This window comes from Pseudomonas sp. GYB4201, assembly GCF_056312595.1.
Map to the genome: position 1 here is coordinate 1 of NZ_JBWGIG010000026.1, position 97161 is coordinate 97161.

Sequence of the window (97161 nt, forward strand, 5' to 3'; positions counted from 1 at the left end):
TACCACGTTGCCGCCGCTGACACCCCGTCGCGTAGCCGCTGCCGCCGCTGACACCCCTGCCGCGTAGCCGCTTCCGGAGGCTGGGCTGGGCCCACTCCACGCTGGAGATTTCCAGTGTTCACGCAGGCCCGCGCAGCCTGGCGGCAGCGGCTACAGCGGTGATTCAGGCCGCGTCAGGCGGTATCCACGGTTTTAAGGCGCTGATATTGGCGCGGGGTGCAGCCGTACTCACGGCGAAACACCGTGTGCAGGTACTGCGCCGAGGTGAACCCGCAACGCCTGGCGATCTCGGCGATCGCCACCGCGCCGTCCTGCAACTGGCTGGCCGCCGCTGCCAGCCGGAAGCGCAGTATCTCGTCGTGCACCGTGCAGCCCCGGGCCTTGCGGAAGTGCGACTCCAGCGACGAACGCGACACCCCCACATACCCCGCCACCTGCGCCGTCTTGATGCCCTGGCAGGCGTACTGCCGAATGAAATGCAGCGCCTGCATCACATAAGGGTTGTCCAGCGGCTGGTGCAGGCTGGACGCCTGGACGTTGACCGCGTCGGGCGGCACCAGAATCTGCTGCGCCGTCGACGGCATGCCATGGAGCATCTGGTGCAGCAGGTGCGCGGCGGTGCGGCCCATGGTTTCCGTGCCCTGGATCACCGAACTGAGCGGCACCCGGGTCAGGCTGCGGGTCAGCGGGTCGTTGTCGATACCAATCAGCGCCACCTGCCCCGGCACCGCGATGCCGGCGGTCAGGCACGCCTGCAGCAGCTGGCGGGCGCGGGCGTCGGTAACCGCAATGATGCCGATGGGCTTGGGCAGGCTGTGCAGCCAGGCAATCTGCTGCTCCACAGCGCTGTCCCACAGTGGCGCGCTGGTGCCCAGGCCGCGGTACACCTCGGCGTGCAGGCCATCACGGCGCATCAGCTGGCGAAACGCCGTTTCCCGTTCCTGGGCCCAGCGGTTGGCCTGGGCCGGCGGCAGGCTGAAGCAGGCAAAGCGCGTCAGCCCGGCCTCGATCAGGTGGTCGTAGGCCAGCTTGATCAGCGCCGCGTTGTCGGTGGCCACGTAGGGGATGTGCCGCGGGTAGGCGCTGGCGTCCTGGTACGAGCCGCCCACCGCCACCACCGGCAGGCGGCTGTGGGCCAGGGCCTCGCCGATCTGCGGGTCGTCGAAGTCGGCGATGATGCCGTCGCCCTGCCAGCGCTCGATGCCGTTCAGCCGGCACAGGAAGTCTTCCTCCAGGAACAGGTCCCAGGACGCGCGGGTGCTGCTCAGGTAGTTGCCGATGCCGCTGATGATGCCGCGGTCATAGACCTTGCTGCCGTTGAACAGCAGCGCGATACGGTGGGCAGGAGGCAGGTTTTTCATTGTTGTTGTCCTTGGCCAGTGCTTCCAGCCTAGGCCGGTACCGCCAGAAGCTCAACGCAAAATCGCACTGCCTGTTGGTGATTTTCATGATCGGCGCAGGCCGGGGCCTCGCTACCATCAGCACACCGCCAAGAACAACAAAGGAAACGCGAATGTCCTACTTCCCCGCTGTCGACAAGATTCGCTACGAGGGCCCGGCCAGCGAGTCGCCCCTTGCCTTCCGCCATTACGACGCCGACGCGCTGGTGCTGGGCAAGCCCATGCGCGAGCACCTGCGCATGGCCGCCTGCTACTGGCACAGCTTCGTCTGGCCGGGCCTGGACATGTTCGGCGTGGGCACCTTCAACCGCCCGTGGCAGCAGGTGGCCGACCCCATGGAGATGGCCATCGCCAAGGCCGAGGCCGCGTTCGAGTTCTTCACCAAGCTGGGCATCGACTACTACAGCTTCCACGACACCGACGTGGCCCCCGAAGGCAAATCGCTTGCGCAGTACCGCAACAACTTCGCGCACATGGTCGACCGCCTCGAACGCCACCAGCAGGACACCGGCATCCAGCTGCTGTGGGGCACCGCCAACTGCTTCAGCAACCCGCGCTTCGCCGCCGGCGCCGCCAGCAACCCCGACCCCGAGGTGTTCGCCGTGGCCGCCGCCCAGGTGTTCAGCGCCATGAACGCCACCCAGCGGCTCAAGGGCGCCAACTACGTGCTGTGGGGCGGCCGCGAGGGCTACGAGACCCTGCTCAACACCGACCTGAAACGCGAGCGCGAGCAACTGGGCCGCTTCATGACCATGGTGGTGGAACACAAGCACCGCATCGGCTTCCGTGGCGACCTGCTGATCGAACCCAAGCCCCAGGAACCCACCAAGCACCAGTACGACTACGACAGCGCCACGGTGTTCGGCTTCCTGCAGCAGTACGGCCTGGAGAAGGAGATCAAGGTCAACATCGAGGCCAACCACGCCACCCTCGCCGGCCACAGCTTCCACCACGAGATCGCCACCGCGGTCTCGCTGGGCATCTTCGGCAGCATCGACGCCAACCGCGGCGACCCGCAGAACGGCTGGGACACCGACCAGTTCCCCAACAGCGTCGAGGAAATGACCCTGGCCACCTACGAGATCCTCAAGGCCGGCGGCTTCCGCACCGGCGGCTTCAATTTCGATTCCAAAGTGCGCCGCCAGAGCGTCGACGATACCGACCTGTTCCACGGCCACGTGGCCGCCATGGACGTGCTGGCCCTGGCGCTGAAGCGCGCCGCCGCCATGGTCGAGAACGACCAGCTGCAGCGTTTCAAGGACCAGCGCTACGCCGGCTGGCGCCAGCCCTTCGGCCAGGCAGTGCTGGCGGGTGAGTTCAGCCTGCAGGCGCTGGCCGAGCATGCCTTCGACAACAACCTCGATCCCCAGGCCGTCAGCGGCCGCCAGGAGCTGCTGGAGGGCGTGGTCAACCGCTTTATCTACCCCTGAGGGCGGCGGTTACATTCGCGCGACAATTCTCTGCGCGCGGGTATCAATCACGCTCTACAGTTTCAGGCGACAAGTAGTGTCTCAAACAACAATAAAAGGACGCCCAGCATGAAATCGTTAAAACGTACGCTATTGGCCAGTGCCCTCGCCCTGCTCTCGCTGCCGGTGATGGCCGACGCCGCCCACCCCAAGATCGGCTTTTCCATCGACGACCTGCGCCTGGAGCGCTGGGCCCGCGACCGTGACTACTTCGTGGCGGCGGCGGAGAAGATGGACGCCAAGGTCTACGTGCAATCGGCCGACGCCAACGAGCAGAAGCAGATCTCGCAGATCGAAAACCTCATCTCCCGCGGCGTCGACGTCATCGTCATCGTGCCCTTCAACGCCACTGTGCTGACCAATGCCGTGGCCGAGGCGAAGAAGGCCGGGATCAAGGTGGTGTCCTATGACCGGCTGATCCTCAACGCCGACATCGACGCCTACATTTCCTTCGACAACGAAAAGGTCGGCGAGATGCAGGCCAACGGCGTGCTGCAGGCGGCGCCCAAGGGCAATTACTTCCTGCTGGGCGGCGCGCCCACCGACAACAACGCGAAGATTCTGCGTGAAGGCCAGATGAAAGTGCTGCAGCCGGCCATCGACAAGGGCGACATCAAGATTGTCGGCCAGCAGTGGGTGAAGGAATGGAACCCCACCGAGGCCCTGAGCATTGTCGAGAACGCCCTGACCCGCAACGGCAACAAGATCGACGGTATCGTCGCCTCCAACGACGCCACCGCCGGCGGCGCGATCCAGGCGCTGGCCGCGCAGAAGCTGGCCGGCAAGGTGCCGATCTCGGGCCAGGACGCGGACCTTGCGGCCGTGAAACGCGTGCTCGATGGCACCCAGACCATGACCGTGTACAAGCCGCTGAAGCTGATTGCCTCGGAAGCCGCCAAGCTCTCGGTGCAACTGGCCCGCAGCGAGAAACCCACCTACACCTCGCAGTACGACAACGGCAGCAAGAAGGTCGACACCATCCTGCTCACCCCTACCCCGCTGACCAAGGACAACATCGACCTGCTGGAGAAGGACGGGTTCTACAGCAAGGCGCAAATCGCCGGGCAGTGATAACCCGTGACGCGGCCTGTGGCCGCTGCTACGCCCGTAGCAGCGGCCGCAGGCCGCGTCCCTCCCCCTTCGTCGAGCCCGCAGTCATGTCCCAATTCCTTCTGCAAATGAACGGCATCGTCAAAAGCTTTGGCGGTGTGAAAGCCCTCAACGGCATCGATATCCAGGTCAGGCCCGGCGAGTGCGTGGGCCTGTGTGGCGAGAACGGCGCCGGCAAATCCACGCTGATGAAGGTGCTGTCGGCGGTGTACCCCCACGGCACCTGGGAGGGCGAGATCCTCTGGGACGGCCAGCCGCTGCGCGCGCAGTCCATCAGCGAGACCGAGGCCGCCGGCATCGTCATCATCCACCAGGAGCTGACCCTGGTGCCCGACCTGTCGGTGGCCGAGAACATCTTCATGGGCCACGAACTGACCCTGCCCGGCGGGCGCATGAACTACCCGGCCATGATCCACCGCGCCGAGGCGCTGATGCGCGAGCTGAAGGTGCCGGACATGAACGTGTCGTTGCCGGTGTCGCAGTATGGCGGCGGCTACCAGCAGCTGGTGGAGATCGCCAAGGCGCTGAACAAGCAGGCGCGCCTGCTGATTCTCGACGAGCCCTCCTCGGCGCTGACCCGCTCGGAAATCGAGGTGCTGCTGGACATCATCCGCGACCTCAAGGCCAAGGGCGTGGCCTGCGTGTACATCTCGCACAAGCTCGACGAGGTGGCGGCGGTGTGCGACACCATCGCCGTGATCCGCGACGGCAAACACATCGCCACCACGGCCATGGCTGACCTCGACATCAACCAGATCATCACCCAGATGGTCGGCCGCGAGATGAGCAGCCTCTACCCCACTACGGCCCACGCCATCGGCGAGGTGATCTTCGAGGCGCGCCACTTCACCTGCTTCGACGTCGACAACCCGCGGCGCAAGCGCGTCGACGACATTTCCTTCGTGCTCAGGCGTGGCGAGATCCTCGGCATCGCCGGCCTGGTGGGTGCGGGCCGCACCGAGCTGGTGTCAGCGGTGTTCGGCGCCTACCCCGGCAATTACCACGGCGAGGTGTGGCTGGACGGCCAGCGCATCGACACCCGCACGCCGTTGAAATCCATTCGCGCGGGCCTGTGCATGGTGCCCGAGGACCGCAAGCGCCAGGGCATCATCCCCGACCTGGGGGTGGGCCAGAACATCACCCTGGCAGTGCTGGACAACTACTCGAAGCTGACCCGCATCGACGCCGAGGCCGAGCTGGGCAGCATCGACCGGGAAATCGCGCGCATGCACCTGAAGACCGCCAGCCCGTTCCTGCCCATCACCAGCCTGTCGGGTGGCAACCAGCAGAAGGCGGTGCTGGCGAAGATGCTGCTGGCCCAGCCGCGGGTGCTGATTCTCGACGAGCCCACCCGCGGCGTCGACGTGGGCGCCAAGTACGAGATCTACAAGCTGATGAGCGCCCTGGCCGCCCAGGGCGTGTCGATCATCATGGTGTCGTCGGAACTGGCCGAGGTGCTGGGGGTGTCCGACCGCGTGCTGGTGATCGGCGAAGGCCAGCTGCGCGGCGACTTCGCCAACCAGGACCTCACCCAGGAACAGGTGCTGGCCGCCGCTATCACTCAACCCCCACGCCCTGCCAACCAGAACGGGAAGTTCGCGTAGATGAACCAGGTCAAACAGTTGTTCACCCGCTATAAAATGCTCGCGCTGGTGATTGCCGTGGCCATTATCTGGCTGTTTTTCAGCTGGCAGACCGAGGGCGGCTTCGTCACCCCGCGCAACCTGTCGAACCTGCTGCGGCAGATGTCGATCACCGGCATCCTCGCCTGCGGCATGGTGCTGGTGATCATCAGCGGCGAGATCGACCTGTCGGTGGGCTCGCTGCTGGGCCTGTTGGGCGGCGTGGCGGCGATTCTCGACGTGGTCTACCACGTGCCGCTGCTGGGCAACCTGGCGCTGGTGGCGGTGTGCGGGCTGGTGATAGGCCTGGCCAACGGCTACATGACCGCCTACCTGCGCATTCCCTCGTTCATTGTCGGCCTGGGCGGCATGCTGGCGTTCCGCGGCATTTTGCTGGGGGTGACCGGCGGCACCACCATTGCGCCGGTGTCGGCGCCGCTGGTGTACGTGGGCCAGGGCTACCTGCCGCCCACCGTGGGGCTGGTGCTGGGCGTGCTGCTGTTCGCCCTGACGCTGTACCTGACCTGGCGCCAGCGCCGCAACCGCGCCCTGCACGGCCTGGCCGCGCGGCCGCTGCTGCGTGACGGCCTGCGCGTGGTGCTGATTGGCGCGGTGCTGGCGGGCTTCGTCTACACCCTCAACAGCTACGACGGCATTCCCGTGCCGGTGCTGCTGTTGCTGGTGCTGCTGGGGGTGTTCAGCTACGTCACCAGCCAGACCGTGTTCGGCCGCCGCATTTACTCGGTGGGCAGCAACATGGAGGCCACGCGGCTGTCGGGCATCAACGTGCAGGCGGTGAAACTGTGGATCTTCGGCATCATGGGGGTGATGTGCGCCCTGGCCGGGCTGGTCAACACCGCGCGGCTGGCGGCGGGCTCGCCGTCGGCGGGCAACATGGGCGAACTGGACGCCATCGCCGCCTGCTTCATCGGCGGCACCTCCATGCGCGGCGGCTCGGGCACGGTGTACGGCGCGCTGCTGGGCGCACTGGTGATCACCAGCCTGGACAACGGCATGTCGATGCTCGACGTCGACAGCTACTGGCAGATGATCGTCAAGGGCAGCATCCTGGTGCTGGCCGTGTGGGTCGACGTCAGCACCCGCAGCGGGCGGCGTTGAGCGTTTATAGCGTGAGCACGAAGCCAGTGGCGCCGGGCACGAAGCCGCAACGCTGCAGCACTGCCCGGGAGCCCAGGTTGCTGTCGTACACCTGGGCCACCAGCCGGGTCAGCTGCCAGCGCCCACGGGCCTCGTCGATCAGCCGCCGCAGCGCCAGGGTCGCCAGGCCCTGGCCGCAAGCGCGCTCGGCGATGCGGTAGCCGACTTCGGCACTGCGAGTGAGCAGGTCAATGTCCTTGAGGTTGGCGCGGCCGACGATGGCCTGCTTGGCGTCGACGATCACCAGCGGGTGCCAGGTGCCCTGGGCGAAGCCGGTGAGGTATTGATCAATGTGCGCGGCCACGCCTTCCAGGCAATAGAAGCCCGGATCCCGCGGGTCGATATGCGCCTCGAACCAGCCGCGGTTCGCGGTTTCGAAAGCCAGCAAGGCAGGTGCGTCGGTGCGTTCAAGCGGGCGAATGTCCAGGGGTTGCATCCGTGCGTCTCCAATCAAACCAATATTGCGTCGCAGCGGCCACCAGGCCGCGTCCGGGCTCACTGCAAATCAATGCTGTTGATACGCTCGATCTCTTCGCTGCCCACGCCCAGGCCGCTGAGCACGAAATGCACCATGCTTTCCACCGCCGTGGCCGGGCGCGCGCCTTCCAGGATCTGCCGCAGCAGGTAGAGCATGCCGCCCACCACGCAGTCCACGGTGGCGTCGATTTCCTTGACGTTGAACACCCCGGCGCGCTTGCCAGTTTCAAGGTCGCGGGCCAGGCGGGTGCCCATGGTCACGACCATGTCGTTGATGCTGTACACCGAGTGAATCATGAACCAGCCCCACACCGGGTCGGTGAGGCCGCGGTGGATGGTGCGGCGCATGTTCACCCCCACCACTTCGGCAATGCCGGCGTCCGGCAAGGTGGCGGCGTCCAGCAGGTCGGCCATCAGCAGGGCGTCTTCCTGGAACACCGCCCGCGCCACGTCTTCCTTGCTGCTGAAGTAGTTGTAGAAGGAGCCGAACGACAGCCCGGCCTCTTCGGTGATGTCATTGATGGCAGTGGCGTCGATGCCCTTGCTGCCCATGACCGTGCGCGCGGCGCGCAGCAGTTTGCCGCGCGTGCGCTCACGGGCCTTGTGATTGATTTTCGGCTGGGGTGCGCCGTGCTGATCGCCCTTGGCAGGCATAACCTTCCCTTAATGCAGACGTGACCGTGACGGCCCACAGGATACTCGACTCTGCGCGGCAAGACGATTATCCCCGCCAAGGGCGTTGCCCTAGAACTGCGTGCCCAGCCCCAACAGCACCTGCGAATAATGCGCTCCCAGGTTGCTGCCGGTGCTCGGCCCGGTGCCGCGTACCGTCTGCGGCAGGTGGTACTCCCAGCCCAACGACAGCGCCGTGGAGGCCGTGGCCTGCCAACTGAAGCCGCTGCTCAGGGAATTGTCGAGGATGCCCGGCGAGAAGTAATTGGCCGCCGTGTGGTCGGAGTCCACCGCCCGCGACGCCTGCTTGAAGCCGGCGCGCAGGGTCAGCGCCGGCATCGCCTGCCACGCAGCGCCCACCCGGTAGACGTTCTGGCTGCGCAGCCCGGCGCCCTGGGGGTCGTCGAGAAAGCCGACGTGGCTCCATTCGATGCGCAGGTAGTCGGCGGCCAGGGTCAGCGTCGGCGTGACATGCAGCGCCACCCCTACCCCGTACTGCTCGGGCAGGTCCAGGTGGCCACCGGCGCCCGCCAGCAGGTCGTCCTTATAGCCGTCCGCCTTGCCGAAGCGCATCTTCGGCGACCACGACGCGCCCACGCTGACCGTGCTGTTGAGGTTCCACAGCGCCCCGACGCGCGCGCCATAGCCCATGTTGGTCGACACCCCGTGGCTGGGCAGCAGGCCCAGGCTGCCGTCCGCCTGCGGCGCGACCATGCCGCGCGCCTGCAGGTGCTGCACGCCGATCAGCGCCGAGACGCCCAGGCTCAGGTCCGGGGTGACCTTGTACGCCAGAGTCGGGGCGAAGTTGAGGAACGCCACCTTGGTTTTCGCGGCCGGGAAACCCTGGCCCGGCACGGCGGCATGGTCGTAGTCCACCCCCGAGCCTACCGAGTACATCGACAGCCCCAGGCTCATGCGCTCGCTGGCCATCCAATTGATGCCGCCGCTGGGAATGGGCGCGGCCACCTTGAAATCGTCGCGGTTGTTCTCATTGCCAAAGCTTGAACGAAAGTGCGCCAGGAACAGCTGCATCCCGGCGTCGGTGCGGTTGCCGAGCATGGCCATACCCGCCGGGTTGTCGCTGGCGATCATGCTCGACTGGGGGAACGCCAGCGAGGCGCCGCCCATCTGCGCCGACTCGATGCTGGCGGAGGTGGGGATGTTGAAGTTCATGCCGTGGGCGCTGGCGCTGGCCAGCAGCGCGCCGGCCACGCACGCGGCGGCGCTTGTCTTGTGAGTCATGTGTTTACCCGCACTGATTTTATTGTTATTGGATAACGCGTTGGTAAAACGCCCCTGCCGGGGTTAGAAGGCCACGCTGTCGCGCCCTTTCAGGCCCATGATCTGCCGCGCCTCGTCCGGAGTAGCCACCTCGAAGCCCAGGGCCTCGACCACCTGGCGAATGGCGCGCACCTGCTGCGCATTGCTCTCGGCCAGCTGGCCCTTGCCCAGCCACAGGTTGTCTTCAAGGCCCACGCGCACATGGCCGCCCTGCAGCAACGCCTGGGTAGCGATGCGCGACTGCTGCGCGCCGGCGCCCAGCACCGACCAGTTGTAGGCGTCGCCGAACAGGCGGTCGGCGGTGCGCTTCATGTGGGTGATGTCCTCGGGGTGGTTGCCGATGCCGCCACGGATGCCAAACACCGACTGGATGAACAGCGGGTCCTTGACCAGCCCGCGCTGGCGGAAGTGCGCGGCGGTGTACAGGTGGCCGATGTCATAGCACTCGATCTCGAAGCGGGTGCGGTTGGCCGCGCAGGCGTCGAGAATGAAGGCGATGTCGCGGAAGGTGTTGCGGAAAATCCGCTCGTCGCTGTCGGCCAGGTACGGTCGCTCCCACGCGTGCTGGAAGCTCGAATAGCGCTCCAGCAGCTCATAGGAGCCGAAGTTCATGGTGCCCATGTTCAGCGAGGCCACCTCGGGCTGGAACTGCAGCGCCGGCGCCAGGCGTTCCTCGATGCTCATGGTCGGCGCGCCGCCGGTGGTGAGGTTCAGCACCACGTCGGACGCGCGCTTGATCACCGGCAGGAACTGCGCGAACAGCGCCGGGTCCTGGCTGGGCATACCGGTTTCGGGGTCGCGGGCGTGCAGGTGCACCACCGCAGCGCCGGCCTCGGCGGCCTCGATGGCCGAGCGAGCGATCTGCGCCGGGGTGATGGGCAGGTACGGCGACATCGACGGGGTGTGGATGGAGCCGGTGATGGCGCAGGTGATGATGACTTTGCGGTTGCTGGCAGCCATGGGGTGTTCCTTTTTATTGTCGAGGGTGAAGGCCGGCAGGCGCTGCCGGCCCGCAGGTTCAGGACGCTTCGTTGACGATGGTGTTCTCGATGTGGCCGATGCCGTCGATGGCCACGCGCACCACGTCGCCGGCCTTGAGGAAGCGCGGCGGGTCCATGCCGATGCCGACGCCGGCCGGGGTGCCAGTGATGAGAATGTCGCCCGGCTCCAGGGTCATCACCTCGCTGAGGTAGGCGATCTGCCGGGCAATGCTGTAGTTCATCAGGCGGGTGTTGGAGTCCTGGCGCACTTCGCCGTTGACGCTGAGGCGGATGCCCAGGGCCTGGGGGTCGGGGATCTCGTCGGCGGTGACGATCCACGGGCCGATGGGGCCGTGGGTGTCGAACGACTTGCCCAGGGTCCAGGTCGGGCTCTTGGCCTGCCAGTCGCGGGCGCTGACGTCGTTGGCGACGAAGTAGCCGGCCACGTGGTCAAGCGCCTCGGCCTCGCTGATGCGCCGGCCGCCCTTGCCGATCACCACGCCCAGTTCGGCCTCGTAGTCCAGGCGCTCGCAGGCGATGGGGTCGTGCACCGGGTCGTAGGGGCCGGTGATGCAGCTGATCTGCTTGCTGAACCACACCTGCGACGGCGGTATCGCCACGCCCAGGCGCCGGGCTTCGGCTTCGTGGTCCTTGTAGTTCATGCCCAGGCAGAGGAATTTGCCCGGGCGCACGAGCGGCGCCAGCAGGCGCACCTGGTCCAGGGCCAGGCTGTTGCTGTCGGTGGCCTGGATGTCGGCGGCAGCGGCCAGGGTGGCTGGCGCCAACAGCGCGGCCACGTCCAGCAGCGCATGGGGGGTGGCCAGGGCGGTGAGGTCGACGACGCGGTCGCCTTCAACCTTGCCCACGCAGGTTTTGCCGTCGTGGCTATAGCGTGCAAGTTTCATCGTGGTTGCTCCAATAAAAAGGCTTCAGGCGAGGAAATCCGGGGCCAGCGGCGGCGCCCATTGCGCCAGCGCATCGGGGTTGAGGGGGGTGTGGGTGGTGGGCGTGTGGTCGTTGACTAGGTCGCCGTCGGTCCAGTGCTCGACCTTGTTGCCGAACGGGTCGCGCCAGTAGTCGAACACCTGGCTGCCGTGCACGTGGCGGCCGATCCCCCAGGAATGGGTGTACGCCTTGGCCTGCAGGTGATGGCTGCCACAGGCCAGGTCGTCCCAGTCCAGCACCTCGAAGGCGCTGTGGTCGAAGGCCGGCGTTGCGTTGCCCAGCCCCAGCAGCGCCAGGGTGTGGTGGTCGGTGAACTGCTCGCCCAGGCCGCAGTGCAGGAACGCCGCCACGGTCTGCTCGGGGCTTGCGCCGTGGTAGCTGTCGGAGACGCGGAAGCCCAGCACGTCCTGGTAGAACGCCAGCATCGCCGGGAAGTCCACGGTCTTGAGCACCACGTGGCCCAGGCGCATCACCTGCGAGGCCTGGCCTGCCACGCGGTTGGTGCGCCCTACCCGGCGGCGCTCGCCGGCGTTGTTGAGCTGCAGCGGGCGGCGCACCGGTGCCGGCGGCACCGTCTCGCCGCCGAACAGCAGGTCGATCTGGAAGCCGTCGGGGTCACGCAGGTGCACCACGGAGCCGGCGCCCAGTTCATGGTTGAAGCTGACTTCGGTGCCCTGCTGCGCGGCCACCGCCTGCAGGTCGGCGAGGCTCTGCACCACGAACCCTGCGCCCAGGGCCTGGGCCGGGCCTTTGCTGGCCAGGTACGCCGGGTAGCCGCCGGCATGGCTGGCCATCACCAGCGCCGAGGCGCTCTGCTGGTGCACGCGCAGGCCGAAGTCTTCGAGGAAGCGCGCCTGGGTGAGGAGGTCCGGCACCTGGTAGCGCACGTAGGCAATATCGCGAACGGCAATCATCTTGTGCTCCTTGTTCTTGTAAATTCGCGGGCAAAGGGGGGCCGCACGGTGCCCGCGGGACCGTGTGGGGAAGCCGTGTTCAAAGGCTGCCGGCGGTCAGCCGACGTCGAACCAGCAGGTGGCCGGGTCCAGTGCGTGCAGCTGTTTGTAGGCGCCGGAGAAGAACAGCAACGGGCGCCCGTCCGACTCGGCCAGGCCCAGCACGTCGGCGGTGTAGATCAGGTGGTCGCCGCCCACGTGCACGGCGTTGGCGCGCACCGCCAGCTGCACCAACGCGCCGTCCAGCACCGGCACCTGCTGCACCGGCACGAAGGCCGGCGCGTGGCCCGGCTGCGGCCGGCCGCCGAAGTGGCTGCTCAGCGCTTCGTGCTCCTCGCGCAGGAAGCTGATGCCGAACGGGTCGCCCACCGCTACGCTGCTGGCGAAGCGCGACGGGTTGCGCACCGCGATCAGCACCATGGGCGGGTCCACCGACAGCGACATGAACGCGTTGGCGGTCATGCCAGCAGTGCTGCCCTCGTGCTCGAAGGTGACCACCGTGACGCCGGTGGCGAATTTGCCCATGACCCGCCGAAAGGCGCGGGCGTCGATTTGCTCAACCTGCATGTGCCTGTCTCCTGAGATGAATGACGCCGGGTTCAGATGAACGGGGTGCCGGGCGTCAGCCCACAGAGGATGCGGCCGTAGGTCTCGAAGTTGGTGTTGGGGCTGACCACGCCGTGCAGCGAAGCGATGCGCGCGTCCTGCCAGATGCGGGTCATGGGGTTGTTGACCGACGCCAGCGAGCCACCGGAGGCCGAGGCCAGCAGGTCCACCGCTTCCCAGATCAGCTTTTCGGCGTAGCCGACGTCGCGGCGGATGCGCGCGCGTTCCTGGAAGTCCATGTACTGGCCGGAGGCGGCGCTGATGTCCATGGTTGCGGCGTGGCGTTCGAGCACCGCCCGCGCCGCGTCGATCTTCGCCGACGCCTCGCCCACCTGCAGGTGGGTGATGGGCGCCTCCGACTGCTTGGCGTACCAGGAGTACTGGATGCCCCGGCGCGGCAGGGTTTCCAGGAAGGTTTCCAGCGCCGCCACGCCCAGCCCCAGGGCAGGGAACGCCAGGATGATGGCCAGCATGGGCATGCACGCGGTGCGGAACAGCGGCTCGTCGGCCAGGTGACTGGAAGCGTAGTCGCCCTCGATGGCGCGGCTCATGGAGGTCACGCGCGCGTCGGGCACGAACAGGTTAGTGACCTTGACGCTGGAACTGCCACTGCCGCAGATGCCGATCACGTTCCAGTCGTTGAGGATTTCCAGCTCATGGGCGGGGATCATCGCCGCACCCTGGTCCAGCACCTTGCCGGCGGCGTCGACGATGGGCATGCCGAGGAAGTCCCAGGTGGCGTGGTACACGCCGGAGTTGAAGCCCCACAGGCCTTCTTCAATCACGTAGCCGCCTTCCACCTTGCGCACCACCGCCTTGCGCGGCGACAGCACGCCGGTGACCCGCGCCGGCTGGTCGCCGCGGAAGATGGCGTCGCCGGTCTGCTGGTTGAACAGCGCCGCCGCGGCCCAGGTGGTGACGTTGGTCAGGGCGACGACCCAGGCCACCGAAGCGTCGGCGCGGCCCAGTTCGGCCACCACGTCGAGGAAGGTGCGCACGCTGACCGGGTCGCCGCCGTACAGGCGCGGCGTGGTCATGCTCAGCAGGCCGCCGGCTTCCAGGTCGGCAATGGTTTCAGCGGGCAAGCGGCCCAGGCGCACAGTCTCGGCGACGCGGGCCTTGAGGGTGGGAATCAGCCCGCGGGCGTAGTCGCGCAGCACAGTGCTGCGGTCCTGGCCAGTGGCGGCGTGCGGGCGTGCAGCGGGATCAATCGCGTTCATGGTGTCGTCCTGTTTGTCTTTGTTGTTGTCCGCTCGTACCCAGTGGAAGGGGCCGGGTCGAGCACTATTGATATAGTCATCATTTTTGATAGAGTCATCAATAGTTTTTTTGAGCGATTTTTCAAACCGCTCTGCCACATGCTTCCCCCCTAACAATCACAAGAGGTTTTACCCGCCATGCCCGCCTACACCGCCCCGCTGAAAGACCTGCGTTTCGTGCTGCACGATGTATTCGAAGGCCCCGCGCTGTGGGCACGCCTGCCTGGCCTGGCCGAGACGGTGGACGCCGACACCGCCGACGCGGTGCTTGAGGAGGCGGCGAAGATCAGCGCCGGCATCCTCGCGCCGCTCAACCGCAGCGGCGACGAGGAAGGCGCGCGCTGGGAGGACGGCCAGGTGCACACCCCGGCTGGCTTCCAGCAGGCCTACGCCACCTACAGTGGCGGCGGCTGGGTGGGCTTGAGCGGCAACCCGGCCTGGGGCGGCATGGGCATGCCGAAGATGCTGGCGGTGCAGTTCGAGGAGATGCTGTACGCGGCCAACTCCAGCCTGGCGCTGTACTCGGTGCTCAGCGCCGGCGCCTGCCTGGCCATCGACGTGCACGCCAGCGAGGCGCTCAAGGCCACCTACCTGCCGGCCATGTACGAAGGGCGCTGGGCCGGGTCCATGTGCCTGACCGAGGCCCATGCCGGCACCGACTTGGGGCTGATCCGCACCCGTGCCGTGCCGGCCGGTGGCGACGCTTATGCCATCAGCGGCAGCAAGATCTTCATCACCGGTGGCGAACAGGACCTCACCGAGAACATCATCCACCTGGTGCTGGCCCGCCTGCCCGACGCGCCGGCCGGGCCCAAGGGCATCTCCCTGTTCCTGGTGCCCAAGCGGCTGGTCAATGCCGATGGCAGCCTGGGCCCGGCCAACGCCGTGGGTTGTGGTTCCATCGAGCACAAGATGGGCATCAAGGCCTCGTCCACCTGCGTGATGAACTTCGACGGCGCCACCGGCTGGCTGGTGGGCGAGGCGCACAAGGGCCTGGCGGCGATGTTTACGATGATGAACTACGAGCGCCTGTCCATCGGCCTGCAGGGCATCGGCTGTGCCGAGGCTTCCTGGCAGAACGCCGTGGCCTACGCCCGCGACCGCCTGCAAGGCCGTGCGGCAGCAGGTGTGCAAGCGCCGCAGAAGGCCGCCGACCCGATCATCGTCCACGGTGACGTGCGGCGCATGCTGCTGACCATGAAGGCCATGACCGAAGGCGGCCGCGCGTTCGCCTGCTACGTGGGCCAGCAGCTGGACCTGGCCAAGCACGCCCCCGACGCCGCCGAGCGCGACCGCGCCCAGGCGCTGGTGGCGCTGCTGACGCCGGTGGCCAAGGCCTTCTTCACCGACACCGGGCTTGAGAGCTGCATCCACGGCCAGCAGGTGTTCGGTGGCCACGGCTACATTCGCGAATGGGGCCAGGAACAACTGGTACGCGACGTGCGCATCGCGCAGATCTACGAAGGCACCAACGGCATCCAGGCCCTGGACCTGCTGGGGCGCAAGGTGATCGCCAATGGTGGCGAGGCGTTGCGGATCTTTACCGATGAAATTCGCGCGTACGCCGCCCTGCCCGGCTGCCCGCATGCGCAGACCCTGCTGGATGCGCTGCAGCGGTTGGAGGAAGTGGGGAGTTGGCTGCTGGACCAGGCGGCGGTGGATGCGAATGCCATCAGCTGCGCCTGCGTGGACTATCTGCACCTGTTCGGCTACGTGGCCTATGCCTACATGTGGGCGCGAATGGCAAGGGTGGCGACACTCAAGCGCGCCGAAGACGAGGCCTTCCACGGCGCCAAGCTGGCCACCGCCGGTTTTTATTTCGCCAAGCTGCTGCCGCGCGTCCTCAGCCTGGAGGCCGCGATAGGCGCGGGCAGCGACGCGCTTTACCAGATCCAGGCGGAAGATTTCTGAGCCCCCGGACGCCGCGCAAATCCCCGTAGCAGCGGCCATAGGCCGCGTCACCGACGCGGTGGTGTACCTGACTCACCGCGTGAAGCGGACGCAGATCCCCGTACCGCGTCACCGGCGCCGATCCTACTGCCCGCCGCCCAGCGCCTTGTACAGCGACACGCTGTTGTTCAGCCGCGCCAGCTGGCTTTGCACCAGGGTTTGCTGCGAGGCGAACAGGTTGCGCTGTGCATCCAGGCTGTTGAGGTAGGTGTCCACCCCTTCCTGGTAACGCCGGTCGGCCAGCTGGTAGCTGCGCATGTTCGCCGTCACCAACAGGCTGTCGGCGTTCACCTGGTCGTTCAACGTGCCTTGGGCCACCAGGCCGTCCGCCACTTCGCGGAAGGCCACCTGGATGGCCTTCTGGTAGTTGGCCACTTCGATGGACTTCTGCACCTTGGCCGCGTCCAGGTTGGCGCGGTTGCGGCCAGCGTTGAAGATCGGCAGGTTGATGCTCGGCGCAAAGCTCCAGGCGCCCTGCCCGCCTGCGAACAGATGGCCCAGGTCGCTGCTGGCCGAGCCCGCCGAGGCGGTCAGGCTGATGCTGGGGAAGAACGCTGCGCGCGCGGCGCCGATGTCGGCGTTGGCAGCCTTCAGGGCGTGCTCGGCCGCCTGGATGTCCGGGCGCAGGGTCAGCAGGTCCGAAGGCAGGCCCACCGGCAGGTTCTCGTCCATGCCAGCCGGCAAGCCTTGTACCGCCTGGAACACCTCGGGTGCCAGCGGCTTGCCCACCAGCAGCACCAGGGCGTTCTTGTCCTGCTCAACCTGGCGGGTGTACTGCGCCTGGCTCGACTGCGCCGTGCGTACGGTGCTCTCGGCCTGGCTCAGGTCCAGCTCGGTGGACACCTGATTGTCGTAGCTGCTCTTCACCAGCGCATAGCTGGCCTGCTGGCTGGCCAGGGTCTGGCGGGCAATGGCCAGCAGCTGCTGGTCGGCCTGCAGCTGGTACCAGGCGCTGGCCACTTCCGCCACCAGGGCGATGTGCGCGCTGCGCTGCGCGTCCACGCCCTGCAGGTAGGTTTCCAGCGCCTCCTCGTTCAGGCTGCGTACCCGCCCGAAGAAGTCCAGCTCATAGGCGGTGAAGCCAATGCCAGCGCTGTTGACGTGGGTAACCTGGGTGCGCCCGGTGGTGCTCAGGTCCGCCGGCGTGCGCTGGCTGTCGCCCGCCACCGTGGCGCCGATGGTGGGCAACAGGTCGGCGCGCTGGATGCGGTACAGCGCCTGGGCCTTCTCGACGTTCAAGGCCGCCACGCGCAGGTCACGGTTGTTCTCCAGCGCCTGGCCAATCAGGTCCTTGAGGCGCGCGTCCTTGAAGAACACCGGCCAGCTGGCCAGGGTGCCCCCGGCCACTGCTTGCGCCGGGCTGTCCCATTGCTGCGGCACCGGCGCCTCGGGCCGCTGGTACGCCGGGATCAGCGAACAGCCGCCCAGCGCCATGGCCGCCACCAGCGCGGCCAGTTTCAAGCCTGTGTGTCTCATGCTTCTTCTCCCACCGCCGGCGCAGGTTGTTGCGCGGGTTTCTTGCTGAACAGGTTGCAGATCAACACAAAGAACATCGGCACGAAGAACACCGCCAGGAACGTCGCGGTGACCATGCCGCCGACCACGCCAGTGCCGATGGAGTGCTGGCTGCCGGAGCCGGCGCCGTTGGAGATGGCCAGCGGCAGCACGCCGAGCATGAACGCCAGCGAGGTCATGATGATCGGCCGCAGGCGCAGCCGCGCCGCTTCCACCGCGGCTTCCAGCAACGGCTTGCCGTGTTCTTCATGCAAGGCCTTGGCGAACTCGATGATGAGGATGGCGTTCTTCGCCGATAGCCCCACCGTGGTCAGCAGGCCGACCTGGAAGAACACGTCGTTGGACAGGCCACGCGCCAGGGTGGCGATGACCGCACCAATGACACCCAGCGGCACCACCATGATCACCGCCACCGGCACCGACCAGCTTTCATACAGCGCGGCCAGGCACAGGAACACGATCAGCAGGGAGATGGCGTACAAGGCCGGCGCCTGGGAGCCCGCCGAGCGCTCCTCATAGGAAATGCCGGTGAACTGGATACCGATGCCCGAAGGCAGCTGCGCAAGGATCTTCTCCGCCTCGGCCATGGCCTCGCCGGTGCTGTGGCCGGGCGCCGGTTCACCCTGAATCTCCACCGCCGGAATGCCGTTGTAGCGCTCAAGCTTCGGTGAGCCGTAGGTCCAGTAGCCCGAAGCGAACGCCGAGAACTTGACCATCTCGCCCTTGTTGTTGCGCACGTACCACTTGTCGAAGTCCTGGGGCGAAATGCGCGAGTCGACCTGGCCCTGCACGTACACCTTCTTCACGCGCCCGCGGTCGACGAAGTCGTTGACGTAGGACGAGCCCCAGGCGGTGGTCATGGTCTCGTTGATGTCGGCGATGCTCACCTGCAGCGCCCGCGCCTTCTCGTCGTCGATCACCACCTTGTACTGCGGTTCGTCGTTCAGGCCGTTAGGGCGCACGTTCATCAGCAGCGGGTTCTGCGCCGCCAGTTGCAGGAACTTGTTGCGCGCCTCCATCAGCTGTTCATGACCCATGCCAGTGTTGTCCTGCAGGTACAGGTCAAAGCCCTTGGCGTTGCCCAGCTCGAGAATGGCCGGCGGCACGATGGCCACCACGGTGCCGTCCTTGATGGCCGAGCCCATTTTTTGCAGGCGCGTAGCCAGGTTGAAGATCGAGGTGTCCTTGCCCTCGCGCTCTTCCCAGGGCTTGAGGCCGATGAACAGCATGCCCGAGTTCTGCCCACGCCCGGCGAAGTTGAAGCCGTTTACCGTGTAGGCCGATTCGACGATGGCACTTTCGTCTTTCAGCAGGTAATCACGCACCTGGTCCAGCACCACCTGGGTGCGCCCGGCGGCGGTATTGGGCGGCATCTGCACCTGGACCACCATGGTGCCCTGGTCTTCATCGGGCAGGAACGCCGTGGGGATTTTCGGGAACAGCAGCACCACGCCGGCGACGATCACCGCCCACACCAGCATGAACAGCCCCTTGCGCCTGGCAATGGCCGCCACCCCGCCCTTGTAGCGGTCGGCGCCACGGTCGAAGGTGCGGTTGAACCAGCCGAAGAAACCTTGCTTGTGGTGATGGTCGTGGCTGACCGGCTTGAGCAGCGTGGCGCACAGGGCCGGGGTAAAGACCATGGCCACCAGCACCGACAGGGCCATGGCCGAGACGATGGTCACCGAGAACTGCCGGTAGATGATGCCCGTGGCACCGCCGAAGAAGGCCATGGGCACGAACACCGCGCTGAGCACCATGGCGATGCCCACCAGCGCACCCTGTATCTGGCCCATGGATTTTTGCGTGGCCTCCTTGGGCGACAGGTGATCCTCGACCATCACCCGTTCCACGTTTTCCACCACCACAATGGCGTCGTCCACCAACAGGCCGATGGCTAACACCATGCCGAACATGGTCAAGGTATTGATGGTGAAGCCGAACGCCGACAGCACGCCGAAGGTACCCAACAGCACCACCGGCACCGCCAGGGTGGGAATCAGCGTGGCGCGCAGGTTCTGCATGAACAGGTACATGACCAGGAACACCAGCACGATGCCTTCGAACAGGGTCTTGACCACCTCATGGATCGAGGCGCCCACCACCGGCGAGGTGTCGTAGGGGAACACCACCTTCAGGCCCTTGGGCATGTAGGGTTGCAGCCGGGCGACGGTGTCGCGCACGTTTTTCACGGTGTCCAGCAGGTTCGCGCCGGTGGCCAGGCGCAGGGCCAAGGCCGCCGCCGGCTTGCCGTTATAGGTGCCGGAGATGGAGAAGTTCTCCGCGCCCAGGCCAACCTCGGCCACATCCTTGACGCGCACCTGGGAGCCGTCGGGGTTGACCTTGAGCAGGATCTCGCGGAACTCCTCGGCAGTGGTCATGCGCGACTTGCCCAGGATGGTGGCGTTCAGTTGCACACCCTTGCGGGTCGGCAGGCCGCCCAGGGAACCGGACGACACCTGGACGTTTTCCGACGCCACCGCATCGATCACGTCCTGGGGCGTCAGCTGGTAGCTCACCAGCTTTTCCGGGTCGACCCAGATGCGCATGGCGTACTGCGCGCCCAGCATCAGGTAGTCGCCCACGCCCTTGGTGCGCAGCACCGGGTCTTTCATGTTCGACGCGATGTAGTTGCCGATGTCGAAGTCGTCCATCGAGCCGTCTTCGGAGTACAGGCCCACGATCAGCATGAAGTTGACCTGGTACTTGGCCACGCGCAGGCCCTGGCGCTGCACTTCTTCAGGCAGCAGCGGGGTCGCCAGTTGCAGCTTGTTCTGCACCTGCACCTGGGCGATGTCCGGGTCGGTGCCCTGGTCGAAGGTGACGGTGATGTTGGTGCTGCCGTCGCTGTTGCTCTCCGACGACATGTAGCGCAGGCCGTCGAGGTTGTTCAGTTGCTGCTCGATGACCTGCACCACGGTGTCCTGCACGGTCTGCGCCGAGGCCCCCGGGTAGGTCACGGTGATGTTCACCGCCGGGGCCGCGATGTTGGGGTATTGGTTGATCGGGAGCTTGAGGATCGCCAGCCCCCCCGCCAGCATGATCACGATCGCGACCACCCAGGCGAAGATCGGCCGGTTGATGAAAAAGTTAGCCATTTACGCAGTTACCTTGAAAGAAAGGGGACGCCGCCATTACCGGGCGGCGCTGGCCAGGGGCGCTGCAACGTCGACGTTTTGCGCCGCCACCGCCGCCACGCTCATGCCCGGCCGTGCGCGCTGCACGCCTTCGGTGATCACCCGGTCACCGGCCGCCAGGCCCGATTCCACCAGCCATTGGTTGCCTACCACGCGCAGGGTTTTGACCGAGCGCAGTTCGGCCTTGTTGTCGGCGCCTACCACCAACGCCGTGGCCTCGCCCTTGAGGTCGCGGGTCACGCCCTGTTGCGGCACCAGGATGGCATCCTCGCGCACGCCTTCGGCCAACGTGGCATGGACGAACATGCCCGGCAGCAGGATGCCCCTGGGGTTGGCGAACGCCGCGCGCAGGGTGACCGCGCCGGTGGTGGGGTCCACCGTCACTTCAGAAAACTTCAGCGCGCCGGCCTCGCTGTAGGCCGTGCCATCTTCAAGACGCAGTTGCACCTTGACCTGGTCGGGGCCGGCCATGGCCAGCTGCCCGGAATCCAGTTCGCGGCGCAGCTTGAGCATGTCGGTGGACGCCTGGGTGACGTCGACATAGATGGGGTCCAGCTGGTTGATCGAGGCCAATGCATCGGCCTGGCCGTTGCTGACCAGCGCACCCTCGGTGACGGCGGAACGGCTGATACGGCCGTCGATCGGCGCCAGCACCCTGGTGTATTCCAGGTTGATGCGCGCGGTTTTCAGGTCGGCCTGGGCCTGGCGGTAGTTGGCGTCGGCGTCGTCGTACTGCTGGCGGCTGATGGCGCGGCTGTCGACCAGGCGCTGGTAGCGCTGGGCCAGGTTACGGGTGCTGTCGAGGTTGGCCTGGGCCTTGTCCACCGCGGCCTCGTAAGTGGCCGGGTCGATCTGGTACAGCTGCTGACCCTTCTTCACCACCGCGCCTTCTTCGAACAAGCGCTTGACCACGATGCCGCTGACTTGCGGGCGCACTTCTGCCACGCGGTAGGCCGAGGTACGGCCCGGCAGGTCACTGCTCAGCAGCACCTGCTGGCTCTTCAGGGTGACCACGCCGACTTCCGGCGGGCGCACGTCGGCAGGCGGCTGGGCCTCCTTGCAGGCGCACAGCAGCAGGGCCGACAGCGGCAAGGCGCACCAACGGCTGCGGTTGGGACTGATCTTCATGTTCGTTCTCCAGGTTCCAGATGAAACGCACTCGCCCCGCCCGTCGGGCTGGAACCCGACAGGGGAAATTCAATGGGATGAGAATTTAACCACGATGCGATTCGATGTATCATAATGTGGTTATCGGCGACGACGCAACCTCAGGCCGCGGTGCAGGCCAGGACGACGAATCGGTACACTGCGCGTCTTCCTTGGCGGCTGGCAGGCAGCCGCGACACATTCCAGAGGGCAAGGCCAGGTGAAAGAGCAACACGACATCGACGACACGCGCGCAGGCGGCATTCAGGTGATCGCCCGCGCCAGCGCCATCATGCGCAGCCTGGGCGAGCACCCCAAAGGCCTGAGCCTGGCGGCCATCGCCCAGCAGGTCGGGCTGGCGCGCTCCACCGTGCAGCGCATCGTCGCGGCACTGGAAAGCGAGGCGCTGGTGGAGCCGGTGCGCCCGGGCACGGGTTTTCGCCTGGGGCCGGCGTTCGCGCAGTTGGTCCACCAGACCCACGTGGACATCGTCACCATCGCCCACAAGGCGTTGGACGAGCTGAGCGACACCGTGCAGGAAAGCGTGACCCTGTCGTGCATGCGCCGGGGCCAGACCTCGGTGATCGACCGGGTGGTGGCCGAGCACCCGCTGCGTGTGGTGTTCCCGGTGGGCCAGCCGATGCCCATGCACGCCACGGCCGACGGCAAGGTGCTGCTGTCGACCCTCACCGACCGCGAGGTCGCCGACTGCCTGGGCCAGGCGCTGCCACGCCTGACCCCGGCCACCCATGACCTGGCCACGCTGTTGGCGGAGATGACCGGCATTCGCCAGACCGGCGTCGCCTTCGACCACGAGGAGTTCGTCACCGGTATCAGCGCCTGTTCCATCCTGGTGCCGACGTTCGCCGGGCCCCATGCGGTGGCCATCGTCGCCCCCACTGCGCGCTTCAAGGCGCGCGCCGACCTGTTCATCGAATCGCTTCACACCTGCAAGGCCAGCATCATGGCGCTGGCCGGCGGTGGTTGAAGCCCACTGTCAGCAAGGGTTTAACCAATGGATCTCATCAACGCGATGCAGGCCTTCGTCAAAGTCACCGAAACCGGCAGCTTCACCGCTGCCGCGCACAGCCTGGGCATTTCCACCGCCCAGGCGTCGCGCTCGGTCACCGAGCTTGAGAACATCCTCAAGGCGCGGCTGATGCAGCGCACCACCCGCTCGCGCTCGCTCACCGAAGTGGGCGCGCGCTACCTGGCGCGTTGCCGGGAAATTCTCGCGCTGATCGACGACGCCACCCTGGAAGCCGGCGAGGCCTGCCTCACGGCCAGCGGCTGCCTGCGCGTGCACGCGGTGACCGAGTTCGGCCTGGAATGCCTGATGCCACTGGTGCCCGACTACACCCGCCTGCACCCCCAGGTCACGCTGGACCTGACGCTGGAGCGGCGGCCGGTGAACCTGGTGGAAGAGCAGTTCGACATGGCCATTGCCTTGTCCGAGCACCTGCCCGATTCCGAGATGGTCGGCCAGCCGCTGGGGCGCTTCTGTGGGGTGATCTGCGCCGCGCCCCAGTACCTGCAACGGCACGGCACGCCGCGCAGCCTCGACGACCTGGCGAGCCACACCTGCCTGCGGCTGGCCCTGCCCTTGCGCGACGACACCTGGAGCCTGGTCGGGCCCAAGGGTGAGGAAAGCTTTACCCCGGGCGAGACGTTCCGGGTCAACCTGTCCGATGCATTGCTGTCGGGCGCCGTGGCCGGCATGGGCCTGTGCCTGCTGCCCAGCTTCATTGCCGCCAACGCGTTGAAGGCCGGCACCCTGCAACGGGTGCTGCCGACGTACAAGGCGCCTGACCGCAACGTGTATGCGCTGTATTCGTCGCGGCGTTTCGTCGATGCCAAGATAAAGTCATGGATCGATTACCTGCAGGCACGCATGCCCGGCCACCTGCACAACGACAACCGCGTCATGGACGACCCGCGCTACTGGGCCAGGGAACGGCTGCAAAGCGCCTGAAGCTACCCGTAGCCGCTGCCGAAGGCTGCGCTGGTCCTTACCCACACTGGAGATTTTCAGTGCACTCAAGGGCCAGCGCAGCCTGGCGGCAGCGGCTACGCTACCTGGTTTACCCTCAGGAGGTGGCCATGGCGTGCCCTTGCAAACCCGGTGTGCTGGCGTGGTTATGGGTGGCGAGCCTCGGCGTGCAGGCGGCGCCGCTGCCGTTGGATGCGATCGGGCTGTATGTCACCGGCGCCACGCCGGTAGTGGCTGGCAGCGGTTACCGGGCTGGCGACACGTTGGCGTTGCCCGGGGGCGCCACGGTCAGCGTCGCGAAGGTGACCGCCGATACAGGCATCGCCGAGGTCAGCGTCACCCAACCGTTGCTGCACGACTGCCTGGGGCCCGAGCCTGTAACGGCCTCTTCCACCCACGGCAGCGGCGCGCAGTTCGCCCTGGCCGTGCTGCGCCCCACCGCCTACGGCACCCACCTGTTGAGCCGCTGCTACCAGGGCCCGGCCATCACGGCTGAAGGCAAGGCGCTGAGCTTCCTCGCCGACGGATCGCTGGCCCCCGGCGCCCTCGCCCGTATTGCGGTGTGGCACGACCAGGGCGGCGGCAACAACGATGCCACCCAGCCCGATGCCACCCTGCGCCCCGTGCTCAGTGCCGAGCGCCGCCACGGCAACAGCCGCGCGGTGCTGTTCGACGCCCACGCGGGTGCGGGTGAATGGGACCCGGCCAACACCTACCTGAACCTGCCCGCCAGCGTGACCCTGGCGGCCAACCACTTCACCCTGGCGGTGATCGGCGCGGCCACCTCGGCGTTCGCGCCAGTCGGGTTCGTGACGGTGGGCGATATCGCCGACCGCAATGCGGGCCTGGAATTCGCCCACTACAGCACCCGGCCCACCGCTTGCGACGGCGCGGGTGAAAACGCGTACGCCGCCGTGGTACCGACCGAGACCCCGGCAATCATCGTCTGCAGCGCCGACGCCCAGGGCAAGACCCTGGACATGCTCGGCACTTCCACAACCACCCCCGGCGGCAATGCCACGCCGCTGGCCGGTGGCAGCCTGGGCCTGAGCGGCGGCGATCGCTCGGGGCTGGTGAATATGTCGGCGGCGATCATCGTGCCCTGGCCGCTGGACGCTGGCACGCGTGTCGCGTTGAACGCCTCGCTGGCACAGACCTTCGGCCTGCCGGCGCCTACGGGCGGGGTGATCGTGGTGCTGGGTGACAGCCATTCCGATGGCAGCGGCGCGCCGTTCCAGCAAGGCTGGCCGCAGCAGATGATCCGCCAGTTGGGCCGCGACGATATCCAGTTGGTCAATGCCGCGCGCTATGGCGGGCGGCTAGCCGACGCCGTGGGCCTGTGGGCGCAATATGCCCTGCCCAACCTTGCCGCGAGCCGCTCGCCGAACAAGGTCGTCATCCTGCAAGGCGGCTACAACGACCAGCAATCGGGGCAAAGCGCCGACGACATCCTCGCCACCTACCGCCGCGGCGCCGCCCTGGCGCACAAGGCCGGGGCCAAGGTGGTGTGCGTGGCCGACGTGATCCGCAGCGCCGAGCCACGCGCCAACAGCACCTTGATGGTGGTCAACGCCGCCCTCCGCGCGCCGCTGGACAGCTGCGACGCGGTGATCGACTGGGCCAGCGAGCCGGCGTTCAACCGCCCCGCCGGCCCCTACCCGCCGCCGCTGTTCGCCAGCGACCGCATTCACCTGACAGCGCAGGGGCAGGCGCTGCAGGCACGGATGGCGGCAAAGGTAATCGCCACACTCCTCCCGTAGCAGCGGCCGAAGGCCGCCTCCACCGGCGCCGCGGCGTATCAGGTGCACCGCAGTGTTTCCGGACGCAGCCTTCGGCAGCTGCTACGCGAGTCCTCCGTAGCAGCGGCCGAAGGCCGCGTCCACCGGCGCCGCGTTGTATCAGGTGCATTGCAGTGTTTTTGGACGCAGCCTTCGGCAGCTGCTACGCGAATCCTGCGCCGCAGGGGCTAGAACGTTTTGTAGACGATGTCCGGGGCTGGAGAGTTGGCCAGCAGGATGAATACCGTGGTCAGGGTCGCCACCACGGTGATCGCCACGGTGCGCGTGTAGCGCGACTGCGCCACCGGCGCGCCACCGGCCTTGAGCAACAGCACCACGGCCCACAGCTGGCGCACCGCTTCGATGACCACTGCTGCGCCGCCCCACACCAGTGCCCACACCAGCAAGGTGCCGACCCAGCCCAGCGCCGCGTAATAGGCACCAATCTGCGCCCAGCTGGCCCAGAACCAGAACAGCGTGAAGGCAAACCAGGCAAAGGTCAGCCCACGCGCGGCAATCAGGTACAGGGGGTTGGCGCACAAGGCCTTGTACGGTTTCTTGCCCAGGCGCTGCGCCATCTGGATCTGGTACAGCTTGTTCGCCGCCACGCCGCCGCCCTGCAACAGGCCGAACATCACGAACTCCGAAGTTTGCCCGTGCCAGATACCCACCAGGAAAAACGTCACGAAGAACGCCAGCACGCCCAGGAACGGCTCGACGCTGCGCGCCGGGAAGCGCTCCATCAAGCTCATCAGCACGGTGTTGTAGACGTAGGTCTTCAACCAGTTGGACAGCGACATGTGCCAGCGGCCCCAGAAGTTGATGAAGTTCTCGGCGATAAAGGGCTTGTTGAAGTTCTCCGGCAGGCGCAGCCCGAAGAAATAGCCCACGCCGATGACCACGTCGGTGTAGCCGGAGAAATTGCAGTACAGGAACAGCGGGTAGCTCACGGCAACGATCACGCCCTGGGCCGCCGTGCCCCACAGCCCGGGGGTTTCCGGCAGCAATGCCAGCGCCTGCAACTGCAGGTCATGCAGCACATGGGACAGCACGAACACCTTGAAGAAGCCGATGAAGATGCGCTCCACGCCCTGCCCGGCGATGATCAGGTCGGGCCGCGACAGCGTGTCGGCCTGCGCCTTGTAGTCGGGGTAACGCTGGATAGGCCCGGAGATCAACGCGGTGAAGTTCAGCGTGTAGTTGACGTAGCCCAGCGCCGTGATCGGCGGCAAGGTGCCGCCACGGGCGTCGATCACCAGGTGCAGCACGCGGAAGAACACGTAGGACAGGCCGACGGTGGCGTAGGGAAACGCCAGGAACATCCCCGAGGGGAAAAACCCGTACTTCTTCAGCCAGGCGAACACCAGCACGATCGCCAGCACTGAGCCGGCGAACAGCAGCCGGTGGTCGGCCCCCGGCGTGCGCTGCACCAGGCGCATCAGGCCGAAGCCGAAGGCCAGGAACAGCAGGAACGGCACGCGGGCGGTGGCGCTGGGCATCAGGGTGGCGAAGAACACCAGGTTGGTGGCCAGCAGCACCGCCTGGCGCCAGCCTGCCGCCAGGAACAGGTTGAACACCAGCGCGGCAATGGCGGCAAAGCCCAGGAATTCGAATGACGGTACGTTCATGGCGCGGTCCTCGGCTGCAAGGCGGCGGTGGCCGCCCCAGTGGCACAGCTGGCGAAGCGGTCGTCGGGCAGGTTTACCAGCCGCTGCACCACGGCGTCGGCAATCACCGCGTGGCCTGCCCCCGAAGGGTGGCCGTCCACCGGGTAATACAGGTCGGCGGCGTTTCTCAGGTGGCTGAACTCGTCGCTGGTGTTGACGTAAACAATGCCGTGGCGCCGCGCAATGTCGCCGATGGCCCGGCTGAACGCCCAGGGGTCGACGCCCGGCGGCGTACGCGTGCCACTGATCATCGCCACCTGCGCCCGTTGCGGCACGTACACCAGCACCAGCGGCACGTGGGCGGCACGGGCCTGGTCAGCCATGTCGGCGAGCAGTTTCTCGTAGGTGTCCAGGCGGCTCTGCCAGAACGGCGTGAACGGCGTGCGCAGGAAGTTGGCCTTCTCGCCGTAGTGCAGGTAGAGGTCGGTGAACGCCTCGGCGTTCTTGAAGTAGAAGTACTGGGCAACGTACGCCGAGCGCGCCTGCTCCTTGATGGCCACGTAGAGGCGGTTCAGCAGTGGCGGCTCGGGGGCCGGCGCCGCTGGCGCGCTGCTGGCCTCGAAGTCGGCGGGGTCGCGCTCCAGGTCGAACGGCACGATGCTGGTGATCAGCAGGTCCGGCGCCAGTTTCACCGCCTCATCGAAGTCCAGCTTGGCGCGGCTCCAGTTGTAGCCGATGCTGGCCACGTCCTGCACGTCGATGGCGCGGTGGCAAGAGGTAGCCAGGCTGGCGCCGACACGCACCGGGTAGGACTGCTCGTACGGCACCAGGTAGCCCTGGGTCAGCGACGAGCCGAAGGCGACGATGCGCAACGCACCCGCCGGCTTGCTGGCGCAGCTGCCCTGGGAGCGGAAGCCGCAGTCGTTGTAGTGGTTGGTCACCCAGGGCCCCTCGGGGGCCTTGGTGCTGGAGGTGCAGTCGGGCTTGAACCGCGTGCCCATGATGTCGTCGGGAATCTGGCAGCTGTCCAGCTGCTGCGCCGGGTAGAAATAACGCGCCAAGCCCTCGCCGGCGCCCAGCAGCACCGCCAGGGTGACGCCGACCAGCATGGGTATCAGCACCAGGTCGCGCCGCGGCAGCCTGGGCTTGCTCTGCTCGTTGGGAGTGTCGTCCATCAGCCTGCTCCGTTGTTCTTGTTGTTGGGACGGTCAGGCGCTTTCGTGCCGTACGCGCATCAGCGGTGCCGATTTCTCGACGTCAGTGCCCAGCTCCCACAGCGTGGTGCCGTTGGGCTCTTCACCCACCTGGGCAAAGCCCAGCTTCTGGTAGTGCTTCTGCACCATCATGTTGCGCTCCGACGGGATGTACTCGCCCACCAGGCGGGTGATGCCGCGCTGCCGGGCCTGGGCCAGAATCTCGCACAGCACGCTGTCTTCCACCTGCCGGCCAAGCACCCGGCAGCTCATCAGCCAGGTGTCGATGGCCCAGGTGTCGGGGGCCGAGGGCCGGCAGATGATCACGCTGATCATGCCGTTGTCGCCGAAGCGGTCGATCAGCCGCACCTGCAGGGTCAGGGTGCCGGCCTCCTGTTCCGCGGCCAGCACGTCGGCCTCGGTGTAGCGGCGCGTGGTGAGGTTGTACTGGTTGGACTTGTTGATCAGCTGCGCCACCCGCGCGCGGCCCATGGCGTCGAAGGGCTTGAAGACGATTTCCATGTCCAGCGAGGCCAGGTAGGCGTTCACGTCGCCGGCCTGCTGCTGCAGGGTGATGCGCCGGGCGTTTTCCTGGTACAGGGCGGCGCGCTTGCGGTCTTCCTCGGAGAACAGCACCGCCTCGAAATAGCCGGCGGCGGCCAGGGTGCGGGCGTAGGACGCTGGGTCTTCCTCAAGCTCGGGCACCGCCACCTGGGGCAGGATCTGGCGGATCAGGCCGCGCTCCACCGGGTTGTCATCGAGGAACACCATGGCGTCCAGGCCCAGGGCCAGCGACTCGGCGATGGCCTTGATGTTGGTGGCCTTGTCCTGCCAGTTGGCCTGGAACGCAGCGAAATGGTCTTCGCGCAGCAGCATCTCCGGGTGTTCCTGGAACGGCTTGCGGGCGATTTCCTCGGTGTTTTTCGACGACACCGCCAGCACGATGCCGCGCTCGCGCAGCGCCAGGGCCATGCGCTGCACCGCCAAGTGCGCCTCGCCCGTGGCGTCGCCCTGGGCGACCTTGATGCCCTCCACGCCATCGTCGCCGATGACACCGCCCCACACCGTGTTATCCAGGTCAAGGATCAGGCAGCGGCGGCTGCGCCCGCGCCAGGCCGCCAGCAGCCGCGCCACATGGTCGGCGTACAGCGGCAGGCAGTCGCTGGCGAACGGCAGCTTGGCCAGGTTCCACTCGCCGGGCGAGTGCCAGGCGTCGAGGCCAACGGTGGCGGCCAATTGCGCCACGTCCAGCAGCAGGTCTTCGCCCTTGGCCAGGCTGTCCACCAGGCGCCGGTTCAGCTCGTCCACCAGCCACAGCGGGGTGCCGGGTACCCGGCGCTCGAAGCTGCCGAACAGGGTTTCCGGGGGCGCCGCCAGGGTTTGCACGATGCAGATGGCACCGCTGTGGCGGTGCACCGCGTCGCGCACGCCTTGCAGGTAGTTCATGGCCATCTCGACGTTGGCCAGCCCCGTGCCGGCGTCACCCGGCGTGGGCTGCCAGGGCAGCGCACGGTAGTCCACGGCAATCAGCACGGCCTGGGGCCGGAAGGCGTTGACCGTGGAGTGCGCCTCGTTGGCCTCCTGCAGCACCTGGTCGTATTCACCCTTCACCACCTGCAGCGCCAGGCCATGGCGGGCGGCGCTGGCCACCAGGGCTGCGGCGACAAAATCCTGGGTGCCGTTGCCCAGCACCGCCAGGCGCAGGGGCGTCAATGGCGCCAGGGAAACATCACTGGCCTGCAACTTGCCAATGGCGCCGGCGAGTTTTTGAAGTTGGTTGCCGTCCATGGCGCAATTGGCCAGCGCTTGAATACTTCGACCCAGTTCGGGGGCATCTGCTTTTAAACCGCGGCATTGCACGGAGAAGTCGTCGGGTGCATGTACCAACCAAGGAAGTTCGCTGATCAATCGAGACATGGTGTGTTCCCCATCAATAAAAAGTGAGCGGACTACTTGCTCTTCTTGGCAATGACCGCGACCAGGTCGCCGACGTTCTTTAACGAGCTTGTTTCCGAAGCGGCGAACTCTATGCCGAACTTCTTCTTGATCGACAGGAGCAGCCGCACATGGGCCATGCTGTCCCAGCCCTCCACGTCATCAGCCGTGGTATCGGGGGTCAGCGCCAAGTCATCCTCGTCGAAGACGTCCTGGAAGACTTCGGTCAATTTGCTGTAGATAACACTTTCCTGTGCACTCATTTTGTTTGACTCTCTGTTTAATGGCGGCGGTGGCTTTATTTAAATTTGACGCCGCCAATTCATCCTTCAGGGTGCGGCGATTAACTGGCGTCAAAACTCGAACTTTTCCTGCGCGCACGCACAATCGCGGTGCGACGTGAAGTTCACGCGCAACACGAGTGGCAAAGTTCGGATAACGGCTTTGACTGTAGTACAGGTGTTACACCTGTGTAACTACCATTTATCCAAGTGTTTTTTTTTGGGGGGGGGACGCGGCCTGTGGCCGCTGCTACGGGATGCGGGATCGGGGGGAGGATGGAATTATTTTGCGTGCCAACGTATCTGATGCGATAGACACCTCTGGTACCGAGTAATCCGTATGAAATTACGCAAGACACGCGTCAAGCCCATCGGCTTGAAAGACATCACCATCGTCGACGACGTCAAGATGCGCAAGGCGATCACCGCCGCCGCGCTGGGCAACGCCATGGAGTGGTTCGACTTCGGCGTGTATGGCTTCGTCGCCTACGTGCTGGGCAAGGTCTTCTTCCCCGGCGCCAACCCCAGCGTGCAGATGATTGCGGCCCTGGCGACCTTCTCCGTGCCGTTCCTGATCCGCCCCCTGGGCGGGCTGTTCTTCGGCGCGCTGGGGGACAAGTACGGCCGGCAGAAAGTGCTGGCCGCCACCATCGTCATCATGTCCCTGAGCACCTTCGCCATTGGCCTGATTCCCTCCTATGCCTCCATCGGCATCTGGGCGCCGATCCTGCTGTTGCTGGCGAAGATGGCCCAGGGCTTCTCGGTGGGCGGCGAATACACCGGCGCCTCTATTTTCGTCGCCGAATACGCCCCGGACCGCAAGCGCGGCTTCCTCGGCAGTTGGCTGGACTTCGGCTCGATTGCCGGCTTCGTCTTCGGTGCCGGGGTGGTGGTGCTGATCTCCACGGTGATCGGCGAGGACAAGTTCCAGGAATGGGGCTGGCGCCTGCCGTTCTTCCTCGCCCTGCCCCTGGGCATGCTCGGCCTGTACCTGCGCAACGCGCTGGAAGAAACCCCGGCGTTCCAGCAGCACGTGGAAAAGCTTGAACAGGGTGACCGCGAAGGCCTGGCCGGCGGCCCGAAAGTGTCGTTCAAGGAGGTGGCTACCCAGCACTGGCGCAGCCTGGTGACCTGCGTGGGCATGGTGGTGGCGACCAACGTCACCTACTACATGCTGCTCACCTACATGCCCAGCTACCTGTCGCACAACCTGCACTACAGCGAAGACCGCGGGGTGTTGATCATCATCGCCATCATGGTGGGGATGCTGTTCGTGCAGCCGGTGTTCGGCCTGCTGAGCGATAAGGTCGGCCGCCGCCCGTTCATCATCACCGGCAGCGTAGGCCTGTTCGTGCTCGCGATTCCAGCGTTCATGCTGATCACCAGCGGCAGCCTGGGGCTGATCTTCGCCGGCCTGCTGGTCATTGCCGTGCTGCTGAACTTCTTCATCGGCGTCATGGCCTCGACCCTGCCGGCGATGTTCCCCACCCACATCCGCTACAGCGCCCTGGCCAGCGCCTTCAACATCTCGGTGCTGATCGCCGGCCTGACCCCGACCCTGGCCGCCTGGCTGGTGGAAACCACCAGCAACCTGTACATGCCGGCGTACTACCTGATGGTGGTGGCGGTGATCGGCCTGCTCACCGGCCTGTCGATGAAGGAAACCGCCAACAAGCCGCTGCGCGGCGCCGCCCCCGCCGCGTCGGACCTTGCCGAGGCGAAGGAACTGCTGCAGGAGCACCACGACAACATCGAGCAGAAAATCGAGGACATCGACGCGCAGATCGCCGAACTGCAGGCCAAGCGCGAAAACCTGGTGCAACAGCACCCCCGCATCAATTGACCCTTGCGTAGCCGCTGCCGACAGGCTGCGCTGGCCCTCGCCTGCACTGGAGATTTCCAGCGCACTGGAGGGCCAGCGCAGGCTTCGCCAGCGGCTACAGGGCCCGGGCAGGTGCAGTGATGGCGATTTACACCTATGCTCCTGCCAATAACAGCATCACCCCCGTACCCGTTTTGAGTCACTGCCATGAGTCATTTCAAGCGTTCGCTGCGCTGCTGCGCCGGCCTGCTCGTGCTGCTGTTGCCCGCGCTTGCCGTGGCGGCTCGCACGGTGGACCTGTACCTGCCCGAGGCGCCGCCCCTGAGCATGAGCGGCAGCGCCGGCCAGCACGGCATCGTCGGCGAAGCCACGCTGAAGGCCGCCGCCCAGGCCGGCCTCGACCTGCACCTGCTGGTGCTGCCCTGGCCGCGTGCCCAACACGACGTGCGCCAGGGCATCAATCAACTGATCATCCCCCTGTCACGCACCCCGGACCGGGAAAACGACTACACCTGGATCGCGCCGATCATGAGCATGGACCGGGCCTTTTTCAGCCTCGACCGCCGCGTCGAGACGTTTGCCCAGGCCCACCAGGCCTACGCGCGCATCGCCGTGGGCCGCGGCAGCGCCCAGGAGCAGAAACTGCGCGAGGAGGGCTTCAGCGACGAGCAGATCTACCCCCTGCAGATCGGCGAGAACCCTGCGCAACTGCTGCTGATGGGCCGCGTCGACGCCTGGTTCAACGGCGTGCCGGAAACCCGCTACATCTGGCGCGGCGTGTCGGACCGGCCCTTGCAGATGAGCCCGCCGCTGATGCAGTCGGACCTCTACCTTGCCTGCTCCAAACGCTGTGACGAAGCCATGGTGCGCAGCCTGCGCCAGGCCGTCGACAACCTGCGCAGTGACGGCACCCTGCAGCGCATCGCCGACGCCTACCTGAAGGCCGGCCCCCAGGCGGCTGCCGGCACCGCCCCGTAGGCGTTACACTGGGTTTTTGCCAGCGAGGCATTCAACCCATGGACCTGCAGTTTCTGGGCACCTCCTCCGGGGTCCCCACCAAGGCCCGCAACGTCAGCGCCACCGCCGTCATCGAGGCATCGGGCAAGGCCTGGTACCTGGTGGACTGCGGCGAGGGCACCCAGCACCAGCTGTTGCGCACGCCGCTGTCGGTGCGCGACCTGCGCGCCATCTTCATCACCCACGTGCACGGCGACCACTGCTTCGGCCTGCCGGGGCTGCTGGCCAGCGCTGGCATGTCCGGGCGCAGCGAACCGCTGGAGCTGATCCTGCCCGATGCCCTGCAGGCCTGGGTGCTGCAGAGCCTGGCCGTGAGCGACACCCACCTGCCCTACGAGCTGCGCCTGCACGCCCTGGAAACCCTGGGCACGTGGAGTTGCGCCAGCATGAAGGTGAGCACCGTTGAGCTGTCGCACCGGGTGCCCAGCTACGGCTACGTGTTCGACGAGCTGAACCCCGAGCCGTGCCTGGACACCGACCGCCTGCAGGCCGACGGCGTGCCCCGCGGGCCGCTGTGGGGCGAGCTGGCCCGCGGCCACGACGTGACCCATGAAGGCCGGCTGATACGGGCGAGCGACTACCAGCGCCCTTCCCGCCCTGGCCACCGGGTGATCGTCTGCGGCGACAACGACCGCCCCGAGCTGCTGGCCAGCGTCGCCACGGGCGCCAACGTGCTGGTGCACGAGGCTACCTTCACCGAGCCTGTACTGGCAGGCGCCCGCACCAGCTATGGCCACAGCACCGCCGCAGCCGTGGCACGCTTCGCGCAGGCTGCAGGGGTGCCGAACCTGGTGCTGACGCACTTCAGCGCGCGGTACCAGAACAACCCGCAGCGCAGCCCTTGCATTGGCGATGTGCGGGAAGAGGCGGCCGCGCAGTATGGCGGGCGGTTGGTGTTGGCGGGGGACTTGTGCCGGTATCGTTTGGGGCGGGATGGGGGGTTGGTGGAACTTGCGGAGTTATGACTGGGGGGGTGCCGGACGGGGGGGGGGGGGGGGGGGGGGGCGGCACCACCACCCGCACCCGCCCGGGGGAGCCCCGCCCGCGGCCGGCTCCCACTGACACCCCACCCGTAGCAGCGGCCGCAGGCCGCGTCACAGCCAACGCCGGCTTATCCCGCAGTTTCGATGGAAATTCCAGCGCCCGTCGCGAACGTGCAACACGCCAGCACATAGCCCTGCTGACGCTCTTTATCGCTAAGCGCCAACTGGGCGTTGCTACGGTAATCGCCGTCCACCACCTTGATCCTGCACCGGCCGCAAATGCCCGCACGGCATTGGTGCTGGATACTGACGCCTTGCTCCTCAAGCGCTGTAAGGAGGTTCTTGGCCGAGTCTATAACTACTGTGTCGCTGCCGATTTTTACCGCCACGGCGTTCGCGCCACCCTGCGGTTGCGGCGCCTCAGCGGCCGAAAACGCTTCGACGAACAACGTGCAGTGGGGCAGCCGTTGACGCGCCTGCGCCTGGAAAAAATCGGCAAAGGCAAGGCCGCCACAAATCACCACGCTGTCCCATGACGAGCCGCCAAATACCTCCTCGGCGGTGGGCCGACCCGCAGCGAAGCAGGAGTGGCCAGACACCACGGCCTGGCGGGTAAGCCTGACACTCAACTCAAACCACGCCGCGGTCAAACTCAGGGACAGCAACTCCGTCAGGAACGGCAAGCACTCCAGCACCGGCGTCACGATGACCAGCCTCACCTTGGGCACACCGACGCCCGCCAGATGCTGCTTGGCGATATCCCGCACCAACGCAATGGGTACGGTTACACCGATACCCGCTGCCAGCATGAGTACCGTGCTGTTACCGGCAAGTTGCCGTGAGGTTATCTGGCCTGCAACGTCGACCAGGTTGACCAGCGCGCCGGGCTGCAGGCGCCTCACCAAATTATCGGAAACCCCACCGTCGCCCTTGCGCCGCACCGAAATCTCGAACGTATCCGGCGCAGTAGCGCCAGATATCGAATAACAACGGGTGCCACTGTTGCCTTGCACGTCGGGAAAATCAATCATCACGAAACGCCCCGGGTCAAAGGTTTGCTCCGGCTGCGGTTGCATGGCCTTGAAACCAAACGACCAGACATCCACTGACTCTTGCCTGACAAACTCGCACGATAAAAACGCGCCCATAAAGCGTCCAACCTCTCAACTTCATAAATATCAGGAACGGCGTGACGGGTTTATGCGAGGCCAATTCGGGATAACAGGGAATTCACCGAATCGGTATAGACTTCGACCTCGGCAAAACTGGAACTGTCGGCAACTATATCGGCACCCTCTTGCAGGCCGACCATGGCGAACACCCTGCCCCACGCCCCCATTTCATTATCGGCAAACATATGCACTGTTTTACGGATAATGCGCTGCAAGTAATTACGCTCAGCCTTGGTCAGGTCGGAAACAATTTCGATGGCGGCAAAGGAGAACACGCTTGAGTGGCTCCATTCATCTTCCGCATGAGTGCGTGTCACTTCACGACACACGGCCTGGATAGCGTTGTCTTCGGACATTCGCTTGAGGTAGTCGGTAATCATCGTCTCGCTGGCACACGCCATGCCGAAGCGGGTCAGGCGACGCTCCCATTCAGCGCAACAGGAAGAAAGAATCTCGTCTTTCCAGCGCAGCAGGTTGAAGTCGGTAAACTGCAGCACGGGTAGCTGCCGGTGGCAGTAGATGTAGTTGCAGGCGCTGACTGACATCTTGGTGTGCAGGGCTTCGTCCAGCAAAGCCTCGGCGATGGCCGCCTGGAACATCCTGCGGCTATCTCCCGTGAGCGGCGAGACCTTGAGCAGGTCCTCGCATGCCGGGGTGACAATATCGCACTCAATATAAATGGTCTTCAGGTTATAAATGATCCAGGCATAGGAGAGACAGCTTGATTTCACCTGTGGATCGGCGCCGCGCCATGCGTCATGTTGGGAAAATGGCAACAGCGCTTCGCAGAAATCCGGCCGAGTTGAATCAAACAACAAGGCCGAGATATCCAGGGAAGGCTTATTGACTGCAGCCCGGGTGCTCCACAGTTCGGATAGCTTGGCCAGCATCTCCATGACTGGATTGGATTCCCGATACACGTCCGACATTGTGTTCCTCCTGAGCAGCTAGCGTGATAAATCATCTTGATTCTTCTTGTCACCCGGCATCGGGATCCAAGGAAAATGATTATCATGCAAGTTTGTTCAAGCGAATACCCTATCGGGCAAAATCAGAAGTCTCCTACATTCAAACGAAGGCCGACCCGCAATAATCAATTAAATGGGAATAACTCGAAAAGTGGTTCGGCAGACAACATCTTCACCCCCGCAGGAGAAACCTCCAGCAGGCGCTTCTCGCCATGCTTTTTCACCACCGATATATCGAAGCCTTGTTCCAAGGGGAAACGCGCGGTAACGTCGGCCAATATCGTCCTGGCGTCCAGATGTTCGATGTCGACCACGCACCAGCGCTTTTTATCCTTGCACACCACAACCCTGTACATATCCATCTCAACCCCCTGCTACTGTCATTTGCGCAGGCCCACATAGCCTGCCACTCCAATCCTCCACCTGCGCCTGCTCAACCCGGCGCTGCACCAGCCGCTGCCACGACGGCACCAGCGGCAACGCTGCCAGCCCCAGCAGCTCATCGCGGTCCAGGGTGCGTTGGTACAGCACCGCCACCACCCGCGCCAGGCTCCAGTCGGGGTGGGGTCGGGCCTCCAGGGCGAAGCGGTCACCGGCGCGCATTTGCCCACCTTCCAGCACTCGGAAATACCAGCCGGTCATGCCGGTGCCCTGCATGCGCAAGGCCATGTCCGGCACGCCGAAACGGTCGTTGAGCTTCCAGCACGGCTGGCGGGTCTGGCTGACCTCCAGCAGCGTGGTGCCGCAGCGGATGACATCGCCCAGGCAGATGGTTGGCTCGGTCATGCCCACCGTGGCGAGGTTTTCACCGAAGGCGCCGGGCGCGGCCAGCAGCGGGTGCTCGCCAATAAGCTGTTGCCAGCGCGCGTAGTGTTCCCGGGGGTACAGGTGGATGGCCTTGTCCACGCCACCATGAATACGCAGGTCACCCTGCTCATCGCCCGCCAGGCCGAGGGCCGTAGCCGCCAACGCCCCTTCAACGGCCTGCTTGGCGATGGCGCTGCGGGTGCCCCTGCGTGCAAAAGGCACGGCCTTGCCTACAAGCAAGGCGTCCAGTTGGCCCAGGCGCATCAGGCGCCGGCCTGGTCGAGCCAGGCCGCGAACAGGTGCTGGTTCACACGCACCAGGTCGTCCCCCACCATTGCCGCCTGTGCCCGCAACGTGCGCGGGTCGATACCGGCGCCGGCCAGTTCTGCGGCGTGCCCCACCAGCCAGGCCTCCAGCTGCCGTGGATCGGCCTCGGGGTGGAACTGCAGCGCCAGCACCGCATTGCCGACGCTGAACGCCTGGTTTGCGCAGTGCTCGGAACGGGCCAGGTGGGTGGCGCCGGCCGGAATCTGGAATTGGTCGCCGTGCCAGTGCAGCACCGGCCCGGCCCCTTGCAGGGGGGCCAACACCGACTGCCGGCCCGCTTCAGTCAGGGTCACCGGCGCGTAGCCGATTTCCTTGTAGCCCATGGCGCGGACCTCGGCGCCCAGCGCGCGGGCGATCAGCTGCGCGCCCAGGCAGATGCCCAGCAAGGGCTTGCCGCTGGCCAGGCGCTGTTGCACCAGGCGCAGTGCTTGGGCCAGGTAAGGGTACGTGGCCTCGTCGAACGCGCCGAGCGGGCCGCCGAGCATTACCAGCAGGTCGGGCTCGCCGGCATCGAGTTCGGCCAGTGCTGCCAACGGCGCCTCGATGACCCGGAGCTGATAGCCACGCTGTTCCAGCACGGCGCCGTACACGCCAATACCCTCAAACGGCACATGTCTTACTAACCAAGCGCTTTTCATATTTGTACCAATACAATATAGTGAATGTATGAATACATTATTGGCTTCAGGCACCACCGCTGTCGAGATCGCTGAATCGATTGAGCGGGCAATCCGTGCCCACGAAATTGTTACCGGGCAACTGCTTCCAGCCGTGCGCCAGCTCGCCAGCCAGCTGCAGGTCAGCCCCAACACTGTGGCGGCGGCCTACAAGCACCTGCGCGATGCCGGCTGGGTGGACACCGACGGGCGCCGCGGCACCCGCGTCGCCGAGCGCGTGGCGCCAGCCGTGGCGCGGCATGCCCTGCCCGCGCATTTGCGTGACGTGGCCAGCGGCAACGTCGACCCCAGGTTGCTGCCGCGGCTGCAAGGTGACTGGCTGAACCAGTTGCCCGCCGACACGGGTCATGACTTGCAGAGCGACCATCCGGCGCTGCTGACCACGGCCGCGCAATGGCTGCGCGACCAGCAGTTGCCCACCGAGCATATCGGCGTGTTCCACGGTGCCATGGACGCCATGGAAAAAGCCCTGCGCGCGCACTGTCGGCCGGGCAACCGGGTGCTGGTGGAAGATCCCTGCTGGCCGCCGGTGCTGGCGTTGCTGGCGAGCCTGCGGCTCAAGGCCGTGCCGTTGGCCGGCGACGTGCACGGCGCCTGCCCCCCTGCCGGGTTGGGCGATGTGGCCGCTGTCATCCTCACGCCTCGGGCGCACAACCCCACGGGGCGCTCGTTTTCACCCGCCCGTTGGCGCGAATGGGCGGCCGCGTTGCAAGGCAGCCCCGAGACGCTGCTGATCCTCGACGACCACTGGGGGCCCTTGAGCCAAGGCGGGCCCGCGCAGCTTGCGCCCCTGCCCGCGCGCTGGCTGCACATCACCTCGGTGAGCAAATTCCTCGGTCCCGATTTGCGCCTGTCGGTGGTGGCGGCAAACGGGGCGTTGCTGGCCGACATGCAGCGCTTGCAGGCGGTGGCGTCGCGCTGGGTGAGCCACCTTTTGCAGCGGCTGGCCGCCGGGTTGTGGCAGCAGGTGGTGGCCGATGGGCAACTGGCGCGCGCCGCCGACAGCTACGCGCAGCGGCGCCTGGCATTGATTCGCGCGCTGAACGCCGAAGGCGTGCGCTGCGAGGGGCCGGGCGAAGGGTTGCATGTGTGGATTGCCGTGGCCGATGAGACCACGGCGGTGCAGGCGCTGGCGTCGTATGGGTGGGCGGTGCAGGCTGGCAAGCCGTTTCACTTGGGGGATGGCGCGGCGATTCGGGTGAGCGTGGCGAATATAGGTATGGAGGATGTGCCGGGGTTGGCGAGGGATGTGGGGGCGGGGTTGAGGGTGAGTTATAAGCCGGTGTATTGACATCTCGTATTCCCATAACACACCGCTACCTCTAGGGCGGACCAGTGGGGGTGTGTAAGATTTGCATTGTCACACACAAAAGACCAAAATAAAGACCTTAATTGAGGGCTTAAATTATGCAAAGCGTTCTCGCCGAAATGGCCGTCAGCGTCTCCGAGCTGAAGAAGAATCCAACAGCTGTCATGAACAGTGCTGAAGGTCAGCCGATTGCGGTACTCAACCACAATCGAGTGATGGGGTACATGGTGCCGGCTGAGGTTTTTGAAGCCATGATGGAACGTCTGGATGATCTGGACCTTGTCGAAATTGCCAAATCCCGTCAACACGAAAAGGGCATCCCGGTAGACCTGGATGACTTATAGGCTTGAGTTCGTCCCAGCAGCCTTCAAGGAATGGGAAAAGCTGGGCCATACACTGCGAGAACAGTTGAAGAAAAAGCTGCGTCAGCGGCTGGAGGCCCCAAGAGTCGCTGGCGATGCATTGGCCGGGATGCCGGATCACTACAAAATCAAGTTGAAGAGCGCAGGCTATCGCCTCGTTTACCGGGTTGAAGATGACCGAGTAGTGGTGACAATTGTGGCAATTGGAAAGCGATCACGTAGTGAGGTTTACGACGCTGCAAAGTTGCGGTAAAGGCCCTTTTAATCCGTCTTCGGAAATGTCCTAGGAAATTTCACACAAGATCTGAGATAATCCCCTTACACACAGAAAATAATGACGAAATGTTTCTATCATCGTCGTTCGTGATTTTCGCTTGCACTGACTTTTTGACGAGGCTAATCTCCGTCCGCCGCTGCTCATCAGTGGCCGGATTTAGCAGTCCGAATCTTCGTCAGGCGCATGCACCTTCGTAGCCGTTGCAGGATGGTGAACCATCTTCAATGTTGTTTATGGCGGGTGTGCGTGGGGCATCTTCGGATGCGCCGGGTACCTGACGGACCGGTCTGCTAACCCACGTACAACCGCCACCTCTTCGTTTAGCAGCGAGTCTTGGCGGTTTCATCTGAACCGTCAGGAGCATCACCATGGTCAAGCCGACCCCCGACCCACCCGATATTCCTTTCAATGGCATCGACATGGACCTCAAGGACCTGCTCAGCCTGGCGCTGCTGCAAGGCCTGCCTGCCAACCTGCCACGCATCCCCCATTATTTGCACGCGCTCAAACGCACCCTTGACCGCGCCAATCAGTCGCTGGACCTGTTGGAGCAGCGCCTGCCGATCGTCGATGCCGTCGTGGCCGAGGAACCCTTCATCCAGGAAGCGTTGGACGCCGTGCGCGGCCAATTGCTGTTGAGCCACGTGCTGATCGATTCCACCCTGAACCACTGCGCAGGAGCGCCCAACCCATGACCGATTCACTCACCACTCACCACGCCTTTGGCCCTTGCGCAGGCGATTTGCCAATTTTGGCGGTGCGCGACGGCATGCCCGTAACCGAGGCACTGACCCAGGCGTGCGAATACCTGAAAGGCGTGAGCGCGGGCGCAGCGGAATTGGTGGAAAACGGCCCGCCGCACCTGCGCGCGTTGGCGCGCCATGTGGAGCACGCCAGCGAGATCGCCCGGGCGTTGGTGGAGGCGTCGGTGGCGGGGTTGGCAAGGGCGAGCGCGGAACCCGCGTAGCAGCGGCCACAGGCCGCGTCCGAATGCGCTGCGTGTCTTCCGGAATAACGCGGCGTGGCCGGACGCCGCCTGCGGCCGCTGCTACGCGAAATAATGCGCGCGCAACACCGCGTAGCAGCGGCCGCAGGCCGCGTCCGAATGCGCCGCGTATTTTCAGGCACAGCGCGGCGTGGCCGGACGCGGCCTTTGGCCGCTGCTACGGGAGGGGGGTCAGCAGGCGTTCCATCAGGCCGCGCAGTTGCTCGCGCTCTTCGCTGCTCAGGTGCTGGGTGAGCACCTGTTCGACGTTGGCGACCCGCGGCTTGAGTTCGCCCAGCTGCGCCCGGCCGGGCGCGGTCAGGTAGAGGGTGTTGCGGCGCTTGTCCTGAGGGTCGCCCACCCGCTCAAGCACGCCGTTGCGCACCATGCGCGCCACCAGTTCGGCGATGGTGGAGCGGTCCAGGTCGAGCTCGTCGCCCAGCTCGCGCTGGCTGATGCCGGGGCGTTGCTCCAGCACCAGCAGCACCGCGTACTGCACGCTGGTGACTTCCGTGGACACTTCGCGCTGCCAGATGGCGACGTGGCGTTGTTGCGCCCGGCGTATCAGGCTGCCGGTGTGCACGAGAATGCGAGGGTGAGCGTCAAGCGGCACAGTGGACTGCCTTCTATTGCGGAACAAGAATCGGCTGCAAGAATGCCTCCAGTTCACCGTGGCCGTCCAGTGGCAGCACATGGGCGATGTACTGGTCAGGCCGCACCAGCACCAGCGCGCCGTGCACCGGGTCGATGCCGCGCAGGGCGAAAATGTCGGCCGCCGGGTCGACGACGAAGGCCTTCTCGTAGTCGATCAACCCGAAGCAACCCTTGCGCGGCAGCAGTAGGGCCGGCAGCTGTTCGACGGGCAGCGCCTGGCGGTACACGGCACGCACATCCAGCACGCTGTCCAGGTCAGCACCGGCCGGGGTGAAACGCCGCACCGGCGAGCCAGGGTCATTGAGCAGGTACTCGCACAGCCCCACCAGCGCCTGCCCCGAAGCATCGGCGAAGGCATACAGCCGCCAGCGCCCGTCTGCCTCTGCAGCGTGCCCCAGTTGCATAGGCCGGGCATCCGCCAGGCGAAGCACCGGCGCAGAATGGAACCGCGCGCCGATTGGCAAGCCACTGGCCAGGGCCTGCCAGGTGCCCTGCCCGGTCAATGGCCCCGGCCGATAGCGGGTGGCAACGCCGGCGGTGTAGCGGCCGGCCTGGACGAAATAGGCCTGCAGCTCGCTGGGATCGACGCCGCCAGCGGCCGGGTTCAGTGGGTCCTTGGGCGGCGCCCCTATCATCGCCGACCACTCCTTGTCGAAGTTGATCAGCTCCTGGGCCACCGGCTGGCGCTCTTGCGAATAACTGGCCAACAGCGACGCCGGGCTACGCCCCTGCAACACCGCCGCCAGCTTCCAGCCCAGGTTGAAGGCGTCCTGCATGGACACGTTCATGCCCTGCCCGGCCTTGGCGCTGTGGGTATGGCAGGCATCGCCGGCGATGAACACCCGCGGCTCGCGCACTCGCCCGGCGGCGTCCACGCTGTCGTCGAAACGGTCGGTAAGGCGTTGGCCCACCTCGTACACCGACGACCACACCACGCTTTTCACCTCCAGCACATACGGCTGCAGGATGCGCTGCGCGGTAGCAATCAACGCCTCCACCGCCGTGGCGCGAATGGCCGCGCGGTTGCCCTCGGTGACCTCGCCCAGGTCCACGTACAGGCGCACCAGGTGCCCGCCTTCGCGCGGAATGAGGATCATGTTGCCCGCCGCCGACTGCACCGCGGCCTTCAGGCGCACGTCAGGAAAATCCGTCACTGCCAGCACGTCCATCACGCCCCAGGCGTGGTTGGCGGCATCGCCGCGCAGCTGTTGGCCGATGGCCGCGCGCACCTGGCTGCGGGCACCGTCGCAACCCACCAGGTAGCGGGCGCGCACCTGCACCTCAGGCCCACCGTCGGTGCGCTGCAAGGTGGCTTGCACCGGGTGGCTGGGATGCTCATCGCGGGTGAGGTGCGCCAGCGCCAGGTTGTAGTCCGGCGCCAGACGCTGGGGGCCCTTGAGCATGCTGTCCAGCAGGTAATCCTGGATACGTGCCTGGTTGACGATGACGTGGGGGAATTCCGACAGCCCGTCCTCGGTGTCCTGCACCCGGCCGGTGCGCTCGATGCGCTGGCGGTCGGCCGCAGCCGGGCGCCAGAACGCCGTTTCATTGACCCAGTAGGCCTCGCGCAGCAGCGGCTCGGCCAGGCCAAACGCCTGGAACATCTCGACGCTGCGGCAGGCGATGCCGTCGGCCTGGCCCAGTTGCAGGCGACCGGCGCGGCGCTCGACCACGCGGGTGACGATGCCGGGAAACCGGGCCAGTTGGGCCGCCAGCACCAGCCCGGCGGGGCCGCTGCCGACGATCAGTACATCGACCGCTTCGGGCAGCGCGGTGGTATCGCCGCAGGCGGCGGGATGAAGGTCCGGGTCACCGGGCTGGAAGCCGTTGAGGTGGAATTGCATGGGGCGTTGTCCTTGTTGTTATTGAAGGGATGCGACGCGCCATTACGATATGCTCAGTATACGAACTATTTCAAGTGTTGTGTTTTTTTGAGTTGGGCGGGACGCGGCCTGGGGGCCGCTGCTACGGGTTCTTGCAACAACATGACAAACAATAACGAATGTCATTTGTATCTACGTATTGTTATCATTTCGATACAATCTACGGCACGGACGCCGACCCTCCCAGACTCCCTGTCGAGACCCCGATCCATGCGTCGTACCCTGCTCCCCCTTTGCGTGCTGCACGTGCTCGCCCCTGCTGCGTGGGCGGAAGAAACCCGCGCTGAAAACGGCCAGCTGGAACTCCAGGCCACCGCCATCACCGGCATCGCCGACGCCGAAAGCGCCCAGGGCCCGGTCACCGGTTACCTGGCGACCCGCTCGGCCAGCGCCACGCGCACCGACACCGCTATCCATGACACCCCGCAGTCGATCAGCGTGGTGACCCGCGACGTGGTCGACGACATCGGCGCCACCCGCCTGCAGGACGCCCTCGACTACGCCGGCGGCGTGGGCCGCGCCAACAACTTCGGCGGCCAGGGGCTGACCACCTTCACCGTGCGTGGCTTCACCACGGGCGAGTTCTACCGCAACGGTTTCCCCGTCAACCGCGGCTACCCGAACATGCCCGACGCCAACACCATCGAGCGCCTGGAGGTGCTGCGCGGCCCGGCCACGACCCTGTACGGCCGTGGCGACCCCGGCGGCACGTTCAACGTGGTGTCCAAGCAGCCGCTGGCCGCGCCCGCCGTGACCCTGGGCAGCCAGGTCGACAGCCAGGGCATGCGCCGCGGCACCCTGGACGCCAGCGGCCCCTTGGACGAACAAGGCCGCCTGGCCTACCGCCTGAACGTGGTGGGCGAAGGTGGCGACACTTTCCGCGACCACGTGCAGACCGAGCGCTACGGCGTTGCGCCAGTGCTGAGCTGGCAGGTCAGCGACGACACCAAGGTGGTGTTCGAAGGCGATTTCATGCGCAACAACCATCCGCTGGACCGCGGCGTGACCCGTTACCCTGGGCAGCTCGGCACGGCTTCGCGCTCGACCTTCTTCGGCGAGAAAGACGCCGGCAAGCTGCACAACGACAACAACATGGCCCAGCTGCGCTTCGAGCATTTCCTCAATGACAACTGGACCCTGGGCGGCGGCTTCCAGTGGCTGGACGGCACCCTGGCCGGCAACGCCGTGGAGGCCAACGGCATCGGCGCCGACGGCCGCACCCTGGGCCGCAACTTCAATTACCGCAAGCTGGAATGGACCGACAAGGACAGCCAGCTGAACCTCTCCGGCCATTTCGCCACCGGCGGCCTGGAGCACACGCTGCTGACCGGCATCGAGGTCGAAACCTACGACTACAAGTCGATCATCCAGCGCTCCAGCGGCGCGGTCGGCGCCTACCCCATCGACCTCTTCGACCCGGCGTACGGCCAGCCGCGCCCGGCCCTCACGCGCACCCCCACCCACGACAAGGAAAACCTCAAGACCTACGCCGCCTTCGTCCAGGACCAGGTGGCGCTGACCGAGCGCCTGAAAGTGCTGGCCGGCGCGCGCTTCGAGCGTTTCGAGCATGACTACGAAACCTACGTGGCCGGCGGCCGCAACTGGACCGCCGCCGACAACGCGGTCACCCCGCGCGTGGGAGTGATCTACGACCTGACCGACAGCCTGGCGGTGTATGCCGACGCCGCCCGCTCGTTCAAGCCCAACACCGGCGCCAGCCGCCCCGCCAGCGGCAGCACCAGCGGCAGCACCAGCAGTGCAGGCTTTGCCCCGGAGAAAGGCAAGTCGGTGGAACTGGGGGTGAAGTGGCAATCCCTCGACCGCCCGCTCAGCGTCGACGCCGCCGTCTACCAGATCGACAAGCGCAACGTGCTGACCACCGACCCGGTGGACAGCAGCTACAGCGTCGCCGCCGGCCAGGTGCGCAGCCGTGGCCTGGACATCAACGTGGCGGGCAACCTTACCCCCGAGTGGCGGGTGACCGGCGGCTACGCCTACGTCGATGCCGAGGTGACCAAGGACAACACCCTGCGTGCGGGCACCCGCCTGGCCAACATCCCGCGCAACAGCCTGAGCCTGCTCAACGTCTACGAGTTCCAGGACGGCAGCCTCAAGGGCCTGGGCCTGGGCGCCGGCGGCCGCTACGTGGCCGAGCGCGCCGGGCAGACCGCCAACACCGCGTTCGCCATGGCCGGCTACAGCGTGTTCGACCTGCTGGGCTACTACAAGGTCAACGAACACGTGCGGCTGAACCTGGACGTGAAGAACCTGTTCAACCGCTACTACGAAGAAGGCGCGTTCGGCAACGTATACGCCTACCCCGGCGCGCCGCGGACGGTGCAGGTGGGGATTGCGTACAGCCTGTAGTGCGAGACAGGCAACGCGGCTTGTAGCCGCTGCCGAAGGCTGCGCTGGCCCTTGTCCACACTGGAAATCTTCAGCGCACTCAGGGGCCAGCGCAGCCTGTCGGCAGCGGCTACGCGAAATCCGGCGCACACCGCACCTATTCAGCTGGCACGCTCAGGAACAACGCCGAGGTCCTGTACGCCTACCCCGGGGGTTGCGTACAGCCTGTAGTGCGAGACAGGCAACGCGGTTTGTAGCCGCTGCCGAAGGCTGCGCTGGCCCTTGTCCACACTGGAAATCTTCAGCGCACTCAGGGGCCAGCGCGGCCTATCGGCAGCGGCTACGCGAAATCCGGCGCACACCGCACCTATTCAGCTGGCACGCTCAGGAACAGCGCCGAGGTCCACACCCTTGATTGGTCGCGCTGGCGCGCGCAGATGAACAACGGATGCTCACGGGTGGGCGCCAGGCCCAGCTCGCCCAAGGCGATGCGGCCCTGCAGTTCGCGCGGCAGCGCTGCCTGGGTCATGCGTTCCAGCGACACCTGCAACTCGGCGCCCGGCAGGCGCTGGATGTGCTCGCCGGCGGCCAGCAGCGCATCACCGCTCAGGTCGATGTCCACCCCTGGGGCATGCACGAACGGTTGTGGCTGTGACGGGTCGCCGACCTTGACGTAGTTGTCGATGCGGCTGCGCACCTGAATGCGCGCGCCCGCCAGTTGCGACAGCTCCAGCTCGATGCTGTCGGTGTCGCCATTGGTGTCGGTGCGGAACGCCAGCCGCGTGGCGTCCTGGCGCCAGACCGTCTGTTCGGGGTGGTCCAGGCCCTGGGTGGTGAAGCCCTTGATGACCGCGCCGGTGATCTGGATTTCACCGGTCCAGTAGGCACCGCGGTAACGGTCCTTGATGCGCGCGCCGCCCAGGCGCAGGCGGATGCGCTGGCTGGACAGGCCCAGTTCCTGGTGCAGGTTGCGCGACCAGATCAGTTGCTCGCCGTCGAACAGATCCACCTGCTCCCAGCCGCTGTCGCCCAGCAGGCGGTAGTCGAGGGTGGCGCTGGCCGGCGCGCTGCACACCTCGCCCATCAAATGCTCGCCCAGGCGCAGGCTGGCGAACGTGCGCTCGCCGGTGGTGGCGAAGGTGCGGCGTGCGCGCAAGGCCTTGCCGACGCTGGCGCGGTCGAAGCCGCTGGCCAGCACGCCGGTGAGCCCGCCGCGCGAGCCGAACACCGCCGTCGCCGGCACGCCACCGCCGCAGCGGCCTTGGTGTTCGTCGCTGTTGGCGGCGGCGCCGACGCGGTAGCCGCGCTGCAGCGCCTCGGCATACACCCAGTGGAACTGGCCCCAGGCCGAGCCCACTTCAATCAGGCGTTCAAGCTCAGGGTGGTGCCAGTCCAGGTTGCAGCGGCGGCCACCCACGTGGGGCATCATCAGGTGGCCTTCAGGGTCCTTGGCGTAGGCAGCGTACAGCTCGTCCACCGGCCAGGCGCCGGGCTTGATGGTGCCGGCGGTGAACTCGTTCCACTCGAAGGAGCGCACCAGGCGGCCCTGGTTGTCGAACGGGAACTCGGGCTTGCGGTCGTGCAGGAATACCACGTTGCGGTCACCACCGGCGCAGGAGTTGCCGCACCATTCGGTGCCCGGGTAGCAGACGAAGCGGCCCGGTTCGTTGAGCTCGCTGATCAGCGCCACGGCCTGGTCCCAGCGCTGCTCGGTGATGTTGAAGTCATTGGCGGTGTAGCCCAGCACGTCCAGGCCGGCAACGTCGCGGCCGTAGCTGAGGTTGTACAGCGTGTCGTTGGTGCCCACGGTGTCATCGGAATGCACGTGCAGGTCGGCGTACAGCGGGCGCAGGCCGGCGCCGGCGGCATCCACCGTGACGAACGCCACGCTGGGCGCCACGCCGGGGTGGTTGACGCGCGCACGCAGCTGCCATTCGCCCAGCCCCTGCAACTGCAGCGCGGCCAGGCGCACCACCGCCCAACCCTGCTCGGCCAGCACAAAAGGTTCCTCGCGGCTTGCGCCCTCAGGCCCTACCAGGCTCAGCACGCCGGCCAGCGGCAGCTGCCCGCAGGTGTTGCCCCAGGCGTCATCGGCGCGCACCAGCACGTCGAAGGCCTCGCCCGCACTGATCAAGCGTGGCGCGATCACCTGCAGGTGGCTGGCCGGCCCCGGCACGATGTCCAGCAGCAGGTCGCCCGGCACCTCGGCAAATTTCGAGCTGCCCAGCGGGTCGATGAACAGGCGCATCTGGAAGCCTTTTTCGACGAAGCTCTGCACCCGCGTGCCGGCGCCGCCCTGGCGACGGTCGCCCAGGCGGATGACGATGCGGTCGCCGGGGTTCAGGTAGCCGTCGACGATGTCGATGATCAGCGCCTTCTGGAACGGCCGCTCGTGGCCCTTCTGGTCGAAGCGCGCCTTCAGGTGCTGCACCGTGGCCTGGCTCTGGCCCGGCACCAGCTCACCGGCCTGGTATTCGGCGCTGACGTAGTTGGCGCCCGCCGGGTTGCTGGTCTGGAACAGCGCCCAGTCGGAGTAGAACTTGAACGCCAGCTTCAGCCAGGCGCCGTCGGCCAGGCCACTGCCGCCCACTTCGTACACCAGGGTGATCTCGTCCCATTGGCCGGCCACCAGGGTGTGGCGGTCGCAGCTGATGGCGCCCAGGAATGGCCGCGCCTTGTTGCGCTCATAAAGCCCCTGGGGGGCAATGTAATGACCGGCTTCGCGCGGATCGAAAGTAGTGCTCACGTGACACCTCTTGCAGTGATCAATTCGGGAAAAGCAGGCCGGTCAGTTGACGCGCCAGGCCTGGTAGTGACGTTCGATGCGGCGGAACACCAGGCTCTCCATCAGCCAGGCCAGCAGGCCGATCAGCACGATGCCCAGCAGCACCTGGCTGCTGTTGCCGATCTGCCCGCCCATGGACACCATCCAGCCGATGCCCTGGGAGGCGCCGATCATTTCCGCCGCCACCAGCGCCCGCCAGCCCTGGCTGAAGCCGATGCGCAGCGCCGCGGTGAGAAACGGCAGCGACGCCGGCAGGTACACATGGGCCAGCAGCTGCCAGCGACTGGCGCCCAGGGTGCGAGCGGCGCGCACTTCGCCGCCGCGAATGCCTTGCACGCCTTCCTGGAGCGTCACGGCCATGGGGAACACGGCGGCGATGAAGATCACCAGCACGATGGAGAAGAATCCCAGGCCGAAAATGATCAGGATCAGCGGCGCCCAGGCGATGGGCGGAATAGCCATGAACAGGCTGTTGAGCGGCGCGACAAAGTCGCGAAAATGCCGCGACAGGCCTGCCGCGCTGCCCAGCAGCACCGCCACCAGCACCGCGGCGCAGAAGCCGGCCAGTTCTTCCAGCAGGCTGGCGCGCAGTTGCACCAGCAGCGAGCCGTCGGCCAGCCAGCGCGTGGCCTCGTGGGCCACCACCCACGGCTGCGGCAGCACGTAGCTGGGAAAACGGCTGGCAAGGGCAATCCACACCAGCGGCAGGAACGGCAGCGAGGCCCAGCCCCAATTTGGTTTCGGTAAGGTCATGAGCGGCTCAGTGCGAAGCTTTTTCCAGGTACGAGGTGTCCACCAGCTGCGCCGGGGTCATGTCGACATCCATGAAGCCCAGGGCCTTGGAGTCGTTCATCAGGCGCTGGATGAACGCCAGGTCGGTGGGTTTCAACTCCGCCGACCAGCCCAGGCGGGTGCGCGCCCGGGCGACGATCTGCTCGGGGCTGATGGTGGTGCCGTCGGCGCCTTGCACCGGCTCCAGGCGGAAGGCGTCGGCGATGATGCGGTTGGCCTCGGCCGGGTGGTCATTGAGGAACGCCACGGCCTTGCGGTGCGCGCGCAGCAGCTTGACCACGTCGTCGGGGCGTTCCTGCAGGGTTTTCGGCAAGGCGATGACCACGTACCAGGGGTACTGCGGCAGCGCCTGGTTGACGTCGAACAGCACCCGCGCGGTGCCGCGCAGCTCGGCCTGGCTGACGAAGGGTTCCCAGGCGAAGGCAGCGTCGACGATGCCGCGCTCAAGGGCGGCGTTCATGTTGCCCGGCGGCATGTCGATGATGTTCAGGTCGTGGTCCGGGTCCAGGCCGGCCTTGTCCTTGAGCACGTAGCCGCGCAGCAGCACGTCCATGCCGCTGCCCTTCTTCACCCCCGCCAACTTCTTGCCCGCAAGGTCCTGCAGGCTGGCGATCGGGCTTTTGTCACCCACCAGCACGGCCGCCTGGCCGTAATTGACCTTGGCCAGAATGGTGCTTTTCAGGCCGCGCGAGTACCACTGGTACACCGGCGGCGTGCCCACGTAGGCCACGTCCAGCTCGCCGGCAGCCAGCGCCTGCTGGATCACCGGGCCGTCGCCCAGGGCCTTGAGGTCGACGTCCAGGCCTTCCTGTTTGTAGAAGCCTTGCTTGTCGGCGATCAGCGCCGGGGCGTTGGCCATGGCGAACACGTAGCCGATGCGCAGCGGTTTGTCGGCGGCGAAGGCGCTGGTGGCCAGGGCCGACAGCGAAGCGGCCAGCAGAAGGGTTCTGATCATGCGGGGGTCTCGGGCAAGGGAGGGGCGGGAATGGCACTGGGGGACTGCGCCATGACCTGGGAGATGCGCTCCATCAGCTCATTGCGGTAGTCGAGGAAGGCCGGCAGGCGGCGGGTCACCCGGTTGCTGCGCGGGCGCGGCAGGTCGATGGCCAGCTCGCTGTGAATGCCGCCGGGGGCGATGTTCAGCACAATCACCCGGTCGGCGAGGAACACCGCCTCGTCAATGTCGTGGGTGATGAACAGCACGGTCTGGCCCAGCTCGGCCCACAGGCGCAGGGTTTCTTCGTTCATGGTGTTGCGGCTGATGGCGTCCAGCGCCGCGAACGGCTCGTCCATCAACAGCACCCCTGGCTCCAGCGCCAGGGTGCGGGCCAGGGACACCCGCTGCTGCATGCCGCCGGACAGCTGGTGCGCCAGGCGCTGGGCGGCGTGTTCCAGGCCCACCAGGCGCAGGTAGCCCAGGGCCTTGTGGCGCTGCTCGGCTTCGCTGCCCTGCCCGGCCATGCGCAGGCCGAAGCGCACGTTCTCCAACGCCGTGAGCCAGGGGAACAACTGCGGCGCCTGGAACACGTAGCCCAGCTCGGCCAGCTCGGGCTTCACCGGCTTGCCGTTGATGTGGATCTGCCCGGCGGACGGCGCCTGGAAGCCGGCCAGCAGGTTGAGCAAGGTGGTCTTGCCGCACCCCGATGGCCCGAGGATAGCGACGAACTCACCCGGCCGCGCGCTCAGGCTGAAATCCTGGAACACCGTGTGGCCGTTGGCGTAGCTGAAGCGGATGGCGTCCACGCTGAGCGCGTTGGCGCCAGGCGGCGAAACAAAGGGAGTCAGGGGCATGGCAAGCGCAGTCAGGTGGTTTACAATGGATTGCCTGACATAATACGTATTAATACAAGTTAGACCAAGATTGTATTTTCATAACCTTAGAAGCAACGGAAGCCCAGCCGTGTCCATCCTTCGTGACAGCACCACCTCGCTCTACGAGCAAATTGCCCAGCAACTGCTGGACGAAATCCAGCGCGGGGCCTTCGAGCCCAGCGGCAAGCTGCCCTCGGAAGCCGAACTGGGCCAGCGTTTTGGCGTGAGCCGGGTGACCGTGCGGCTGGCCGTGGGCAAGCTGTGCGACGACGGCGTGGTGGAGCGCAAACAGGGCAAGGGCACCTTTGCCGCCGCCAAGCAGGTGCGCCACGGCCTGGATGCCCTGCGCAGCTTCCACGAAGCCTTGTTGTTGCAGGGCCTGCAGCCCAGCATGCGGGTGATCGGCCAGCAACTGGTGCCCACCCCGGACGCCCTGCGCCAGCTATTCGAAGGCGCCGCGCAATGCCTGTGCGTGGAGCGCCTGCATTATGTCGACGGCGAACCCATCGCCCTGGGCCGCAGCTACCTGCCGGCGCAGCTGGCCAGCGTGGTATGGGAAGAGGTGGAGCAGCAGCCGATCTACTCGGTGCTGCACACCGTCACCGGCAGCGCCGTGGCCCGCGCCGACATGGCCATCCGCGCCCAGCAGGCCGACAAGGCCCTGGCCAGTGCGCTGGGGGTGAAGCGCGGGGCAGCGTTGCTGGTGATGGAGCGCACCTCGTGGTTCGCCAATGACCGCTGTTGCGACCGGACCACCTTCCACATCCGGCCGGAGCGCTATTCGTTCGTGCTGAGCGGGGTGTTTGCCTCGAAGGCGTAGCCGCTGCGGCCAGGTGGGGTCAGGGCCGACGGGGCAAGCCCGCTATGCAGGCCTCCACCAAAGCGCGTGAAATTTCGCTACTGTGCTCAACCATGCGTGCCAAGGCACGCAGTCCCGGTGGGGCGTTCTCCACCAGTTCTGCAGCACCGGCACTCACTCCTTTCAGGTACTCACAGGCCTGGATAAGCGTCTCATCTGCTGGCATTCCGGCGCGAACGGCCAACAACGGGGTATCACCCTGACAGGGGCTGAAGGGCTGAAATGCCGTCAGCCAATCGGAGGCAGCCAGCGGCTCGCTTGGCTCAGGTGGGTGGGGAGTGGATTCGATCATGGCAAAGCTCCTTTTACCTTGAAGCTGCCACGTTCGTTTCCAGGCGAAGGGGTGGCAGCTGTACGCAGGCTGGAAAACCGAGGCAAAAGGATCCCGGCAGGCCGAGGCCTCCCACGCACAGCCACCATAAAGGGAAAACGCTGTGGCACCTTTCGCTGTTCAGGCTTCCAGGCCTGGCCGCTGATAAGCAGCGGCGACGGGAAATTACCCCCCAACAGAGGCTCACAGCAAGCGCCATTTTGTAACGTGTAAGGCGATTATCTCCGAAGTTGTAGGGCATTTCCTATTGAATTCGTAAACGGATAATTCCATCTTCATGCGGCCCATGAGCCGAACAGACCAAGACTTTTTACAACGCAGCGGGGGAAGCCAATGCCCATTGAGAAAGGCGAGCGCTTCGCCAATCAGGATATTTTCGTCGACTATCCCTTCGAGTCATTAGCAACGCGCCGAACCCGGCACACCGCGTGGGGCGGACGCCGCCTGCGGCAGCGGCTACGCGGGTTCGGTGTAGCCGCTGCCGAAGGCTGCGCTGGCCCTTTTCCACGCCGGAAATCTTCAGTGCACGCCGGGAGGCAATCGCGCCAGGCACCCGTAGCAGCGGCCAAAGGCGGCGTCCGAACACACTCACGTCCGCGCCATAGCCGGACGCAGCCTGGCGGCAGCTGCTACGTGTTGCGCGCTGGCAGCCAATATTGCTTCACCGCGCCTTGAGCGCCCTGCGCCGGGTCGCTGTCGGGGAACGGCAAGCCGTCGATGCGCGCCTGTTGCGCCGCCGTGGGCGCCGCCCGGCAGATGTCGGCGTGCTGCCCCGGCGGGTAGGCGCCCACCACCAGGAAGTCGTCGCTGGAACCCAGGTTGCAATGGCCGGTGCCGGCCGGCAACAGCAGCACATCGCCGGCGCTCACCTGCACCACATGCCTATCCGGCCCACCCAGCATCAGCCGTGCGTTGCCGCTGGCGACGCCCAGTACTTCGTGGCCTTCGGTGTGGTAGTGGTGGTAGTCGAACACCCCGTAGCGCCATTGTGGCGGCCAGCCGTTGGCGGCGAAGGTGCGCTCGAACAGCGCCGCCGGGTCGCTGCCGTGCACGGCGATGGCCTGGGGGTAGACCAGCACCGGCAGGCGCGGGTTGTTGGGCACCCAGCCGTTGCGCTGCAGGCGCAGGGCCTGCACCGCCTGCGGCGCAGCGACGGTGAGGCTGTTCCAGCTGCCAACCAGCGCCAGGGCGGCCAGTTGGCTGAAATGACGACGCAACATGGGGGCCTCCGGAGTCCATTTGAAACCGGTTTCAGCGTAGCACAGACTGCCAGGCGAAAAAAAAGGGCGACCGCTGGCCGCCCTCCTCTTCCCTCACTCGCTGGCCAGCGTGGCCAGCGCCGTGCGCTTGCGCACGAAGGGATAGGCAACCGCCAATATCACGAACCACAACGGCGCGAAGCACAGCGCCTGGCGGGTGTCGTCCTTGAGCGTCAGCAGGCACAGCACGCCGGCGAAGAACGCCAGGGTCACCCAGCACATCAGGCGGCCGCCGGGCATGCGGTAGTTGGACGCTGCGTGCAGCTGCGGGCGCTGCTTGCGGTAGGCCAGGTACGACACCAGGATGATGGTCCAGACGAACATGAACAGCAGCGCCGACAAGGTGGTGACCAGGGTGAACGCCTGCATCAGGTCGGGCACCAGGTAGATCACCACCACGCCCAGCAGCAGGCAGGCGCAGGAGAACAGCAGGCCGTTGGCCGGCACGCCGCTGCGGGCCAGGCGCTGGAACGAGCGCGGGGCGTGGCCTTCGCCGGCGAGGCCGAAGAGCATGCGGCTGGTGGAGAAGATACCGCTGTTGGCCGACGACGCCGCCGAGGACAGCACCACCAGGTTGATGCAGGCGGCCGCAGCCGGGAAGCCGGCAATCAGGAACAGCTCCACGAACGGGCTCTTGTCGGCCACCACTTCGCGCCACGGGGTGACGGCCATGATGGTGATCAGCGCCAGCACGTAGAACAGGATGATGCGCACCGGAATCGAGTTGATCGCCCGTGGCAGCGTGCGGTGCGGGTCCTTGGTCTCGGCCGCTGCGGTGCCTACCAGCTCGATGCCGACGAAGGCGAAGATCGAGATCTGGAAGCCGGCGAAGAAGCCCATCCAGCCGTGGGGCAGCAGGCCGCCGTCATTCCACAGGTTGGCCAGGCTCGGGCCGTGCCCCGCCACCGCCGCCGGCGCGCTGGCCACCAGGTAGATACCGGTGGCCACCAGCAGTGCGATGGCCACCAGCTTGATCATGGCGAACCAGAACTCGATCTCGCCGAACAGCTTCACGGTGATCAGGTTCAGCGCCAGCAACAGGCCGACGCAGGCCAGGGCCGGTGCCCATTGCGGCGCATCGGGGAACCAGAAGTGCGCGTAGCTGGACACCGCGATGACGTCGGCGATGCCGGTGACGATCCAGCAGAACCAGTAGGTCCAGCCGGTGAAGAAGCCGGCCCAGGGGCCCAGCAGGTCGGTGGCGAAGTCGATGAACGACTTGTATTCGAGGTTCGACAGCAGCAGCTCGCCCATGGCGCGCATCACGAAAAACAGCATGAAGCCGATGATCATGTACACGAACAAAATCGACGGGCCGGCCAGGCTGATGCTCTTGCCGGAGCCCATGAACAGGCCGGTGCCGATGGCGCCGCCAATGGCGATCAGCTGGATGTGGCGGTTGGACAGGTTGCGTTTGAGCGTGGGCTCGGGGGCGTGCGGCGAGGTCGCCGTTGAATCGGGCATGCGGGTTTCCAGTGTCAGCGTTGCACGTGCTGGGGCAACGCCAACCATGGCTGGCGTTCCCGTCTTTGGCGCGTACCTTGCCACGGAAAGCGCGACAGCTCCAGAACCAGTGCCCGCGACGGATCGTCATGGGCCGCCACAGGCGGCCCGCACAGCCGCTGCCTCAGTTGAAAATGGCCCAGATTATGCCGCCGAAAATCAGCGCGACCATCAGGCTGGACCCCACCTGGGCGCCGCCCATTTCGAGTTTGACGTGTTGGGAGAACTTCCGAATACGCAGGGCCATGGCTGTATCCTCGCGGAGTGGGAGATATCACATAGCCATTATCCTGCCTACTCTCTTCCGCCGGTGCAAGCTGCTGGGCTGCCACCCGTCTGGTTCGCGGCACTTGGGGCAGTTGCGGGCTTCTCAACGGTAGGTGCGGATGCCCCGTAGCCGCTCAAGGAGACACCCACATGGCCACATCCACACGCGATACGCCCCACGACAAGGACGACGACCTGGGGTTCGACCCCGACTCGCCAGACCTCGAAGACCCCGCCACCGACCCACCCCACCCGCCGCCCATCGACAACCCGGCGAAAGACCCGAAACCCACCAAACAACCCTGATGCAAACGACGCAAGCACCCCCGTAGCAGCTGCCGCAGGCTGCGTCTGGGCCACCCCGTAGGCTCAGGACGCAGCCTGCGGCAGCTGCTACGGAGGTGTGGTCAGGTGGCAGTGGCGCGCCGCATACAAACACACCATCTCCATCGCCAACGCCGCCCCTGCCAGCGAAGTGATCTCGGCGCTGTCATAGGCAGGTGCCACTTCCACCAGGTCCATGCCCACCAGGTTGATGCCGCGCAGGCCGCCAAGGATGTCCAGCGCCTGCACGGTGCTGAGGCCGCCGCACACCGGGGTGCCGGTGCCGGGGGCGAACGCGGGGTCCAGGCAGTCGATGTCGAAGGTCAAATAGACCGGATGGTCGCCGACCCGCTCGCGGATGGCCGCGACGATGGCGTCGACGCCCTGGCGGTGGACCTGGCGGGCGTCCAGCACCTGGAAGCCCAGGGTGTCGTCGTTGGTGGTGCGCAGGCCGATCTGCACCGAGCGGCCGGGGTCGACCAGGCCCTGGCGGGCGGCGTGGTAGAACATGGTGCCGTGATCGATGCGCTGGCCCTCCTCGTCCGGCCAGGTGTCGCTGTGGGCGTCGAAGTGGACCAGCGACAGCGGGCCGTGCACCTTGGCATGGGCGGCCAGCAGCGGGTAGGTGATGAAGTGGTCGCCCCCCAGGGTCAGCATCGCGCATCCAGCGCCGAGGATGTGTTCGGCGTGCTGCTGGATGCTGGCCGGCACCGACTCGGGACGGCCGTGGTCGAAGCTGCAGTCGCCGTAGTCGATCACTGCCAGGTGGTCGAAGGGGTCGAACTGCCAGGGCCAGTGGCGCGCCCACGCTGACTGCACCGAGGCGTTGCGGATGCCCCGCGGGCCAAAGCGCGCGCCGGGGCGGTTGCTGGTGGCGGTGTCGAAGGGCACGCCGCTGACCACCAGGTCCACGCCGGTGAGGTCGCGGCTGTAGCGGCGGCGCATGAAGCTGGTAATGCCGCCGTAAGTGCTTTCCGCCGCCGTGCCGTAGAGGCTGGGGCGGGTCAGGGCCTGGTCATTGTCGAAAGCTTGTTCCATGGGTGTGCTCCTTTTTTATTGTTCGCGGCTGCGGAACGCGGTCCACAGGCGGGTGCGCTGGCGCATGGCGGCAAGGCTCATGCTCTGGTCGGCGTACAGGCGCTGGCGCATGGGCGCGCCGGGGTAGATGTCGGGGTCGTTGCGCACGGCTTCGTCCACCAACGGCGTGGCCTGCTGGTTGGCGTTGGCGAAGAACAGGGTGTTGGTCAGGTCGGCGACCGACTCGGGGCGCAGCATGAAGGCAATGAAGGCACGCGCGGCCTCGGGGTGGGGGGCGTCCTTGGGAATGGCCAGGTTGTCCTGCCAGATCAGCGTGCCTTCGCGCGGTATGTGGTACTGCACCTGGTACGGTTTGTTGGCCTTGTGCGCCTGGTCGGCGGCCGTGGCGGCGTCGCCGTTGTAGGTCAGCGCCAGGCAGGTGGCACCGTTGGCCAGGTCGTTGATCTGCCGGCCGTTGGCGACGTAGCTGACGTAGGGCTGCAGGCGGTGCAGCAGCGCGGCTGCGGCGTCGAGGTCGGCCTTGTCGGTGCTGTAGGGGTCCTTGCCCAGGTAATGCAGGGCCAGGCCGATGACCTCCTGGGGCGAGTCGATCAGCGAGATACCGCAATCGGCGAGCTGGCTGGCGTACTCGGGCTTGAACAGCAGGTCGAGGCTGTCCAGCGGCGCGTCCGGCAGGCGCTTGCGCACCGCCTCGAGGTTCACGCCCAGGCCCAGGGTGCCCCAGGTGTAGGGCAGCGCATAACGATTGCCGGGGTCCACGGCGGCGACCTTGCCCAGCAGGTCCGGGTCCAGGTTGCCGTAGCCAGGCATGCCCTGCTGCCCCGTGGGCTGCAAGGCGCCGGCCTTGAGCAGCCGCGCCAGCACGCTGCTGGACGGCACCACCACGTCGTAGCCACTGGCGGCCGTCAGCAGCTTGGTCTCCAGCACCTCGGGGGTGTCGAAGGTGTCGTAGCGCACCTGGTAGCCGGTTTCCCGCTCGAAGCGCTGCAGGGTCTGCGGGCTGACGTAGTCGGCCCAGCTGTAGAGGTTGACCACCTTGTCTTCGGCCTGCACCGGCAAGGCCAGCGCAAAGGACAGCATCAGTAACCATGGGCGCATGACGGATCTCTCGAGAAAGGATGTGCGCTGATGATGTGGCGCGGTTTAAATTGAAAAAATACCGAACCACGGAAGCTGACATTCAAGCGGAGCAATGTTTGATGCTGGGCCAACTGCACGATCTGGATCTGCACCACCTGCGCCTGTTCGTCAGCGTGGTCGAAGCGGGCGGCTTCAGCGCGGCCCAAGGCGCGCTGGGCCTGAGCCAGCCCACCATCAGCCAGCACATGGCGCGCCTGGAAACCCGCCTGGGCTACCGCCTGTGCAGCCGTGGCAAGGCCGGCTTCCGCCTGACCGCCAAGGGCGAACAGCTGCTGCTGGCGGCGCGCACGCTGTTTGCGTCCATCGAACAGTTCCGCCAGCAATCCAACGGCGTTGCCGGGCGCCTGCTGGGCGAGGTGCGCCTGGGCTTCTCCGAGGCGCTCGACCCCAGCGTCATCCAGCGCCTGGGCCTGGCGGTGCAGCGCTTCCGCCAGCGCGACGAATCGGTGCGCATCGAACTGCTCAGCACCATGCCGGCGGACATGGAGCGCCTGCTGCTGGAGCAGCGCCTGGACCTGGCCATCGGTTACTTCTCCAGGGGCCAGACGGCGTTCGACTACCGGCCGCTGTTCACCGAGGTGCAACAGCTGTACTGCGGCCAGGGCCACCCGCTGTTTGGCGCCGGAGGCGATGCCGACGAGCTGCTGCGCGGTGCCGACCGCGTTGAACACCCCTACCGCTTCCTGCAGAACCGCGAAGCGCAGCTGATGGCCAACAGCACGGCGCGTTCGGAACAGGTGGAAGGCACCCTGGCGTTCATTCTCTCCGGGCGGCACATTGGCTACCTGCCCCGCCACTACGCCCAGCCGTGGGTGGACAAGGGTCTGTTGCGCGCCATCGAGCAGGCGCAGGCGCTGTTCGACGTGCCGTTCTACCTGGCCGGGCGTCGTGGCCAAGGAGTCAGTGAAGCGCAACGGGCGTTCGCGGAAGATGTGCTGGCGAGTTTCGCCCAGCACCCGTAGCTGCGGGGCATTCGGACGCCGCCTGCGGCAGCTGCTACGGGGACGTGCGCAACCCGCCGATCGCGTCGTTTGCAACGCGGTTTCTGTAGCAGCGGCCGCAGGCCGCGTCCGCCGGCGCCGCGTATTCCCGCTGGCACCGCGGGGTGTTCGGACGCCGCCTGCGGCAGCTGCTACGAGGACGTGCGTAACCCGCCGATCGCGTCGTTTGCAACGCGGTTTCTGTAGCAGCGGCCGCAGGCCGCGTCCGCCGGCGCCGCATATTCCCGCTGGCACCGCGGGGCATTCGGACGCAGCCTGCGGCAGCTGCTACGGGGCTGTGCGCAACCCGTCGATCGCGCCGTTTGCAACGCGGTTTCTGTAGCAGCGGCCGCAGGCCGCGTCCAACGGCGACGCGTATTCCCGCTGGCACCGCGGGGCATTCGGACGCCGCCTGCGGCAGCTGCTACGGGGACGTGCGCAACCCGCCGATCGCGCCGTTTGCAACGCGGTTGCTGTAGCAGCGGCCACAGGCCGCGTCCAACGGCGACGCGTATTCCCGCTGGCACCGCGGGGCATTCGGACGCAGCCTGCGGCAGCTGCTACGGGGCCGTGCGCAACCCGCCGATCGCGTCGTTTGCAACGCGGTTTCTGTAGCAGCGGCCACAGGCCGCGTCCACCGGCGCCGCGTATTCCCGCTGGCACCGCGAGGCATGCGGACGCCGCCTGCGGCAGCTGCTACAGTTTTTTGATTTGGGGGATGCCATGGGCAGGTTTGCGGCGACGTTGTTGGCCGGGATGCTGGTGCTGGGCGCTGCGCGGGGGGATGAGGGCGAGGTGCAGTACCTGCACATCCAGACGCTGGCGGCGCCCACCCGCGACGCTTACCTCGCTGCCATGCGCGCCAACGCCCAGGCCAGCCGTGCAGCCCCGGCCAACATCATGTTCGACCTGGGCACCACCGACGCCACCCTGGTGGTGCTGGAAAGCTGGCGCGACCAGGCGGCCTACGAGACGCACCAGAACCCGCCCCAGGTGGCCGCGCTGCTACCCGCCGCCCTCACCCGCCCCGAACGCCTGTACGCCCTGCAGCCGGTGCCTGAGCTTCCCGCCCCCGCGCGCAAGGCCATCGATGCCCCGGCTGCCAGCAAGAACATCGTGGTGCGCCTGAGCACCCGGCCGGCCCAGCGCCAGCGCTTCATCGACGCCGTGCGCGGGGTGGTCGAGCAATCGCGCCTGGCCCCCGGCTGCCTGGTATTCAACGTCTACCAGCAAAGCGATGACGCCAACGCCTTCGTGATCCACGAACGCTGGGCCGATGGCGCCGCTCACCAAGCACACCTGGCCACACCCTATACCTCGGCGTTCATCGCCGGCCTGAACCCGATGCTGACCGGCGCACCAGAGGGCTGGGAAGTGCGCGATCGGATTGACGACTGAGGCGCTCCCTTATGTTTGAACCTAATTAAAAGTGACCGTTTAATTAATACAAAACAATTCCAGTTAGCACAGTTTTTTCACATTTACCTTAACGGATGCTTAACGCACCCCGACTTATCCAACCGCTCCTCCGCCTACACCGATTTTTTTACATCTTTTTCATCGCAATGCAACGGCCCGCCTTTTAACTTCCTGCCCATCCCAGCCGCGCAAGCTGTCACACAACTTGCGGTAAATAGCTGAACAACAGTTTAACTTTCCCGCAGGAGTGTTCCCATGGCTCACAGCGTCAGCGCACAGGCTGCCACCACAGCGCCCACAGGACGGCGCCGTGCCGTGATCCACAAGGCGTTGATCGCGGCCGCCGCCGTGGCCGTGACGGCCGCAGTGCTGGGCACTTTCAGCTACCTGCACCGCTCGCCAACGGACCTGGGCAGCGGCCACAACGCCGTCAGCCAGGGGTTGCTCAGCCACTGGCAGGCAGGTGACGTGATCATGCTGGTGCGCCATGCCGAGCGCTGCGACCGCTCCAGCAATACCTGCCTGGGCCCTGCCGACGGCATCACCCAGGTGGGCAGCGACACCTCCACCACAGTGGGCCAGGCCCTGAAAACCCTGGGCATGGGCCACGCCGACGTGCTAACCAGCCCCCTTACCCGTACCGCTCAGACCGCCCAGTACATGTTTGGCCAGGGCATTGCCGCCCCCGAATGGCTGGCCAACTGCGACACCTCGCTGTTGCAGAACGTCATCGCCCACAAGGTGCCGGAGCGCAACCTGGTGGCCGTCACCCACAGCGGCTGCATCGGCCATGTCGAGAAACAACTGGGCTACCCCCATGCGGCGGGCGCCGAATACAACAGCGCCCTGGTGCTGACCCTGGACGAGCACGGCAAGGCCGTGATCCTCGGTGTGGTCAACGCGGACGCCTGGCCCAAGACCCTGGCGCAACTGCAATTAAGTGCCAAGCAGAATAATTTGTAATCCAAAGTTTCATCACCTTTGCGGGGGCACTGCTTACTCTATAGTTGCTGCCCCTTACTACTGGTGTAACACGCTTGTGCCTTACAGGCATGCGTTGCCCTTTCCCGGACCGTTGAAGATGGATATATCAATAACCCGCACCCCGGCGGAACTGTCCCGTGCCGCCACGGCGCGCCATGCGCTGTTTATTGTGCTGGCCGCCTTCGTGCTGGCGTATGTCTTGCCCCTGCCCTTCCATGGCCTGTGGATTCCCGACGAAACCCGTTACGCCCAGGTCAGCCAGGAAATGCTCATGACAGGCCACTGGGCCTCGCCGCACTTCATGGGCCTGCGCTATTTCGAAAAACCCGCGGGTGGCTACTGGCTGATCGCCGTGGGCCAGGCAATATTCGGCCAGAACCTGTTCGGCGTGCGCATCGCCTCGGCGCTGGCGCTGGGCCTGAGCGGCCTGCTGGCCTGGCTGATCGCCGGGCGCCTGTGGCAGTCGCCGGCCAAGCGCCTGGCCTGCGCGCTGATCTACATGAGCTTCGGCCTGGTGGCCGGCCAGGCCGGCTACGCCAACCTCGACCCGCTGTTCACCCTGTGGGTGAACCTTAGCCTGGTGACCTTGTGGTATGCGCTGGATGGCACCGGCGGGCGCCAGCGCCTGCTGGCCTGGGCCCTGCTGGGCGCCGCCTGCGCCATGGGCCTGATGACCAAGGGCTTCTTGGCCCTGCTGTTGCCGGTGCTGATCGCCCTGCCCTACATGGCCTGGCAACGTCGCCTGCCGGAGCTGATCCGCTTCGGCTGGCTGGCCGTGGCGGTGTGCACCGTGCTGACCCTGCCCTGGGCGCTGACCATCCACCAGCAGGAGCCCGACTTCTGGCGGTTCTTCTTCTGGCACGAGCACGTGCGCCGCTTTGCCGGTGACGACGCCCAGCACGCCCGGCCGTTCTGGTTCTACCTGCCGATCCTGGCGGCCGCCGCGCTGCCCTGGACCCTGTGGCTGCCCAAGGCGCTGGCCCAGGGCTGGCAGCAGCGGCGCACGGCGCCGGTGATGTTCCTGCTGCTGTGGTTCGCCCTGCCGCTGGTGTTCTTCAGCCTCAGCCGCGGCAAGCTGCCCACCTACATCATGCCGTGCCTGCTGCCCCTGGCCCTGCTGATCGGCCATGCCCTGGTGGACCAGGTGCAACAAGGCGCCGGGCGCTGGGCACGGGCCAACGCCTTGTTCAACCTGGTGCTGGGCGGCAGCGCCCTGCTGGTGCTGGCCGGCCTGCAAATCAAACGGCCGCTGTACGTGGACGAACCCCTGCACCTGCTGCTGATCGGCCTGGCGCTGGGCGTATTCGTGGTGGCCAACGCCATGGCCGCGGCCAAGCCACTGCGCCATTACCTGGCCCCGGCCCTGGCCATGCTGGTGTTCGTGGCCGTGCTGCCGGCAGCGGTGCCCAACCGCATCACCGACGGCGAAATGCCCGACACCTTCGCCGCCCAGCACCTGGACGAACTGCGCCAGGCCGACACCCTGGTCAGCAACGAACTGGGCGCCGCCGCCGGCATGGCCTGGCACACCGGCCGTCCTCACGTGGTCTTGTACGACGTGATCGGCGAGGCCCAGTACGGCTTGGGCTACCCCGACGCCGAGGGCCGCTCGCAGAACGTCGACACCATCAACCCGTGGCTGGCCCGCCAGCGCCAGAGCGGCTCGGTGGCCATGCTGCTGCGGGTGCGCACCCAGAGCGAGAAGCGCGAGCTGGCAATTTTGCCCAAGGACGCCACCCGCTACGACCGCGGCGAACTGACCCTGCTGCTCTACCCCAAACTGACCTCGACACCTTGAGCCATTGATTCCCCAGGGGGAGCGTGCCCATGAATCACCTTGTTCCACGGCGCCGCCGCCCCTGGCGAAGGCTTGGCACCTGGCTGTTGGTGGCGGTGCTGGGCAGCGTCGCCTGCGCCCTGGGCGGCGCCGGCTGGGTGTTCTACTACCCGATGAAACCCTACACGCCCATCACCGGCCTGGACCCTGCGCACCTGTCCATCATCGCCCTGGGTGACCAGGGCAGCGGCAGCCTGCGCCAGTGGGCCGTGGGCCGCGCCATGGAAACCGTGGCCGAGCGCGACGGCCGCCTGGACCTGGTGGCGCTGCTGGGCGACAACTTCTACGGCGCGGTGCTCACCGGCGTCGATGACGTCAACTGGCAGACCAAGTTCGAGAAGGTCTACCACGGCCGCTGGCTCAGCCACGTGCCCTTCTATGCGGTGCTGGGCAACCATGACTACCTGGGGTCGCAACAGGTGGAACTGGACTACGCGCGCCTGCATTCGGGCTCCGGGCGCTGGCAGATGCCCGCCAGTACCTACACCCGTGACTTCGGCCAGGTGGACGGCCGCCCGCTGCTGCGGGTGGTGTTCCTCGACAGCGCCGGCAGCGCCGACGACCTGGAAGGCCAGGTGCAGGCCATGGAGCAGGCGTTCGAACAACCCGGCCCCGCGCCGGTGTGGCGCATGGTCACCGCCCACCACCCACTGCGCGACGTGGTCAGCCAGCAGCAGGACCAGCAACTGGCCGCCGCGCTACTGCCGACCCTGCTGCGCCAGCACGTGGACCTGTACCTGTCCGGCCACGACCACAGCCATCAGCTGATACTGCGCCCCGGCGAGCCGGCCTGGGTGATCTCCGGCGGTGGCGGCCAGCGCCTGTCAGCGCCTCTGCACGTGGACACTGCCCATGACTTCGCCGCCTCCGAAGCCGGCTTCGTCAAACTGGACCTCGACGCCCGCCACCTGGACCTGGTGTTCTACGACGACCAGGCCACCGCCACCGCCCGCTTCGCCTGGCAACGCGACTGCCCGTGGCTGGCCGACGGCTGCCTGCGCCGCCAGGACACCAGCACGGCGCTGGCTAGAAATACACCGTCGCCTTGACCGTGTCGCTGTAGCTGTCCGGCACCGGCACCGTCTGCACCGGCACCCGACCGTACACGGTCAGGCTCTGGGCGGCGCCACTGCCGGTGCCGGTAGCCATGCTGGTGCTGGCGGTGCCGTCGCCCCAGGGCGTGGCGCGGGCGCTGTCCAGGTACAGCTGGTAACTGACCTTTGCCCCGCTGCTGGCCCCCACCATCTGCCGCGCGCTGACGCTGCCCGCAGTGGTGCCGCCGTCCAGGGCCACCTCGTAGGCGTCGCCGTTGGTGCATTGCACGCTGATGCTGGCCGTGGACGTGACCGCAGTGCTGAGCAAGGTGTTGCTACCGAAGGCCAGGGGCGTGGTGGTGATGTTGCAGTTGTTGATCACCGTGGCATTGACCACGAACGGGAAGCGCACGGTCTGCGCGGTCATGCTCGCGCAGGTGGGGGTGATCAGCTCGTAGAACTGGTAGTCGAGCCGCGTGTAGGTGCCGGAAAAAGTCTCGGTGTAGACGGTGCTGCTGTTACTCACGGTGGGCACCGTGGTCTGCCCCGCCGGGACCTTGCCATAGATTGCCACCGTGCTCGACGCCGTGGTGGACGTCAGCAGCGACAGCGCGCTGCTCAGGGTGATGGACAAGGGCGTGGTGGCGCTGGTGCCGCTGACGTCGCCCCAGATGGTCGAGTACGCCGAGTCGGTGTACAGGTTGTAGCTCAGCAGGTTGCTACCGTTGGCCAGGCTGCGCGGCGCGGCGCTGCTGGAGCCGTCGCCGGTGCCCAGGTTGGCGCACACCAGCACGTTGCGAAACAGCGCGGCGGCGTCCCAGGTGCAGGTCACGGTGATCGACCCGGACGCGGTGGTGGCGGTGTTGGCGATCGGGCTGATGCTGCCGAACGCCACCGCCGAACTGCTGGCGGTGCAGCTGCTGGCCTGGGCCTGGACGCTCAGGCCCAGGCCGGCGAACAGCAGTATCAGGCTCAATAACAACGACTTCATGGGCTGCCCTCGGGAATAGGCAGGCAACGCAGCGGCCCCAGGGTGGGCAGCGTGTTGCCGGCCGGTGGTGTGAACGCGAAGGTCACCTGGCAGCGCACGCCGTCGCCTTCCACGCGCAGGTGGTTGTGCGCCACCAGGCCGTCGATAAAGGTCAGGCCGTCGTAGCCCAGCACCGTGCTGGCGCCGCTTTCCAGGTGGGTGACGCGCAGGCCCGGCGGCAGCAGCGCGCCCTTGTCGTCCTGCAGAATCAGCGACGCCGCCTGGTAGGGTTTCAGGCCGAAGTGCACCACCACCCCCGAGCGCGACTGCGGCACCACCGCCTGGTCGCTGCTGGCCACCTGCACGTTGGCCGGCAGGCCGAGGCTGTCGATGGCCACCTGGTTGCTGCGGTAGGCGTCCAGATCCGGCACCAGGAAATGGCCGCTGCTGTCGGTGGTGCCGATCTCGCGGTTCTCGTGCATCACCGGCACGCCGGCCACGCCGTCGGTGGACACCAGGGCAAAGCCATCGCCGATGCGCCGCGCGGTTTCCACGGTGCCGTCCATCCACACCAGGGCGCCGGTGGTGTCCACTGCCCATAGGGTGTCGCCGGCCACCTGCTGGGCGCTGGCGGTGACTTGGGCGTTGTTGCCCAGGTACTGCACCTGGGCCAGCTGGTAAGTGCTGCCGGCGCTGCCACCGCTGCCGCTGGTCTGCGCGCCCCAACCCCAACCGCCGCCGTAGTCCGGGGCCTGGGCGGCGCTGACGGCGTAGCCGGCCTGGTTGTTCTGCAGGCTGACGCTGCTGCTGACCGAGGTGCGCTCGCCCAGGGAGTAGCTGAGGCTGACAAAGGCACCGCGCGAGGCCGCGTCCTGCACGTCCTGGTACAGGTTGAGGGTCACCGACAGGCGATGGGACAGGCTCATGGAGTGGCCGACGCTGACGATGTGCGAGGCGCCACTGCCCGGCACCTTGTAGCCCAGGTAGCTGAGCGACAGGCTCTGGTTGCTGGCCACTGGGAACGACAGGGTCAGGCGGTCGCTGACGCTGGGCACCGGCGTGCCGTCGCGGGCCGCCAGGTCGCCGTAGTTGCCGGCGGTGCGCAGGGTCTGGGCGTTGATGCTCAAGCGCGGGGTGATGTACTGGTAGCCCAGCCCCCACTGCACCCCGGCCATGCCGGCGCTGGCGGCCAGCGAACCGTTGATCACGCCCAGCTGGCCGAGCCGGTACAGCGCGCCGCCCCCCGCGTTGTACACCCCAGGGGTGACCTCGCCGTGGCCTTCCACCGTGAGGTTGTCGCTCAGGCCATAGCGCACCGAGGCGCTGCTGGCGGTGCGCGGCGAATAGTCGAACGAGTCGACGCTGTAGTTGTGGCGCAAATAGCCCAGCTCCAGCGAATAGCCGGACAGCCCCGCCGCCATCAGCCGGGTGTCCACGTACAGTGGCACCGAGGTGGTCACCGAGCGGCCCAGGGCGTCGCGGCTCACCACCGTGGCCTCGCCCGCGCCGGTGATGCCCGGCACCAGTTGGTCGATGATGTACGGCCCGCTGCTCACCGAGCCGCTGTACTGCTGGATGCCGTTGACGTACAGGCTGACCGCCGAGGGCACCACGGCCGAGCCGCTGTAGGCCGGCAGCGGGAAGGTCACCAGGTCCGGGCGCAGGGCGAAGTCGCTCTTGTACTGCGCGCCGCCCAGGCGCACCGAGCGGGTCCAGTCCAGCGAGCCGCTGATGGTGTCGCCCAGCTGCCAGGTGCTCAGGGTGTCGGGGTTGGAGTGGCTCCAGGCGGTGTCGTAGCGCACGTAATGCTGCTGGGTGCTGGTCTGGTAGGAATAGGCGGTGCCGGTGTTGCTGTACACGCCATGGGGGTCGAAATAGCGCTCCTCGCTCCACAGCGCCAGGCGGTTGCCGGTGTCATCGCGCGAGGCGTAGGCGTCGTAGTTCAGCACCAGCCCGCGGCCCACCGGGCTGGGCGTGACCCGGCCGTCGGCGCCGCGGTTAAGGTGCCGGGCCTTGCGCAGGCTGTCGCCCACGCGCAGGTCCACGCGCTGCTGGCTGGTGTCGTAGCGCCAGGTCACGCCGGGCAGGTCGTCGAGCCGCACCTGCTGGTTGGCGCTGACGCCTAGGGCGCGCAGGTCCAGGCCCAGGTCGTCCAGGGACTGGCCGTCGGTGCTCAGGTGCCCGCCTTCCTCGCGAAAATGCGCCACTGTCTGGGTCGGCTGACCATTGAGGTCGACCTCCAGGTACAGGTCGGCGGCCGCCACGCCGCGGCCGATCAGGCACAGCAACAGCGCGGTACCCAGGCGACGACAGCGGGCGCGGACATCATTTCGGCTCACTCAAGCGCGTCCGCCTCAGCCCTCGCCCGTCACCTTGAAGGTGCTGGGGTGGCCGTCCAGGTTGACCTTGATCAGCAGCGGGCCGTCCAGCCGCGCACCGCCATCATGGGGCAGCGGCCATTGCCGTGCGTGGCCGGCCAGGGCGTAGCCGAGCAGGCCCTTGCTCACCTGCAGGGTCTTGCCGGCGGCGTCCTGCAGGGTCAGCGCGCCCACCTGGGTGTGGCGCTGGCCGCGGTTGTCCAGGCGCAGCAGCCACTGGCCGTCCTGGCGCAGCACCTGCCAGGCCAGTTGCGGTGCGCCGCTGCTGGCCGGGGCAACGAACACCGGCACCGAATAGCGCATGCGGATGGCCACGCCCACCGGCTTGTCGCTGCCCGGCGGCGGAATTTCGTCGATCAGCAGGCGGTAGCTCTGCTCCACCCCGGGGTTGCCCGGCTGCACCCGCACCAGGCGGATAAGCTGCTCGCCGCGCCCGGCCAGCTGGATGATCGGCGGGCTCGCCACCACCGCGGGGCTGGGGCTGAGCACGTCGCCGTTGGCGTCCTGGTCCCAGCGGAACACCCGCACCTGGCCATATACCGGGGCGTCACCGGGGTTGTGCAGCGACAACCCGGCAGCGTTCTGGCCGGCCACGAAGTCGATTTTTACTGGCGCCACCTGCAGCGTCGCCCCCTGGGCCTGGGTGATCAGGCACGCGGCCAACAGCGGGCCGCACAGCATCCTGTGCAAGCATTCCATGCTCAAGTACTCCGCCCGTCAGAAGTAGACCGTGGCCGTGACCGTCGAATTGTAGGTGTCGGGGGTGGGGGTGGTCTGGGTCGGCACCTGGCCGTACACGGTCAGGCTCTGGGCGCTGCCGGTGCCGGTGCCGGCCACCGTGTCGGTGCCCTGGGTATTGCCCCAGTTGGTGCTCAGGGCCGAGTCCTGCATCAGCTTGTACGACACCGTGCTGGTGGTGTTGCCGGTGGTGGTGCCGGCCATCAGTCGCGTGGTGGTGGTGGAGCTGGTGACGCCGCCGGCGTTGAGGCCGATGTTGTACGGCGTGCTGTTGCTGCAGGTGACCGACAGCGTGGTGCTGCCGGTGACGGCCGTGCTGAGCAGGCCGCTGCTGCCGAAGGCCAGGGCATTGGCCGACACCGTGCAGCTGGCGGTGATGGTCAGCGACACCAGGAAGGTGGCGGTCGCCGTGCCGTTGGAATAAGTCGCCGCCTGCCCGGGCAGGACGGTCACGCTCAACAACAATCCGAGTGCAGCGGCCAATCCTTTCATGGTGCCTCCCGCGGGGGATCTGTGGGTCCTTCACGGCACGACTATGCGCCTGCGGGAGGCGTGGGAGTATTTCGACTTTGTAGCGGTGTGTAGAGGTAATGGCGCACGCCACCTGAACCGCGTCGGGGCCGGACGCGGCCTGGCGGCCGCTGCTACAGGGGCGAGCCACGGGCGATGCGGTGCGCCTGGCGCAACCGTGATACCTTTTACGCATGACCGACTCCATCGACCTGCGCCAATTCCGCTACTTCGTGGCCCTCAGCGAAACCCTGCATTTCGGCCGGGCCGCGGCGCGGCTGTTCATCTCCCAGCCGCCGTTGAGCCGGCAGATTCGCCAGCTCGAGGATCACCTGGGCGTGCAACTTTTCGAGCGCACCCGCACCGGCGTGCTGCTGACCCGTGCCGGCCTGGCCTTGCTGCCCGAAGCGCGCCGGGCGCTGGCCCAGGCGCAAAAAGCTATCGCCGCCGCCAGGGCTGCCGGGGAGGCGCCCGGCCAACAGTTCGTGATCGGCTACACCACGGTGCAGGACCGCAGTGCCATTCCAGACGTGCTGGGCGCCTTGCAGCAGGACTTTCCCGCCTGCCGGCTGGTGACCCGGGGCAAGCACTCCATCAGCCTGGTGCGCGACATCCGCAACGGCACCCTGGACGCCGCGTTCATCGGCCTGCACACCGACACCCGCGGCCTGCCCCAGGAGGTCCTTGTGGAGGCGCCGTTGGTGGCCGCCCTGCCCGCCAATCACCCCCTGGCCCGCAAGCGCCAGCTAAGCTTCGACGACTTGGCCGAGCAGGCCATCTTCCGCTTCGAACGCCGCCTGAACCCGGGGTTTTATGACCACTGCCAGGCGTTTTTCGAGCGCATCGGCTTCAACCCCACGACCCTGCCCGAGCCCGACGACCACCATATCCTGCTGGGCATGATTGCCGAAGGCCATGGCATTGCCCTGCTGCCGGCGTCGCTGCAGCACGTCAAGCGCAGCGGCGTGGTGTTCCGGCGCCTGAAAGGCACGGAGGGGCAGCTGACTGCCGGCGTGGCGGTGATTTATGCGCCAGGCAACCCCTCGCCGGTGCTGCAGGCAATGCTGCAACGGCTGCGTGACCTCACTCGTGCCCTGCCACCGGGCGCGGACGATACGGCTGTTCCAGCAGCGCCACCTCGGCGGCGCTGAGCACCAACTCGATGCCGGCCACGGCGTCCTCCAGGTGATGGGGCTTGGTGGCGCCGATGATCGGCGCCGTCACCCCTGCCCGGCTGGCCACCCAGGCCATGGCCACCTGCGCCGGCGGCACGCCGCGTTCGGCCGCCACCTGCGCCACGGCAGCAACGATCGCCGCTTCTTCGGCATGCTGGTCGTACCACAGTTGCGCCGGCTGGTCGGTGACTGCACGGGTGGTCTGCGCCGCGCGTGACCCGGCCAACAAGCCTCGCGCCAAGGGTGACCACGGCGTGACCGCAATGCCCAGTTCACGGCACAGCGGCAGCATCTCGCGCTCTTCCTCGCGGTAGATCAGGTTGTAGTGGTTCTGCATCGACACGAACTGCGCCAGGCCATGCTGGCGTTGCAGCCCCAGCATGTGCATGAACTGCCAGGCGTGCATGGACGAGGCGCCGATATAGCGGGCCTTGCCCGAGCGCACCACGGTGTCGAGGGCGTCGATGGTTTCCTCGATCGGCGTGTGCGGGTCGAAGCGGTGGATGATGTACAGGTCGACATGGTCGGTGCCCAGGCGCTTGAGCGAGGCATCGATGCTGCTGAGGATATGCTTGCGCGACAGCCCCTGGGCGTTGGGCTTGTCGCTCATGGGGTAGTTGACCTTGGTGGCGAGCACCACCTCGTCGCGGGGTGCATAGTCCAGCAGTGCCCGGCCCAGCACCTGCTCGCCGGCGCCCAGGGAATACATGTCGGCGGTGTCGAAGAAATTGATGCCGGCGTCCAGCGCCTGCTTGATGAACGGCCGGCTGGCGGCCTCATCCAGCACCCAGTCGCGCCAGCTGGGCGAGCCATAGGTCATGCCGCCCAGGCACAGCTTGCTGACTTGCAGGCCGGCCGAGCCCAATCGAAGGTATTTCATGGTGTCCACTCCGTCGTGGCTGAGGTGAGTGGGCACAGGCTAGGGAGCACGGCACGGGTTGGTCCAATACTGTTTCAGCAATACCTTTCCAGTATCACCAAATCCCCGTAGCAGCGGCCGACGGCCGCGTCCACAGGCGCCGCGACATACCCGCCGAACCGCACCAGGGCCGGACGCAGCCTGCGGCAGCTGCTACAGGGACGCGCGCAGCCCACCGATCGCGTCGCCTGCCATCGCGGCCAAGGCCGGCTCCTACCACTCGCGGTGTAGGAGCCGACTTTAGTCGCGATACAGGCAACCTGGTTTCAAGACAGTTGCTGCTAACGAAGGCTGCGCTTGCCCGTACTTTCGCTGAAAAAATCTCAGTGTACTCAGGGGCCAGCGCAGCCTGTCGGCAGCGGCTACGCGTTCACGGCGTGGTTAATAACCGGGGTTGATTGGCCGCCGCGCGAAGGTGTGTCTGATTCAAATGTCATGGCAGCGTCCTGGGTGAAACATGGACCGCCGCATCGCTACCAAACGATGGGTGGCGGCTGTAAGCAGGTTGGTAGACCGGTCACCAGGCTTCCGGCGCACACGAATGTGCCCTGCGTACAGCCGCCATGTCGCGCGGTGCTGTACGCCTGATGAACGGGCTACCAAACCCGATCGCTGTCCTTCAGCGACGCCAGCAGCGTATGCGCGCCCATCAGGCACCACAAGACGCAGAGGACCTTACCCGAGCAAATCAGAAATGTCCTACGTTGGGGACTACAGAAGCTGTAGCGAGATGTGTCGTAGCAGCGGCCGCAGGCCGCGTCCTGGCGCCATGGTGGCCCTGGAAGCGCATGCCTTGGTTTATCCGGCGCGTTCGAGATCGAGCGCCGCCCGCGCGGCGCATCGCGAGCAAGCTCGGCTCCTACAGTTTGTCGCAGCGTGCCATGTCCTGATAGGTCGGTGTTGCCCGCCTTGTTTGTAAGGGGGGAGAGCAGCAGTGCGCCACTGCATGAAAACCTGCCCAGCCAGTCAAAAACATTACAAATATTCATGAAAAAAATAAACTTCATACAACAAACGAATAATATCCATATACCAAAATAGAATTTCCGTTGCGTTTGTTATGAAAATACTATCAACCCAAGACGACACACACGCCGTCCCACACCATCGAATTCAGGAATGGAACCTGTACCCATACCACGGGCCAGTGCCAGCTTTAATGGACATCGCCCGCTATGCTGCCTTCGTATTTCCCCAAGCCCGCCCGCACCTTCCCGCTCTCGACCCTGACGGTGTCGGTGCTGCTGGCGGCCGCGCCCCTGGCCCGTGCCGCCAGCACTGACCCGCAACTGCAGACCGTCACTGTCACCGCCGCGCCAGAGGCTGCCCGCGCGCAGCAGCGCACCGTGGTGGACAGTTCGGCGCCCATCGACATCATCAGCAACGATGCCCTGGTAAAAACCGGCCGCGCGGAGCTGTCCGAGGCCATCGCCAAGCTGTTGCCCTCGTTCACCTTCGGCACCAACATCGCCGGCTTCAACTCCACCACCCGCCCGCTGAGCAACCGCGGCATGGGCCCGGAGTACACCCTGGTGCTGGTCAACGGCAAGCGCCGGCACCTGGGCGCGGCCATCCAGAACGGCTCCACCGACAACAGCGGCGCCAACGTTGTCGACATCGACATGATCCCCATCAGCGCCATCGACCACATCGAGGTGCTGAAGGACGCCGCTGCGGCACGCTATGGCGCGGACGCGGTGGCCGGGGTGGTGAACATCATCCTCAAGGACCAGGACGCGGGCGGGCATATCGAAACCAGCTACGGCGAGCTGTTCTCCGGCCAGGGCGCGACCAAGAAGATCGCCGCCGACGAGGGCTTCAAGCTGGGTGACGGCGGTTTCCTGCACCTGTCTGCCGACGCCCGCAAACGCGACTACGCGCAATGGGACGGCAAGGCCGACAGCAGCGTCATCGCCTACAACGACCCGGCCAAGCAGGCGGCCTGGGACCGGGTGGCGATCAAGAACGGCGACCCTGAGCTCAAGGCCTTCAATGTCGGCTACAACGCCGAGCTGCCGGTAAACGACGTGACGCTGTACTCGTTCGGCACCTACGGCGAGCGCAAGGCGGTGATCCAGAACTACTACCGGTTCCCCAACGGCACCGCCTCGGTGCCGGAGATTTTCCCCGACGGCTACTACCCGGTGAACAACCTGCGCGACATCGACTACCAGTTCGTGTTCGGCGGCAAGGGCGACGTCGGCGGCTGGAACTATGACCTGAGCACCAGCTACGGCCGCGACACCCTCAAGTACTCCAGCGAACTGAACCTCAACCCGTCGCTGGGCACCGACTCGCCCACCAGCTTCGGCAACCTGGCCACCTTCCGCTCCGACCAGTGGGTGAACAACCTCGACCTCAGCCGCCGCTTCGACAACCCCTTCAACCTCGGCGTGCCGGTGACCGTGTCCACCGGCATCGAGCACAAGTGGGAGCGCTTCAGCACCTTCGCCGGCTCAGCCGACTCCTACGAGACCGGCACCTACAACGCCGCCAGCGGGGCCCAGGCCTCGGTGATCATTCGCCCGCAGGATGAGGTGGACCTGATCCGCAACACCTACGCCAGCTACCTGGACCTGGGCTTCGACCTGACCAGCCGCTGGTACGCCGACATCGCCGCGCGGGTGGAACATTACGACGACTACTCGGGCAACAAGCTGGGGCTGAAATTCAACAGCCGCTACAAGCTCACCGACACCGTGGCCGTGCGCGGCACCATTGGCACCGGCGTGCGTGCGCCGTCGCTGACCCAGGTGGGCTACACCACCACCGACAGCCGCGTGAACACCGACGTCAACGGCAACGTGGTGCCCGCCACCACCCGCCTCACCCCGGCCGGCAGCAGCCTGGCCAAGGCGTTGGGCGGCAGCGACCTGAAACCGGAGAAATCGCAGAACGTGGGCCTGGGCATCACCTGGCAGCCGGCGCCGCGCACCAGCGTCACCGCCGACGCCTACGTGGTCGACATCCAGAACCGCATCGCCCTGACCAGCGCCATCTACGACCACGGCGACGGCGTGGTCAACAGCATCCTCGCCTCCCAAGGCGTCACCAGCGGCACCTGGGTGGACTATTACACCAACGCCTTCGACACTCGCACCCGCGGCCTCGACGTGGTGGCCGACCACACCACGCCGTTCGGCCAGTACGGCGACGTGCGCTGGAGCGCGGCGTTCAACTACAACAAGACCACCATCATGGACGCCAAGGACACCCCCGCCTCCCTGGCTGCGGCCGGCGTGACCCTGGTGGGCCGCAACCGCGAGGGCGACCTCACCGAGGCGCTGCCCAAGACCAAATGGATACTGGGCGCCAACTGGAAGGTGGGCAACTGGAACACCAACCTCAGCACCACCCGCTACGGCTCGGTGTCGACCCTGGCAGTCAACGAAAGCGGCGACCGCAGCTTCGGCGCCAAGTGGATCACCGACCTGGACGTGAGCTACACCTTCTTCGACCACCTGACCCTGAGCCTGGGTGGCAGCAACATCTTCGACGTGCGCCCCGACAAGAACGCCGTGTACAGCAGCCTGGGCCTGGCGCCCTACGGCAACCCACCGTTCTACCCCGGTGGCGGCTCCTGGTACACCAAGCTCGCCTACGACTTCTGACCCCACTGCGGCTGCATCGCCCTCCCCCGGCGCTGCGGCCCTTTCCTGCTGACGAGGCACCGCCCATGAAGCTGCAACGAACCCTGGCCAGCGCGGCCATCCTCCTGGCCCTGGGCCTGGCCGGCTGCGGCCCGTCGCACCCCGACGCCCAGGCCGCCAGCACCCTGAAAATCGCCTTCTTCGGCGACAACACGCAACTGGTCAGCCTCGACCCCTTCCAGGTCTACTGGCTGGAACACCGGGTGGTGCTGCGCAACGTGGTCGAGTCGCTGACCGACCAGGACCCCAGCACCGGCGCCATCATCCCCTGGCTGGCCGACAGCTGGGACATCAGCCCCGACGCCCGCGAATACACCTTCCACCTGCGCAAGGGCGTGACCTTCAGCAACGGCGAGGCCTTCGACGCCCAGGCGGTGAAAACCGCCTTCGACAGCGACAAGGCTTTCGCCGCCGAACTGCCCAGCGTGTTCGGCGCCACCTACCTGACCGGCTACGACCACGCCGACATCATCGACCCGCAGACCATCAAACTGGTGCTGAGCACGCCCAACGCCGGCTTCCTGCAGGCCACCTCCACCACCAACCTGGCCATCCTGGCGCCCGAGTCGTACCGCAAGAGCGCCAAGGAGCGCTCGCTGGGCGCGATCATCGGCACCGGGCCGTTCGTGCTGCAGCACTACACCCCCGAGACCGGCCTGCGCCTGGAGCGCCGCAAGGGCTATGCCTGGGCCTCGGCCAACGTGCAGAACAAGGGCGAGTCGCACCTGGCGGCCATCGACGTCAGCTACATTCCCGAGGAAAGCGTGCGCAACGGCCAGTTCGTGCAAGGCAAGGTCGACATCCTGTGGCCACGCAACCCGTTCTCGGATGTTGACCTGAAGCTGTTCGAAAGCAAGCAGGCCACCATCCAGAGCCGCTCGCTGCCGGGCCCGGCGTGGAACCTGTACCCCAACACCCGCGGCGGGCGCATCCTCGCCGACGGCGACGTGCGCCTGGCCGTGCAGAAGGCCATCGACCGCAAGAGCTACGCCAGCACCGTCTATAGCCCGCAGTTCCCGGTGGTGGACGGCGTGTACGACGTGACCACGCCGTACTTCCGCAGCCAGGGCGACAAGCTGGCCTACGACCCCCAGGGCGCCGCGCAGCTGCTGGACAAGGCCGGCTGGACGCTGGGCGCCGACGGCTACCGCACCAAGGATGGCAAGCGCCTGAGCCTGGTTTACAACATCCCGGCCAAGGAAACCGCCGGCGACGTGCTGATCCAGGACCAACTGCGCAAGGCCGGCATCGAGCTGAAGCTCAAGGTGCAGACCACCGCCGAGTGGTTCAACACCAACGCCTCGGGCAACTACGACCTGACCTTCTCGTACATGACCCGCGCCGACCCGATCGTGCTGCAAACCATCCTCGACCCGCGCAGCGCCAACGCCTCCACCCTGGCCACCAACGTCTACCCGCCGGCAGTGCTGCCCCAGGCCCAGCGCCTGTTCGACCAGGGCCTGACCGCTACCGCCAGCGACCAGCGCGCCCAGGCCTACGGCCAGCTGCAGGATTTGTTGATTGACCAGGGCTCGGCCATTCCAGTGTTCGAGCGGGTATGGCAGGCCGCCACCGCGCCACGGGTGCACAACTTCCGCTGGAGCGCCGAGGGCTTCGCCTTCCTCAATGACATCGAGGTGACCCCATGAGCACGAACCGCTACCTCGCCGGGCGCATCGGCCAGGCCCTGCTGGTGCTGTGGGGCGCCTACACCATCACCTACTTCATCCTCTATTTGCTGCCCGGTGATCCGCTGTCGATCATGCTCAGCGCTTCGGGCATGGAAGTGGACTCGCTGTCGCCGGCGCAACTGGCCAAGGCCCGTGCCTATTACGGCCTGGACCAGGGCCTGGTGGAGCGCTACCTGCACCTGCTGTGGGGCGTGCTGCACGGCGACCTGGGCCAGTCGCTGACCCTGAACCGGCCGGTGACCGCGGTGCTGGCCGAGCGCCTGCCGCAGACGTTGGCGCTGGCCGGCAGCGCTATCGCCCTGTCGCTGCTGGGGGGCATCGGCCTGGCGTACCTGACCGCCTACGTGCGCTGGCAACCGCTGAAGACCGCCTTGGCGCGGCTGCCGGCGCTGGGCTTCTCGGTGCCGGTGTTCTGGATGGGCCTGCTGCTGATCCAGGTGTTCGCCTTCAGCCTGGGCTGGTTCCCTTCCACCGGCAGCGACGGCGTGCAAAGCCTGGTGCTGCCAGCCGTGACCCTGGCCATCCCCAGCGCCGCGGTGTACGCCCAGGTGCTGCAGCGCGGCTTCCTCGAGGTGTGGCGCGAGCCCTACATCCTCACCGCCTGGGCCAAGGGCCTGAGCCGTGGCCAGGTGCAGGCCCGCCACGGCCTGCGCAACGCCGCGCTGCCGCTGCTGACGCTGATCGGCCTGCAGGTGGGCAACACCGTCAGCGGCGCGGTGCTGGTGGAAACCATCTTCGCCCGCAACGGCGTCGGCCGGCTGGTGCAGGACGCCGTGCTGCGCCAGGACATCCCCGTGGTGCTGGCGGTGGTGACCGTGTCCGCCGCCGCCTTCGTGGTGGTGAACCTGCTGGTGGACCTGCTGTACCCGATTCTCGACCCGCGTATCAGCCATTCGCCCAAGGTGACCTGACCCATGACCACCCTCGAACGTGCCCTCGCCCCCGCCCTCACCGCTGCCGACCACTGGCAGCCACGCGGCCGCCTGCGCCGCAGCCTCGACGTGGCGCTGCCGCTGCTGCGCCGCCCCGGCTTCGTGCTGGCCGCGCTGCTGGTGCTTTTCACCCTGCTGGCCGCCGCCGCGCCCTGGCTGTTCAGCAGCCTCGACCCGTACGCCACGGCGCCGGCGGCCAAGCTGCTGCCGCCGGGCGCCGGCCACTGGCTGGGCACCGACGAACTGGGCCGCGACCTGTATACCCGGCTTCTTTACGGCTCGCGCCTGTCGGTGCTGGCGGCGCTGTTGGCGGTGGGCCTGGCGCTGGTGTGCGGGCTGGGCCTGGGCATTGTCGCCGGCTTCATTGGCGGCCGCAGCGATGCAGTGATCATGCGCTTGATCGACGTGATGCTGGCCCTGCCCGGGCTGTTGCTGGCGCTGGCGATCGTCACTGCCATCGGCTTCGGCACCCTGCCGGTGGCCATCGCCGTGGGCGTGGGCATCATCCCCGGATTCGCCCGCACCACCCGCGCCGAAGTGCTGCGGGTCAAGACCCTGCCCTACGTGGAAGCCGCGCGCCTGGGCGGCGCCAGCTGGACCCGCACCCTGCTGCGCCACGTGCTGCCCAACGCCTGGGGGCCGGTGGCGGTGCTCGCCACCCTGGACTTCGGCGCCGCCATCCTGGCCACCGCCGGCCTCAGTTTCCTCGGCTTTGGCGCCCAGCCACCGGCGGCGGAATGGGGCACGCTGATCGCCAACGGCCGCCAGTTCCTGATGACCGCGCCCTGGGTGTCGCTGCTGCCGGGGCTGGTGGTGGTGCTGGTGGTGTTCAGCCTCAACCATATCGCCCGCACCTTCGAGGAAAGCCAACGATGAGCGCGCTGATCGACGTACACAACCTGAGCGTCAGCTACCACAACGGCGGCCGGGTGAAAGAGGCCGTGCGCGGCGTGTCCTTCAGCCTGCAACCGGGCGAAACCCTGGCCATCGTCGGCGAGTCCGGGTCGGGCAAGACCACCCTGGCCAGCGCCCTGCTCGGCCTGCTGCCCGCCGGCGCGCGGGTGGTAGGGGGCAGCCTGCACGTGGGCGGCAACGACATCAGCCATGCCAGCGAGCGGGTCCGCCGCCAGCTGCGCGGGCGCTTTATCGGCCTGGTGCCGCAAGACCCCATGGTCAGCCTCAACCCCACCCTGAGCATCGGCAAGCAGATCGGCGAAAGCCTGATCCTGGCCCACGGCGGCCGCCGCTACCCGGCGCTGGATGCCGACGTGCTGGAGCTGCTTGGCCAGGTGGGCTTGGACAACGCTGAATTGCGCGCTCGCCAGTACCCCCATGAGCTGTCCGGCGGCATGCGCCAGCGCGTGCTGATTGCCATCGCCCTGGCCGGCAACCCCAGGGTGATCATCGCCGACGAACCTACCAGCGCCCTGGACGTGACCGTGCAGCGGCGCATCCTCGACCACCTGGAGCAGCTGGTGCAGGCGCGCGGCATCTCGCTGATCATCATCACCCACGACCTGGGCGTGGCCGCCGACCGCGCCGACCGGGTGCTGGTGATGAAGGACGGCGCGCTAGTGGAACAAGGCCCGGCGCGGCAGGTGCTGTCAGCGCCCAGCCAGCCCTACACCCGCGACCTGCTGGCCGCCGCCCCGGCGTTCGGCCAGGGCCAGCAGCCGCTGCCGCTGCCGGCGCCCACCGCCGCGCCGCTGCTGAGCCTGCACGGCGTGGGCAAGCAGTACCGGCCCGGCGGCCAGGGCCAGCCGTTCCAGGCATTGAAGGGCCTGAGCCTGGACCTGTACCCGGGGCAGACCCTGGCCATCGTCGGCGAATCGGGGTCGGGCAAAAGCACCAGTTTGCGCATCGCCCTGGGCCTGGAGCCGCCCAGCGAAGGCCGGGTGCGCTTCGCTGGCCAGGACGTGACCGACCTGACCTGGCAGCAGTTTCGGCCGCTGCGCCAGCGCATCCAGCTGGTGCAGCAGAACCCCTTCGCCTCGCTGAACCCGCGGTTCACGATCTACGAAAGCGTGGTGGAGCCGCTGCTGTCCTTCGGCGTGCGCGACAAGGCGGCGCTGCACCAGGCGGCGCGGCAACTGATGGAGCAGGTGCAGCTGCCCGCAAGCTTGCTCGACCGCCTGCCGCGCGAGCTGTCCGGCGGCCAGCGCCAGCGCGTGGCCATTGCCCGGGCGCTGGCGTTGAAGCCCGACCTGTTGCTGCTGGACGAGCCGGTGTCGGCGCTGGACGTGTCGGTGCAGGCGCAGATCCTCGACCTGCTGCGCAGCCTGCAGGCGGAGTTGGGCGTGGCCTACGTGCTGGTATCCCACGACCTGGCGGTGGTGCAGAGCCTGGCCCATGAGGTGGTGGTGCTGCGCCAGGGGCTGGTGGTGGAACAAGGGCCGGCGAACCAGGTGCTGCACAGGCCTGCGCATGCCTATACCCGGGAGTTGCTGGAGGCGATTCCGGGGCATCGCCTTAGCGCCTAACCCGTAGCCGCTGCCGCAGGCTGCGCTGGCCGGTGTGACCCCCCCAAAACAGCAGCGGGGGCACCGGCCAGCGCCGCCCGGCGGCAGCGGCTACGGGTCAGCGGCGCTTGCGGGTGCCCAGTTCTATCCACGTCGGCGCATGGTCGCTGGCGTGCTCCTCATTGCGCACCCAGGCATCCACCCCCGCATTCTTCAGGTAGGGCGCCATTGCCGGGTTCAACAGCAGGTGATCAATGCGCAACCCGCAATTGCGCGGCCAGTGCTGGCGAAAATAGTCCCAGAAGGTATACACCCGCTCCTCCGGGTACAGGTGCCGCAGCGCATCGGTCCAGCCCTGGGCCAGTAGCCGCTCGAAGCAGGCGCGGCTTTCGGGCTGCAGCAAGGCGTCCTTGAGCCACGACTTGGGGTTGTAGATGTCGAAATCCGTGGGCACCACGTTGTAATCCCCGGCCAGCACCACCGGGTGTTCGCTGCCCTGCAACTGCGCGGCGTGGGCGATCAGGCGTTCAAACCACGCCAGCTTGTAGGCAAACTTCGGCCCCGGCTGCGGGTTGCCGTTGGGCAGGTACAGGCACCCCACCAGCACCCCGTGCACCGCCGCCTCCAGGTAGCGGCTCTGGCTGTCGCTGGCATCCCCCGGCAGCCCACGGCGTGACTCCAGCGGCTCGGCGTCGCGGGCGAGGATGGCCACGCCGTTCCACGACGGCTGGCCGTGGTGCAGGCAGCCGTAGCCGATGGCTTCGAAATCGGCGGCGGGGAACTGTGCATCCGTGGCTTTCAGCTCCTGCAGGCAGGCAATGTCCGGGCGCTCGCGTTCCAGCCAGTGCAGCAGGTTGGGCAGCCGCGCGCGCAGGCCGTTGATGTTGAAGGTGGCGATTTTCAGGGCTTTCATGGGGTGGCGATTCCTATGCACCTGAGCGTTGAAAAAAATCAATCACGGCAACTGTCATTTCTGTCAGTTGTGGGTTGCCTGCACCACCGCCAACATTGCCCTTCCATCCCAGATAACGCCCTTATGGGCAGAGGCACACCATGTCCACGAAAAAAACGACTTCAACTTCAGATAAAGCGCAGCCACGCAACGAGACCACTCTTCAGGGTCATGTGCATATTGATTACTCATTCCAGGGACAGGCTGCTCAACTCGATTTTGACACCGCCACCTCCACCGATCATGGAGACATCAATATTACGCAAGGGAGAATTTACACCGACGAAACAAAGCTAGAAATCACCTGGGCTTTCACCTTGGACTTCGAGACTAAGGTGGGCACCTACGAAATCGGAAGCGGCACAACGAATAAAGGAAGCCTTGTCAACCAACGAGAGGGCCACCATTTCGAATTCACCCATGGCACCCTTCATATCGATGAGTACAGTGTAGGCAACACTGTGAAAGGCCGGCTTGTTAACGTGGGCAGTCAACATCCAGGATTCAACATTTCCTTTGCCACCCTGGAATTCCACCATCCCCGCAAGCACTAAAAGTATCACCGTGCTGACGCGTGGGTAAGCCCAAGTGTCTCGGCCTTCAACAATGAAGGCCGATGCCGAGGCACCGTTGAACGTTAACGCCCGTCATATGCATTGAACTCTCCCTTGGCCTGCCGCTCCGACTGGGTAATACCTGTACAGCGCCGGATCCCTCGCCATGGCCAGACCGCTCGAACACTACCAGCGCAAGCGTAACTTCGACGCCACCCCCGAGCCCAGCGGCAAGGCCACCCGGCGCAGCAAGGGCCATGCGCTGCAGTTCTGCATCCAGAAGCACGACGCCAGCCACCTGCACTACGACTTCCGCCTGGAACTGGACGGCACCCTGAAGAGCTGGGCGCTGCCCAAGGGCCCGTCGCTGGACCCGAAGGTGCGGCGCCTGGCGGTGCATGTGGAAGACCACCCGCTGGACTACGCCAGTTTCGAAGGGCATATCCCCGAAGGGCACTACGGCGCCGGCGATGTGATCGTGTGGGACCGCGGCGTGTGGATTCCCGAGGGCGACCCGCAGCAAAGCTACGAAAAGGGCAAGCTGCGCTTTCGCCTGCAAGGCGAAAAGCTGTCAGGCATCTGGAACCTGTTTCGCACCCACCTGGCCGGCAAGAAAGAACAGTGGCTGCTGATCAAGTCGGCGGACGCCGAGGCCCGCCCGGAAGCCGAATTCGACATCGTCCAGGCCGCCCCCGACAGCGTGCTCAGTGACCGTACGCTGATTCCCAAGGCGCCCAAAAAGCCAGCCAAGCCGGCGAAAAAGCCCAAGGCTGCGCTGAGCCACGCGCCCAAAGCTGCCCTGCCCGCCACCCTCACCCCGCAACTGGCGACGCTGATCGAGTCACCGCCCAGCGGCGACTGGCTGTACGAGATCAAGTTCGACGGCTACCGGGTGATGGCGCGCATCGACGGCGCCAAGGTCACCCTGTTCACGCGCAACGGCAAGGACTGGACCGCGAAAATGCCCAGCCAGGCCAAGGCCCTGGCCGCCTTGGGCCTGCAATCGGCGTGGCTGGACGGCGAGATGGTGGTGGCCAACGCCGACGGCGTGTCCGACTTCCAAGCCCTGCAGAACGCCTTCGACGACGGCAGCGACGAGGCCATCGTCTATTACCTGTTCGATGTGCCCTACCTCAACGGCCACGACCTGCGCCAGTGCCCGCTGCAGGAGCGCCGCGCCGCCCTGGCTGCGCTGCTGGAACCCAACCAGGCGCCGCAGCTGCGCTACTCCAGCGATTTCGACCAGCCGGTCGAATCCCTGCTGGCCAGCGCCTGCCAGATGGACATGGAAGGCCTGATTGGCAAACGCCTGGGCAGCCTCTACAACGGCAAGCGCAGCAGCGACTGGATCAAGCTCAAGTGCAAGCAGCGCCAGGAGTTCGTGATCGTCGGCTACACCGACCCCAAGGGCAGCCGCAGCGGTTTCGGCGCGCTGCTGCTGGGCCTGCATGACGCCGACAGCGGTGAGCTGCGCTACGCCGGCAAGGTCGGCACCGGCTTCAACGCCGCCACCCTGGCCAGCATCCTCCAGCGCCTGAAGCCGCTGGCCACCGGCAAGCCGCAGGTCAGCAACGCCCCCACCGGCGTCCAGGCCCGCGACGTGCACTGGCTCAAGCCGCAGCTGCTGGCCGAGGTCGCCTACGCGCAGATGACCCGCGACGGCGTGGTGCGCCACTCGGTGTTCCATGGCCTGCGCGACGACAAGCCGGCCAAGGCCATTGCCCAGGAGAAACCCGTGACAGCCGCCAAGGTTAAAACCCGCACCGCCGCCAGCCGCGACACCCTGCGCCTGACCCACCCCGACCGCGTCATCGACGCCAGCAGCGGCGCCACCAAGCGCGACCTCGCCGAGTACTACGCCCAGGTGGCACCGTGGATCGCGCCGCACCTCAAGGACCGCCCCGTGGCCCTGGTACGCGCCCCGGAAGGCCTGGCCGGCGAGCTGTTCTTCCAGAAGAACGCCGGGCACCTGGACATCCCCGGCCTGGTCAGCGACGAGGCTGCCGGGCAGTCGGTGATCATCATCAACCGCGCCGACGCGCTGCTGGGTGCGGTGCAGATGAACACCCTGGAGCTGCACACCTGGAACACCACCCGCGCCAACTACGACAAACCCGACCGTTTCATCCTCGACCTTGACCCGGACCCGGCGCTGCCGTGGAAAAGCATGCTCGAAGCCACCCAGCTGACCCTGACCCTGCTGGACGAACTGGGCCTGGCCGCCTTTCTCAAGACCAGTGGCGGCAAGGGCATGCACATCGTCGTGCCGCTGACCCGTCGCGCTGGCTGGGATGAGGTGAAGGAGTTCAGCCACGCCATCGTCAAGCACCTGGCCGACCTGCTGCCCGACCGCCTCACCGCCGTGTCAGGGCCGAAGAACCGCGTGGGGCGGATCTTCATCGACTATTTGCGCAACACCCGCGGCGCCACCACCGCCTGCGCCTACTCGGTACGCGCCCGGGAAGGCCTGCCGGTGTCGGTGCCTATCCGCCGCGACGAACTCACCGCGCTCAAGGGCGCCAACCAGTGGACCCTGTTCAACCTGGCCGAGCGCCTGGCCGACCTTGATGACCCCTGGGCCGACTACGCCAGCACCAAGCAGTCGATCACCGCGGCCTTGCGCAAGCGCCTGGGTGTGCACTGATGGCCAAGGCGACGGTGCACATTGGCATTTCCGGCTGGCGCTACACGCCGTGGCGCGGCGACTTCTACCCCGAAGGCCTGAAGCAGAAGGACGAACTGCACTTCGCCTCCCGCGCCGTCAGCAGCATCGAGATCAACGGCACCTTCTACGCCCTGCAACGGCCCGAGCGCTTCGCCCAATGGGCCGCCGAGACGCCCGAGGGTTTCCTGTTCAGCGTCAAGGGCCCGCGCTACATCACCCACACCAAACGCCTGCACGACATCGACGAGGCCCTGGCCAATTTCTTCGCGTCCGGGCCGTTGTCACTGGGCGACCGGCTAGGGCCGATGCTGTGGCAGTTCCCGCCCAACCTGCGTTTCGACGCCGGGCTGTTCGACGCCTTCATGGCGCAGCTGCCGCGCACCGGCAAACAGTTGCTCGACCAGGCCCGCCACTGTGCCGAACGCCTGCAACGCCCGGGTTACCTGGACGGCAGCCCGCAACAACGCCTGCGCCACGCCATCGAGATTCGCCACGAGAGCTTCGTCGACCCCGCCTTCGTCGCCCTGCTGCGCAAGCACGACGTGGCCTTGGTGGTGGCCGACGCGGCGCGTAAATGGCCGCGGGTGCAGGACGTGACCAGCGACTTCATTTACCTGCGCCTGCACGGTGACAAGCAGCTCTACGCCAGCGGCTATTCGGACTCGGCGCTGGAGCAATGGCGCAAGCGCATCATGGCCTGGAAGCGCGGCGCGCAACCGGGGGATGCCGAGCTGATCGAGGCCCACCAAGCGCCGCCCAAGGCCACCGCGCGGGAGGTGTTCTGCTACTTCGACAACGACATCAAGGTGCGCGCGCCCTACGACGCGCGGCGCTTGCTGGCGCTGCTGAAACTGGACAAGAACCTGCAAACCACCCCGGGCGAACTTCCCGCCGATTTTCACTGGCAACCGCGTCGCCTGCATCGCGACTAAAGTCGGCTCCTACCACGGACGGCGTAGGAGCCGACTTTAGTCGCGATGCAGGCAACCCGATGTAATGTCGGACGTAGCTATCAGGAGGCTTTTTTGCTGGCGCGTTTGGGCGCCGGTTTTTTCCCCGCCAGGCTGCGCTTGAGCAGGTCGGTCAGGTCGAGGATATCCGCGCCCTTCTGTTCGCCCTGCTCGTCCACCGAGGTCACGGTGGCGATCTTGCCCTTGCTGGCCTTCTCTTCCACCAGGTCCATGATGGTCTGCTTGAAGTCGTCCTGGTACTCCTCGGGCGTCCAGCTGCCGCTCATGTCCTCCACCAGGCGCTTGGCCATCTGCAGTTCACGCTTGTCGATCTTCGCCCCGGTGACACTGCTGTCCAGCTCCAGCCCTTCCAGCCCACGCACCTGGCTCGGCCAGCGCAGGGTGATCATCACCAGCGCGTCCTCCAGCGGGCGGATCAGCGCCAGATGCTGCTGGGTGTGCAGCACCACCCGCGCCAGGGCCACCTTGCCGGTGCTGTCCAGGGTTTGGCGCAGCAGTGCGTAGACCTTGCCGCCGCGCTTGTCCGGAGCCAGGTAGTACGGGGTCTCGAAGGCCTGAAGGGGGATTTCGCCGGCGGTCACGAACGAGAAGATATCGATGGTCTGGGTGGCTTCCGGGCGCGCCTTGCGGATCTCCTCCTCGCTGATCACCACGTAGCGGCCTTTCTCGTATTCCACGCCCTTGACGATGTTGTCCTTGTCGATGTCCTTGCCGGTGACCTTGTTGATGCGCTTGTAGCCCACCGGGTCCATGCTGCGCTTGTCCAGCCAGTCGAAATCGATGCGCTCGCTGGACACGGCCGTGGTCAGCGCCACGGGGATGTGCACCAGGCCGAAGCTGATGGCGCCTTTCCAGATGGCTCGAGCCATGCTGCACCTCCTGCGGGGCCCGGGGTGGGCCTATAGAAAGACTGACTACAGGCTGCTGGGAAGGTTTAGTTGGGGGGCCAGGACGCGCCCAGTTACCAATCGCCCCAAAATGGGGAACCGTCGCCCTGATCAGGGGCGCAGCGGTTGTGGACAGCCACCCTGTCACCATGGGTAACACGATTGTATACAATATTTTCCTGACCGTTTGGGCATGATTTCCCTGCCTGCTGTTCCCACCAAACCCCCATGTTTCCTTGCAAATCAACCCTCTGTAGCGCTACGAACAAGACCATTGAAAAAACAGTTCACACAACTGGCACAAAACTGGCTTACCTGAACCACCAACTTGTATACATAAATACAATAACGTGGAGCCCTACCGATGCAGCTGAACAGCCCTGCCGAGTCCTCCCTAGCCGAATTAGCCCCCGCACACCTGCGTGACCATGAGGTGCCGGCCCTCAGCCCGCGCCTGCACAACCGTGACCTGGCCCCCACCCGCCAGGAAGGCCGGCGCTGGGGCGGCTACAGCATTTTCTCGCTGTGGGCCAACGACGTGCACAACATCGCCAACTACTCCTTCGCCATGGGCCTGTACGCCATGGGCCTGGGCGGCTGGCAGATCCTGTTGTCGCTGCTGATTGGCGCGGCGCTGGTGTATGGCTTCATGAACCTGTCCGGCTACATAGGTCAGAAGACCGGGGTGCCGTTCCCGGTCATCAGCCGCATCAGCTTCGGCATTCATGGCGCGCAGCTGCCGGCGCTGGTGCGCGCGGTCATCGCCATCGCCTGGTTCGGCATCCAGACTTACCTGGCCTCGGTGGTGCTCAAGGTGCTGGCCACGGCCCTGGTGCCGAGCCTGGCCGCCTACGACCACAACCTGCTGCTGGGCCTGTCGAGCCTGGGCTGGGGCTGCTTCATCAGCATCTGGCTGGTGCAGCTGGTGATCCTCGCCTATGGCATGGAAACCGTACGCCGCTACGAAGCGTTCGCCGGGCCGGTGATCCTGCTGACCATGACCGCGCTGGCGGCGTGGATGTACAGCCGCGTGGGCGGCCACATCAGCTGGGCCATCCGCGAGCCGCTGCAGGGCGCCGCCATGTGGCGCGGCATCTTCGCCGGGGGCGCGTTGTGGCTGGCGATCTACGGCACGCTGATCCTCAATTTCTGCGACTTCGCCCGCTCGGCGCCGTCCCGGCGCTGCATCCGCGTGGGCAACTTCTGGGGCCTGCCGGTGAACATCCTCGCCTTCGCCGTGGTGACGGTGCTGCTCTGCGGCGCGCAGTTCTCCATCGACGGCCAGACCATCGAAAACCCCACGCAGATCATCCAGGCCATCCCCCACACCGCGTTCCTGGTGCTGGGCTGCCTGGCGCTGCTGATCGTCACCGTGGCGGTGAACATCATGGCCAACTTCGTCGCCCCGGCCTTCGTGCTCAGCAACCTGGCGCCACGCCTGCTGACCTTCCGCCGCGCCGGCATGATCAGCGCCGCGGTGGCGGTGCTGATCCTGCCGTGGAACCTGTACAACAGCCCGGTGGTGATCCAGTACTTCCTGGCCGGCCTGGGCGCCCTGCTGGGCCCGCTGTACGGCATCATCAGCGCCGACTACTGGCTGCTGCGCCGCGGCAGGATCAACGTGCCGCAGCTGTACACCGAAGCCAGCGACGGCGCCTACCACTACCGCCGCGGCATCAACCCGCGCGCCGTGGCCGCGGTGCTGCCGGCCGCGATCATCGCCATCGTGCTGGCGCTGGTGCCGGCGTTCGCCACCGTGTCGGCGTTCTCCTGGCTGTTCGGCGCCACCATCGCCGCGGCCGTCTACCTGCTGATCAGCGACCGTCACCAGGCGTTCGCCGACGTCAGCGGCGAGTGCATCGCCGTCGACAACGCCAGCCACTGATTCCTGCCAATGAGGTCCTCCATGCGTATCCTTGTCGTCAACGTCAACACCACCGAATCCATCACCGCCACCATCGCCGAGCAGGCGCGCAGCGTGGCCGCACCGGGCACCGAGATCGTCGGCCTGACGCCGCGCTTCGGCGCCGAGTCGGTGGAGGGCAACTTCGAAAGCTACATGGCCGCCATCGGCGTGATGGACGCGGTGATGCGCTACGACCAGCCGTTCGACGCGGTCATCCAGGCCGGCTACGGCGAGCACGGCCGCGAGGGCCTGCAGGAGCTGCTGAACGTGCCGGTGGTGGACATCACCGAAGCCGCCGCCAGCCTGGCCATGCTGCTGGGCCACGCCTACTCGGTGGTCACCACCCTGGACCGCACCGTGCCGCTGATCCAGGACCGCCTGCGCCTGGCCGGCCTGTACCAGCGCTGCGCCTCGGTGCGCGCCAGCGGCGTGGCGGTGCTGGAGCTGGAAGAAGACCCGGCCCGCGCGGTGGCCGCCATCGTCGCCCAGGCCGAACAGGCGGTGCGTGACGACAAGGCCGAGGTGATCTGCCTGGGCTGCGGTGGCATGGCCGGGCTCGATGAGCTGATTCGCGAAGCCACCGGCGTGCCGGTGGTGGACGGCGTGACCGCCGCCGTGACCCTGGCCGAGTCGCTGGTGCGGCTGGGGCTGAGCACCTCCAAGGTGCGCACCTACGCCACGCCGCGCAGCAAACGCGTCGACGGCTGGCCGCTGGCCTGACCCCGTAGCAGCTGCCGAAGGCTGCGTCCGCTTCACGCGGTGCATCAGATAAACCGCGCGGGTTCCCGGGACGCGGCCTTGGGGCCGCTGCTACGGGATGTGGGGCGCCTGTTGGGCCTTGCCCTTGGCCACCAGCCAGCGGTGGAAGCTGCGGCACTGGGGCTTGTTGAAGGCATCGCTGCTCCAGCGCAGCTGATACGCCGCCGCCAGGGGCAGCGCATGGGCGTAGGGCATCAGCAATTGCTGGCACGCCAGCAGCCCGCTGACCATGGCATAAGGCGCCAGCACCACCCCCTGCCCCAGCAGCGCCGCGTCGATGGCCAGGCTGGTGGAGGAATAGGTGCGTGGTTGCCGCAACGGCTGCTCGACGACCACGCCGGCGCTGGCGAACCAGCTCTCCCAGGACGGCGGCGAGTCGAACTTGGGCCGTGAGTCGACCCGGATCAACGGCAACCGCGCCAGCGCCGCCGGCGTCGCGCAGGGGCCGCACAGGCTGGCCGCGCACACCGGCACCACGCAGTCGTGGAACAGCACCGCGGCATGCTCGCCGGGCTGCGGGCTGTCGCCATAACCAATGCGAAAATCCACGCCGTCGGCCAGCAGGTCTTCGTTCAGGGTGCTGTCCAGGTACACGCTTACCCCTGGGTGCTGCTGCTCCCATTCCGGCATCAACGGCGCCAGCCACTTCGCCAGCAGCGACGGCAGCCCACTGATCGACAGGCTGTGCGGGTCGCGCGCGCGGTGGGCTTCGTCGACGCCCAGGCGCAGGGTCTCGAACGCCGCGCTGCAACGCGCATGAAAGCGCTGGCCGTTGGGGCTCAGTTGCAGGCGCTGCCCGACTTTTACCGTCAGGCTGATGCCCAGCGCCTGCTCCAGCAGCTTCATCTGCTGGCTGACCGCGCCGGTGGAAATCCCCAGGCGCCGCGCTGCCTGGGTGATGCCGCCGCAGTGGCCCACCGCTTCGAATATTTCCATGGCCCGCAAGGGTGGCAATGGCGTCATCGGCGCCTCCTTCAATCGTTTAGGTATTCTAAACAACGGCGCAGTTTTAGCCATCTTATCTTCACTGACTCCGCCCCGTAGGCTATTCCCATCCCCCACGACGGGGGCCATTTGCCAGGTGGAGTGACTGATGAACCGCTATCCCGACCCGATCCAGCACGTGGTGCTGGGCGACACCGACCTCAGCCTCGATGCCTTCGTCGCCGTGGCCCGCCATGGCGCCACGGTGGCGTTCAGCGATGCCTACAAGGCGCGCGTCAACGCCTCGTGCCAGCTGGTGCACCGCTTCCTTGAAGAGAACCGCCTGGTCTACGGCGTGACCACCGGCTTCGGCGACAACGTGCGCCACGTCATCGCCCCCGAGGACGCCCGCACCCTGCAGACCAACATTGTCCGCTCCCACGCCGTGGCCGTGGGCGAGCCGTTGAACCGCGAGCAGGTGCGCGCCGTGGCGCTGATGATGCTGGTCAGCCTGGGCAAGGGCTTTTCCGGCGTGCGCCTGGAACTGCTGGAGCTGATTGCCGGCGTGCTCAACCACGACGTGATGCCGTTCGCCCCCGGCGAAGGGTCGGTGGGCTACCTGGCCGTGGAAGGCCACATCGCCCTGGTGCTGCTGGGCGAAGGCCGCGCGCGGGTGGCCGACGGTGAATGGCTGGATGGCGGCGAGGCCCTGCGCCAGGTGGGCCTGTGCCCCACGCAGCTGCACACCAAGGAAGGCCTGGCGATGCTCAACGGCACCACCTCGGTCACCGCCCTGGGCCTGCTGGCGCTGTACAACGCCACCCAGGCCGCGCGCGTCGCCGACCTGGCCGCGGCGCTGTCGGTGGAAGCCCTGCGCGGCACCGTGCGCGCCTATGACCCGCGCTACCACTCGGTCAAGGCCCACCCGTTGCAGGCGCAGACTGCGCGCACCCTCTGCGCGCTGCTGGCCGACAGCCAACTGGCTGCCGACAACATCGACCACCGCCTGCAGGACTTCTACAGCCTGCGCGCCATCCCCCAGGTGCACGGCGCCGTGAAGCAGTTCATCGAGTTCGCCCGCCAGGCCCTGGAGGCCGAGCTGTGCTCCAGCGGCGACAACCCGGTGATCTACCCCACCGGCAACGGCGACGGCGTGGCCATTTCCGGCGCCAACTTCGACGGTTCCTACGTGGGCATGGCCACCGACACCCTGTGCGTGGCCATGACCAACCTGGCCAAATTCTCCGAGCGGCGCACCGACCGCATGGTCAACTCGCACTTCAGCGAAATGCCCGCCTTCCTGGTGCGCCAACCGGGGCTCAACAGCGGTTACATGATCATCCAGTACACCGCCGCCGGCCTGCTGGGGGAAATGAAAGTGCTGTCGCACCCGGCGTCGGTGGACAGTGTGTCGACCTGCGGCAACCAGGAAGACCCGGTCAGCTTCGCCTACAACGCGGCGATGAAGGCCTACAAGGTGTCGCAGAAACTGGAGTCGGTGCTGGCCATCGAGGTGTTGGTCGGCTGCCAGGCCCTGGACTTCCACGCCGTGGACAAGGCCGGCAGCGCCACCCGCGCGGTGTACGACCTGGTGCGCAGCGTGGTGCCGGTAGCCGAGCAGGACCGGGCGTTCTACGCCGACATCGTCAGCGTGACCGAGCAGCTGCGCAGCGGCGCGCTGCTCAAATGCGCGCCGGTCACCCCGTAGCAGCTGCCGCCAGGCTGCGTCACTGAAGCCGCGGCCTGGACAATGTCAGGCCGCACGCTCCAGCGTCGCCAGTAACTCCTGGAACTGCACCGCCAGCTTGTGCCGCGGCGCCAGGTGAATCATCGGCACGCCGGCCTCGTGGGACTCGCGCATCTTCACCGTGCTGCTCAGGTACACCGGCAGCATCGGCAGGCCTTCCTGAATCAGCTCGTCCACGAGCGTCTGGTGCAGGCTGGTGCGGCTCTCGAACTGGTTCACCACCACGCCCTCCACCACCAGCGTCTCGTTGTGGTCGGCGCGCAGCTCGGCCACCTGGGCCACCACGTTGTAAAGCGCCTGGCGCGAGAACAGGTCGCAGTCGAACGGAATCAACACCCGCTGCGCCGCGATCAGCGCGCTGAAGGTGTAGAAATTCAGCGCCGGCGGCGTGTCGATGTAGATGCGCTCGTAGTCCTCGGACAAGTCCACCAGCAGCTTGCGCAGCTTGTTGATCTTGAACTTGGCCTCCAGCTTGGCCTGCAGGTCGGCCAGCTCGGGCGAAGCCGTGATCACGTCGAGGTTGTCATAGCGCGTCGGCGTGATCGCCACCTTGTACTTCTTGCCCGACCCGCCCGGGTACAGGGTGTGCTTGAAGAAATCGGCGATCCCCATGGGAATCGCCTCGCCCACGCACCCGGTCAGGTAATGCGTGGAGTTGGCCTGGGGGTCCAGGTCCACCAGCAGCGTCTTGTAGCCCTCGGCGGCACTGACTGCGGCGAGATTGCAGGCGATGCTCGACTTGCCAACGCCACCTTTTTGATTGAACACCACACGACGCATCAGTCCATTGTTCCGCTGAAAAAAGGGGCTTGGATCCTATCAACTAATTGTTACAGTTTTGCTATCACCCCACCATAAATCAGCACCAACCGGTTTATTTGGCGAATAACTGGCCCATGTCCTTGAACGCCTTGAACTCCAATGCATTCCCGCACGGGTCAAACAGGAACATCGTCGCCTGCTCCCCCACCTGCCCCTGGAAGCGAATGTACGGTTCGATCACAAAGGCTATCCCGAAGGATTTCAGGCGCGCCGCCAGCGCCTCCCACTCTTCCCAGCGCAGCACGATGCCGAAGTGCGGCACTGGCACGTCGTGGCCGTCCACGGGGTTGCTGTGCACATTGGCCTGAGCGTCGGTCCTGGGGTGCAGGTGAATGACCAACTGGTGGCCGTAGAAATTGAAGTCGACCCATTGGGCGCTTGAGCGCCCTTCTTCAAGGCCGAAGACCTCGCCGTAGAAAGCGCGGGCGGCGGCCAGGTCGTGGACGGGGATGGCCAGGTGAAAGGGTGAGAGACTCATGGCAGGTGCTCCGCAAATGCGCTTAGTGTAGTCGCTGCCGCAGGCTGCGCTGGCCCTCAGCCACGCTGGAGATCTCCAGTGAATTCGGCTGGCGCCAGCGGCCACAGGTATCACAGCGCCAGCGACAGCCGCAGGCCATCGTAGATGGCAGCGTGGATGTCGCGGCTGGCCACGGCATCGCCTATGCGGAACAGCTGGAAGCGGCCGTCAGCGTTGGCCACCAACGCCTGCTCGCGCACGTCGATGAACGCCTGTTGGTCCAGCTCGCCACGGTTGCGTGACTGCGCTTTCAGGGCGAAGTACAGGTCGTCCAACGGCAGGGTGCCGTGCTCCACCACCACGTGGTCCACCACCCGTTCGTAGTGGTGGCGCGTGGCTTCGCACCACAGCCGCGCCACGCGGCGGCCGCCTTCGGCGCGCACGGCCACCAGGCGCTGGCTGAAGGTCTGCTGCACGTTGTGCTCGACGAACACCTTCAGGTAGGCCGGCATGTTCAGGCCGCCCACGTCCGGGCCGAGCATGGCTTCGCCAGTGACGAACTGCACGTGCACGCCGGGCTGCTGCGCCAGCACCTCGGTGCAGCTCAGGGCCTGGTGCGCGCCGTTGCCGTCGAACACCAGCACCTCCCCCTGGGGCTTGCAGTCGCCGGTCAGCACGTCCCAGCTGCTGCGCACCAGTTCGCTGCCGTGCTCAAGGAACTCACAGTCGGGCACGCCGCCGGTGGCGATAATGACCACGTCCGGGGCCAGGGCCAGCACGTCGTTGGCCTCGGCGTAGCAGTTGTAGCGAATGCTCACCCCCAGCCGCTCGCACTCGGCCAGGCGCCAGTCGACCACGCCGATCAGCTCGCGGCGGCGCAGCGGCATGGCGGCCACGCGCACCTGGCCGCCGGCCTGGTCGCCGGCTTCCAGCACGCTGACGCGGTGGCCACGCTCGGCGCATACCCGCGCGGCTTCAAGCCCCGCGGGGCCGGCGCCAACCACCACCACGTGGCGGCCTGGCGTGGTGCTGGGTGGCGTGACCTGGGGAATGCGTGCCTCGCGGCCGGTGGCCGGGTTGTGGATGCAGTGGGCTTCGCCGGAAATGTAGATGCGGTCGATGCAGTAGCTGGCGCCCACGCAGGGGCGGATGCGTTCTTCCTGGCCGGCGGCCACCTTGGCCAGCAGGTGCGGGTCGGCCATGTGCGGGCGGGTCAGCCCTACCAGGTCCACCAGGCCTTCGCGCAGGGCGTGGCGGGCGGTGGCGACGTCGCTGATGCGCGCCGCATGCATCACTGGCACCGGCACGGCGCGGCGTACGGCGCCGGCCAGTTCCAGGTGCGGACCGGCCGGGGTACCCATGCCGGGGATCACCCGCGCCAGGGCCTCGCCGCTGTCGATGCGGCCCTTGATCACGCTGACGAAGTCCATGCCGTGGTCGGCCAGGGTACGGGCGATGGTCAGGCCCTCTTCCTGGCCCAGGCCGCCAGGCATGTCCTCCTCCACCGCCATGCGCACGCCGATGATGAACTGCGGCCCGACCGCCTTGCGCATGGCTGCCAGCACCTCCAGGGGAAAACGCAGGCGCCCTTCCAGGCCGCCGCCGTAGCCGTCGTCGCGAAGGTTGCCGGGGCTCCAGAACGCGTCGAACAGGTGGCCGTAGGCTTCGATCTCCACGCCATCCAGGCCGGCGGCCTTGCAGCGCTCGGCGGCGTCGGCGTACTGGCGAACGATGCGGGCGATGTCGAAGTCCTCCATCTGCTTGGCGAAGCTGCGGTGCGAGTGCTCGCGGCCGCGCTGGGGCCACATCAGCGGCAGCCAGTCATCGGTGAAGTTGCTGGCGCGCCAGCCCAGGTGCGACAGCTGGCACATCACCGCGCTGCCGTGCTGGTGCACGCCGTCGGCCAGTTCCGCCAGCCATGGCACCACTTCGTCCTTGTACAGGTGCAGGTTGCCAAAGGCCGGTGGGCTGTCGGCGGCGACGATCGACGAGCCGCCGATCATGGTCAGGGCCACGCCACCCTTGGCCTTTTCCTCATGGTAGAGACGGTAGCGCTGGCGCGGCATGCCGTCTTCCGAATAGGCCGGTTCGTGGGAGGTGCTGACCACGCGGTTGCGCAGGTGCAGGTGTTTGAGGGCAAAGGGTTGCAACAGCGGATCGTTGGCGCTGGCCATGGGGCATCCTCATCGATGGCGGCGGGATCAGGGCTGGGTGCTGCTGGCGGTCTGCGCCGCCTGGTCGAACATGGCGTCGAAACGGGGTTTGTTGGCGGCGTAATAGTCGGCCACCACGCGGTCGGTGCCGCTGTCACGGGCCTTGAGCATCAGGCCCTGCAGCTCGGCCAGGGGCATCGAGTAATGGGCGAAGAAGTACGCTACCTGCGGGTGCTGCTGACTGAAGCCCTTGCGCGCCACGGCGTGGATCTGCTCGGCGCCGCCGAAAATGCCCTTGGGTTCGGCTAGATAGCGCAGCTTCCATTTGGAGAACATCCAGTGCGGGTTCCAGGCATTGATCACCGCCCACTGGCCGCGGCGCAGGCCACGGTCCATCTCGGTGAGCATGCCGGTCTCGGACGAGGCCACCAGCTTGTAGCCGGCCAGGTGGTAGGCGTCGATGGCCTTGAGCGACAGCTTGTACTGGCCGTTGCCGGCCTCGGAGGTGAGGATGCGGCCGTCGAGCTTGGCGCGCACCTCGGGCTTGTTCAGGTCCTCGACGCTGGCCACCTCGCTTGCCGGCACGGTGTCGGGCACCGCCCAGCCGATGCGGCCTTCGTACAGCACGCCGAGGTCTTCGAGGCGGTCCTTGTACTTGTCCCAGTAGTCCTTGTGGGTGTTGGGCAGCCACACCATGGGAATCAGGTCGATGTTGCCGTTGGCCAGGGCCTGGAACTGGATGCCGATGTCGGCCTGCACCATCTTCACCGGCTGCTTGAGGTGGTCTTCCAGGGCGGTCTGGGCCAGCTTGGCGGTGATTTCGGTGTCGGACCAGTTCACCCAGCCGATGCGTATGGGGGCGGGCGCGTCGGCGGCGTGGGCCATGAGGGTGGTGGCGGCCAGCAACAAGGCGGCGAGCCTGGCATAAGCTTTTGGGCTATACAGATGCATTGGCTTGTTCCTCAACGTTAGGTCACGGTTTCCTGGGCAGTCGAAGTCAGCGCTATGTTTTTTGTTGATCAAAGCAAATCCCGGGCCGCGCCTGCAATCGATTAAAACTGCCGGTTGCCATGAGAAAAGATTATGGAAAGACTGCGTCGACGCCTGCCGCCCCTCACCGCCCTGGTGGTCTTCGAGGCCGCCGCGCGGCTACAGAGCTTTACCCTGGCGGCGCAGGAGATGTGCATCACCCAGGCCGCCGTGAGCCGGCAGATTCGCCAGCTGGAGGAGCACCTGGCCAACCCGCTGTTCATCCGCAACCACCGCAACGTCACCCTCACCAACGCCGGCCAGCGCTTGTTCGAAGCGGTGGACGAGAGCCTTGAGCGCATCGCCCAGGCCAGCACCGAGATCCGCGGCGACGCCAGCGACGCCATCACCATCGCCGCCACCGTGTGCATGGCCACCTACTGGCTGATGCCGCGCCTGGATGCCTTCCAGCGCGAATTCCCCCAAGTGGCGCTGCGCCTGTTTGCCTTCGACCGCGAGATTGACCTGCGCGCGGAAAACGTCGACGTGGCCATTACCTGCGGCAACGGCGGCCAGCGCCACGGCGTGCGCCTGAGCCATTTGATGGATGAGGAACTGGTGCCGCTGTGCAGCCCCGCCTACCTGCAGGGCCGCACCCTGCACGAGCCTCAAGAACTGCTGGGCGAGCGCCTGCTGAACCTTGACCGCGAGCACTGGCGCGGCTTCAACTGGGCGGTCGCCGACTGGGCCGCCTGGTTTGACCAGATGCAGGTGCGAGGCCCGCTGCCGCCTGCGCGCCTGGCCTTCAACAACCACGCCCAGCAGATCCTCGCCACCCTGGAAGGCCGCGGCATCGCCCTGGGCAGCCCGCACATGCTCACCGACCTGCTGGCCGACGGCCGCCTGGTGCAGGCCCTGCCCCACCGCTACGCCACCCGGCGCGGCTATTACCTGGCGGTGAACGAGCACAGCACCCGGCCCCAGGCAGTGGCGCGGTTGCAAGCGTGGCTGCAAGGCGCCGCGTGATCCCGACGCTGCCTGGCGGCAGCCGCTACAGCAATCGCGCACACCGCCCCTGTAGCAGCGGCCGCAGGCCGCGTCCAAGGCACCGCCCTGTTCCCGGCACACCGCACCGCACCCGGACGCCGCCTGCGGCAGCTGCTACGGGGACGCGCGCAACCTGCTGATCGCGTCGTCTGCATCGCGGCCAAGGCCGGCTCCTACCACGCACGGGGTAGGAGCCGACTTTAGTCGCGATGCAGTCAACGCAGTTTCAAGACAGTTGCTCCTACGCGGCTACAGCAATCGCACACACCGCTCCCGTAGCAGCGGCCATAGGCCGCGTCCGAAGGTGCCGCGCTGTTTCCGGCACACCGCAGCGCACCCGGACGCCGCCTGGCGGCAGCTGCTACGGGGACGCGCGCAACCCGCTGATCGCGTCGTCTGCATCGCGGCCAAGGCCGGCTCCTACCACGCACGGGGTAGGAGCCGACTTTAGTCGCGATGCAGTCAACGCAGTTTCAAGACAGTTGCTCCTACGCGGCTACAGCAATCGC

83 protein-coding genes are annotated in these 97161 nt (G+C 66.5%); 38 read left to right on the forward strand and 45 right to left on the reverse strand.

Annotated elements, in window-relative coordinates; translation table 11 throughout:
• Window positions 1-173 precede the first annotated feature (173 nt).
• Window positions 174-1361, reverse strand: a complete 1188-nt coding sequence (locus AC0Z2B_RS22085) for a XylR family transcriptional regulator (RefSeq protein WP_476299417.1) — start codon at window positions 1359-1361, stop codon at window positions 174-176.
• A 152-nt stretch (window positions 1362-1513) separates the two neighbouring features.
• Between AC0Z2B_RS22085 and xylA the strand changes: the two genes are divergently transcribed.
• From xylA to AC0Z2B_RS22105, 4 genes are all read left to right on the forward strand, one after another.
• Complete coding sequence (gene xylA, locus AC0Z2B_RS22090) at window positions 1514-2830, forward strand: xylose isomerase (RefSeq protein ID WP_476299419.1); 1317 nt, start codon at window positions 1514-1516, stop codon at window positions 2828-2830.
• 108 nt (window positions 2831-2938) lie between these two features.
• Window positions 2939-3940 carry a D-xylose ABC transporter substrate-binding protein gene (gene xylF, locus AC0Z2B_RS22095; protein ID WP_416423985.1) on the forward strand — a complete coding sequence of 334 codons (1002 nt, stop codon included), beginning with the start codon at window positions 2939-2941 and terminating at the stop codon, window positions 3938-3940.
• Window positions 3941-4026: 86 nt separating this feature from the next.
• Complete coding sequence (xylG, locus tag AC0Z2B_RS22100; RefSeq protein ID WP_476299421.1) at window positions 4027-5583, forward strand: D-xylose ABC transporter ATP-binding protein; 1557 nt, start codon at window positions 4027-4029, stop codon at window positions 5581-5583.
• Window positions 5584-6720, forward strand: a complete 1137-nt coding sequence (locus AC0Z2B_RS22105) for a sugar ABC transporter permease (RefSeq protein ID WP_416423983.1) — start codon at window positions 5584-5586, stop codon at window positions 6718-6720.
• 4 nt (window positions 6721-6724) lie between these two features.
• Here AC0Z2B_RS22105 and AC0Z2B_RS22110 read toward each other — a convergent pair whose 3' ends face one another.
• From AC0Z2B_RS22110 to AC0Z2B_RS22145, 8 genes are all read right to left on the reverse strand, one after another.
• The gene (locus AC0Z2B_RS22110) at window positions 6725-7195 is read right to left on the reverse strand and encodes a GNAT family N-acetyltransferase (RefSeq protein ID WP_476299423.1); all 471 of its coding nucleotides are present in this window, start codon (window positions 7193-7195) and stop codon (window positions 6725-6727) included.
• 59 nt (window positions 7196-7254) lie between these two features.
• Window positions 7255-7890, reverse strand: a complete 636-nt coding sequence (locus AC0Z2B_RS22115; RefSeq protein WP_476299425.1) for a TetR/AcrR family transcriptional regulator — start codon at window positions 7888-7890, stop codon at window positions 7255-7257.
• A 90-nt stretch (window positions 7891-7980) separates the two neighbouring features.
• Complete coding sequence (locus AC0Z2B_RS22120) at window positions 7981-9150, reverse strand: OmpP1/FadL family transporter (protein WP_476299427.1); 1170 nt, start codon at window positions 9148-9150, stop codon at window positions 7981-7983.
• Between the two features lie 63 nt (window positions 9151-9213).
• The gene (gene kce, locus AC0Z2B_RS22125; protein ID WP_473006476.1) at window positions 9214-10149 is read right to left on the reverse strand and encodes a 3,5-dioxohexanoate:acetyl-CoA acetone transferase; all 936 of its coding nucleotides are present in this window, start codon (window positions 10147-10149) and stop codon (window positions 9214-9216) included.
• 58 nt (window positions 10150-10207) lie between these two features.
• The gene (locus AC0Z2B_RS22130; protein ID WP_476299429.1) at window positions 10208-11074 is read right to left on the reverse strand and encodes a fumarylacetoacetate hydrolase family protein; all 867 of its coding nucleotides are present in this window, start codon (window positions 11072-11074) and stop codon (window positions 10208-10210) included.
• Between the two features lie 24 nt (window positions 11075-11098).
• Window positions 11099-12028 (reverse strand): VOC family protein, encoded by a 930-nt coding sequence (locus AC0Z2B_RS22135; RefSeq protein ID WP_476299431.1) that lies wholly within the window; start codon window positions 12026-12028, stop codon window positions 11099-11101.
• 96 nt (window positions 12029-12124) lie between these two features.
• Entirely contained in the window at window positions 12125-12634 is a 510-nt protein-coding gene (locus tag AC0Z2B_RS22140) for a flavin reductase family protein (protein ID WP_476299433.1), read from the reverse strand.
• A 32-nt stretch (window positions 12635-12666) separates the two neighbouring features.
• Window positions 12667-13893: an acyl-CoA dehydrogenase family protein gene (locus tag AC0Z2B_RS22145; RefSeq protein ID WP_476299435.1), complete on the reverse strand. Its 1227-nt coding sequence runs from the start codon at window positions 13891-13893 to the stop codon at window positions 12667-12669.
• A gap of 177 nt (window positions 13894-14070) precedes the next feature.
• On the opposite strand from AC0Z2B_RS22145, the gene AC0Z2B_RS22150 reads away from it, so the two are divergent.
• Window positions 14071-15843 (forward strand): acyl-CoA dehydrogenase C-terminal domain-containing protein, encoded by a 1773-nt coding sequence (locus tag AC0Z2B_RS22150; RefSeq protein WP_476299437.1) that lies wholly within the window; start codon window positions 14071-14073, stop codon window positions 15841-15843.
• Between the two features lie 123 nt (window positions 15844-15966).
• On the opposite strand, the gene AC0Z2B_RS22155 is transcribed toward AC0Z2B_RS22150, so the two are convergent.
• From AC0Z2B_RS22155 to AC0Z2B_RS22165, 3 genes are read right to left on the reverse strand one after another with little or no spacing between them, the layout of a single operon-like run.
• Complete coding sequence (locus AC0Z2B_RS22155) at window positions 15967-17358, reverse strand: efflux transporter outer membrane subunit (RefSeq protein WP_476299439.1); 1392 nt, start codon at window positions 17356-17358, stop codon at window positions 15967-15969.
• Window positions 17355-20495, reverse strand: coding sequence for an efflux RND transporter permease subunit (locus AC0Z2B_RS22160; RefSeq protein WP_476299441.1), 3141 nt, complete (start codon window positions 20493-20495; stop codon window positions 17355-17357). The genes AC0Z2B_RS22155 and AC0Z2B_RS22160 overlap by 4 nt, the downstream gene beginning before the upstream one ends.
• Window positions 20496-20531: 36 nt before the next feature.
• Window positions 20532-21662, reverse strand: coding sequence for an efflux RND transporter periplasmic adaptor subunit (locus AC0Z2B_RS22165; RefSeq protein WP_476299443.1), 1131 nt, complete (start codon window positions 21660-21662; stop codon window positions 20532-20534).
• 238 nt (window positions 21663-21900) lie between these two features.
• Between AC0Z2B_RS22165 and AC0Z2B_RS22170 the strand changes: the two genes are divergently transcribed.
• From AC0Z2B_RS22170 to AC0Z2B_RS22180, 3 genes are all read left to right on the forward strand, one after another.
• Window positions 21901-22668, forward strand: coding sequence for an IclR family transcriptional regulator (locus tag AC0Z2B_RS22170; protein ID WP_476299445.1), 768 nt, complete (start codon window positions 21901-21903; stop codon window positions 22666-22668).
• 27 nt (window positions 22669-22695) lie between these two features.
• Window positions 22696-23652 (forward strand): LysR family transcriptional regulator, encoded by a 957-nt coding sequence (locus AC0Z2B_RS22175; RefSeq protein WP_476299447.1) that lies wholly within the window; start codon window positions 22696-22698, stop codon window positions 23650-23652.
• Between the two features lie 128 nt (window positions 23653-23780).
• Window positions 23781-25430 carry an SGNH/GDSL hydrolase family protein gene (locus AC0Z2B_RS22180; RefSeq protein WP_476299449.1) on the forward strand — a complete coding sequence of 550 codons (1650 nt, stop codon included), beginning with the start codon at window positions 23781-23783 and terminating at the stop codon, window positions 25428-25430.
• A gap of 206 nt (window positions 25431-25636) precedes the next feature.
• Here AC0Z2B_RS22180 and AC0Z2B_RS22185 read toward each other — a convergent pair whose 3' ends face one another.
• The 4 genes from AC0Z2B_RS22185 to AC0Z2B_RS22200 are packed head-to-tail and all read right to left on the reverse strand — an operon-like array spanning window position 25637 to window position 30446.
• A complete protein-coding gene (locus AC0Z2B_RS22185; protein WP_476299451.1) occupies window positions 25637-27076 on the reverse strand; it encodes an MBOAT family O-acyltransferase in 1440 nt (479 codons plus the stop codon).
• Window positions 27073-28230, reverse strand: coding sequence for an SGNH/GDSL hydrolase family protein (locus tag AC0Z2B_RS22190; RefSeq protein ID WP_476299453.1), 1158 nt, complete (start codon window positions 28228-28230; stop codon window positions 27073-27075). Before AC0Z2B_RS22190 ends, AC0Z2B_RS22185 begins: the two co-directional genes overlap by 4 nt.
• Window positions 28231-28263: 33 nt before the next feature.
• On the reverse strand, window positions 28264-30165 hold the full coding sequence (locus tag AC0Z2B_RS22195; protein WP_476299455.1) for an HAD-IIIC family phosphatase: 1902 nt from the start codon (window positions 30163-30165) through the stop codon (window positions 28264-28266).
• A gap of 32 nt (window positions 30166-30197) precedes the next feature.
• Window positions 30198-30446 (reverse strand): acyl carrier protein, encoded by a 249-nt coding sequence (locus tag AC0Z2B_RS22200; RefSeq protein WP_476299457.1) that lies wholly within the window; start codon window positions 30444-30446, stop codon window positions 30198-30200.
• Between the two features lie 358 nt (window positions 30447-30804).
• On the opposite strand from AC0Z2B_RS22200, the gene proP reads away from it, so the two are divergent.
• The 3 genes from proP to AC0Z2B_RS22215 all read left to right on the forward strand — a co-directional run bounded on the left by proP (window position 30805) and on the right by AC0Z2B_RS22215 (window position 34268).
• Complete coding sequence (gene proP, locus AC0Z2B_RS22205) at window positions 30805-32307, forward strand: glycine betaine/L-proline transporter ProP (protein ID WP_476299459.1); 1503 nt, start codon at window positions 30805-30807, stop codon at window positions 32305-32307.
• A gap of 186 nt (window positions 32308-32493) precedes the next feature.
• Window positions 32494-33264: a substrate-binding periplasmic protein gene (locus AC0Z2B_RS22210; protein ID WP_476299461.1), complete on the forward strand. Its 771-nt coding sequence runs from the start codon at window positions 32494-32496 to the stop codon at window positions 33262-33264.
• A gap of 38 nt (window positions 33265-33302) precedes the next feature.
• Entirely contained in the window at window positions 33303-34268 is a 966-nt protein-coding gene (locus tag AC0Z2B_RS22215; protein WP_476299463.1) for an MBL fold metallo-hydrolase, read from the forward strand.
• A gap of 146 nt (window positions 34269-34414) precedes the next feature.
• Here the strand turns inward: AC0Z2B_RS22215 and AC0Z2B_RS22220 are convergent, their stop codons facing one another.
• From AC0Z2B_RS22220 to AC0Z2B_RS22240, 5 genes are all read right to left on the reverse strand, one after another.
• On the reverse strand, window positions 34415-35434 hold the full coding sequence (locus AC0Z2B_RS22220; RefSeq protein ID WP_476299465.1) for a 2Fe-2S iron-sulfur cluster-binding protein: 1020 nt from the start codon (window positions 35432-35434) through the stop codon (window positions 34415-34417).
• 50 nt (window positions 35435-35484) lie between these two features.
• Window positions 35485-36387 carry a diiron oxygenase gene (locus AC0Z2B_RS22225; protein ID WP_476299467.1) on the reverse strand — a complete coding sequence of 301 codons (903 nt, stop codon included), beginning with the start codon at window positions 36385-36387 and terminating at the stop codon, window positions 35485-35487.
• 164 nt (window positions 36388-36551) lie between these two features.
• Window positions 36552-36788 carry a hypothetical protein gene (locus AC0Z2B_RS22230; protein WP_476299469.1) on the reverse strand — a complete coding sequence of 79 codons (237 nt, stop codon included), beginning with the start codon at window positions 36786-36788 and terminating at the stop codon, window positions 36552-36554.
• A gap of 1 nt (window position 36789) precedes the next feature.
• Complete coding sequence (locus AC0Z2B_RS22235) at window positions 36790-37497, reverse strand: MOSC domain-containing protein (RefSeq protein WP_476299471.1); 708 nt, start codon at window positions 37495-37497, stop codon at window positions 36790-36792.
• Complete coding sequence (locus AC0Z2B_RS22240) at window positions 37497-38198, reverse strand: glutamine amidotransferase (protein ID WP_476299473.1); 702 nt, start codon at window positions 38196-38198, stop codon at window positions 37497-37499. Before AC0Z2B_RS22240 ends, AC0Z2B_RS22235 begins: the two co-directional genes overlap by 1 nt.
• 28 nt (window positions 38199-38226) lie before the next feature.
• Here AC0Z2B_RS22240 and AC0Z2B_RS22245 point away from each other — a divergent pair, with 28 nt between their 5' ends.
• The 5 genes from AC0Z2B_RS22245 to AC0Z2B_RS22265 all read left to right on the forward strand — a co-directional run bounded on the left by AC0Z2B_RS22245 (window position 38227) and on the right by AC0Z2B_RS22265 (window position 41152).
• The gene (locus AC0Z2B_RS22245) at window positions 38227-39528 is read left to right on the forward strand and encodes an aminotransferase class I/II-fold pyridoxal phosphate-dependent enzyme (protein ID WP_476299475.1); all 1302 of its coding nucleotides are present in this window, start codon (window positions 38227-38229) and stop codon (window positions 39526-39528) included.
• A gap of 116 nt (window positions 39529-39644) precedes the next feature.
• Window positions 39645-39890, forward strand: coding sequence for a type II toxin-antitoxin system prevent-host-death family antitoxin (locus tag AC0Z2B_RS22250; RefSeq protein WP_416423962.1), 246 nt, complete (start codon window positions 39645-39647; stop codon window positions 39888-39890).
• Window positions 39880-40161 carry a type II toxin-antitoxin system RelE family toxin gene (locus AC0Z2B_RS22255; protein ID WP_416423961.1) on the forward strand — a complete coding sequence of 94 codons (282 nt, stop codon included), beginning with the start codon at window positions 39880-39882 and terminating at the stop codon, window positions 40159-40161. The genes AC0Z2B_RS22250 and AC0Z2B_RS22255 overlap by 11 nt, the downstream gene beginning before the upstream one ends.
• A gap of 392 nt (window positions 40162-40553) precedes the next feature.
• The gene (locus AC0Z2B_RS22260) at window positions 40554-40880 is read left to right on the forward strand and encodes a hypothetical protein (RefSeq protein WP_476299477.1); all 327 of its coding nucleotides are present in this window, start codon (window positions 40554-40556) and stop codon (window positions 40878-40880) included.
• On the forward strand, window positions 40877-41152 hold the full coding sequence (locus tag AC0Z2B_RS22265; RefSeq protein ID WP_476299479.1) for a hypothetical protein: 276 nt from the start codon (window positions 40877-40879) through the stop codon (window positions 41150-41152). The genes AC0Z2B_RS22260 and AC0Z2B_RS22265 overlap by 4 nt, the downstream gene beginning before the upstream one ends.
• Before the next feature lie 196 nt (window positions 41153-41348).
• Here AC0Z2B_RS22265 and AC0Z2B_RS22270 read toward each other — a convergent pair whose 3' ends face one another.
• Both AC0Z2B_RS22270 and AC0Z2B_RS22275 read right to left on the reverse strand, forming a co-directional pair.
• Complete coding sequence (locus AC0Z2B_RS22270) at window positions 41349-41783, reverse strand: MarR family winged helix-turn-helix transcriptional regulator (protein WP_476299481.1); 435 nt, start codon at window positions 41781-41783, stop codon at window positions 41349-41351.
• Window positions 41784-41796: 13 nt separating this feature from the next.
• Window positions 41797-43668, reverse strand: coding sequence for an FAD-binding monooxygenase (locus tag AC0Z2B_RS22275; RefSeq protein ID WP_476299483.1), 1872 nt, complete (start codon window positions 43666-43668; stop codon window positions 41797-41799).
• A 249-nt stretch (window positions 43669-43917) separates the two neighbouring features.
• On the opposite strand from AC0Z2B_RS22275, the gene AC0Z2B_RS22280 reads away from it, so the two are divergent.
• Complete coding sequence (locus AC0Z2B_RS22280; protein ID WP_476299485.1) at window positions 43918-46074, forward strand: TonB-dependent siderophore receptor; 2157 nt, start codon at window positions 43918-43920, stop codon at window positions 46072-46074.
• 346 nt (window positions 46075-46420) lie between these two features.
• On the opposite strand, the gene AC0Z2B_RS22285 is transcribed toward AC0Z2B_RS22280, so the two are convergent.
• The 4 genes from AC0Z2B_RS22285 to AC0Z2B_RS22300 are packed head-to-tail and all read right to left on the reverse strand — an operon-like array spanning window position 46421 to window position 51421.
• Complete coding sequence (locus AC0Z2B_RS22285) at window positions 46421-48799, reverse strand: hypothetical protein (RefSeq protein WP_476299487.1); 2379 nt, start codon at window positions 48797-48799, stop codon at window positions 46421-46423.
• A 42-nt stretch (window positions 48800-48841) separates the two neighbouring features.
• Window positions 48842-49591, reverse strand: coding sequence for an ABC transporter permease (locus AC0Z2B_RS22290; RefSeq protein WP_476299488.1), 750 nt, complete (start codon window positions 49589-49591; stop codon window positions 48842-48844).
• A 7-nt stretch (window positions 49592-49598) separates the two neighbouring features.
• Window positions 49599-50585, reverse strand: a complete 987-nt coding sequence (locus AC0Z2B_RS22295) for an ABC transporter substrate-binding protein (RefSeq protein WP_476299490.1) — start codon at window positions 50583-50585, stop codon at window positions 49599-49601.
• Complete coding sequence (locus AC0Z2B_RS22300; RefSeq protein ID WP_476299492.1) at window positions 50582-51421, reverse strand: ABC transporter ATP-binding protein; 840 nt, start codon at window positions 51419-51421, stop codon at window positions 50582-50584. Before AC0Z2B_RS22300 ends, AC0Z2B_RS22295 begins: the two co-directional genes overlap by 4 nt.
• A gap of 109 nt (window positions 51422-51530) precedes the next feature.
• Here AC0Z2B_RS22300 and AC0Z2B_RS22305 point away from each other — a divergent pair, with 109 nt between their 5' ends.
• Window positions 51531-52262 carry a GntR family transcriptional regulator gene (locus AC0Z2B_RS22305; protein WP_476299494.1) on the forward strand — a complete coding sequence of 244 codons (732 nt, stop codon included), beginning with the start codon at window positions 51531-51533 and terminating at the stop codon, window positions 52260-52262.
• Between the two features lie 19 nt (window positions 52263-52281).
• On the opposite strand, the gene AC0Z2B_RS22310 is transcribed toward AC0Z2B_RS22305, so the two are convergent.
• Window positions 52282-52593 (reverse strand): hypothetical protein, encoded by a 312-nt coding sequence (locus AC0Z2B_RS22310; protein ID WP_476299496.1) that lies wholly within the window; start codon window positions 52591-52593, stop codon window positions 52282-52284.
• A 372-nt stretch (window positions 52594-52965) separates the two neighbouring features.
• Here AC0Z2B_RS22310 and AC0Z2B_RS22315 point away from each other — a divergent pair, with 372 nt between their 5' ends.
• Window positions 52966-53307, forward strand: a complete 342-nt coding sequence (locus AC0Z2B_RS22315; RefSeq protein WP_476299497.1) for a hypothetical protein — start codon at window positions 52966-52968, stop codon at window positions 53305-53307.
• Here the strand turns inward: AC0Z2B_RS22315 and AC0Z2B_RS22320 are convergent.
• The 3 genes from AC0Z2B_RS22320 to AC0Z2B_RS22330 all read right to left on the reverse strand — a co-directional run bounded on the left by AC0Z2B_RS22320 (window position 53262) and on the right by AC0Z2B_RS22330 (window position 55641).
• Window positions 53262-53852, reverse strand: coding sequence for a cupin (locus AC0Z2B_RS22320; RefSeq protein ID WP_476299499.1), 591 nt, complete (start codon window positions 53850-53852; stop codon window positions 53262-53264). The two genes, AC0Z2B_RS22315 and AC0Z2B_RS22320, sit on opposite strands and share 46 nt — an antisense overlap.
• Before the next feature lie 93 nt (window positions 53853-53945).
• The gene (gene cycA, locus AC0Z2B_RS22325) at window positions 53946-55355 is read right to left on the reverse strand and encodes a D-serine/D-alanine/glycine transporter (protein ID WP_476299501.1); all 1410 of its coding nucleotides are present in this window, start codon (window positions 55353-55355) and stop codon (window positions 53946-53948) included.
• Between the two features lie 163 nt (window positions 55356-55518).
• On the reverse strand, window positions 55519-55641 hold the full coding sequence (locus AC0Z2B_RS22330) for a hypothetical protein (RefSeq protein ID WP_476299503.1): 123 nt from the start codon (window positions 55639-55641) through the stop codon (window positions 55519-55521).
• Between the two features lie 170 nt (window positions 55642-55811).
• Here AC0Z2B_RS22330 and AC0Z2B_RS22335 point away from each other — a divergent pair, with 170 nt between their 5' ends.
• A complete protein-coding gene (locus tag AC0Z2B_RS22335) occupies window positions 55812-55967 on the forward strand; it encodes a DUF6021 family protein (RefSeq protein ID WP_476299504.1) in 156 nt (51 codons plus the stop codon).
• An 87-nt stretch (window positions 55968-56054) separates the two neighbouring features.
• Here AC0Z2B_RS22335 and speB read toward each other — a convergent pair whose 3' ends face one another.
• Window positions 56055-57023, reverse strand: a complete 969-nt coding sequence (gene speB, locus AC0Z2B_RS22340; protein WP_476299506.1) for an agmatinase — start codon at window positions 57021-57023, stop codon at window positions 56055-56057.
• 15 nt (window positions 57024-57038) lie between these two features.
• The gene (locus tag AC0Z2B_RS22345) at window positions 57039-58121 is read right to left on the reverse strand and encodes an extracellular solute-binding protein (RefSeq protein ID WP_476299508.1); all 1083 of its coding nucleotides are present in this window, start codon (window positions 58119-58121) and stop codon (window positions 57039-57041) included.
• Between the two features lie 101 nt (window positions 58122-58222).
• On the opposite strand from AC0Z2B_RS22345, the gene AC0Z2B_RS22350 reads away from it, so the two are divergent.
• The 5 genes from AC0Z2B_RS22350 (at window position 58223) to AC0Z2B_RS22370 (ending at window position 64432) form a co-directional block, all read left to right on the forward strand.
• On the forward strand, window positions 58223-59125 hold the full coding sequence (locus AC0Z2B_RS22350) for a LysR family transcriptional regulator (protein ID WP_476299510.1): 903 nt from the start codon (window positions 58223-58225) through the stop codon (window positions 59123-59125).
• Window positions 59126-59866: 741 nt separating this feature from the next.
• Entirely contained in the window at window positions 59867-60541 is a 675-nt protein-coding gene (locus AC0Z2B_RS22355; protein WP_476299512.1) for a putative quinol monooxygenase, read from the forward strand.
• 276 nt (window positions 60542-60817) lie between these two features.
• Window positions 60818-61525 (forward strand): lipopolysaccharide core heptose(II)-phosphate phosphatase PmrG, encoded by a 708-nt coding sequence (gene pmrG / locus AC0Z2B_RS22360; RefSeq protein ID WP_476299513.1) that lies wholly within the window; start codon window positions 60818-60820, stop codon window positions 61523-61525.
• A gap of 118 nt (window positions 61526-61643) precedes the next feature.
• Window positions 61644-63344, forward strand: coding sequence for a lipid IV(A) 4-amino-4-deoxy-L-arabinosyltransferase (gene arnT / locus AC0Z2B_RS22365; protein WP_476299515.1), 1701 nt, complete (start codon window positions 61644-61646; stop codon window positions 63342-63344).
• A gap of 29 nt (window positions 63345-63373) precedes the next feature.
• A complete protein-coding gene (locus AC0Z2B_RS22370) occupies window positions 63374-64432 on the forward strand; it encodes a metallophosphoesterase (RefSeq protein WP_476299517.1) in 1059 nt (352 codons plus the stop codon).
• Here AC0Z2B_RS22370 and AC0Z2B_RS22375 read toward each other — a convergent pair.
• Genes AC0Z2B_RS22375 through AC0Z2B_RS22390 form a run of 4 tightly spaced genes read right to left on the reverse strand, consistent with a single transcriptional unit; the run spans window position 64410 to window position 68995 of the window.
• Window positions 64410-65408 carry a spore coat protein U domain-containing protein gene (locus AC0Z2B_RS22375; protein WP_473006435.1) on the reverse strand — a complete coding sequence of 333 codons (999 nt, stop codon included), beginning with the start codon at window positions 65406-65408 and terminating at the stop codon, window positions 64410-64412. The two genes, AC0Z2B_RS22370 and AC0Z2B_RS22375, sit on opposite strands and share 23 nt — an antisense overlap.
• On the reverse strand, window positions 65405-67726 hold the full coding sequence (locus AC0Z2B_RS22380) for a fimbria/pilus outer membrane usher protein (RefSeq protein ID WP_476299519.1): 2322 nt from the start codon (window positions 67724-67726) through the stop codon (window positions 65405-65407). The genes AC0Z2B_RS22375 and AC0Z2B_RS22380 overlap by 4 nt, the downstream gene beginning before the upstream one ends.
• Before the next feature lie 15 nt (window positions 67727-67741).
• Window positions 67742-68464, reverse strand: coding sequence for a fimbrial biogenesis chaperone (locus tag AC0Z2B_RS22385; RefSeq protein WP_476299521.1), 723 nt, complete (start codon window positions 68462-68464; stop codon window positions 67742-67744).
• 18 nt (window positions 68465-68482) lie between these two features.
• A complete protein-coding gene (locus AC0Z2B_RS22390) occupies window positions 68483-68995 on the reverse strand; it encodes a Csu type fimbrial protein (RefSeq protein ID WP_416423935.1) in 513 nt (170 codons plus the stop codon).
• Window positions 68996-69207: 212 nt separating this feature from the next.
• Between AC0Z2B_RS22390 and AC0Z2B_RS22395 the strand changes: the two genes are divergently transcribed.
• The gene (locus tag AC0Z2B_RS22395) at window positions 69208-70164 is read left to right on the forward strand and encodes a LysR family transcriptional regulator (RefSeq protein WP_476299523.1); all 957 of its coding nucleotides are present in this window, start codon (window positions 69208-69210) and stop codon (window positions 70162-70164) included.
• On the opposite strand, the gene AC0Z2B_RS22400 is transcribed toward AC0Z2B_RS22395, so the two are convergent.
• A complete protein-coding gene (locus tag AC0Z2B_RS22400) occupies window positions 70097-71068 on the reverse strand; it encodes an aldo/keto reductase (protein WP_473006429.1) in 972 nt (323 codons plus the stop codon). The two genes, AC0Z2B_RS22395 and AC0Z2B_RS22400, sit on opposite strands and share 68 nt — an antisense overlap.
• A 1214-nt stretch (window positions 71069-72282) precedes the next feature.
• On the opposite strand from AC0Z2B_RS22400, the gene AC0Z2B_RS22405 reads away from it, so the two are divergent.
• From AC0Z2B_RS22405 to AC0Z2B_RS22425, 5 genes are all read left to right on the forward strand, one after another.
• Window positions 72283-74718 (forward strand): TonB-dependent receptor plug domain-containing protein, encoded by a 2436-nt coding sequence (locus AC0Z2B_RS22405; protein ID WP_476299526.1) that lies wholly within the window; start codon window positions 72283-72285, stop codon window positions 74716-74718.
• A gap of 65 nt (window positions 74719-74783) precedes the next feature.
• Window positions 74784-76406 carry an ABC transporter substrate-binding protein gene (locus tag AC0Z2B_RS22410; RefSeq protein WP_476299528.1) on the forward strand — a complete coding sequence of 541 codons (1623 nt, stop codon included), beginning with the start codon at window positions 74784-74786 and terminating at the stop codon, window positions 76404-76406.
• On the forward strand, window positions 76403-77359 hold the full coding sequence (locus AC0Z2B_RS22415; protein ID WP_416423931.1) for an ABC transporter permease: 957 nt from the start codon (window positions 76403-76405) through the stop codon (window positions 77357-77359). Before AC0Z2B_RS22410 ends, AC0Z2B_RS22415 begins: the two co-directional genes overlap by 4 nt.
• Before the next feature lie 3 nt (window positions 77360-77362).
• A complete protein-coding gene (locus tag AC0Z2B_RS22420) occupies window positions 77363-78256 on the forward strand; it encodes an ABC transporter permease (RefSeq protein WP_476299530.1) in 894 nt (297 codons plus the stop codon).
• A complete protein-coding gene (locus tag AC0Z2B_RS22425; RefSeq protein ID WP_476299532.1) occupies window positions 78253-79860 on the forward strand; it encodes a dipeptide ABC transporter ATP-binding protein in 1608 nt (535 codons plus the stop codon). The genes AC0Z2B_RS22420 and AC0Z2B_RS22425 overlap by 4 nt, the downstream gene beginning before the upstream one ends.
• Window positions 79861-79957: 97 nt before the next feature.
• Here AC0Z2B_RS22425 and xth read toward each other — a convergent pair whose 3' ends face one another.
• The gene (gene xth, locus AC0Z2B_RS22430; RefSeq protein WP_476299534.1) at window positions 79958-80752 is read right to left on the reverse strand and encodes an exodeoxyribonuclease III; all 795 of its coding nucleotides are present in this window, start codon (window positions 80750-80752) and stop codon (window positions 79958-79960) included.
• 140 nt (window positions 80753-80892) lie between these two features.
• On the opposite strand from xth, the gene AC0Z2B_RS22435 reads away from it, so the two are divergent.
• The 3 genes from AC0Z2B_RS22435 (at window position 80893) to AC0Z2B_RS22445 (ending at window position 84942) form a co-directional block, all read left to right on the forward strand.
• A complete protein-coding gene (locus tag AC0Z2B_RS22435; protein ID WP_476299536.1) occupies window positions 80893-81345 on the forward strand; it encodes a hypothetical protein in 453 nt (150 codons plus the stop codon).
• A gap of 166 nt (window positions 81346-81511) precedes the next feature.
• Window positions 81512-83989, forward strand: coding sequence for a DNA ligase D (ligD, locus tag AC0Z2B_RS22440; protein WP_476299538.1), 2478 nt, complete (start codon window positions 81512-81514; stop codon window positions 83987-83989).
• Window positions 83986-84942: a DUF72 domain-containing protein gene (locus AC0Z2B_RS22445; protein WP_476299556.1), complete on the forward strand. Its 957-nt coding sequence runs from the start codon at window positions 83986-83988 to the stop codon at window positions 84940-84942. Before ligD ends, AC0Z2B_RS22445 begins: the two co-directional genes overlap by 4 nt.
• Before the next feature lie 80 nt (window positions 84943-85022).
• Here AC0Z2B_RS22445 and ku read toward each other — a convergent pair whose 3' ends face one another.
• Window positions 85023-85850: a non-homologous end joining protein Ku gene (gene ku / locus AC0Z2B_RS22450; RefSeq protein ID WP_476299540.1), complete on the reverse strand. Its 828-nt coding sequence runs from the start codon at window positions 85848-85850 to the stop codon at window positions 85023-85025.
• Window positions 85851-86232: 382 nt separating this feature from the next.
• On the opposite strand from ku, the gene AC0Z2B_RS22455 reads away from it, so the two are divergent.
• Window positions 86233-87753, forward strand: a complete 1521-nt coding sequence (locus tag AC0Z2B_RS22455; RefSeq protein ID WP_476299542.1) for an NCS1 family nucleobase:cation symporter-1 — start codon at window positions 86233-86235, stop codon at window positions 87751-87753.
• 21 nt (window positions 87754-87774) lie between these two features.
• Window positions 87775-88494, forward strand: coding sequence for an aspartate/glutamate racemase family protein (locus tag AC0Z2B_RS22460; RefSeq protein ID WP_476299544.1), 720 nt, complete (start codon window positions 87775-87777; stop codon window positions 88492-88494).
• Window positions 88495-88584: 90 nt separating this feature from the next.
• On the opposite strand, the gene AC0Z2B_RS22465 is transcribed toward AC0Z2B_RS22460, so the two are convergent.
• Complete coding sequence (locus tag AC0Z2B_RS22465) at window positions 88585-89496, reverse strand: LysR substrate-binding domain-containing protein (RefSeq protein WP_476299545.1); 912 nt, start codon at window positions 89494-89496, stop codon at window positions 88585-88587.
• 130 nt (window positions 89497-89626) lie between these two features.
• Here AC0Z2B_RS22465 and AC0Z2B_RS22470 point away from each other — a divergent pair, with 130 nt between their 5' ends.
• On the forward strand, window positions 89627-91165 hold the full coding sequence (locus AC0Z2B_RS22470; RefSeq protein WP_476299547.1) for an HAL/PAL/TAL family ammonia-lyase: 1539 nt from the start codon (window positions 89627-89629) through the stop codon (window positions 91163-91165).
• A gap of 45 nt (window positions 91166-91210) precedes the next feature.
• On the opposite strand, the gene AC0Z2B_RS22475 is transcribed toward AC0Z2B_RS22470, so the two are convergent.
• From AC0Z2B_RS22475 to AC0Z2B_RS22490, 4 genes are all read right to left on the reverse strand, one after another.
• Complete coding sequence (locus AC0Z2B_RS22475; RefSeq protein ID WP_416423919.1) at window positions 91211-91984, reverse strand: ParA family protein; 774 nt, start codon at window positions 91982-91984, stop codon at window positions 91211-91213.
• Between the two features lie 94 nt (window positions 91985-92078).
• Window positions 92079-92504, reverse strand: coding sequence for a VOC family protein (locus AC0Z2B_RS22480; protein WP_476299548.1), 426 nt, complete (start codon window positions 92502-92504; stop codon window positions 92079-92081).
• Between the two features lie 110 nt (window positions 92505-92614).
• Entirely contained in the window at window positions 92615-94657 is a 2043-nt protein-coding gene (locus tag AC0Z2B_RS22485; protein WP_476299550.1) for an oxidoreductase, read from the reverse strand.
• Between the two features lie 27 nt (window positions 94658-94684).
• On the reverse strand, window positions 94685-95587 hold the full coding sequence (locus AC0Z2B_RS22490; RefSeq protein ID WP_476299552.1) for a glycine betaine ABC transporter substrate-binding protein: 903 nt from the start codon (window positions 95585-95587) through the stop codon (window positions 94685-94687).
• 132 nt (window positions 95588-95719) lie between these two features.
• Between AC0Z2B_RS22490 and AC0Z2B_RS22495 the strand changes: the two genes are divergently transcribed.
• Window positions 95720-96631, forward strand: a complete 912-nt coding sequence (locus AC0Z2B_RS22495; RefSeq protein WP_476299554.1) for a LysR substrate-binding domain-containing protein — start codon at window positions 95720-95722, stop codon at window positions 96629-96631.
• The last annotated feature ends 530 nt before the right edge of the window (window positions 96632-97161 follow it).

Excerpts from the sequence above, each read along its gene's own strand:
- AC0Z2B_RS22120 (WP_476299427.1), bottom strand. The coding sequence starts at position 9,150 with ATGACTCACAAGACAAGCGCCGCCGCGTGCGTGGCCGGCGCGCTGCTG.
- AC0Z2B_RS22490 (WP_476299552.1), bottom strand. The coding sequence starts at position 95,587 with ATGCATCTGTATAGCCCAAAAGCTTATGCCAGGCTCGCCGCCTTGTTG.
- ligD (WP_476299538.1), top strand. The coding sequence starts at position 81,512 with ATGGCCAGACCGCTCGAACACTACCAGCGCAAGCGTAACTTCGACGCC.
- AC0Z2B_RS22480 (WP_476299548.1), bottom strand. The coding sequence starts at position 92,504 with ATGAGTCTCTCACCCTTTCACCTGGCCATCCCCGTCCACGACCTGGCC.
- AC0Z2B_RS22405 (WP_476299526.1), top strand. The coding sequence starts at position 72,283 with ATGCTGCCTTCGTATTTCCCCAAGCCCGCCCGCACCTTCCCGCTCTCG.
- AC0Z2B_RS22395 (WP_476299523.1), top strand. The coding sequence starts at position 69,208 with ATGACCGACTCCATCGACCTGCGCCAATTCCGCTACTTCGTGGCCCTC.
- AC0Z2B_RS22085 (WP_476299417.1), bottom strand. The coding sequence starts at position 1,361 with ATGAAAAACCTGCCTCCTGCCCACCGTATCGCGCTGCTGTTCAACGGC.
- AC0Z2B_RS22475 (WP_416423919.1), bottom strand. The coding sequence starts at position 91,984 with ATGCGTCGTGTGGTGTTCAATCAAAAAGGTGGCGTTGGCAAGTCGAGC.
- AC0Z2B_RS22215 (WP_476299463.1), top strand. The coding sequence starts at position 33,303 with ATGGACCTGCAGTTTCTGGGCACCTCCTCCGGGGTCCCCACCAAGGCC.
- AC0Z2B_RS22295 (WP_476299490.1), bottom strand. The coding sequence starts at position 50,585 with ATGATCAGAACCCTTCTGCTGGCCGCTTCGCTGTCGGCCCTGGCCACC.
- AC0Z2B_RS22385 (WP_476299521.1), bottom strand. The coding sequence starts at position 68,464 with ATGGAATGCTTGCACAGGATGCTGTGCGGCCCGCTGTTGGCCGCGTGC.
- AC0Z2B_RS22110 (WP_476299423.1), bottom strand. The coding sequence starts at position 7,195 with ATGCAACCCCTGGACATTCGCCCGCTTGAACGCACCGACGCACCTGCC.
- AC0Z2B_RS22390 (WP_416423935.1), bottom strand. The coding sequence starts at position 68,995 with ATGAAAGGATTGGCCGCTGCACTCGGATTGTTGTTGAGCGTGACCGTC.
- kce (WP_473006476.1), bottom strand. The coding sequence starts at position 10,149 with ATGGCTGCCAGCAACCGCAAAGTCATCATCACCTGCGCCATCACCGGC.
- xylA (WP_476299419.1), top strand. The coding sequence starts at position 1,514 with ATGTCCTACTTCCCCGCTGTCGACAAGATTCGCTACGAGGGCCCGGCC.
- AC0Z2B_RS22330 (WP_476299503.1), bottom strand. The coding sequence starts at position 55,641 with ATGGCCCTGCGTATTCGGAAGTTCTCCCAACACGTCAAACTCGAAATG.
- AC0Z2B_RS22230 (WP_476299469.1), bottom strand. The coding sequence starts at position 36,788 with ATGGATATGTACAGGGTTGTGGTGTGCAAGGATAAAAAGCGCTGGTGC.
- AC0Z2B_RS22245 (WP_476299475.1), top strand. The coding sequence starts at position 38,227 with ATGAATACATTATTGGCTTCAGGCACCACCGCTGTCGAGATCGCTGAA.
- AC0Z2B_RS22310 (WP_476299496.1), bottom strand. The coding sequence starts at position 52,593 with ATGATCGAATCCACTCCCCACCCACCTGAGCCAAGCGAGCCGCTGGCT.
- AC0Z2B_RS22290 (WP_476299488.1), bottom strand. The coding sequence starts at position 49,591 with ATGACCTTACCGAAACCAAATTGGGGCTGGGCCTCGCTGCCGTTCCTG.
- AC0Z2B_RS22470 (WP_476299547.1), top strand. The coding sequence starts at position 89,627 with ATGAACCGCTATCCCGACCCGATCCAGCACGTGGTGCTGGGCGACACC.
- AC0Z2B_RS22420 (WP_476299530.1), top strand. The coding sequence starts at position 77,363 with ATGACCACCCTCGAACGTGCCCTCGCCCCCGCCCTCACCGCTGCCGAC.
- AC0Z2B_RS22370 (WP_476299517.1), top strand. The coding sequence starts at position 63,374 with ATGAATCACCTTGTTCCACGGCGCCGCCGCCCCTGGCGAAGGCTTGGC.
- xth (WP_476299534.1), bottom strand. The coding sequence starts at position 80,752 with ATGAAAGCCCTGAAAATCGCCACCTTCAACATCAACGGCCTGCGCGCG.
- xylF (WP_416423985.1), top strand. The coding sequence starts at position 2,939 with ATGAAATCGTTAAAACGTACGCTATTGGCCAGTGCCCTCGCCCTGCTC.
- AC0Z2B_RS22415 (WP_416423931.1), top strand. The coding sequence starts at position 76,403 with ATGAGCACGAACCGCTACCTCGCCGGGCGCATCGGCCAGGCCCTGCTG.
- AC0Z2B_RS22250 (WP_416423962.1), top strand. The coding sequence starts at position 39,645 with ATGCAAAGCGTTCTCGCCGAAATGGCCGTCAGCGTCTCCGAGCTGAAG.
- proP (WP_476299459.1), top strand. The coding sequence starts at position 30,805 with ATGAAATTACGCAAGACACGCGTCAAGCCCATCGGCTTGAAAGACATC.
- AC0Z2B_RS22465 (WP_476299545.1), bottom strand. The coding sequence starts at position 89,496 with ATGACGCCATTGCCACCCTTGCGGGCCATGGAAATATTCGAAGCGGTG.
- AC0Z2B_RS22425 (WP_476299532.1), top strand. The coding sequence starts at position 78,253 with ATGAGCGCGCTGATCGACGTACACAACCTGAGCGTCAGCTACCACAAC.
- pmrG (WP_476299513.1), top strand. The coding sequence starts at position 60,818 with ATGGCTCACAGCGTCAGCGCACAGGCTGCCACCACAGCGCCCACAGGA.
- AC0Z2B_RS22155 (WP_476299439.1), bottom strand. The coding sequence starts at position 17,358 with ATGAGACACACAGGCTTGAAACTGGCCGCGCTGGTGGCGGCCATGGCG.
- cycA (WP_476299501.1), bottom strand. The coding sequence starts at position 55,355 with ATGCCCGATTCAACGGCGACCTCGCCGCACGCCCCCGAGCCCACGCTC.
- AC0Z2B_RS22275 (WP_476299483.1), bottom strand. The coding sequence starts at position 43,668 with ATGCAATTCCACCTCAACGGCTTCCAGCCCGGTGACCCGGACCTTCAT.
- AC0Z2B_RS22115 (WP_476299425.1), bottom strand. The coding sequence starts at position 7,890 with ATGCCTGCCAAGGGCGATCAGCACGGCGCACCCCAGCCGAAAATCAAT.
- speB (WP_476299506.1), bottom strand. The coding sequence starts at position 57,023 with ATGGAACAAGCTTTCGACAATGACCAGGCCCTGACCCGCCCCAGCCTC.
- AC0Z2B_RS22410 (WP_476299528.1), top strand. The coding sequence starts at position 74,784 with ATGAAGCTGCAACGAACCCTGGCCAGCGCGGCCATCCTCCTGGCCCTG.
- AC0Z2B_RS22225 (WP_476299467.1), bottom strand. The coding sequence starts at position 36,387 with ATGTCGGACGTGTATCGGGAATCCAATCCAGTCATGGAGATGCTGGCC.
- AC0Z2B_RS22495 (WP_476299554.1), top strand. The coding sequence starts at position 95,720 with ATGGAAAGACTGCGTCGACGCCTGCCGCCCCTCACCGCCCTGGTGGTC.
- AC0Z2B_RS22355 (WP_476299512.1), top strand. The coding sequence starts at position 59,867 with ATGGGCAGGTTTGCGGCGACGTTGTTGGCCGGGATGCTGGTGCTGGGC.
- AC0Z2B_RS22265 (WP_476299479.1), top strand. The coding sequence starts at position 40,877 with ATGACCGATTCACTCACCACTCACCACGCCTTTGGCCCTTGCGCAGGC.
- AC0Z2B_RS22320 (WP_476299499.1), bottom strand. The coding sequence starts at position 53,852 with ATGTTGCGTCGTCATTTCAGCCAACTGGCCGCCCTGGCGCTGGTTGGC.
- AC0Z2B_RS22185 (WP_476299451.1), bottom strand. The coding sequence starts at position 27,076 with ATGAACGTACCGTCATTCGAATTCCTGGGCTTTGCCGCCATTGCCGCG.
- AC0Z2B_RS22105 (WP_416423983.1), top strand. The coding sequence starts at position 5,584 with ATGAACCAGGTCAAACAGTTGTTCACCCGCTATAAAATGCTCGCGCTG.
- AC0Z2B_RS22335 (WP_476299504.1), top strand. The coding sequence starts at position 55,812 with ATGGCCACATCCACACGCGATACGCCCCACGACAAGGACGACGACCTG.
- arnT (WP_476299515.1), top strand. The coding sequence starts at position 61,644 with ATGGATATATCAATAACCCGCACCCCGGCGGAACTGTCCCGTGCCGCC.
- AC0Z2B_RS22190 (WP_476299453.1), bottom strand. The coding sequence starts at position 28,230 with ATGGACGACACTCCCAACGAGCAGAGCAAGCCCAGGCTGCCGCGGCGC.
- AC0Z2B_RS22255 (WP_416423961.1), top strand. The coding sequence starts at position 39,880 with ATGACTTATAGGCTTGAGTTCGTCCCAGCAGCCTTCAAGGAATGGGAA.
- AC0Z2B_RS22175 (WP_476299447.1), top strand. The coding sequence starts at position 22,696 with ATGGATCTCATCAACGCGATGCAGGCCTTCGTCAAAGTCACCGAAACC.
- AC0Z2B_RS22140 (WP_476299433.1), bottom strand. The coding sequence starts at position 12,634 with ATGCAGGTTGAGCAAATCGACGCCCGCGCCTTTCGGCGGGTCATGGGC.
- AC0Z2B_RS22400 (WP_473006429.1), bottom strand. The coding sequence starts at position 71,068 with ATGAAATACCTTCGATTGGGCTCGGCCGGCCTGCAAGTCAGCAAGCTG.
- AC0Z2B_RS22460 (WP_476299544.1), top strand. The coding sequence starts at position 87,775 with ATGCGTATCCTTGTCGTCAACGTCAACACCACCGAATCCATCACCGCC.
- AC0Z2B_RS22315 (WP_476299497.1), top strand. The coding sequence starts at position 52,966 with ATGCCCATTGAGAAAGGCGAGCGCTTCGCCAATCAGGATATTTTCGTC.
- AC0Z2B_RS22135 (WP_476299431.1), bottom strand. The coding sequence starts at position 12,028 with ATGATTGCCGTTCGCGATATTGCCTACGTGCGCTACCAGGTGCCGGAC.
- AC0Z2B_RS22200 (WP_476299457.1), bottom strand. The coding sequence starts at position 30,446 with ATGAGTGCACAGGAAAGTGTTATCTACAGCAAATTGACCGAAGTCTTC.
- AC0Z2B_RS22160 (WP_476299441.1), bottom strand. The coding sequence starts at position 20,495 with ATGGCTAACTTTTTCATCAACCGGCCGATCTTCGCCTGGGTGGTCGCG.
- AC0Z2B_RS22455 (WP_476299542.1), top strand. The coding sequence starts at position 86,233 with ATGCAGCTGAACAGCCCTGCCGAGTCCTCCCTAGCCGAATTAGCCCCC.
- xylG (WP_476299421.1), top strand. The coding sequence starts at position 4,027 with ATGTCCCAATTCCTTCTGCAAATGAACGGCATCGTCAAAAGCTTTGGC.
- AC0Z2B_RS22375 (WP_473006435.1), bottom strand. The coding sequence starts at position 65,408 with ATGAAGTCGTTGTTATTGAGCCTGATACTGCTGTTCGCCGGCCTGGGC.
- AC0Z2B_RS22145 (WP_476299435.1), bottom strand. The coding sequence starts at position 13,893 with ATGAACGCGATTGATCCCGCTGCACGCCCGCACGCCGCCACTGGCCAG.
- AC0Z2B_RS22235 (WP_476299471.1), bottom strand. The coding sequence starts at position 37,497 with ATGCGCCTGGGCCAACTGGACGCCTTGCTTGTAGGCAAGGCCGTGCCT.
- AC0Z2B_RS22165 (WP_476299443.1), bottom strand. The coding sequence starts at position 21,662 with ATGAAGATCAGTCCCAACCGCAGCCGTTGGTGCGCCTTGCCGCTGTCG.
- AC0Z2B_RS22485 (WP_476299550.1), bottom strand. The coding sequence starts at position 94,657 with ATGGCCAGCGCCAACGATCCGCTGTTGCAACCCTTTGCCCTCAAACAC.
- AC0Z2B_RS22260 (WP_476299477.1), top strand. The coding sequence starts at position 40,554 with ATGGTCAAGCCGACCCCCGACCCACCCGATATTCCTTTCAATGGCATC.
- AC0Z2B_RS22300 (WP_476299492.1), bottom strand. The coding sequence starts at position 51,421 with ATGCCCCTGACTCCCTTTGTTTCGCCGCCTGGCGCCAACGCGCTCAGC.
- AC0Z2B_RS22345 (WP_476299508.1), bottom strand. The coding sequence starts at position 58,121 with ATGCGCCCATGGTTACTGATGCTGTCCTTTGCGCTGGCCTTGCCGGTG.
- AC0Z2B_RS22350 (WP_476299510.1), top strand. The coding sequence starts at position 58,223 with ATGCTGGGCCAACTGCACGATCTGGATCTGCACCACCTGCGCCTGTTC.
- AC0Z2B_RS22280 (WP_476299485.1), top strand. The coding sequence starts at position 43,918 with ATGCGTCGTACCCTGCTCCCCCTTTGCGTGCTGCACGTGCTCGCCCCT.
- AC0Z2B_RS22180 (WP_476299449.1), top strand. The coding sequence starts at position 23,781 with ATGGCGTGCCCTTGCAAACCCGGTGTGCTGGCGTGGTTATGGGTGGCG.
- AC0Z2B_RS22195 (WP_476299455.1), bottom strand. The coding sequence starts at position 30,165 with ATGTCTCGATTGATCAGCGAACTTCCTTGGTTGGTACATGCACCCGAC.
- AC0Z2B_RS22210 (WP_476299461.1), top strand. The coding sequence starts at position 32,494 with ATGAGTCATTTCAAGCGTTCGCTGCGCTGCTGCGCCGGCCTGCTCGTG.
- AC0Z2B_RS22130 (WP_476299429.1), bottom strand. The coding sequence starts at position 11,074 with ATGAAACTTGCACGCTATAGCCACGACGGCAAAACCTGCGTGGGCAAG.
- AC0Z2B_RS22220 (WP_476299465.1), bottom strand. The coding sequence starts at position 35,434 with ATGGGCGCGTTTTTATCGTGCGAGTTTGTCAGGCAAGAGTCAGTGGAT.
- ku (WP_476299540.1), bottom strand. The coding sequence starts at position 85,850 with ATGGCTCGAGCCATCTGGAAAGGCGCCATCAGCTTCGGCCTGGTGCAC.
- AC0Z2B_RS22150 (WP_476299437.1), top strand. The coding sequence starts at position 14,071 with ATGCCCGCCTACACCGCCCCGCTGAAAGACCTGCGTTTCGTGCTGCAC.
- AC0Z2B_RS22240 (WP_476299473.1), bottom strand. The coding sequence starts at position 38,198 with ATGAAAAGCGCTTGGTTAGTAAGACATGTGCCGTTTGAGGGTATTGGC.
- AC0Z2B_RS22435 (WP_476299536.1), top strand. The coding sequence starts at position 80,893 with ATGTCCACGAAAAAAACGACTTCAACTTCAGATAAAGCGCAGCCACGC.